This window comes from Streptomyces sp. NBC_00249 (assembly GCF_026342355.1).
Classification (GTDB): domain Bacteria; phylum Actinomycetota; class Actinomycetes; order Streptomycetales; family Streptomycetaceae; genus Streptomyces.
Genome location: NZ_JAPEMV010000002.1, coordinates 627352 through 742390 on the forward strand (window position 1 = coordinate 627352; position 115039 = coordinate 742390).

Annotated in this window: 96 protein-coding genes and 3 pseudogenes (1 of these 99 cut by a window edge); 33 read left to right on the top strand and 66 right to left on the bottom strand. The window is 72.6% G+C overall.

Translation table 11 applies throughout. The features are described from left to right. From OOK31_RS11635 to OOK31_RS11645, 4 genes are all read right to left on the bottom strand, one after another. Nucleotides 1-1646 carry the 5' portion of an ABC transporter substrate-binding protein gene (locus tag OOK31_RS11635; RefSeq protein ID WP_267012362.1) on the bottom strand. 94 nt of this gene lie to the left of the window's left edge, so 1646 of the gene's 1740 nt are visible here — the first part of the coding sequence; its start codon is at nt 1644-1646; its stop codon lies beyond the left edge, outside the window. A 182-nt stretch (nt 1647-1828) separates the two neighbouring features. After that, nucleotides 1829-1924: an Ms4533A family Cys-rich leader peptide gene (locus OOK31_RS39370; RefSeq protein WP_323188205.1), complete on the bottom strand. Its 96-nt coding sequence runs from the start codon at nt 1922-1924 to the stop codon at nt 1829-1831. A 70-nt stretch (nt 1925-1994) separates the two neighbouring features. Next, nucleotides 1995-3443: a DUF3152 domain-containing protein gene (locus tag OOK31_RS11640; RefSeq protein WP_267012363.1), complete on the bottom strand. Its 1449-nt coding sequence runs from the start codon at nt 3441-3443 to the stop codon at nt 1995-1997. 5 nt (nt 3444-3448) lie between these two features. After that, nucleotides 3449-4429: an alpha/beta fold hydrolase gene (locus tag OOK31_RS11645; protein ID WP_267012364.1), complete on the bottom strand. Its 981-nt coding sequence runs from the start codon at nt 4427-4429 to the stop codon at nt 3449-3451. Nucleotides 4430-4560: 131 nt separating this feature from the next. Here OOK31_RS11645 and OOK31_RS11650 point away from each other — a divergent pair, with 131 nt between their 5' ends. The 4 genes from OOK31_RS11650 (at nt 4561) to OOK31_RS11665 (ending at nt 6301) form a co-directional block, all read left to right on the top strand. Further along, nucleotides 4561-4776: a hypothetical protein gene (locus OOK31_RS11650; protein WP_267012365.1), complete on the top strand. Its 216-nt coding sequence runs from the start codon at nt 4561-4563 to the stop codon at nt 4774-4776. A 126-nt stretch (nt 4777-4902) separates the two neighbouring features. Beyond that, nucleotides 4903-5541, top strand: a complete 639-nt coding sequence (locus tag OOK31_RS11655; RefSeq protein ID WP_267012366.1) for a TetR/AcrR family transcriptional regulator — start codon at nt 4903-4905, stop codon at nt 5539-5541. 120 nt (nt 5542-5661) lie between these two features. Next, on the top strand, nt 5662-5889 hold the full coding sequence (locus tag OOK31_RS11660) for a DUF3107 domain-containing protein (RefSeq protein ID WP_267012367.1): 228 nt from the start codon (nt 5662-5664) through the stop codon (nt 5887-5889). Between the two features lie 109 nt (nt 5890-5998). Beyond that, nucleotides 5999-6301: a hypothetical protein gene (locus OOK31_RS11665; protein WP_267012368.1), complete on the top strand. Its 303-nt coding sequence runs from the start codon at nt 5999-6001 to the stop codon at nt 6299-6301. A gap of 52 nt (nt 6302-6353) precedes the next feature. Here the strand turns inward: OOK31_RS11665 and OOK31_RS11670 are convergent, their stop codons facing one another. Continuing rightward, entirely contained in the window at nt 6354-7112 is a 759-nt protein-coding gene (locus OOK31_RS11670; RefSeq protein ID WP_267012369.1) for a ferritin-like fold-containing protein, read from the bottom strand. 441 nt (nt 7113-7553) lie between these two features. On the opposite strand from OOK31_RS11670, the gene OOK31_RS11675 reads away from it, so the two are divergent. From OOK31_RS11675 to OOK31_RS11685, 3 genes are all read left to right on the top strand, one after another. Next, on the top strand, nt 7554-9605 hold the full coding sequence (locus OOK31_RS11675) for a DEAD/DEAH box helicase (protein WP_267012370.1): 2052 nt from the start codon (nt 7554-7556) through the stop codon (nt 9603-9605). Between the two features lie 99 nt (nt 9606-9704). After that, the gene (locus tag OOK31_RS11680; RefSeq protein WP_267012371.1) at nt 9705-10562 is read left to right on the top strand and encodes an alpha/beta fold hydrolase; all 858 of its coding nucleotides are present in this window, start codon (nt 9705-9707) and stop codon (nt 10560-10562) included. A 95-nt stretch (nt 10563-10657) separates the two neighbouring features. Beyond that, nucleotides 10658-10810 (top strand): hypothetical protein, encoded by a 153-nt coding sequence (locus tag OOK31_RS11685; RefSeq protein WP_249767672.1) that lies wholly within the window; start codon nt 10658-10660, stop codon nt 10808-10810. A 70-nt stretch (nt 10811-10880) separates the two neighbouring features. Here the strand turns inward: OOK31_RS11685 and OOK31_RS11690 are convergent, their stop codons facing one another. From OOK31_RS11690 to OOK31_RS11705, 4 genes are all read right to left on the bottom strand, one after another. Continuing rightward, complete coding sequence (locus tag OOK31_RS11690; protein WP_267012854.1) at nt 10881-11486, bottom strand: MarC family protein; 606 nt, start codon at nt 11484-11486, stop codon at nt 10881-10883. A 61-nt stretch (nt 11487-11547) separates the two neighbouring features. Continuing rightward, the gene (locus OOK31_RS11695; protein ID WP_267012372.1) at nt 11548-12414 is read right to left on the bottom strand and encodes a PHP domain-containing protein; all 867 of its coding nucleotides are present in this window, start codon (nt 12412-12414) and stop codon (nt 11548-11550) included. A gap of 296 nt (nt 12415-12710) precedes the next feature. Beyond that, nucleotides 12711-13364: a DUF6758 family protein gene (locus OOK31_RS11700; RefSeq protein WP_267012373.1), complete on the bottom strand. Its 654-nt coding sequence runs from the start codon at nt 13362-13364 to the stop codon at nt 12711-12713. 83 nt (nt 13365-13447) lie between these two features. Beyond that, nucleotides 13448-14032: a suppressor of fused domain protein gene (locus OOK31_RS11705; RefSeq protein WP_267012374.1), complete on the bottom strand. Its 585-nt coding sequence runs from the start codon at nt 14030-14032 to the stop codon at nt 13448-13450. A 375-nt stretch (nt 14033-14407) separates the two neighbouring features. On the opposite strand from OOK31_RS11705, the gene OOK31_RS11710 reads away from it, so the two are divergent. After that, a complete protein-coding gene (locus tag OOK31_RS11710) occupies nt 14408-15523 on the top strand; it encodes a magnesium and cobalt transport protein CorA (protein ID WP_267012375.1) in 1116 nt (371 codons plus the stop codon). 45 nt (nt 15524-15568) lie between these two features. Continuing rightward, a complete protein-coding gene (locus tag OOK31_RS11715) occupies nt 15569-16081 on the top strand; it encodes a hypothetical protein (RefSeq protein ID WP_267012376.1) in 513 nt (170 codons plus the stop codon). 15 nt (nt 16082-16096) lie between these two features. Here the strand turns inward: OOK31_RS11715 and OOK31_RS11720 are convergent, their stop codons facing one another. Next, nucleotides 16097-17047 carry a hypothetical protein gene (locus OOK31_RS11720; protein ID WP_323188206.1) on the bottom strand — a complete coding sequence of 317 codons (951 nt, stop codon included), beginning with the start codon at nt 17045-17047 and terminating at the stop codon, nt 16097-16099. A 234-nt stretch (nt 17048-17281) separates the two neighbouring features. Between OOK31_RS11720 and OOK31_RS11725 the strand changes: the two genes are divergently transcribed. From OOK31_RS11725 to OOK31_RS11735, 3 genes are all read left to right on the top strand, one after another. Next, complete coding sequence (locus OOK31_RS11725; protein ID WP_267012377.1) at nt 17282-18553, top strand: CBS domain-containing protein; 1272 nt, start codon at nt 17282-17284, stop codon at nt 18551-18553. A 97-nt stretch (nt 18554-18650) separates the two neighbouring features. Continuing rightward, nucleotides 18651-19226, top strand: a complete 576-nt coding sequence (locus OOK31_RS11730) for a DUF1003 domain-containing protein (RefSeq protein ID WP_267012855.1) — start codon at nt 18651-18653, stop codon at nt 19224-19226. A gap of 42 nt (nt 19227-19268) precedes the next feature. After that, a complete protein-coding gene (locus OOK31_RS11735) occupies nt 19269-20429 on the top strand; it encodes an Mrp/NBP35 family ATP-binding protein (RefSeq protein ID WP_267012378.1) in 1161 nt (386 codons plus the stop codon). A gap of 57 nt (nt 20430-20486) precedes the next feature. On the opposite strand, the gene OOK31_RS11740 is transcribed toward OOK31_RS11735, so the two are convergent. The 5 genes and pseudogenes from OOK31_RS11740 to sigE form a co-directional block, all read right to left on the bottom strand. Then, entirely contained in the window at nt 20487-21212 is a 726-nt protein-coding gene (locus tag OOK31_RS11740) for a hypothetical protein (RefSeq protein ID WP_267012379.1), read from the bottom strand. A 138-nt stretch (nt 21213-21350) separates the two neighbouring features. Next, the gene (locus OOK31_RS11745) at nt 21351-21794 is read right to left on the bottom strand and encodes a sec-independent translocase (RefSeq protein ID WP_267012380.1); all 444 of its coding nucleotides are present in this window, start codon (nt 21792-21794) and stop codon (nt 21351-21353) included. Nucleotides 21795-21915: 121 nt separating this feature from the next. Next, nucleotides 21916-23415 carry a S1C family serine protease gene (locus OOK31_RS11750; RefSeq protein WP_267012381.1) on the bottom strand — a complete coding sequence of 500 codons (1500 nt, stop codon included), beginning with the start codon at nt 23413-23415 and terminating at the stop codon, nt 21916-21918. Between the two features lie 355 nt (nt 23416-23770). Then, nucleotides 23771-24193: pseudogene (locus tag OOK31_RS11755) on the bottom strand (zf-HC2 domain-containing protein); the annotation flags it as partial. After that, nucleotides 24190-24969, bottom strand: coding sequence for an RNA polymerase sigma factor SigE (gene sigE, locus OOK31_RS11760; protein WP_267012382.1), 780 nt, complete (start codon nt 24967-24969; stop codon nt 24190-24192). The pseudogene OOK31_RS11755 and the gene sigE, both read right to left, overlap by 4 nt. 167 nt (nt 24970-25136) lie before the next feature. Between sigE and OOK31_RS11765 the strand changes: the two genes are divergently transcribed. Further along, nucleotides 25137-25799, top strand: coding sequence for an O-methyltransferase (locus tag OOK31_RS11765; RefSeq protein ID WP_267012383.1), 663 nt, complete (start codon nt 25137-25139; stop codon nt 25797-25799). 465 nt (nt 25800-26264) lie between these two features. Here OOK31_RS11765 and OOK31_RS11770 read toward each other — a convergent pair whose 3' ends face one another. Next, a complete protein-coding gene (locus OOK31_RS11770; RefSeq protein ID WP_003966491.1) occupies nt 26265-26432 on the bottom strand; it encodes a DUF3117 domain-containing protein in 168 nt (55 codons plus the stop codon). Between the two features lie 329 nt (nt 26433-26761). Here OOK31_RS11770 and OOK31_RS11775 point away from each other — a divergent pair, with 329 nt between their 5' ends. Continuing rightward, a complete protein-coding gene (locus OOK31_RS11775; protein WP_267012384.1) occupies nt 26762-27565 on the top strand; it encodes an enoyl-CoA hydratase/isomerase family protein in 804 nt (267 codons plus the stop codon). A 21-nt stretch (nt 27566-27586) separates the two neighbouring features. Here the strand turns inward: OOK31_RS11775 and OOK31_RS11780 are convergent, their stop codons facing one another. Both OOK31_RS11780 and OOK31_RS11785 read right to left on the bottom strand, forming a co-directional pair. Then, nucleotides 27587-28171 carry a DNA-3-methyladenine glycosylase I gene (locus tag OOK31_RS11780; RefSeq protein WP_267012385.1) on the bottom strand — a complete coding sequence of 195 codons (585 nt, stop codon included), beginning with the start codon at nt 28169-28171 and terminating at the stop codon, nt 27587-27589. Further along, nucleotides 28168-28524, bottom strand: a complete 357-nt coding sequence (locus tag OOK31_RS11785; protein ID WP_267012386.1) for a DivIVA domain-containing protein — start codon at nt 28522-28524, stop codon at nt 28168-28170. Before OOK31_RS11785 ends, OOK31_RS11780 begins: the two co-directional genes overlap by 4 nt. A 76-nt stretch (nt 28525-28600) precedes the next feature. Here OOK31_RS11785 and folP point away from each other — a divergent pair, with 76 nt between their 5' ends. After that, the gene (gene folP, locus OOK31_RS11790; protein ID WP_267012387.1) at nt 28601-29461 is read left to right on the top strand and encodes a dihydropteroate synthase; all 861 of its coding nucleotides are present in this window, start codon (nt 28601-28603) and stop codon (nt 29459-29461) included. A 374-nt stretch (nt 29462-29835) separates the two neighbouring features. Here folP and OOK31_RS11795 read toward each other — a convergent pair whose 3' ends face one another. Both OOK31_RS11795 and dapE read right to left on the bottom strand, forming a co-directional pair. After that, nucleotides 29836-30594 (bottom strand): TIGR00730 family Rossman fold protein, encoded by a 759-nt coding sequence (locus OOK31_RS11795; RefSeq protein ID WP_267012388.1) that lies wholly within the window; start codon nt 30592-30594, stop codon nt 29836-29838. A gap of 64 nt (nt 30595-30658) precedes the next feature. Further along, nucleotides 30659-31738: a succinyl-diaminopimelate desuccinylase gene (gene dapE, locus OOK31_RS11800; protein WP_267012389.1), complete on the bottom strand. Its 1080-nt coding sequence runs from the start codon at nt 31736-31738 to the stop codon at nt 30659-30661. A gap of 87 nt (nt 31739-31825) precedes the next feature. Here dapE and OOK31_RS11805 point away from each other — a divergent pair, with 87 nt between their 5' ends. Beyond that, a complete protein-coding gene (locus OOK31_RS11805; RefSeq protein ID WP_267012390.1) occupies nt 31826-32758 on the top strand; it encodes a hypothetical protein in 933 nt (310 codons plus the stop codon). Between the two features lie 283 nt (nt 32759-33041). After that, on the top strand, nt 33042-33461 hold the full coding sequence (locus tag OOK31_RS11810) for an ATP-binding protein (protein ID WP_267012391.1): 420 nt from the start codon (nt 33042-33044) through the stop codon (nt 33459-33461). Between the two features lie 75 nt (nt 33462-33536). Here the strand turns inward: OOK31_RS11810 and dapC are convergent, their stop codons facing one another. Both dapC and fdxA read right to left on the bottom strand, forming a co-directional pair. Next, a complete protein-coding gene (dapC, locus tag OOK31_RS11815) occupies nt 33537-34634 on the bottom strand; it encodes a succinyldiaminopimelate transaminase (protein WP_267012392.1) in 1098 nt (365 codons plus the stop codon). Nucleotides 34635-34733: 99 nt separating this feature from the next. Next, complete coding sequence (fdxA, locus tag OOK31_RS11820) at nt 34734-35063, bottom strand: ferredoxin (protein WP_267012393.1); 330 nt, start codon at nt 35061-35063, stop codon at nt 34734-34736. A 116-nt stretch (nt 35064-35179) separates the two neighbouring features. Between fdxA and OOK31_RS11825 the strand changes: the two genes are divergently transcribed. Together OOK31_RS11825 and OOK31_RS11830 are read left to right on the top strand one after the other, a co-directional pair. After that, the gene (locus OOK31_RS11825; RefSeq protein ID WP_267012394.1) at nt 35180-36172 is read left to right on the top strand and encodes a GNAT family N-acetyltransferase; all 993 of its coding nucleotides are present in this window, start codon (nt 35180-35182) and stop codon (nt 36170-36172) included. Next, the gene (locus tag OOK31_RS11830; RefSeq protein WP_267012395.1) at nt 36169-36969 is read left to right on the top strand and encodes a transglutaminase-like domain-containing protein; all 801 of its coding nucleotides are present in this window, start codon (nt 36169-36171) and stop codon (nt 36967-36969) included. Before OOK31_RS11825 ends, OOK31_RS11830 begins: the two co-directional genes overlap by 4 nt. A 216-nt stretch (nt 36970-37185) precedes the next feature. Here OOK31_RS11830 and OOK31_RS11835 read toward each other — a convergent pair whose 3' ends face one another. The 8 genes from OOK31_RS11835 to OOK31_RS11870 all read right to left on the bottom strand — a co-directional run bounded on the left by OOK31_RS11835 (nt 37186) and on the right by OOK31_RS11870 (nt 44642). Beyond that, nucleotides 37186-37809, bottom strand: a complete 624-nt coding sequence (locus OOK31_RS11835) for a response regulator transcription factor (protein ID WP_267012396.1) — start codon at nt 37807-37809, stop codon at nt 37186-37188. Next, nucleotides 37806-38921, bottom strand: coding sequence for a sensor histidine kinase (locus tag OOK31_RS11840; RefSeq protein WP_267012856.1), 1116 nt, complete (start codon nt 38919-38921; stop codon nt 37806-37808). Before OOK31_RS11840 ends, OOK31_RS11835 begins: the two co-directional genes overlap by 4 nt. Nucleotides 38922-38976: 55 nt before the next feature. Further along, nucleotides 38977-39762 (bottom strand): ABC transporter permease, encoded by a 786-nt coding sequence (locus OOK31_RS11845; protein WP_267012397.1) that lies wholly within the window; start codon nt 39760-39762, stop codon nt 38977-38979. Further along, nucleotides 39759-40736, bottom strand: a complete 978-nt coding sequence (locus OOK31_RS11850) for an ABC transporter ATP-binding protein (protein WP_267012398.1) — start codon at nt 40734-40736, stop codon at nt 39759-39761. Before OOK31_RS11850 ends, OOK31_RS11845 begins: the two co-directional genes overlap by 4 nt. Nucleotides 40737-40914: 178 nt before the next feature. After that, entirely contained in the window at nt 40915-42780 is a 1866-nt protein-coding gene (locus OOK31_RS11855) for a hypothetical protein (RefSeq protein WP_323188207.1), read from the bottom strand. Between the two features lie 359 nt (nt 42781-43139). Beyond that, a complete protein-coding gene (locus OOK31_RS11860) occupies nt 43140-43523 on the bottom strand; it encodes a DUF6113 family protein (RefSeq protein WP_267012400.1) in 384 nt (127 codons plus the stop codon). Further along, a complete protein-coding gene (gene mshB / locus OOK31_RS11865) occupies nt 43520-44425 on the bottom strand; it encodes an N-acetyl-1-D-myo-inositol-2-amino-2-deoxy-alpha-D-glucopyranoside deacetylase (RefSeq protein WP_267012401.1) in 906 nt (301 codons plus the stop codon). The genes OOK31_RS11860 and mshB overlap by 4 nt, the downstream gene beginning before the upstream one ends. Before the next feature lie 22 nt (nt 44426-44447). Next, nucleotides 44448-44642 (bottom strand): hypothetical protein, encoded by a 195-nt coding sequence (locus OOK31_RS11870; protein WP_045952243.1) that lies wholly within the window; start codon nt 44640-44642, stop codon nt 44448-44450. A 334-nt stretch (nt 44643-44976) separates the two neighbouring features. Between OOK31_RS11870 and OOK31_RS11875 the strand changes: the two genes are divergently transcribed. Further along, a complete protein-coding gene (locus tag OOK31_RS11875) occupies nt 44977-45531 on the top strand; it encodes a DinB family protein (RefSeq protein WP_267012402.1) in 555 nt (184 codons plus the stop codon). Here the strand turns inward: OOK31_RS11875 and OOK31_RS11880 are convergent. The 13 genes from OOK31_RS11880 to OOK31_RS11940 all read right to left on the bottom strand — a co-directional run bounded on the left by OOK31_RS11880 (nt 45528) and on the right by OOK31_RS11940 (nt 63161). Then, nucleotides 45528-46565 (bottom strand): ABC transporter ATP-binding protein, encoded by a 1038-nt coding sequence (locus tag OOK31_RS11880; RefSeq protein WP_267012403.1) that lies wholly within the window; start codon nt 46563-46565, stop codon nt 45528-45530. The genes OOK31_RS11875 and OOK31_RS11880 overlap by 4 nt on opposite strands. Continuing rightward, nucleotides 46558-47532 carry an ABC transporter ATP-binding protein gene (locus tag OOK31_RS11885; protein WP_267012404.1) on the bottom strand — a complete coding sequence of 325 codons (975 nt, stop codon included), beginning with the start codon at nt 47530-47532 and terminating at the stop codon, nt 46558-46560. Before OOK31_RS11885 ends, OOK31_RS11880 begins: the two co-directional genes overlap by 8 nt. A 15-nt stretch (nt 47533-47547) precedes the next feature. Further along, nucleotides 47548-48489 carry an ABC transporter permease gene (locus tag OOK31_RS11890; RefSeq protein ID WP_267012857.1) on the bottom strand — a complete coding sequence of 314 codons (942 nt, stop codon included), beginning with the start codon at nt 48487-48489 and terminating at the stop codon, nt 47548-47550. 61 nt (nt 48490-48550) lie between these two features. After that, nucleotides 48551-49474, bottom strand: a complete 924-nt coding sequence (locus OOK31_RS11895; protein ID WP_267012405.1) for an ABC transporter permease — start codon at nt 49472-49474, stop codon at nt 48551-48553. Nucleotides 49475-49504: 30 nt separating this feature from the next. Next, nucleotides 49505-51136, bottom strand: coding sequence for an ABC transporter substrate-binding protein (locus OOK31_RS11900; RefSeq protein WP_267012406.1), 1632 nt, complete (start codon nt 51134-51136; stop codon nt 49505-49507). Nucleotides 51137-51242: 106 nt separating this feature from the next. Further along, nucleotides 51243-52181, bottom strand: a complete 939-nt coding sequence (locus tag OOK31_RS11905) for a GNAT family N-acetyltransferase (protein WP_267012407.1) — start codon at nt 52179-52181, stop codon at nt 51243-51245. A 141-nt stretch (nt 52182-52322) separates the two neighbouring features. Next, complete coding sequence (locus OOK31_RS11910; RefSeq protein ID WP_267012408.1) at nt 52323-53369, bottom strand: ABC transporter ATP-binding protein; 1047 nt, start codon at nt 53367-53369, stop codon at nt 52323-52325. After that, on the bottom strand, nt 53362-54417 hold the full coding sequence (locus tag OOK31_RS11915; RefSeq protein ID WP_267012409.1) for an ABC transporter ATP-binding protein: 1056 nt from the start codon (nt 54415-54417) through the stop codon (nt 53362-53364). Before OOK31_RS11915 ends, OOK31_RS11910 begins: the two co-directional genes overlap by 8 nt. A gap of 13 nt (nt 54418-54430) precedes the next feature. After that, nucleotides 54431-55366, bottom strand: coding sequence for an ABC transporter permease (locus OOK31_RS11920; protein WP_267012410.1), 936 nt, complete (start codon nt 55364-55366; stop codon nt 54431-54433). Nucleotides 55367-55388: 22 nt separating this feature from the next. Next, on the bottom strand, nt 55389-56333 hold the full coding sequence (locus OOK31_RS11925; protein ID WP_267012411.1) for an ABC transporter permease: 945 nt from the start codon (nt 56331-56333) through the stop codon (nt 55389-55391). A gap of 93 nt (nt 56334-56426) precedes the next feature. Next, complete coding sequence (locus tag OOK31_RS11930) at nt 56427-58049, bottom strand: ABC transporter substrate-binding protein (RefSeq protein WP_267012412.1); 1623 nt, start codon at nt 58047-58049, stop codon at nt 56427-56429. A 435-nt stretch (nt 58050-58484) separates the two neighbouring features. Next, nucleotides 58485-60389: a translational GTPase TypA gene (typA, locus tag OOK31_RS11935; protein WP_267012413.1), complete on the bottom strand. Its 1905-nt coding sequence runs from the start codon at nt 60387-60389 to the stop codon at nt 58485-58487. A gap of 315 nt (nt 60390-60704) precedes the next feature. Beyond that, nucleotides 60705-63161, bottom strand: coding sequence for an ABC transporter family substrate-binding protein (locus OOK31_RS11940; RefSeq protein ID WP_267012414.1), 2457 nt, complete (start codon nt 63159-63161; stop codon nt 60705-60707). A gap of 356 nt (nt 63162-63517) precedes the next feature. Here OOK31_RS11940 and OOK31_RS11945 point away from each other — a divergent pair, with 356 nt between their 5' ends. The 7 genes from OOK31_RS11945 (at nt 63518) to OOK31_RS11975 (ending at nt 73587) form a co-directional block, all read left to right on the top strand. Then, entirely contained in the window at nt 63518-63739 is a 222-nt protein-coding gene (locus OOK31_RS11945; protein WP_267012415.1) for a hypothetical protein, read from the top strand. Between the two features lie 133 nt (nt 63740-63872). Next, a complete protein-coding gene (locus OOK31_RS11950; protein WP_267012417.1) occupies nt 63873-64697 on the top strand; it encodes a hypothetical protein in 825 nt (274 codons plus the stop codon). 1 nt (nt 64698) lies between these two features. After that, nucleotides 64699-66615: a fumarate reductase/succinate dehydrogenase flavoprotein subunit gene (locus OOK31_RS11955; RefSeq protein ID WP_267012418.1), complete on the top strand. Its 1917-nt coding sequence runs from the start codon at nt 64699-64701 to the stop codon at nt 66613-66615. Then, nucleotides 66612-67388 carry a succinate dehydrogenase/fumarate reductase iron-sulfur subunit gene (locus OOK31_RS11960; RefSeq protein WP_267012419.1) on the top strand — a complete coding sequence of 259 codons (777 nt, stop codon included), beginning with the start codon at nt 66612-66614 and terminating at the stop codon, nt 67386-67388. The genes OOK31_RS11955 and OOK31_RS11960 overlap by 4 nt, the downstream gene beginning before the upstream one ends. 24 nt (nt 67389-67412) lie before the next feature. After that, entirely contained in the window at nt 67413-70598 is a 3186-nt protein-coding gene (locus tag OOK31_RS11965; protein WP_267012420.1) for a protein kinase, read from the top strand. A 168-nt stretch (nt 70599-70766) separates the two neighbouring features. Continuing rightward, nucleotides 70767-72794, top strand: a complete 2028-nt coding sequence (locus OOK31_RS11970; protein ID WP_267012858.1) for a YgcG family protein — start codon at nt 70767-70769, stop codon at nt 72792-72794. A 73-nt stretch (nt 72795-72867) separates the two neighbouring features. Continuing rightward, nucleotides 72868-73587, top strand: a complete 720-nt coding sequence (locus OOK31_RS11975; protein WP_267012421.1) for a PspA/IM30 family protein — start codon at nt 72868-72870, stop codon at nt 73585-73587. Nucleotides 73588-73608: 21 nt separating this feature from the next. On the opposite strand, the gene OOK31_RS11980 is transcribed toward OOK31_RS11975, so the two are convergent. The 10 genes and pseudogenes from OOK31_RS11980 to OOK31_RS12025 form a co-directional block, all read right to left on the bottom strand. Next, complete coding sequence (locus OOK31_RS11980; protein ID WP_267012422.1) at nt 73609-74406, bottom strand: alpha/beta fold hydrolase; 798 nt, start codon at nt 74404-74406, stop codon at nt 73609-73611. 127 nt (nt 74407-74533) lie between these two features. Beyond that, nucleotides 74534-77098, bottom strand: coding sequence for a SpoIIE family protein phosphatase (locus tag OOK31_RS11985; RefSeq protein WP_267012859.1), 2565 nt, complete (start codon nt 77096-77098; stop codon nt 74534-74536). 238 nt (nt 77099-77336) lie between these two features. Next, nucleotides 77337-77765, bottom strand: a complete 429-nt coding sequence (locus tag OOK31_RS11990) for an ATP-binding protein (RefSeq protein WP_267012423.1) — start codon at nt 77763-77765, stop codon at nt 77337-77339. Between the two features lie 248 nt (nt 77766-78013). Continuing rightward, nucleotides 78014-78436, bottom strand: coding sequence for a (deoxy)nucleoside triphosphate pyrophosphohydrolase (locus tag OOK31_RS11995; RefSeq protein ID WP_267012424.1), 423 nt, complete (start codon nt 78434-78436; stop codon nt 78014-78016). 28 nt (nt 78437-78464) lie between these two features. Further along, nucleotides 78465-78659 (bottom strand): SPOR domain-containing protein, encoded by a 195-nt coding sequence (locus tag OOK31_RS12000; RefSeq protein ID WP_267012425.1) that lies wholly within the window; start codon nt 78657-78659, stop codon nt 78465-78467. Nucleotides 78660-78819: 160 nt separating this feature from the next. Next, the gene (locus OOK31_RS39375) at nt 78820-79065 is read right to left on the bottom strand and encodes a hypothetical protein (RefSeq protein ID WP_323188208.1); all 246 of its coding nucleotides are present in this window, start codon (nt 79063-79065) and stop codon (nt 78820-78822) included. A 122-nt stretch (nt 79066-79187) separates the two neighbouring features. Next, nucleotides 79188-80180 (bottom strand): annotated as a pseudogene (locus OOK31_RS12010) (RNA-guided endonuclease InsQ/TnpB family protein); the annotation flags it as partial. Between the two features lie 265 nt (nt 80181-80445). Further along, nucleotides 80446-81198 (bottom strand): GntR family transcriptional regulator, encoded by a 753-nt coding sequence (locus OOK31_RS12015; RefSeq protein ID WP_267012426.1) that lies wholly within the window; start codon nt 81196-81198, stop codon nt 80446-80448. A gap of 137 nt (nt 81199-81335) precedes the next feature. Next, entirely contained in the window at nt 81336-82490 is a 1155-nt protein-coding gene (locus OOK31_RS12020) for a DUF4190 domain-containing protein (RefSeq protein ID WP_267012427.1), read from the bottom strand. 159 nt (nt 82491-82649) lie between these two features. Continuing rightward, the gene (locus OOK31_RS12025) at nt 82650-84233 is read right to left on the bottom strand and encodes a S8 family peptidase (RefSeq protein WP_267012428.1); all 1584 of its coding nucleotides are present in this window, start codon (nt 84231-84233) and stop codon (nt 82650-82652) included. Between the two features lie 195 nt (nt 84234-84428). Between OOK31_RS12025 and OOK31_RS12030 the strand changes: the two genes are divergently transcribed. The 3 genes from OOK31_RS12030 to OOK31_RS12040 all read left to right on the top strand — a co-directional run bounded on the left by OOK31_RS12030 (nt 84429) and on the right by OOK31_RS12040 (nt 87578). After that, on the top strand, nt 84429-85538 hold the full coding sequence (locus tag OOK31_RS12030; protein WP_267012429.1) for a pyridoxal-phosphate dependent enzyme: 1110 nt from the start codon (nt 84429-84431) through the stop codon (nt 85536-85538). A 235-nt stretch (nt 85539-85773) separates the two neighbouring features. After that, entirely contained in the window at nt 85774-86592 is an 819-nt protein-coding gene (locus OOK31_RS12035; protein ID WP_267012430.1) for an isocitrate lyase/phosphoenolpyruvate mutase family protein, read from the top strand. 44 nt (nt 86593-86636) lie between these two features. Further along, nucleotides 86637-87578, top strand: a complete 942-nt coding sequence (locus OOK31_RS12040) for an EamA family transporter (RefSeq protein WP_267012431.1) — start codon at nt 86637-86639, stop codon at nt 87576-87578. A gap of 18 nt (nt 87579-87596) precedes the next feature. Here the strand turns inward: OOK31_RS12040 and OOK31_RS12045 are convergent, their stop codons facing one another. The 4 genes from OOK31_RS12045 to OOK31_RS12060 form a co-directional block, all read right to left on the bottom strand. Further along, a complete protein-coding gene (locus tag OOK31_RS12045) occupies nt 87597-88376 on the bottom strand; it encodes a serine protease (RefSeq protein WP_267012432.1) in 780 nt (259 codons plus the stop codon). A gap of 5 nt (nt 88377-88381) precedes the next feature. Further along, nucleotides 88382-89461: an esterase family protein gene (locus OOK31_RS12050; protein ID WP_267012433.1), complete on the bottom strand. Its 1080-nt coding sequence runs from the start codon at nt 89459-89461 to the stop codon at nt 88382-88384. 242 nt (nt 89462-89703) lie between these two features. Then, entirely contained in the window at nt 89704-90831 is a 1128-nt protein-coding gene (locus OOK31_RS12055; RefSeq protein ID WP_267012434.1) for an esterase family protein, read from the bottom strand. 139 nt (nt 90832-90970) lie between these two features. Beyond that, complete coding sequence (locus tag OOK31_RS12060; protein WP_267012435.1) at nt 90971-91408, bottom strand: MarR family winged helix-turn-helix transcriptional regulator; 438 nt, start codon at nt 91406-91408, stop codon at nt 90971-90973. A gap of 76 nt (nt 91409-91484) precedes the next feature. Here OOK31_RS12060 and OOK31_RS12065 point away from each other — a divergent pair, with 76 nt between their 5' ends. Continuing rightward, nucleotides 91485-92462 (top strand): SMP-30/gluconolactonase/LRE family protein, encoded by a 978-nt coding sequence (locus OOK31_RS12065; RefSeq protein WP_267012436.1) that lies wholly within the window; start codon nt 91485-91487, stop codon nt 92460-92462. 1 nt (nt 92463) lies between these two features. Here OOK31_RS12065 and OOK31_RS12070 read toward each other — a convergent pair whose 3' ends face one another. The 8 genes from OOK31_RS12070 to OOK31_RS12105 form a co-directional block, all read right to left on the bottom strand. Further along, nucleotides 92464-92865: a nuclear transport factor 2 family protein gene (locus tag OOK31_RS12070; protein ID WP_267012437.1), complete on the bottom strand. Its 402-nt coding sequence runs from the start codon at nt 92863-92865 to the stop codon at nt 92464-92466. Between the two features lie 99 nt (nt 92866-92964). Further along, nucleotides 92965-94176 (bottom strand): ATP-grasp domain-containing protein, encoded by a 1212-nt coding sequence (locus OOK31_RS12075; RefSeq protein ID WP_267012438.1) that lies wholly within the window; start codon nt 94174-94176, stop codon nt 92965-92967. After that, the gene (locus OOK31_RS12080; RefSeq protein ID WP_267012439.1) at nt 94173-96998 is read right to left on the bottom strand and encodes an amino acid adenylation domain-containing protein; all 2826 of its coding nucleotides are present in this window, start codon (nt 96996-96998) and stop codon (nt 94173-94175) included. The genes OOK31_RS12075 and OOK31_RS12080 overlap by 4 nt, the downstream gene beginning before the upstream one ends. A 17-nt stretch (nt 96999-97015) precedes the next feature. After that, complete coding sequence (locus tag OOK31_RS12085) at nt 97016-97867, bottom strand: SDR family oxidoreductase (protein WP_267012440.1); 852 nt, start codon at nt 97865-97867, stop codon at nt 97016-97018. Next, on the bottom strand, nt 97864-98577 hold the full coding sequence (locus tag OOK31_RS12090; RefSeq protein ID WP_267012441.1) for a thioesterase II family protein: 714 nt from the start codon (nt 98575-98577) through the stop codon (nt 97864-97866). Before OOK31_RS12090 ends, OOK31_RS12085 begins: the two co-directional genes overlap by 4 nt. 1 nt (nt 98578) lies before the next feature. After that, a complete protein-coding gene (locus OOK31_RS12095; RefSeq protein WP_267012442.1) occupies nt 98579-103597 on the bottom strand; it encodes a non-ribosomal peptide synthetase in 5019 nt (1672 codons plus the stop codon). 180 nt (nt 103598-103777) lie between these two features. After that, nucleotides 103778-107485, bottom strand: a complete 3708-nt coding sequence (locus tag OOK31_RS12100) for an amino acid adenylation domain-containing protein (RefSeq protein WP_267012443.1) — start codon at nt 107483-107485, stop codon at nt 103778-103780. Then, nucleotides 107430-108713 carry an MFS transporter gene (locus OOK31_RS12105; RefSeq protein ID WP_267012444.1) on the bottom strand — a complete coding sequence of 428 codons (1284 nt, stop codon included), beginning with the start codon at nt 108711-108713 and terminating at the stop codon, nt 107430-107432. The genes OOK31_RS12100 and OOK31_RS12105 overlap by 56 nt, the downstream gene beginning before the upstream one ends. Nucleotides 108714-109637: 924 nt before the next feature. Here OOK31_RS12105 and OOK31_RS12110 point away from each other — a divergent pair. Then, a complete protein-coding gene (locus OOK31_RS12110) occupies nt 109638-110210 on the top strand; it encodes a Uma2 family endonuclease (RefSeq protein WP_267012445.1) in 573 nt (190 codons plus the stop codon). A gap of 63 nt (nt 110211-110273) precedes the next feature. On the opposite strand, the pseudogene OOK31_RS12115 reads toward OOK31_RS12110, so the two are convergent. Continuing rightward, nucleotides 110274-112663: pseudogene (locus OOK31_RS12115) on the bottom strand (xanthine dehydrogenase family protein molybdopterin-binding subunit). Nucleotides 112664-113031: 368 nt separating this feature from the next. On the opposite strand from OOK31_RS12115, the gene OOK31_RS12120 reads away from it, so the two are divergent. Then, nucleotides 113032-114741: a PucR family transcriptional regulator gene (locus OOK31_RS12120; RefSeq protein WP_267012446.1), complete on the top strand. Its 1710-nt coding sequence runs from the start codon at nt 113032-113034 to the stop codon at nt 114739-114741. The last annotated feature ends 298 nt before the right edge of the window (nt 114742-115039 follow it).

Sequence of the window (115039 nt, forward strand, 5' to 3'; positions counted from 1 at the left end):
GGGTGGAAGAGCGGTACGTCCAGGGCCTGCTCGCCGATCTTCTTGTCGAGGGCGCCCCAGCGCTTGCCGGCCGCCGCGAGGTCGGTGAGCTTGGCGATCTCGTCGATCTCGGTGTTCACGGCCGGGTCGTTCAGCTGGGCGTGGTTGTAGTTGGAGCCGTTGGTGACGATCTGCCGGCCGTCGAAGATCGGGGCGAGGAAGGGGCCGCCGGAGGGCCAGTCGGCGCCCCAGCGGGAGAGGAAGAAGCCGGGGGTGTTCTTGGCGTCCCAGCGCTTCTCGTTGAAGGCGTTGGTCTCCAGGCCCTCCAGCTTGACGGTGATGCCGGCGGCGGCGAGGGCCTGCTGCACGGCGGTGGCGATCTCGGGGCTGGTCTGCCGGTTCTGGGCGTTGGAGTGGGTCAGGGTGACGGTGATCCCGTCGGGGAAGCCCGCCTCCTTGAGCAGCTCCTTGGCCTTGGCCGGGTTGCCCGACTTGCCCGCCGGGAAGTGGTCGTAGGGGGTGAAGCCGAAGGCTTCGCGCTCGGGCAGGAAGGTGGTGGCGGGTTCGGCCAGCGCGGAGCCGCCCGCCGCGTTGACCACGCTGGTGCGGTTGATCGCGTAGGAGACGGCCTGGCGGACCTTCGGGTTGTCGAAGGGGGCCACCTTGGGGTTGAAGGCCAGGTAGTTGACGTAGCCGAAGTGGCCGGTGCCGACGCGGGAGGCCAGTTCCTTGTTGTCGCCGATCTGGGCGAGTTCGGCGGGGCCGAGGTTGGTGTCGGTGGTGACGGCGGCGGCGTCGGGGCCGGAGCTGGTGGACAGCCGCTGGTTGATGACGGCGGCGTCGAGCCCGGAGCGGACGTCGATGCGGTCCGGGTAGGCCTTGCGCTCCTCGTCGGTCTTCGGGTCCCAGTTCTCGTTGCGCTCCAGCAGCAGGGTCTCGCCGTCGCCGGTGTTCTTGACGACCTTGTACGGGCCGGAGGAGACCGGGTGCTCCTCGTACTTGACGCCGGTGTCCTTGGCCTTGGGCACGGGCGCGAACTGCGTCTGGGTCGCGACGAAGGGGAACTCGCCCTCGGGCTTGCGGAGTTTGAAGACGATGGTCTTCGCGTCGGGCACCACGATGGAGTCGAGGCCCTTGCCGCCGTCCTTGTACGGGCCCTCGTAGGTCTCCCCGCCGACCAGCCAGTCCCGCAGGTAGGGGGCGCCGCCCGACAGCTCGGCGGCGAAGGACCGCTCGATGCCGTACTTGATGTCGGCGGTGGTGATGGGGCTGCCGTCCTCGTACTTCAGCCCGTCCTTGAGGGTGTACGTCCACTCGGTGGCGTCGGCGTTGGGCTTGCCGAGGTCGGTGGCCAGGTCGGGGACGACCTTGGCGCCGGCCGGTCCGTCCTCGCGGTTGCGGGTGGTGAGGGTGCGGAAGACCAGGCTGGGGACGTTGCCGCCGCCCGAGGTGTAGAGGCGGGCCGGGTCGAAGTCGCTCTGCGGCTCGTTGTTGAGGACGGTCAGGGTGCCGCCCTTCTGCGGGGCGGTGCCGGTGGCGCCCGGCTTGTCGCCGGCGGAGGCCTTGTCCGCGCCGTCCTTGGGCCCGCAGGCGGCGGCGCCCCCGGCCAGTACGAGGCTGACGGCGACCGCGGCCACGCGGCGCGATATGAGGGACTGACGGAACATGAGTGGGAGGACCTCTCGGCGTGATGTGAGCTGCGGAAAGAGCCACGCGAGGGGCAGCGGAGTGTCGTCGGTCCGGCGGAAGTCGCACCGGACGGGGAGAACAAGGAGCCGCGCCTGCGGGCAGGGAGGCCCGGGCGCGGCGAGACGGTCTGGAAGGAGGGCGTCGCGCGCTCAGGCAGGCGTCAGCGACAGAGGTTGTCGGACACGCTGTGCGCGGCCACACCGAGGAGCGCCAGCTCTATGGCGGCGCTCGCGGTGGTGGTGTGGCGGTGCGACATGCGGAGAACAATTACCGATCAGCGGACGCCTTGTCAACGAAGGTTCCGTCCGCTCACCAGCTGTTCACGGTCAACTCCCGGGAAACACCCAGGGGTTGGGCTTGCACTGGATGTTGTCGATGTCGAGGGACTTGGTCTGCTGCTGCATGATCGGCGCGAGCGCGCCCGGGGTGCGGCAGCTGACGTGCCCGTGTCCGAGCCGGTGCCCGACCTCGTGGTTGATGAGCATCTGCCGGTAGGCGAGCATCTGGTCCGGGCCGTAGGTCGGGGAGCCCTGCGCCCAGCGGAAGGCGTTGATCATCACGCGTTCGGTGGAGGCCGAGTCGCAGGAGACGTTGTCGACGGTGGTGTCCAGCCCGGACTTGGCGCACCAGAGGCCGGTGGTGCCGGGGCTGGCCAGGGTGATGACGAAGTCGGCCTCGCCGGCCGGTACCCGCTCGAAGGTCATCGCGCCGCCGTGGGCCCAGCTGCGGGGGTCGTTGAGGGTGCGCTGCACGGCGTCGGCGAACAGCTGCGGGTCCAGGCCCAGCCCCTGTTCGACGTCGACTCGGTAGCGCACCGGCTTGCCCTTGCCGGGCGCCTTGGCGACTCCGGGCACGGTGTCGAAGACGTTCGGGCCGGTCAGTTTCGCGTCGATCGGCAGCTGCCGCGCCATCTGCTCCTCGTACGTCAGCTCCTGCGCGGGAGCGGGCGCGGCGGCGGGCGGCGGGGAGGCGGGGGTGGGGCGGCCGTCGGAGCGGGAGGCGGCGGACTGGTTGTTCAGGGACCGCTTCGGGCTGTCGTCCCCGGCGGCGTGCGCGCCGGGGGTGCCGGATTCGTTGTCGGTGGCGACCTGACCGGCGACGACGACGGCGAGCACGGTGGTGACGGCGGCCGCCGCCATCCCGGTGTACGTACGGACCCTCGTGCCCCGGCCGTTCCCAAGCCGCTCGGCGGCGCCCTCCTCGGACGTGCGCGGGCCGGGGATCCGGCGGTGGGAGCCGGTGGTGGTCAGCGGGTCGGCCGCGGCCTCGGGCGTGACCTGGGGGAAGCCGACGGCGGGGGTTCCGAAGGCCGGCGTGCCGGTGTCCCGCTGCGGCGCGGCCGCGGGCGGGGCCTGGGTGAAGGCGCGGGGGGCGCCGCGCCGGTCGCCGTAGACCGCGCCGGGTCTGCCGGGGGCGCCGCCCCAGCCGCCGCCGGGTTCGCGCTGCTCGGGGTGACCGCCGGGCCGGGCGCCGGGGGCGTGGCCCCGTACGTGGCCCTGGTGGATCACGGTGGCTTCGCCGGTGCCGGGGCCGCGCCCGCCCGGGGAGCCGGCGCCGTACGGCTGCGGCTCGTACGGCTGCGGCGCGTAGAGCTCCTGCCCGTACTGCCGCTCGTACTGCTGCTCGTACTGCTGCCCGTACTGCTGCTCGTACGACTGCCCGTACGGTTCGGGGGCGTACGGCTCCGGGGCGTAGAGCTCCGGCTCGTACGGCGCCGGCTCCGGAGCCGGCGCGGCCGGCGCAGGGGCAGGCGCCTTGCGACTATGTCGTCCCACGGTCCTCAGCCCTTGCCGTCTTCGGTGTCCCGGTCGGTGTCGTGCGCCAGCTCCCGGAAGGCGGCCGCCACCACCTCGGGGTACTCCATCATCGCCACGTGCCCGGCCTCGGGCAGGCTCAGCAGCCGCGAGCCCCGGAAGGACGCCGCGGCCTTGCGCGCCATACGGTACGAGACCAGTTGGTCCCGGCCACCGTAGACCAACAGGGTCGGCGCGAGCACGCGCTGCGCCTGGCGCCACAGTCCGTGCTGCCCGCCGAGGGTGTACGCGTCGACGATCCCGCGCGAGGAACGGGTCATGGCGTCCCAGAAGTACGGCAGCGCCATCCGCCGCTCCATCTCCTCCACGGCCTGCCCGAAGCCCTCCGGCGTCACCCGTGAGGGGTCTCCGTAACAGAGGTCCGTCACCCCCCGGGTGCGCTGCTCGGCGGTCAGGCCCCGGGCGAGCCGGCCGAAGAGGGAGGCCACCCCGGGCACCGCGAGGAGGGCGGTGGGTACCGCCGACCTCTGTACGCGCAGCTCCGGGAGCGCCGGCGAGACCAGCGTCAGGGTGCGCACGAGGTCGGGCCGGACGGCGGCGACGCGGGTGGAGACCGCCCCGCCGAGGGAGTTCCCGAAGAGGTGGACCGGGCCGCGCCCGGCGGAGTCGAGGTGGCGGATGACGGCGCGGGCGAGCCCGGTGACCGAGTAGTCGCGGTCGGCGGGCGGCGGGGACCAGCCGAAGCCGGGCAGGTCGAGGGCCTCGCCGTCGACGCCGTCGGCCAGCAGCTCCATGAGCGCCGACCAGTTCTGGGAGGACCCGCCGAGTCCGTGCACGAAGAGCGCGGGCGGCAGCCCGTCCCGCACCGGTGGCCGGAAACGTACGTTCATCTCGAGGCCCGGCAGCGCGACCGTGCGCAGCCGCTCCCCCTCGGCCACCCGCACCGCACCCGCCTGGGCGGTCGGCGCGGCGGTGGACCGTACACCCGGCAGCTCGGTCGAAGACATGGGCCAATGTTACGAGACGATCACGCTCACCCTCCTGTCTTCGCTTGTGTTGGCAGTCACAGACCGTCTGGCGGCCCACTGCCGATCCTCCTAGGCTCGTAGTGAGCACGAGCGAAGGCGAGGGGAGCGCAATGACTGTCGACCCCGCGGAACCGGACACCTTCCGGGAGCAGTTCCGGGACAGCCTCGACGCGGAGGCCCCGGAGGCGGACGCTGCCGAGCAGCAGACCGACCTCCAGCCGCAGGACGACGACCCCCAGACGGGGCGGGAGCCGGGCGAGGCCGCCGACGCCGACGCCGCCGAACAGGCCCGGGTGGTCCCGATGGACGAGGAGGACTACCGCTGACCAGCGTGTCCGGGCGGTCCGTACCGCGAGAAAACTCGGCTTGAACCCACCAGATTCGGTTACCGAAAAGTACGATGGCGGCGCGGCGCAGAGCGCACTGTGTTCTTGAAGAAAGTGGGAGGCGGCGTGACAGCCATCGAGCAGACCGAGGCAGCGCGTCCGCGGGGCACGCGACTGCCGCGCCGTGCCCGGCGCAACCAGCTCCTGGGCGCGGCCCAGGAGGTGTTCGTCGCGCAGGGCTACCACGCCGCCGCGATGGACGACATCGCGGAGCGCGCCGGAGTCAGCAAGCCGGTGCTCTACCAGCACTTCCCCGGCAAGCTCGACCTCTACCTGGCGCTGCTGGACCAGCACTGCGAGGCCCTGCTGTCGGCGGTGCGCACGGCGCTGGAGTCCACCAGCGACAACAAGCTGCGCGTGGCCGCGACGATGGACGCCTACTTCGCGTACGTCGAGGACGAGGGCGGCGCCTTCCGGCTCGTCTTCGAGTCGGACCTGACGAACGAGCCGGCGGTGCGCGAGCGCGTGGACCGGGTCTCGCTCCAGTGCGCGGAGGCCATCTCGGACGTCATCGCCGAGGACACGGGCCTGTCGAAGGACGAGTCGATGCTGCTGGCCGTGGGCCTCGGCGGCGTCTCGCAGGTCGTGGCCCGGTACTGGCTCTCCAGCGAGAGCCCGGTGGCCCGTGACACCGCGGTGGGGCTGCTGACCTCGCTGGCCTGGCGCGGCATCGCCGGTTTCCCGCTGCACGGCACGGACGTCTGACCGGCCGCTGTTCGCTGCGAGCGTGTCCGCCGCGAGCAGATCGCGTCCCCTCTCCGGGCTAATGTGGACCGGGTACGGCGCGGCTGATCGCGCGAACCGGACCGTCGGAGGGACAAAGCCGTGGAGGTCAAGATCGGCGTGCAGCACGCACCCCGGGAGATCGTGCTGGAGAGCGACCTGAGCGCCGAGGAGCTGGAGGCCGTCGTCGCCGCCGCGCTGTCCGGCCAGTCGCCGCTGCTGAGCCTGACCGACAACAAGGGCCGCAAGGTCCTCGTGCCGTCGGACCGCCTGTCGTATGTCGACCTGGGCGAGCCGAGCGTGCGCAAGGTCGGCTTCGGAGCGCTCTGAGGCATACGGAAAACGGCCCGGCGGTTGGTTCCGCCGGGCCGTTTCTGTGTCTTCCGCTTCGGGTAGGACCGCAGTGACCCGGTTTGCCCTGACGTATGGGAGTGACCAGATGCTGCTGATGGAGGCGCTCGGCTCCGGTCTGCTGGGCCTCGCCCTTGCCGGTGCCGCCGTGCGGGTACTCGCCAAGCGGCTGCCCTCCACCAGAACGGTCCTGGTCAGCGGCGTGTCCGGGGCCCTGTTCGGGGCGTACCTGACGCACACCGCGCTCGGCCCGGGCCACAACACCCTCTTGGCGACGTTCCTGGGGAGCGTCGGCGTGGCGGCGGTGGTCCTGTCCCTGCTGCTGCGTCCGGCCGCCCGTTCCGGACGGTCCCCCCGGCGCCCTCCGTTTTCGCTCCCGTCCGGGAGTTGAACGGGGCTTGACGCCTCCTGGAGCGCCGGGGTCCTCCGCGTCGCCCGAAGGCTTACGCGGCCAGGCCCAGCGCGGCCATCCGCTTCGTGTGCGCCTTCGTGATCCGGGTGAACATCTCACCGACGGCCGCCAGGTCGAAGCCGGCCGCCATCCCGTCGACACCGCCGACGAGCATCGTGGAGAGCGCGTCGCGCTCGGCGACGACGCGCTGCGCCTGCGAGAGCGCCTCGCCCATCAGCCGCCGCGCCCACAGCGCGAGCCGGCCGCCGACGCGCGGGTCGGCCTCGATCGCGGCGCGCACCTTCTCCACCGCGAAGCCGCCGTGGCCGGTGTCGTCGAGGACGCCGACGACCAGGGCGCGGGTGTCGGTGTCGAGGTGGCTGGCGACCTCGCGGTAGAAGTCACTGGCGATGGAGTCGCCGACGTAGGCCTTGACCAGGCCTTCCAGCCAGTCCGACGGGGCGGTCTGGCGGTGGAAGTCGTCGACGCCCTTGGCGAAGGGCTCCATCGCGGCGGTCGGCTCGACGTCGATCGCCGAGAGCCGGTCGCGCAGCCGCTCGAAGTGGTGGAACTCGGCGGAGGCCATCTTCGCGAGCTCCGCCTTGTCCCCGAGGGTGGGGGCGAGCTTCGCGTCCTCCGCGAGGCGCTCGAAGGCCGCGAGCTCCCCGTACGCCAGCGCGCCGAGCAGGTCCACGACGGCGGCCCGGTACTGCGGCGAGGCGGAGGCCGTCGCCCAGTCCTGGGCGGCGATTCCGGCCGCTTCCTCGGGGGTGCTGTCGTCGGCGGGAGATGCGTTTTCAACGGTCGACATGCTCCGCACAATAGCCGTCCCAAAGGCCGCACGAAGCACCTGGTCAGTCCACGTAAACGCGCCTACCTGGTGAATTCACCCGACACAGCTGCGCGATTCCGGGGTACAGTGGTAATGCGCCTGCCGAACACTCGGCGGGCCATCCGAATGAGGATGCCCGGTCGGTGGCCCGATCGGCTCCACCCGACCGCCCTCGGTGCGGTGTGTACGTCCATGCGTACCACCTCCGCACGAGGGGCCCCCTCAGCGGCAGAAGCGCTTGAGCGAAGGCTAGTGGTCCCGCGCAGCTTCGTACGTACGTAGCAGTACTGCAAGCCCGGCACGGTACGACCCCCCTCGCCGCCTCGCGCCGCGTCTCACAGAAGAGGCAGCACCCTGACTACGTTCCGAGACCTCGGGATCTTTCCCGAGACGGCCGAGGCCCTTGAGGCCGTCGGCATCGTGTCCCCCTTCCCGATCCAGGAGATGACCCTCCCCGTCGCCCTTTCCGGCACGGACGTCATCGGCCAGGCCAAGACCGGAACCGGCAAGACCCTCGGTTTCGGCCTTCCCCTGCTGGAGCGGGTCGTCGTCCCCGCGGACGTCGAGGCGGGCCGCTCGAAGCCCGAGCAGCTCACCGACGCCCCGCAGGCCCTCGTGGTGGTTCCGACCCGCGAGCTGTGCACCCAGGTCACCAACGACCTCCTGACCGCGGGCAAGGTCCGCAACGTCCGCGTCCTCGCCATATACGGCGGCCGCGCGTACGAGCCCCAGGTCGAGGCGCTCAAGAAGGGCGTCGACGTCATCGTCGGCACCCCGGGCCGCCTGCTGGACCTGGCCGGGCAGAAGAAGCTCGACCTCTCCCGCGTCAAGGCCCTCGTCCTCGACGAGGCCGACGAGATGCTCGACCTGGGCTTCCTGCCCGACGTCGAGAAGATCATGAACTACCTGCCCGCGAAGCGTCAGACGATGCTGTTCTCGGCGACCATGCCGGGCGCCGTCATCGGTCTGGCCCGCCGGTACATGACGCAGCCGACGCACATCCGCGCCGTCTCCGAGGACGGCGAGGGCGCGACCGTCGCCAACATCAAGCAGCACGTCTTCCGTGCGCACAACATGGACAAGCCGGAGCTCGTCTCCCGCATCCTGCAGGCCGACGGCCGCGGCCTGGCCATGATCTTCTGCCGCACCAAGCGCACGGCGGCCGACATCGCCGAGCAGCTGGAGAAGCGCGGCTTCGCCTCGGGCGCCGTCCACGGCGACCTGGGCCAGGGCGCCCGCGAGCAGGCGCTGCGCGCGTTCCGCAACGGCAAGGTCGACGTGCTGGTGTGCACCGACGTCGCAGCGCGCGGCATCGATGTCGAGGGTGTGACCCACGTCATCAACTACCAGACGCCCGAGGACGAGAAGACCTTCCTGCACCGCGTGGGCCGTACCGGCCGCGCGGGCAACAAGGGCATCGCCGTCACCCTGGTCGACTGGGACGACATCCCGCGCTGGCAGCTCATCAACAAGGCGCTGGAGCTCGACTTCCACGAGCCCGAGGAGACGTACTCCACGTCCCCGCACCTGTACGAGCAGCTGAACATCCCGGCCGGCACCAAGGGCATCCTGCCGCGCGCCGAGCGCACGCGGGCGGGCCTGAAGGCCGAGAACCTGGAGGACCTGGGCGAGACCGGCGGGCGTGGTGGCCGTGGTGGCCGCGGTCCCGCCGCCGCCGCTCCCGTGGTGACGGAGGAGCGTCCGGCCCGTACCCGGACGCCGCGCCAGCGCCGCCGCACCCGTGGTGGCAGCGAGCTCGGTGAGGGCACGGCCGCCGTCGACCCGGTGGCGCCCGCCGCCGACGCTCCGCAGGTTCCGGCCGCCGACGAGCCGCGCAGGCCGCGCCGTCGCCGGACCCGCGTGGCCGCTTCGGCCGTCGCCCTGGCCGAGGCTCCGGCCGTGGTCGAGGCGCCCGCCGCGGTCGCCGCTCCGGCGCCGGCCGTGGTCGAGGCTCCGGCCCCGGTCAAGATCCGTCGTCCGCGCAAGGCCGTCGAGACCGCTCCCGAGCCGGACTTCCAGATGGCCCCGCTGGTGGAGCCCGTCCGGGCACCCCGTCGTGCGCCGCGGACCCGCAAGCCCGTCGAGGCCCCCGTGGTGGCCGCGCCGGTGACCCCGGTCGTGGCCGAGGCCGCCCCGGAGAAGCCGAAGCGGACCCGTACCCGCAAGGTGGCGGCCGCTCCGGTCGCCGAGGCCGTCGCCGAGGCCGCCGTGGTGGAGGCTCCGGCCGCCGCCGAGGAGGCCCCAGTCAAGGTCCGCCGCACGCGTACTCGCAAGGTCGCGGAGGCCGCTCCGGCCGCCGAGGCCACCGAGGCTCCGGCCGTCGCCGAGGAGGCGCCCGCCAAGCCGAAGCGCACCCGGACCCGCAAGGCCGCCCCGGCCGCCGCCGCGGAGGCCCCGGCCGCCGAGGAAGCCCCGGTCAAGCCGAAGCGGACGCGCACCCGCAAGGTCGCGGAGGCCGCGCCGGAGGCGTAGGCCCCAGCAGCACCGACGGCCCCGGTCCCCTTTCGAGGGGGCCGGGGCCGTCCGCGTACCCCGGGGGACCCGGCCGCTACGGGCCGGTAACCTCGGGCCATGAGCAAGCCGCCGTTCCTCACGCTGCCGCCCGCCGCCCGCGCGTACCGCCTGACCACCGCCCGCGGCGAGTTCGCCGTGCACGAGGCGGGCGAGCCCGTGCGCGGCACCGCCCTGCTGGTCCCCGGGTTCACCGGCAGCAAGGAGGACTTCATCGCCCTGCTGGAGCCCCTCGCCGCGGCCGGCTACCGGGTCCTGGCCGTCGACGGGCGCGGGCAGTACGAGAGCCCCGGCCCGCGCGAGGAGGCCGCGTACGCGCTTCAGGAGCTGGCCCGTGACGTGCTGGCGCAGGCCGCCGCGGTCGGCGGGGGGCCGCTGCACCTGGTCGGCCACTCCCTGGGCGGGCTGGTGGCCCGCGCCGCGGTGCTGCGCGACCCCGCCCCCTTCGCCTCCCTCACCCTGCTGAGCAGCGGGCCCGCCGCGATCTCCGAGGAGCAGCAGGCCCGTACGAAGCTGCTGGTCGCGGCGCTGGAGGCGCTACGGGAGGACATGCCGTCGGTGTGGGCGGCGATGCGGGCCCAGGATCCCGAGGACGCGCCGGCGGACGCCCCGGAGGTGGCGGCGTTCCTGCGGGAGCGCTGGCTGGGCACCGTACCGGAGCAGCTGATCGCGACCGGCCGGGTGCTGATCTCGGAGCCGGACCGGGTCGCGGAGCTGGCGGGGGTGGCGTTGCCGAAGCTGGTGCTGTCCGGGGTGGTGGACTACGCCTGGCCGGTGCCGCTGATGGACGACATGGCCGTGCGCCTGAGTGCGTCACGAGTGGTCGTCGAGGGGGCGGAGCACTCCCCCAACGCGGAGAATCCGCAGGTCACGGCCGATGCTCTGGTGGCGTTCTGGGAAGACTCCACCAGCGAGTAGTTAGCTAGTGAAAAAATTTCCTTAGCGTAGGGAATGTTTGCCGCTTACACTTCGTTAACCCCTGTGCAAGGAGAACACTGACGAAGGGAGAAGCCATGCGCTTCGAGATTCTGCGCCTGGACGACGTCGACGGAACCGCCGTGGACAGCACCGTCGTGGACGCGGCCTCCGTCAACCGGATCGTGCAGCAGGCCGCATCGATCGGCCAGCGCATTCTGATCCGACCGGCCGAGACGGCGTCCTCCTGACGCTTCCCGAACGCCCCCGCACCGATCCGGTGCGGGGGCGTTCGCATGTGCGGGCGCGCGTGCGGGCACGTCAGGCGCCGCGGACCACCTGGAGCACACCGTTGATGATCTGCTGGACGGCGATGGCCGACAGCATCATGCCGGCGAGCCGGGTCACCAGGACGACGCCGCCGTCCTTGATGATCCGGATGATCACCAGCGAGTAGCGCATGGTCAGCCACAGCACCACGTGCATGGCGATGATCGCGCACCACACGGAGACCTGACCGGTGACGCCGTCGGCCTTCTGCACGGCCAGGATGACGGACACGATCGCACCGGGACCGGCCAGCAGCGGCATGCCCAGCGGGACGAGGGCGACGTTCACGTCCTTGGTCTGCTTGGGCTCGTCCGTCTTGCCCGTGAGCAGGTCGAGCGCGATCAGCAGGAGCAGCAGACCACCCGCGATCATCAGCGCGGGGACGGAGACGTGCAGGTAGTCCAGGATCTGCTGGCCGCAGATTCCGAAGACGGCGATGACGCCGAAGGCCACGCAGACGGCCTGCCAGGCCATGCGGCGCTGGACCTTGGCGGGGCGGCCCGAGGTGAGGGCGAGGAAGATCGGCGTGATCCCCGGGGGGTCCATAATCACAAAAAGCGTGAGAAAAAGGGATCCGAAGACGGCGAAATCAAACACAGTGATGCCTTGCAGGTGAGGGGTGTCGCGAAAAAGAGGGAAGGTGTGGAGCGGCGCCGGCTCAGGCGCGGACGTCTCCACCGGCGCCGGGCACGGGGAAGGCCCCGGTCGCGCGGCGCGTGATCTCGCCGTAGATCTCGGGGTCGGTCGTGTGCTCCCCGAGGCGGCAGGTCTTGCGGCTGCCGTGGTAGTCGCTGGACCCGGTCGTCAGCAGCCCGAGGTCACCCGCCAGGCCGCGCAGCCGGTCGCGGGTGGCGCCGTCGTGGTCCATGTGGTCCACCTCGATGCCGTCCAGACCGGCGGCCGCCAGGGCGGCTATCGCGGACTCGGGGACGCACTCGCCGCGCTTGACGGCGGCGGGGTGCGCGAAGACGGTGACCCCGCCGGCCGCCTTGACCAGGCGGATCGCGTCGAAGGGGTCCAGCTCGTGCTTCTCGGCGTACGCGCGGCCGCCGTTGGCGAGCCAGTCCGGTGTGAACGCGTCCGAGACGGTGGGGACGACGCCCAGCTCGACCAGGGCGGTCGCGATGTGGGGCCGCCCGACGGAACCGTCACCGGCGATCCGGGCCACCTGCTCCCAGGTGACGTCCACCCCGAGCGCCCGGAGCTTGCCGACCATCGCCTGCGCGCGGGGGGTGCGGTCGTCGCGCACGAGCTCCCGCTCACGGGACAGCTCGGGCTCCTCGGGGTCGAAGAGGTACGCGAGCAGGTGCATCCCGACGCCGTCGAGGCGGCAGGACAGCTCCGCGCCGGTGACGAGCGTCAGCCCGGCCGGGAGGGCGGCGAGCGCCTCGGCGTATCCCCCGACGGTGTCGTGGTCGGTCAGCGCGACCACGTCCAGCCCGGCGGCGGCCGCGTTGCGGACCAGTTCGGCGGGGGTGTCGGTGCCGTCGGAGGCCGTGGAGTGGGCGTGCAGATCGATACGCACAGCCTTGCTCCAGGGTTCGCACGGACGGGGGGACACTCCAGAGTACCGCCCGCCGGGCAGGGCATGATCCCGCCGGGCGGGGCGTACGCGGCTTGCGGCGCGGGCCCGCGGGCCAGGGCGGGTCCGGGGGATGGGGGGCGGTGTTTCGGCGGGGCCGTCTCATCGATGGTTTGGGGGGTTTCCCGTCAGTCCCATCGTCCTTCCGGGGCGGGCCGGCCTGTCACCGCCGGACGGAGTCCGGCGCAGCGGCGCGAAGCCGGGGAAGCGCGCTAGCGCTGAGCCGCGCGAGCGGCGCGTCAAGAAGGGGTGGGTGCGGCCAAAATGCGAGGGCTCAGGGCGCCGCACGGCAGGAGTTCTATCTCCGTGCCCGCGTCGCGGAGGTCGGTGAGGACGAGTTCGTCGTACAGGAGGAGGCCGGACTGTTCCGGCCAGACGATGGCCCACAGCCACAGCCCCCGCGCCTCGCCGGCGAAGACGGCCCGGTCGTCCGGCACCCCGGAGACGTGCCACAGCGGCGTCGGCCGCCCGGCCGCGACGACCTTGGCGTGGGGCGGGGCGGAGACGTTGATGTACGGCCCGGGGTCGGGGGCGTCGATGCCCGCGAAGCGGGAGCCGAGGCCGACCCCCAGTTCCTCGGCGATCAGCAGCAGCTCGCCGATGCCGCCCAGCGGCCCGGGCCCCGAGCAGGCCACGGCGGTGGCCCGGCCTCCGCTGCGGTCGTCGCCGGCGGAGGCGATCCCGGTGAACAGCCACCCCACGGGCAGCGGCCACGGCATCCACACCGGTACCTTGGCCCGGTTCACCACCACGCCCAGGCCCTCCACGCTGGGCGGGATGACAGGCTGCAGCGGATGGACGGCGCCGTGCACCGCGCACTGCCAGGAGTCGGCGAAAAGACCGGGCGCTCGGACCCGGCCACCGCACTTCGGGCAACTCGGTTCGCCCCTCATAAGAAGCACGCTCCTCCCCGCCCGGCGCCCCGTCAAGACGCGATCACCCGTCCGGATGTCATCCGTACCCGCGGGCGCGCGGCTCAGTCCAGAGCGACGGCCGTACGCAGAGGGTCCCGCAGATCGGTGCCGCGCGCGAGCCAGCGTTCCTGGAGGGCGGCGGCGCCGTGCACCCGCTTCCAGGCGGCCTCGTTCGCCGTCATCGGGAGGAGGGGGAGGAAGCGGACCGGGTCGAGCGGTTCGTCCAGTTCCAGGTCCTCGACGAGTCCGCCGGGCTCGGCGACGAGGACCGAGCTGAAGGGTGCCCCGTCCCACAGCGGCTCGCCCACGTCGAGGGAGGCGCCGGGGGCCACGATCAGGCCCTCGACCATCGGGGAGGCGGCGAGCACGGCGAGCGGCCGGAGCAGTTTGTCGGTGGGGGCGAGGCCCGCCCGTACGGTCAGCACCAGTTCGGCGCGCGGGCCGCGGACCGGGTCGGCGACGATGTCGGTGGGGTCGCTCATGGGGTGTGCGGACATGCCGAGGGTCGCGTACCGGACGAGGTCGCCCTCGGCGAAGCGGAGTACCTCGATGCGGTCGGTGCCCAGGAAGGTGACGGCGGCGCGGGCGTCGGGTTCGCCGAACGTGCTGCGCAGCCGGGCTTCGACGAGGGCGAGAATTTCTGCCATGCACCGAGCATAGAACTCGTATCAGGCGGGTAAAGGGCGGGTCCTGACCATCCGTCGGCTGATAGTGTTGACAGCTGTTCGGGGCCGCATGCAGAAGCATGTCTCGGGGCTTCGGCGACAGGACGTCCTCCACGGAGGACCGGCCGGAGGAGGTGGGGCTGCGGTGGATCGAAGTCGATCGTGCAGTACCAATCGCTCTTCCACTTCTCCGGCGGGCGCATCCCGCCCCCTGTGATCATCTGATCAGTAGAAGAGCGACGGCAGACCTTTGTCCTCCCGTCCTGTTTCCTTCCGTCCGCCCGGGCCTGCCCGCCCGCGCTCACGGAGGGCCTCCCACCCGTACGGTCCGCAGCCGTGCGCGCGAAGGAGCCTGCTATGTCGATGCTGCCCTACCTCCGTGCCGCCGTCCGTCCGGCCCTGCGCCGGCCCACCCCCGTACAGCCCGGCTACGACACCACCCGTGACCCGTCCGCCAGCAGTGCGGTGGTCGACTGTGCCGTGTACCGCGACGGCCGGCGCGTCCAGGGCGCGGCCTGCCTGACGCCGCGTGAGGCAATGCGGCGGGTGCGGGACACCGGCGGTTTCGCCTGGATCGGGCTGCACGAGCCGACGGAGGCCGAGTTCGCGGGGATCGCCGCCGAGTTCGGTCTGCACCCGCTCGCCGTGGAGGACGCGGTGCACGCGCACCAGCGGCCGAAGCTGGAGCGCTACGACGACACCCTGTTCACCGTCTTCAAGACGATCCACTACGTGGAGCACGCCCAACTCACCGCCACCAGCGAGGTGGTGGAGACCGGCGAGGTGATGTGCTTCACGGGCCCCGACTTCGTCATCACCGTCCGGCACGGCGGCCAGGGCTCCCTGAAGGGCCTGCGCCACCGCCTCCAGGACGACCCCGAACTGCTCGGGCGCGGCCCCTCGGCGGTGCTGCACTCCCTCGCCGACCACGTGGTCGACGGCTACATCGCGGTCGCCGCGGCCGTGCAGGACGACATCGACGAGGTGGAGAGCGAGGTCTTCGCCGCTCCCGCCAAGGGCAGTGCGCGCGGCGGCGACGCGGGCCGCATCTACCAGCTCAAGCGCGAGGTGCTGGAGTTCAAGCGGGCGGTCACCCCGCTGCTGCGGCCGATGGAGCTGCTCAGCGAGCGGCCCATGCGGCTGGTGGACCCCGCCGTGCAGAAGTACTTCCGTGACGTCGCGGACCACCTGGCGCGGGTGCACGAGCAGGTCGTCGGCTTCGACGAGCTGCTGAACTCCATCCTCCAGGCCAATCTCGCGCAGGCGACGGTCGCCCAGAACGAGGACATGCGCAAGATCACCTCCTGGGCGGCGATCATCGCGGTCCCGACCATGATCTGCGGGGTCTACGGGATGAACTTCGAGCACATGCCCGAGCTCCAGTGGAAGTACGGCTATCCGATGGTGATGGCCTCGATCGTCGGGATCTGCTTCACCATCCACCGGGCCCTGCGCCGTCACGGCTGGCTGTAGGCCGGTGGCTGTGGCGCGCCCGGTGCGAACCCCTAATCTGTGCGCATGACTCTCAGCGCGCTCGACCTGGCCCTCGTCGAGGAGGCCTCCAAGAAGTCCGGCCTGATCTGGGTCCGCGGCGCCGGTGCCGACCGGGCCCTGTGGCACGCCTGGGTGGACGGCGCCGCGCACGTGCTCGGCGACGGGCCCGGCGAGCAGCCGTTCCCGGGTCTCGCCGACGGCTCGGCCGCCGAGGTGACCGTACGCAGCAAGGACAAGGGCGGCCGGCTCGTCGCCTGGACGGCGGCCGTACGGGAGCTCGCGCCCGGCACCGAGCCCTGGGAGGCGGCGGTCGCCGAGCTCAAGGGCAAGCGGCTGAACGCGCCCGACTCCGAGCAGATGACCTCGCGGTGGGCCCGGGAGTGCCGGCTGCTGCGCCTGGAGCCGGTGGCGGTGGCCGAGCGGCTGCCGGGCGGCTCCCTCGCCGCGGCCCCGCTGCCGTCCCCGGCCATCACCCGCCGGGCGATCCCGGCGGCGCTGCCGAAGCTGCTGCTGAAGCGGAAGAAGGCCAAGCGCTAGACGCTGGAGCCGTGCTCAGCCCTGGCTCGGGTCCTGGACCTGGCCGGGGCTCTTCGACGGGGAGGGCGAGGCCGGCGGGGTGGCCGACGGGCTGCCCGAGGGGCTGCCCGTGACGACGTCCGTGCCGTTGCCGGTGCTGCGGCCGCCGCCGGTGGCGCCCGTGCCGCCGCCCGGTCCGGAGCCGCTGCCCGTACCGGCGCTGCTGCCCGTACCGCCCGTGGACTTGCCGTCCTTGGTGGTCGGGAGCTGCGAGCCGTAGTCCACCGTCTGGTCCTTCGCCGGCGGGTCCAGCGGGAAGGGCTTGCCCCACTCCGAGAGCTCCACCCGGCCCGCGCCGCCCGCGCGCTCCATCAGCAGCGGGTACGGGGTGCCCTCCAGGGACACCGAGAGCTTGCCGCCCTTGCCGGCGTCCGCCGACAGAGGCACCGCGCGGGTGTGTCCGACCGTGGTGTACGAGCCCTTGGTCAGCTTGCCCTGGAGGCCGAGGAGGCCGTCGAGCAGGACCTGCATGTCGGTGAAGCCGCGGAACTGCTTGTAGGAGGGGTCGCCCTCGGGCACCTTCACGTACTTGTCGCCGAGCTTGCCCGCCGAGTCCGAGGTCCCCCAGAAGGCCGTGCCCGCCTTCAGGTACAGCTGCTCGCCCACCCGCAGCAGCTGGAAGGTGGTGTCGTCCTGGGACTTCACCTCGCCGGAGCCGCCGTCCGCCTTCAGCCGCATGTCCAGGGTGAAGGACTTGCCGCCGCTGACCAGGGTGCCCGCCAGGTGGACCGAGGAGGCCTTGCCGGCCGCGGTCTTCGCCTGCTCCTCGATCTTCTCGGCCGCGAGCTTGCCCATCCCGTTCGTGCCCTTGTCGGGGTCCTCCACGCTGCCGCCGCCGCAGGCGGTGCCCGTGACGGCGAGGCCCGCGCACAGGGCGCCGACGATGGCGGCCCTGCGCAGCCGGGCAGCAGGGATGTAGGCGGTCACGGGCGGGTGCCTCTCGTCGGTGGTCTGCGGGCAGCAGGCAGCGTACCCGGCTGTGGGACCGGGTCCGCCGGACCCCCGCCGGACCCTCACGGGTCCCCCTCCGGACCGCCGCCGGACGGTGGCCGCAGAGCCCTCGGACCCCCGTGCGGACGGCCCCACCAGGACGCTTGCGCACGGCACGGGCTAGCCTGAGGCACGGCAGGACTGGTGAGGAACGCTCTAGGAGGCGCTCGGATGGCTGCAAGCGCCCCGCGGATCTTCGTCTCGCATCTGTCGGGTGTGCCCGTCTTCGACCCCAACGGCGACCAGGTCGGCCGTGTCCGCGACCTCGTCGCGATGCTGCGCGTCGGCGGCCGTCCGCCCCGGCTGCTGGGACTGGTCGTCGAGGTCGTCAGCCGGCGCCGGATCTTCCTGCCCATGACCCGGGTGACCGGGGTGGAGTCCGGGCAGGTCATCACCACCGGCGTCATCAACATGCGGCGCTTCGAACAGCGCCCCACCGAGCGGCTGGTCCTCGGCGAGCTGCTGGACCGCCGGGTGACGCTCGTGGCCACCGGCGAGGAGGCCACCGTCCTGGACGTGGCCATCCAGCAGCTCCCGGCCCGCCGCGACTGGGAGATCGACCGGATCTTCGTACGCAAGGGCAAGGGCGGGGCGCTGCGCCGGCGTGGCGAGACCCTGACGGTGGAGTGGTCCGCGGTGACCGGCTTCTCGCTGGAGGAGAACGGGCAGGGCGCCGAGAGCCTGGTGGCGACCTTCGAGCAGATGCGCCCGGCCGACCTGGCGAACGTCCTGCACCACCTGACGCCCAAGCGGCGCGCCGAGGTGGCCAACGCCCTCGACGACGACCGGCTCGCGGACGTCCTGGAGGAGCTCCCCGAGGACGACCAGGTGGAGATCCTCGGCAAGCTGAAGGAGGAGCGCGCCGCCGACGTCCTGGAGGCCATGGACCCGGACGACGCCGCCGACCTGCTCTCCGAGCTCCCGGAGGAGGAGAAGGAGCGGCTGCTGACGCTGATGCAGCCCGACGACGCCGCCGACGTGCGGCGCCTGCTGTCGTACGAGGAGAACACCGCGGGCGGCCTGATGACGACCGAGCCGATCGTGCTGCGGCCGGACGCGACGGTCGCCGACGCGCTGGCCCGCGTCCGCAAGTCGGACCTGTCGCCGGCGCTGGCGGCGCAGGTGTACGTGTGCCGGCCCCCGGACGAGACGCCGACGGGCAAGTACCTGGGCACGGTGCACTTCCAGCGGCTGCTGCGCGACCCTCCGTTCACCCTGGTCAGCTCGATCGTGGACACGGACCTGCCGCCGCTGCGTCCGGACGCCTCGCTGCCCGCGGTGACCAGCTACCTGGCGGCGTACAACATGGTCGCGGCGCCCGTCGTGGACGTGAGCGGCTCGCTGCTGGGCGCGGTGACCGTCGACGACGTACTGGACCACCTGCTGCCGGACGACTGGCGGGAAACGGACTTCCACTCCGAGGAGGCCGTGCGTGGCCACTGAGCGCGGGCGCGGCGAGGCGGCGCGCGAGCGGCGCCGGGAGCGGCGCGAGCATGCCCGGGAGGGCCTGTCGGAGCGGCTGGAGGAGGCGGCGGAGCGGCTGCGCAACGACCGGCCGGAACGTTCCTCCGAACGGGCGCGGAGCGTCGCCTCGTCGGGGTCGAGCAGCCTGTCGCGTTCGCGCGTACGGCTGGACCTGCCGCGCCCGGCGCGGCGGCGGCTGCTGCCCGAGTACGACCCGGAGGCCTTCGGGCGGCTGTCGGAGCGGGTGGCGCGGTTCCTCGGCACGGGCCGGTTCATCGTCTGGATGACGATCGTCATCATCGCCTGGGTGCTGTGGAACATCTTCGCGCCGGACGACCTGCGCTTCGACCAGTACCCCTTCATCTTCCTGACGCTGATGCTGTCCCTCCAGGCCTCCTACGCCGCTCCGCTGATCCTGCTCGCGCAGAACCGGCAGGACGACCGGGACCGGGTCAACCTGGAGCAGGACCGCAAGCAGAACGAGCGGTCCATCGCGGACACCGAGTACCTGACCCGGGAGATCGCCGCCCTGCGGATGGGCCTGGGCGAGGTCGCGACCCGCGATTGGATCAGGTCGGAGTTCCAGGACCTGATCAAGGAGATGGACGAGCGGCGGCTATTCCCGCCGGAGAGTGACGAAGGCGACCGCTAGCGGCCTTTCCTGAGGCACGCTACCGAGCCGTACCATCGGGGCATGGCTACCGACACAAGCTCCGCCGCCGTGCCCGAGCAGGACGCGATCCTGGACGCGCTGGCGACGGTGAACGACCCCGAGATCCACCGGCCGATCACCGAGCTCGGCATGGTCAAATCGGTGGAGATCGGTGACGGCGGCGAGGTCGCCGTCACGGTCTACCTGACGGTGTCGGGCTGTCCCATGCGCGAGACCATCACCAAGAACGTCACCGAGGCCGTCGAGAAGGTCCCCGGCGTCACCTCGGTCGCCGTCACCCTGGACGTGATGAGCGACGAGCAGCGCAAGGAGCTGGCGGCCACCCTGCGCGGCGGCACCGCCGAGCGCGAGGTGCCCTTCGCCAAGCCCGGCTCGCTGACCCGCGTGTACGCGGTCGCCTCCGGCAAGGGCGGCGTCGGCAAGTCCTCGGTGACCGTCAACCTGGCGGCGGCGATGGCGGCCGACGGCCTGAAGGTCGGCGTGGTCGACGCGGACATCTACGGCCACAGCGTGCCGCGCATGCTGGGCGTCGAGGGCCGTCCCACCCAGGTCGAGAACATGATCATGCCGCCGTCCTCGCACGGCGTGAAGGTCATCTCCATCGGCATGTTCACCCCGGGCAACGCCCCGGTGGTGTGGCGCGGCCCGATGCTGCACCGCGCGCTCCAGCAGTTCCTCGCCGACGTCTTCTGGGGCGACCTGGACGTCCTGCTGCTGGACCTGCCGCCGGGCACCGGCGACATCGCGATCTCCGTGGCGCAGCTGGTGCCGAACGCCGAGATCCTCGTCGTGACCACCCCGCAGCAGGCGGCGGCCGAGGTCGCCGAGCGGGCCGGTTCGATCGCCGTGCAGACCCACCAGAAGATCGTGGGCGTCGTCGAGAACATGTCGGGCCTGCCCTGCCCGCACTGCGACGAGATGGTCGACGTGTTCGGTTCTGGCGGTGGCCAGAAGGTCGCCGACGGCCTGACGAAGACGGTCGGCGCCTCGGTGCCGGTGCTGGGCACGATCCCGATCGACGTACGGCTGCGCGAGGGCGGCGACGACGGCAAGCCGGTCGTCCTGTCCGACCCGGACTCCCCGGCGGGCGCCGCGCTCCGCGCGATCGCGGGCAAGCTGGGCGGCCGCGCCCGCGGCCTGTCGGGCATGTCCCTGGGCATCACCCCGCGCAACAAGTTCTGACCTGACCCGGGCATACGGAAGGGCACCGCCGGCCGGCGGTGCCCTTCCGCGTATCCGCTACTCGTACGTGCCGAGGTCCGCGATCGCGGAGAAGCCCAGCCCGTACGCGCTCATCCCGCGCCCGTACGCGCCCAGGTGCACCCCGCTGCCGGTGGAGCCGGCCAGCACCCAGCCGAATTCCGACTCGCGGTAGTGGAAGGGCGTCGGCTGCCCGTCGACGGGCAGGGACAGCGTCGACCAGTCCGGCCCGTCGAGGTCGTCCGCGAGCTCCCAGGCGGCTTCGGTCTGCTGGTCGAGCCAGTCGTCGCGCAGGGTGTGGTCCATCTGCTGCGGCCAGCTGTAGGCCAGCAGCCCGGAGCCGGCCAGCCAGGCGGCCGAGGACACCGAGGTGGCCTCCAGGACGCCGGTGCCGTCGCCGCTGCGGCGGTTGGGGTTGCTGGCGACGGTCACCACGACCGCGAACCGCTCCTTCTCACCGGTGGCGATCTCGCCCCGGGCGGACGGCTCGTCGCCGTGGCCAGTGGAACCGTGCTCGACGGTGCCGTCGGCTCCGGTGCCGACCTGCCCGAGCCAGCGGGGGCCGGTGAAGGCCCCGTCCAGCCCGTACCAGGGGAAGTCGGCGGCCAGGAACCCCTCGGCCGCCCGGCGGGCCGCCGGGACGGGTGCGGTGGCCTCCTGGGGCGGTGCGGGGGTCGTGTGGGGGTTCTGCTCGGACTGCGGGGGTTCGGCGGCGGGGGCTTCGGCAGGCTGTGCGCCTACCCGGCTACTGCTCGTCGTCTCCATCTGGGCGGCCTCTCGTTCCGTGGGGTCCGGAACGGCCCTCCCCCTCGCTTCGCTGGGGGGACCCCCTCCCTCGGGCGTCCTGCGTCCGGACAGATGGAGGATAGCCACCGGACTCCGGATCGCCGGGCAGGCCGCGGCTCAGGTGGCGTCGGCGTCGAAGGGCGTACGCGGCTCGGGGGCCGGGGCGGCGGGCTTCTTCAGCAGGTCCGGGCCGCCCGCGACGGCGGGTGCGGCGGGCGCGGCGGCCGTGGCCGCGTCGGCCTCCTTGCTGTTGACGGCGTCGGTGACGTCGTTCAGCTCCTTGCGGAGGTCGAAGCTGGTGCGGATCTCCTTGAGGTCCTCGTTCTCGGTCAGCTGCTTGCGGATGAAGGTCTTCGGGTTGAGGTCCTCGAACTCGAAGTCCTTGAACTCGGGGCCGAGTTCGGAGCGGATGTCCTGCTTGGCGCTGTCCGAGAACGAACGGATCTTGCGGATCACGTTGCTGACGTCCTGGATCACCTTCGGCAGCTTGTCCGGGCCGAAGACGAGGATGGCGAGCACCACGATCGTGACCAGCTCGAGTGCGCCTATGTCGTTGAACACCTTGCCGCTCCTCGGCTCTCTCCACTTCGGGCCCGGTCAACGGTACCCGGCGATCCCTGCGGTCCCCTACGCCGGTGCTATCCGTTTTCCGGATTCACCCGGCCGTCATGCCGTATTCGTGTCAGGACCCGTCCGCCGAACCGAGTACCACCTCCAGAGTGCGCTCCCTGCCGTCGCGGAGCACCGTCAGGGTGAGGCGGTCCCCGGGGCGGTGGGCCCTGATCTTGATGATCAGCTCGTCCCCGCCGTGCACGCGGACGCCGTCCACCTTGGTGATCACGTCCTCGGCCTTGATCCCGGCGCGGGCGCCCGGCCCGTCCGCGACCACGGAGGCCTTCCCGTCCTCGGCCTTGGCCCCGACGCGGGCTCCGTCGCCCGTGTACTGCATGTCGAGGGTGACTCCGATCACGGGGTGGGTGGCGTGCCCGGAGCGGATCAGTTCCTCGGCGACGCGCTTGCCCTGGTTGACGGGGATGGCGAAACCGAGGCCGATGCTGCCGCTCTGGCGGGCGCCGTCGCCGTCCCCGTCCCCGGCCTTGTCGGCGCCGCGGATCGCGCTGTTGATGCCGATCACGTGGGCCCGGGAGTCCAGGAGGGGGCCGCCGGAGTTGCCCGGGTTGATCGGGGCGTCGGTCTGGAGGGCGTCGACGTAGCTGACGTCGCTGCCGTCGCCCTTGTCGCCGCCGGCGGTGATGGGGCGGCCGGTGGCACTGATGATGCCCGCGGTGACGGTGTTGGACAGGTCGAAGGGCGCCCCGATGGCCACCACCGGGTCGCCGACCTGCACGTTCTCGGAGTTCCCGAGGGCCAGCGGGCGCAGGCCCCGTACGCCGGTGACCTTCACGACGGCCAGGTCGTAGCCGCCGTCGCGGCCCACCAGCTCGGCGGCGACGCTCTCGCCGGTGCTGAAGGTGACCGTGATGTCCTTGGCCTCGGCGACGACGTGGTTGTTCGTCAGGATGTGGCCCTGCTCGTCGAGGACGAAACCGGTTCCGGTGCCGCTACCGCCGCCCCCGCGCACGTGCAGGGTGACCACTCCGGGCAGGGCGGTGGCGGCGATGCCGGCCACGCTGTCGGGGGCCCGGTTCTTGTTCTCGGCGGCGGTCTGCGGAAGCTCCAGGCGGGTGCCGCTGCGGCGCTCGGCGAGGATGCCGAGGTACCCGCCGACCACGCCGGCGAGGAGGGCCACCACCACGCCGTACGCCAGCAGCGGCAACAGGCCGGGGGCCCGGCGCGGCCGGCCCTCGTCGGCGACCTGGAGGGGGCGGTCCGCCCAGGGGTCGTACCGCGGCCCCGGCCCGGGCGGCACGTCGAACACCTCGAAGGTGCCGCCGTCCACGCCGGTCCCGGACTCGGTCCCGGGCGCGCTCCGGCCCTCGGTCCCCGCTCCGCTCCCGGTTTCGGTCCGGGTCCCGTCTTCGGTCCGGGCCTCGGCCTCGGGCCCGGCGTCCCGCTCAGTCCCCGGCCCGGGCTCGGCCCCGGCACCGGTCCGCTGCCCGGCCTCGGTTCCCGCTCCGCTCCCGGCCCCGCCGCCGTCCCCGTCGCCGTTCCGGGAACCGGCCCCGGCGGGGCGGCTCCACCAGGACGGACGAGGCGGATCGGTCTGCTGACTGTCGGACATGGACGCTCCCCGCGGGCCTGTCGCGCCGCAGGCGGCGCATCTGCCGCCGATTCAACCAGGTACCCGGGCCCGGCGGATCCTCCGGGGGACGGAGGCCGCAGGCCCGGGTCCCGGGCCTGCGGTGTCAGCCGTGCCCGCCGGGTCAGCGGGAGAGCGAGACGGGCTGCGCGGTCACCGGGGCGGAGGGGGCGGCCGTCGGGAGCCGGCCCGCCGGTCCGAGGGTGGGCACTCCGCCGGGGCTGGGCAGCCGGTCGCGCACGACCGCGTCGGTCAGCGGCAGCGGCAGCGAGGGACCGGGCCGGGCGGCGGGGGCGTCACCGCGCGCGTTCGGCTCGATCGCGTCCAGCGGCAGCGAACCCCCGAGGGCGATCGCGGCCAGCGACACCGCACCCGCCGCGACGAAGGCGAAGCGGCGCCGGGGACGGCCCACCTCGTGGATGGGGAACCCGGAGCGCGGAGCGGCCCGGACGACCGGGGCGGGGGCGTACCCGAACGTGGCCAGCGGATCGGCGCCCGGCGGCCCGGAAGGCCCCTCGGGGCCGCCCCCGGGCAGCCCCTGCAACCGGGCCAGCAGCCCGGCGGACAACGGCGGCGGGGCACTCTCCACGAACATGCTCTTCAGCCGGCGCTGCGCGTCGGCCTCGGCCTTGCACTTGGCACAGGTCGCCAGGTGCGCCAGCACCCGGTCCCGGGCGTCGTGCTTCAGCTCCCCGTCCACCAGGGCGGCGAGCCGGTCGCCCAGGTGCTGCTCGGCGGGGGACGGACTGGCTCCGCTCACTCGGCTCCGCCCTCTCCCCCGGCGCCCGGAGCGCCCACCGCCACCCCTGCCAGGGCGCGCTGCTCCGCGCGGGCCTCGGGAGACCGGTGCTTGAGCGCCTTGCGCAGGTGCGAACGGCCCCGGTGGATACGGCTGCGTACGGTGCCGAGCTTCACGCCGAGCGTGGCGGCGATCTCCTCGTAGGACAGGCCCTCGATGTCGCACAGGACGACGGCGGCACGGAACTCGGGCGCGAGGGTGTCCAGCGCCTGCTGCACGTCCGCGTCGAAGTGGGTGTCGTGGAGGACCTGCTGGGGCGACGGCTCACGGCTCGGCAGCCGCTCGGCGGCGTCGTCGGCGAGCGCGTCGAAGCGGATCCGCTGCTTGCGGCGCACCATGTCGAGGAACAGGTTCGTGGTGATGCGGTGCAGCCAGCCCTCGAAGGTGCCGGGCGTGTACGTGGACAGCGAGCGGAAGACGCGGACGAAGACCTCCTGCGTCAGGTCCTCGGCGTCGTGCTGGTTGCCCGTCAGGCGGTAGGCCAGACGGTAGACGCGCGCGCTGTGCGTGCTGACGATCTCCTCCCACGTGGGAGGGGTCCACGCCTGGGAGCCCGCGTCGGCGGCAAAGGTCGCGGTGGTCGCGGTGTGGGCGGTGTGGAAGCGGTCAGCAATGTTGGTCACGGATTTCGGCTCACCCGCCGACCAGAAGAGACGTCTCAGGACGCCCCCACGATCCACAGGCGCAGCCGCACCTCCCCTATCGGCTCTGGTGGTGTCCAGTGGAGCCCCTACCATAGCCACCCCTCCCGTCAGCTCTGGATAAGCATTTTTGCAGTAACTTTGCACGGGTCTTGAGTCCCTTGCCGTCGATCTGCCCGGTGCCGTCCCCTCTATCCCGCCTCCACCCCTCCCAACGCCCGGTCCCATCTGCGGGTTCCCGACGTCAGCGGATACAGTCACCGTTGCGCCAACTATGGGGACAGGAGAGGGTCATTAGCGGCAACCGGCAGACGAGCTGGGCGTTCGCCGACGCGTTTGTCGCCGAGGACGACGCTCTGCGATGGGCCCGCGACCGGTCCAGGGAAGCGGGGCTGCGGTCCGTCTCCCCCGGGACCGGGGCCGCGCTGCGTCTGCTCGCCGCCACGGCGGACGCGAAAGCGGTCGCCGAGATCGGCACCGGGACCGGCGTCTCCGGCATCCACCTGCTGCACGGGATGCGGCCGGACGGCGTGCTGACCACGGTGGACCCCGAGGCCGACCGGCAGGCCTTCGCCCGCCAGGCCTTCCGCGCCGCCGGCTTCGCGGGGAACCGCGCGCGGTTCATTCCGGGGCGCGCGCTGGACGTACTGCCGCGGCTCGCCGACGGGGGCTACGACCTCGTCTTCTGCGACGGGGACCCCGCCGAGTCCCTCGACTACCTCGCGGAATCGTTGCGTCTGCTCCGCCCTGGTGGGCTGGTGTGCTTCGAGGGGGTCTTCTCCGACGGACGTACGGTCGACTCGGCCGCGCAGCCGGTGGAGGTCATCCGGGTCCGTGAGCTGCTGCGCAGCGTCCGGGAGAGCCCCGCGCTGGAAGCTGCGCTGCTTCCGGTGGGGGACGGGCTGCTCTGCGCGGTCCGCCGCTAGCCTGTCCGGCTGTCCGGGGGGCCGCTGCGCGGGGCCGTCCCCGCCCCACCCTTCCTCCGTTCCCTGGTGCTCCGCCCCAGACCCCGCTCCTCAAACGCCGGAGGGGCTGGGTGTGGTGCTGGGATGCCCGGAGGGCACCTCCAGCCCCGCCGGCGTTTGAGGCGGGAACGGTGGAAGGGCGGGTAGGGGACCCCGCCCCGCGCAGCGGCAACGGTCCGCAGACGACAGACGGGCAGCGGCCACCAGAACCGGTCCCGCCCCGCCACCGACGGCCGGAGGCCGGCGCAGCGGCGCGAAGCCGGTAAGGCCGCTCGCGGCCGAGCCGTGCGAGCGGCGCGTCAAGGAGCGGCAGCGCGGCAGCGCTGAGCGGCGCGAGGCACGCGTCAAAAATGGGCTGCGCACGCAACACCGCCCCGGGCGCCAGTGGCGGCCGGGGCGGTGCAGAGATCAGGTGGTGCCGACGCTTCAGCCGACGACCTTCTTCAGGGCGTCACCCAGGGCGTCCGCCTCGTCCGGGGTCAGTTCGACGACAAGCCGACCGCCGCCCTCGAGCGGTACGCGCATGACGATGCCCCGCCCCTCCTTGGTGACCTCGAGCGGGCCGTCGCCCGTCCGCGGCTTCATGGCCGCCATGCTCGTTCCCCTTCCTGAAACCAGCTCATCGTCAGCCGACGGCCCCGTTCAGGCGCCTAGTACCCGGCATCGAACACATTGCTTCCCGGCCATTATCCCGCATGTCAGGACCCGATGACCAACATCGGCGGGGAACGCTTGTGCAACGCGCTCGGCCAAAACCACTCATTTCGGGGACCGGCCTGCGATACTTCGCCGCCACTCCCCGCACCCGGCGCCCGTCGCGTTTGACGCACATCACATGCCCGGCCGTCGCCCCGTCCGCCATGCTGACCCTTGGACCGGCCGGTACCGGCCGGTAGCCAAGCCCGCGACGAAGGGGGACCCCCATGGCCGACAGCGTGCTCTACGAAGTCACCGACGGACTCGCCACCATCACGATCAACCGGCCCGACGCGATGAACGCCATGAACACGGAGGCCAAGGTCGCCCTGCGCGACGCGGTCCAGGCGGCGGCAGCCGACACCGCGGTGCGGGCGGTCCTGCTGACGGCGGCCGGCGGCCGGGCGTTCTGCGTGGGCCAGGACCTCAAGGAGCACATCGGGAACCTGGCGGCGGACCGCGAGCACGGTTCCTCCCTCACGATGAGCACCGTCTCCGAGCACTACAACCCGATCGTCCGCGCCCTCACCGAGATGCCCAAGCCGGTGGTGGCGGGCGTGAACGGGGTCGCGGCCGGGGCCGGCTTCGGTTTCGCGCTGGCGGCGGACTTCCGGGTCGTCGCGGACTCGGCGTCCTTCAACACCTCCTTCGCCGGCGTGGCGCTGACCGCCGACTCGGGGGTGTCCTGGACCCTGCCCCGCCTGATCGGTGCCTCGCGCGCCTCGGACCTGCTGCTGTTCCCGCGCTCGCTGAAGGCGCAGGAGGCGTACGAGCTGGGCATCGCGAACCGGGTCGTGCCGGCGGAGTCCCTGCACGCGGAGGCGGAGTCGGTGGCCCGTACCCTCGCCGCGGGCCCCACGGTGGCCTACGCGGCCCTGAAGGAGTCCCTGGCGTACGGGGCGGCCCACTCGCTCTCCGAGGCCCTGGAGCGCGAGGACGAGCTCCAGGCCCGCGCGGGTGCCTCCGAGGACCACGCGATCGCCGTCCAGGCCTTCCTGGCGAAGCAGCCGCCGAAGTACCTGGGGCGCTGAGCGGGACCGGGGGCCGACGGACTACGCCTCGCGGGACACGCAGCCCGCGAGGTGGTCGTTGACCAGGCCGCACGCCTGCATCAGGGCGTAGGCGGTGGTGGGCCCGACGAAGCGGATGCCCGCCTTCTTCAGGGCCTTGGCCAGGGCCGTGGACTCCGGGGTGACCGCCGGGACGTCGGCGGTGGTCCTCGGGGCCCGGCCGGGCTTCTTCGGGGCGTGGGACCAGATCAGCCCGTCGAGCTCGCCCGGTTCCCACCCGGCCAGCACCTTCGCGTTGGCGAGGGTCGCGTCGATCTTGGCGCGGTTGCGGATGATCCCCTCGTCGGCGAGGAGCCGCTCCGCGTCGGCCGGCCCGAACCCGGCGACCGCCGCGATCTCGAAGCCCGCGAAGGCCTTACGGAACCCCTCGCGCCGGCGCAGGATCGTCAGCCAGGACAGCCCGGACTGGAAGGCCTCCAGGCACAGCCGCTCGTAGAGCGCGTCGTCGCCGTGGACCGGGCGGCCCCATTCGGTGTCGTGGTAGGTGACGTAGTCCTCCGTGGAGAGCCCCCACGGGCAGCGCGGCGCGCCGTCCGGTCCGGCCAGCAGCCCGCCGCCCTCGCTCATCCCTGCTCCTTGCCGAGGTCGACGCGGGGGGCGTCCTGGGGGACGGCGTCGCGGGGCTGGGCGGCGGCCGCGGCGGTGAGTTCCTCGATGCGCGCGTCGCGTTCGGCCAGTTCGGCGGCGAGCCGGTCGAGGACGTCGTCGACCTCGGCCATCCGGTAGCCGCGCGGGGCGACGGGGAGCCGCAGGGCGTCGATGTCGGCGCCGACCACCGGCCGGCTCTCCGGGAGGGCGTCGGCCACCCGGTCGGGCTCGGCGTCGGGCAGTACGGCCTCCGAACCTCCGCCGATCACCGCGAGGGTGACCGCGGCCACGACCACGACCAGCGCGATCAGCAAGAACCAGAACACGATCAACTCCCCTGAGAGACTCCGGCCTCCAGGTTAAGGTCGCAGACGAGGCGCGAGGGTCGCCGAAGGAGGAAAGAGCAGGATGCTGCGACTGGGCAGGCGCGAGTTCGACACCCACGAGCCGGTGATCATGGCCATCGTGAACCGGACCCCTGACTCCTTCTACGACCAGGGCGCGACCTTCCGCGACGAGCCCGCGCTGGACCGGGTCGAGCAGGCCGTGGCCGAGGGCGCGGCGATCATCGACATCGGCGGGGTCAAGGCCGGTCCGGGCGAACACGTGGACGCGACCGAGGAGGTCCGGCGCACGGTCGGTTTCGTGGCGGAGGTGCGGCGCCGCCACCCGGACGTGGTGATCAGCGTGGACACCTGGCGGCACGAGGTCGGCGAAGCCGTCTGCGAGGCCGGGGCGGACGTCCTGAACGACGCCTGGGGCGGGGTGGACCCGAAGCTGGCGGAGGTGGCCGCGCGCCACGGCGCGGGCATCGTCTGCACCCACGCGGGCGGGGTCGAGCCGCGCACCCGGCCGCACCGGACCACGTACGAGGACGTGATGGAGGACATCCTGCGCGTCACGGTCGGGCTGGCGGAGCGGGCGGCCGCGCTCGGCGTCCCCCGGGAGTCGATCATGATCGACCCGGGTCACGACTTCGGGAAGAACACCCGCCACTCGCTGGAGGCCACCCGCCGGCTGTCGGAGATGACCGCGACGGGCTGGCCGGTGCTGGTGTCCCTGTCGAACAAGGACTTCGTCGGCGAGACCCTCGACAAGCCGGTCAAGGAGCGCCTGCTGGGCACCCTGGCGACGACGGCCGTCTCGGCGTGGCTGGGCGCGCAGGTCTACCGCGTCCACGAGGTCGCGGAGACGAAGCAGATCCTGGACATGGTGGCCTCGATCCAGGGCCACCGCCCCCCGGCCGTAGCCCGCCGCGGCCTGGCCTGAGGCCCACCGGCCGACGGCCGGAGGCCGGCGCAGCCGCACGAAGCCGGCAAGGCGCCCCGGCGCCGCGCCGCGCGAGAGCGGCGTCGAAGAGAGGCTCCTGGACATGGTGGCCTCGATCCAGGGCCACCGCCCGCCGGCCGTCGCCCGCCGCGGCCTGGCCTGAGGCCCACCGGCCGACGGCCGGAGGCCGGCGCAGCCGCACGAAGCCGGCAAGGCGCCCCGGCGCCGCGCCGCGCGAGAGCGGCGTCGAAGAGAGGCTCCTGGACATGGTGGCCTCGATCCAGGGCCACCGCCCCCCGGCCGTCGCCCGCCGCGGCCTGGCCTGAGGCCGGAACGGGGCCCGGGCGGCCCGGGCCCCGTCGTACCGCTTCCCGCTACTTCCCGGTTTCCTTCGTCACCAGCGCGATGGCCTCGTCCACGTCGTCCGTGACGTGGAAGAGGTAGAGGTCCTTCTCGGAGGCCTTGCCCTGTGCGATGACCGTGTTGCGCAGCCAGTCGATCAGGCCGCCCCAGTACTCCGTGCCGAACAGCACGATCGGGAAGCGGGTGATCTTCTGCGTCTGCACCAGGGTCAGCGCCTCGAACATCTCGTCCAGGGTGCCCAGACCGCCCGGCAGGACCACGAAGCCCTGGCTGTACTTCACGAACATCGTCTTGCGGACGAAGAAGTACCGGAAGTTCAGGCCGAGATCGACGTGCTGGTTGAGCCCCTGCTCGAAGGGGAGCTCGATGCCCAGGCCGACGGAGATCCCGTTGGCCTCGCGCGCCCCCTTGTTGGCGGCCTCCATCGCGCCCGGGCCGCCGCCCGTGATGACGGCGAAGCCGGCGTCGACGAGCGCGTGCCCGATCCGTACGCCCGCCTCGTACTCGGCGGAACCGGCCGGGGTACGGGCCGAGCCGAACACGCTGATCGCGGGCGGCAGCTCCGCCAGGGTGCCGAAGCCCTCGATGAACTCCGACTGGATGCGCAGGACCCTCCAGGGATCGGTGTGCACCCACTCGGAGGGCCCGGCCGAGTCCAGCAGCCGCTGGTCCGTCGTACTGCCCGCCTGCACCTGGCTCCGCCTGCGCAGCACGGGCCCGAGCTGCTGCTCCTCGGGCCGTCGACGAGCCGAACCTTCGGGGTTGCCCATGATGTGCTCCCTCCTGCTGATCGTTGGATCAGGTTAGGCGCACAAAGGTGACGAGAAGCGGAATTCAGGAGGTCAGCCAGGCACGGAGTCGTTCCTCGCAGTGCAGGATGGCCTTCGTCTCCACGCGTTCGTCGACCTTGTGCGCCAGCAGGGCGTCGCCCGGGCCGTAGTTGACCGCCGGGACGCCCAGCGCGCTGAAGCGGGAGACGTCCGTCCAGCCGAACTTGGGCATGGCGTGCCCGCCGACGGCTTCCATGAAGGCGGCGGCGGCCGGGTGGGAGAGGCCGGGGAGGGCGCCGGGCGAGGAGTCGTCGATCACGAACTCGTCGACGCCGCAGTCCGCGAAGACCTCCCGTACGTGGGCGACGGCGTCCTCCACGCTGCGGTCGGGGGCGTAGCGGAAGTTGACCGTCACCGTGCAGGCGTCCGGGATGACGTTGTTGGCGACGCCGCCCTCGACGCGGACCGCGTTGAGGCCCTCGTGGAACTCCAGGCCGTCGATGACGGGCCTGCGCGGTTCGTACGCGGCGAGCTTCGCGAGGATCGGGCTCGCGGCGTGGATGGCGTTGGAGCCCATCCAGCTGCGGGCGGAGTGGGCGCGTTCGCCGCGGGTGCGCAGCAGGACGCGCAGGGTGCCCTGGCAGCCGCCCTCGACCTCGGCGTCGGAGGGTTCGAGGAGGACGGCGAAGTCGCCGGTCAGCCAGTCGGGGTGGGCGGCGGCGACCTTGCCGAGGCCGTTGAGGTCGGCGGCGACCTCTTCCTGGTCGTAGAAGACGAAGGTGAGGTCGCGGTTGGGCGCGGGGACGGTCGCGGCGATGCGCAGCTGTACGGCGACCCCGGACTTCATGTCGGTGGTGCCGCAGCCCCACAGGACGTCGTTCTCGTCGAGGCGCGACGGGACGTTGCCGGCGATGGGCACGGTGTCGAGGTGGCCGGCGAGCACGACGCGCTCGGCGCGGCCGAGGTTCGTGCGGGCGACGACGTTGTTGCCGAGGCGGTCGACGGTCAGGTGCGGGAGGCCGCGCAACGCGTCTTCCACGAGGTCGGCGAGGACCTTCTCGTCGCCGCTCACGGACGGGATGTCGACGAGCCGGGCGGTCAGCTCGGCAGCGTCCAGGGTGAGGTCCAGCTCGGATTCGGACATGGAGCTGACCCTAACGCCCCGGGATGGGCGGGTACCGGGGACGTCCGGCCCATGGACGCGTCATATGACTCAAGTACGGTGGGCCGCGTGTCCGAGACCGATCGCCCCCGTCCTCGCCGCCGCCGGCCCCTCCGTACGGCCGTGGGTCTGGCCGTGCTGCTCACGGTGATCGGTTACGCGGTCGCCCAACTCGATTCCAACGGCGGCGGCGCCCCTTACTGCACGGCGACGGCGAAGGGGGTGGACGGCGGCTCGGCGGACTCGGTCGGGACGTACGAGATGACCCCGGAGCAGGCGGCGAACGCGGCGACGATAGCGGCCGTCGGCATCTCCAAGGGGCTGCCGGACCGGGCCCTGACGATCGCGCTGGCGACGGCGATGCAGGAGTCGGGGCTGCGCAACCTCGACCACGGCGACCGGGACTCGCTGGGCCTGTTCCAGCAGCGGCCCTCGCAGGGCTGGGGCACGCCGCAGCAGATCACGGACCCGGTGTACTCGGCGGGGATCTTCTACGACCGGCTCGTCGAGGTGAAGGGCTACACGCGGCTGCCGCTGACGGTGGCGGCGCAGCGGGTGCAGCTGAGCGGTTTCCCGCAGGCCTACGCGAAGCACGAGCCGGACGCGACGGTCCTGACGGCGGCCTTCGGCGAGAACGGTTCGGGGGCCACGCTGTTCTGCTCGGGCCCGCCCCCCAAGGGCGGCGACCCGGAGCGGATCCGGGCGGAGCTGGCGCGGGACTTCGGCAAGGAGGCTCCCGGCGCGGGCGCGCGGGCCGGCGGTCAGGCGGGCGCGCAGGCCGCCGCGCCGGGCGAGGTGGTCGTCCAGCTGAAGCCGGGCGGCGCCGAGGAGCGGCGCGGCCGGGCGGTGGCGCACTGGGCGGTGGCCCGGTCGCGGGACCTCGGGATCTCCGGGGTGTCGTACGGGCGGTCGGCCTGGACGGCGGGCCAGGACAAGGGCCGGTGGCAGCCGAGGGGCGCGGGGGCGGGTCCGGACGAGGTCCGGATCTCCGTGGCGCGCTGACGCGGTCGCGGGGTCGCGGGCGCGGTCGCCGGGGCGGGGGCGCGGTCGCGCGGGCGCGCGCTTGCGACACCCGTACGAAGGGTCACTCCCGCGGGGGTGGTTCAGGTTCGGCGGGCTCGGGCCGGGGGTGGGGAGAAGCCCTGGTGGGCGGCCGTCCGGTGCGTTTGTCGCGGAAGCCGATTAAACGATGCGTTACTGATCCTTTACCCGGGGGGTCCGCAACTCCACCCACCCCGCGAGCGGTTGTACACGGCGTACTCAGCCGCTACCGCTTAGGAGCAACATGTCCCTCCCCCTGACCCGTCGGATCGCCCGTACCGCGCTGCTCCTGGCCGCCGGTACCGCGCCCGTGGTCGGTGCGGCCGGCGCGGCCGGTGCCGCGGAGCTGCCGCAGCTGGGCTCGCTCGCCGCGCAGGACGCCCCCGACGCCACCGCCGCGGCCGCGGACGTGGCGGGCACCGCCACGCAGGCCCTTCCGGCCGCTGCCCCGGCCACCGAGGTTGCGGGGCAGGCGGGCGGGATGCTGGGCGGGCTGCCGGTGGCCGGGCAGCTGCCCGTGAAGGACCTGCCGACGTCGGACCTGCCGGTGAAGGACCTGCCGACGTCGGACCTGCCCGTGAAGGACCTGCCCGTGAAGGACCTGCCCGTCGGGCAGCTGCCGGTGGGCGCCACCCCGCTGGGCGGTCTGCCGCTGGGCGGCTGATCCGTCCGTACGCGCACCGAGGGGCCGGGAGTACGTACTCCCGGCCCCTCGGGCCGTTCCGGTGCGGGCGGGGCCTCAGCCCAGGCGCTTGACGGCGGCGGCGACCCGCTCGTCGGTGGCGGTGAAGGCGACGCGGACGAAGGTGGCCCCGGCCTCCCCGTAGAAGTCGCCCGGCGCGACCAGGATGCCGAGGGCGGCCAGGTGCGCGACGGTGTCCCAGCAGGGCTCGTCCCGGGTGACCCACAGGTAGAGGCTGGCCTCGCTGTGCTCGACGCGGAAGCCGTGCGCCTGGAGCGCGGTGCGCAGGGCGTCGCGGCGGGCGGCGTAGCGGGCGCGCTGTTCCTCGACGTGGGTGTCGTCGCCGAGGGCGGCCACGACGGCGGCCTGGACGGGGGCGGCGGTCATCATGCCGCCGTGCTTGCGGATCTCCAGCAGCTCACCGAGGACATCGGCGTCGCCCGCGATGAAGGCGGCCCGGTATCCGGCCAGGTTGGAGCGCTTGGAGAGGGAGTGGACGGCGACGATGCCCTCGTAGGAGCCGCCGCAGACCTCGTCGTGCAGGACGGAGACGGGCTCGGCCTCCCAGCCCAGCTCCAGGTAGCACTCGTCGCTGAAGAGCGGGATGCGGTGCTCGCGCGCCCAGGCCACGATCCGGATCAGGTCCTCCTTGGCGAGGACCTTTCCGGTGGGGTTGGACGGGGAGTTGATCCAGAGCAGCTTCACGCGCGCCGGGTCGAGGTCGGTGGTCGGGTCGTCGTAGACCACGGGCTCGGCCCCGCACAGCCGCGCGCCGACCTCGTACGTCGGGTAGGCGAGGCGGGGGTAGGCGACCTGGTCGCCGGCGCCGAGGCCGAGCTGGGTCGGCAGCCAGGCCACCAGTTCCTTGGAGCCGACCACGGGCAGTACGTTGCGGTGGCCCGCGGCGCTCGCGCCGAGGCGGCCGCGCAGCCAGCCGGTGATCGCGTCGCGCAGCGCGACCGTCCCCCACACCGTCGGGTAGCCGGGAGAGTCCGCGGCGCCGGTCAGGGCGTCCTGGATCAGCGCGGGCACCGGGTCCACGGGGGTGCCGACCGACAGGTCGACGATGCCGTCCGCGTGGGCCGCCGCAGTCGCCTTGTACGGCTCCAGCTTGTCCCAGGGGAAGGCGGGAAGACGGTCGGATACTGCGGCCACGGTGGTCTCTGCTCTCTCTGCGCTGGGTGGGTGAAACGGCTCGGTCCCGCGCGGCAGGTGTGCCGTACGGGACCGAGGGGGCGCGTCAGCCGGGTACGGTCAGTGCCCGGCGTTGATGTCGGCCGGCTGCGCGGCGACGAAGGGGTGGTCGCGCTCGATCAGACCGAGCTTGGAGGCACCACCGGGCGAGCCGAGCTCGTCGAAGAACTCGACGTTCGCCTTGTAGTAGTCCTTCCACTCCTCCGGGGTGTCATCCTCGTAGAAGATGGCCTCGACCGGGCAGACCGGCTCACAGGCGCCACAGTCGACACATTCGTCCGGGTGGATGTACAAGGACCGCTGGCCCTCGTAGATGCAGTCGACGGGGCACTCTTCGATGCATGCCTTGTCCTTGACGTCGACACAAGGCTCCGCGATGACGTAGGTCACGCTCTCGTTCCTCCTCGGTAGGGCTGTCCATTCGCGCGGGAGCGCGGCGTCGTCGATGCCCGCACCTAGTATCTCCGTTCCCGGGCACGATCCGAACAGGAGGGGCGGACAGAGCTGTGGAAATCACTGCCGGCGGACTGCTGGAGGTCCGTATCACCCCGGCTGACGTGGGGAAACGAGTGTCTGTACGACGGGTGGAGGCCGGGCGGAGCGGCGGCCCTGCCTTCCTGGACACCGTCGGGGTGCTCACATCCTGGACCTCAGGTGTGCTGACGATCACACGCAAGGACGGCGTGTCCGTCCACATCGCGGAATCCTCGCTGGTCGCGGGCAAGACGGTGCCGCCCGCACCGGCCCGCCGCAGGGGTCCCGCGGCCTCTTTCGAGGAGCTGGCGCGCGTCACGGCACGGGCCTGGCAGCCGCTGGAGAGCGAGCCGCTCGGCGAATGGACGCTGCGGGCCGCCGGCGGGTTCACGCGGCGGGCGAACTCCGTGCTACCGCTCGGCGACCCCGGGATACCCCTGGACGAAGCACTCGCGCGGGTGACCTCCTGGTACGCGGAACGTGACCTTCCGGCGTACGTGCAGGCCGCGACCGGCGCCCTCGGCACGCAGGAGCTGCTCTGCGCCGAGCTGGAACGGCGCGGCTGGACCAACGAGGTGTCCGCGGAGGTCCGTACCGGGGCCCTGGCACCGGTCGGCGACCTCGACGCGGACGTGACGGACGTACGGCTGACCCGCGAGCCCGACGCGCACTGGCTGGAGCGCTACGGCAAGGTCCAGGACCCGGAGCTCGCCCGGCGGATGCTCGTCGAAGGGCCCTCCGTGTGGTTCGCCTCGCTGGACGGCGGCCGGGCGATCGGCCGGTGCGTGGTCGACGGGCGGTGGGCCGGCTTCGCGGCCGTGACCGTGGACCCCGCGCGGCGGCGGCGCGGCCTCGCGAGTGCGGTGATGACGGCGCTCGCGCGGCGCGCCCTCGACGAAGGCGCCTCGGCCGCCTGGCTCCAGGTGGAGACCGACAACCCGGGAGCGCGGGCCCTCTACGACGCAATGGGCTTCGCGACCCACCACTCCTACCACCACTTCCGGGCGGCCGGTGAGGCCAGGTGAGCGCGCGCACGCGGGAGCTGTTCGCGGCGGAGGCCCGCTCGGAGCGGCCGGACCTGGCACGGCTGTGCCTGCTGCTGGCCGCGGAGGCCGACCCGGAACTGGACGACCCGGACGAACGGGTCATGGACCGGGCGCAGATCGAACTGGACCGGCTGGCGGGGATGCTGCCGTACGGGCTGCGCGGCGCGCGGGCGTGGGCCTCGGCGGTCACCGAGCTGCTCGGGGGCCGGGTGGGCTTCCACGGCACCCCCGCCGACTACGACCGGCTGTCGTCCTCGCTGCTGCACGAGGTGCTGCGGCGGCGGCGGGGGCTGCCGATCCTGCTGTCCGTGGTGTGGCTGGAGGTGGCCCGGCGGGCCGGGGCGCCGGTGTACGGGCTCGGGCTGCCGGGGCACTTCGTGGTCGGCTTCGGGGACCCGGAGGAAGGCGTGGTCGCCGACCCGTTCGCGGGCGGGGCCTCGCTCGGCGCCGGTCCTGCGGAGCTGGCGGCGGGGCCGCGGACGCCGGCCCGGACCCTGGACATCGTGCTGCGGATCCTCAACAACATCCGGGCGTGGGCCGCGTCGCGGCCGGAACAGTCCGGGGTCGCGCTGTGGGCGCTGGAGCTGGCGCTGCTGCTGCCGTCGCATCCGGCGGCGCTGCGGTACGAGCGGGCGCGGGTGCTGGTGGAGCGGGGCTCCTTCCAGGAGGGGGCGGTCGAACTGGAGGCGTACGCGCTGGTCATGGACGCCGTGGACACCGAGGCGGCGGCCCGCATCCGGGGCGAGGCCGTCTCCGCTCGCGCGCTGCTCAATTAGTACGCGCCGCCCGGGCGGGGCAGGTTCGGGTGACCGCTGCCCGTGCGTCGTCTGCCGGTGGTGGCCGCTGCGCGGGGCGGGGCCCCCTACCCGCCCTTCCACCGTTCCCTGGGGCTCCGCCCCAGACCCCGCGCCTCAAACTCCCCCAGCTACCGCTGGGAGGTGCCCCCTGGCGAGGCTGGATTTTTCAGCCTCGCCGGCGATCGAGGTGAATGGCTAGAGCCAGCCCTTTTCCCGGGCCGTGCGGACCGCTTCCGTGCGGTTGCGGGCCGCGAGTTTCTGGATGGCCGTCGAGAGGTAGTTGCGGACCGTGCCCTGGGACAGGTGCAGGCGGGCCGCCAGTTCGGCGTTGGTCGCGCCGGACTCCGCCGCCCGCAGGACCTCCCGCTCGCGGTCCGTCAGCGGGTTCGCGCCCTCCGCGAGGGCCGCCGCCGCGAGGGTGGGGTCGATGACCCGTTCCCCCGCCAGGACCTTGCGTACCGCGTCCGCCAGCTGCGCGGCCGGGGCGTCCTTGACCAGGAAGGCGGAGGCGCCCGCCTCCATCGCGCCGCGGAGGTAGCCGGGGCGGCCGAAGGTGGTCAGGATGACGATCTTGAGGGAGGGCAGCGAGGCACGGAGCTGCGCGGCGGCCTCGATGCCCGTCATGCCGGGCATCTCGATGTCCAGGAGGGCGACGTTCACGTCGTGGGCGCGGGCCGCCGCCACGACCTCGTCGCCCCGCGCCACCTGCGCCAGCACCTCGATGTCCGGTTCCAGGCCCAGCAGCGCGGCCAGGGCTTCCCGGACCATCGACTGGTCCTCGGCCAGCAGGATGCGGATGGGCGCGGCGTCGGCGGTCATGAGGGCGATCCTAGGGGGACCCGGGCCAGCAGCCGGAAGCCGGTCCGGCCCGCGGGGCCGGCCGACAGGGAGCCGCCGACCGCCTCCAGGCGTTCGGTCAGGCCGGTGAGGCCGTTGCCGGGGAGGGCGGGGCCGCCGGCGCCGTCGTCGGTGACGGCGAGTTCCAGGACCGGGCCCGCCAGGGTCTGGGCGTTCGTCAGGGTGACCGTGCAGCGTTTCGCGCCGCTGTGGCGGACCACGTTGGTGACGGCCTCCCGCAGGGACCAGGCCAGGGCCGACTCCGCGGCCTCCGGGACGTCCTCGGGGGCTTCGGCCGGGAGGTCGGCGGCGACCCCGGCCGCCGTCAGGGCGGTCCGCGCGCCGGCCAGCTCGCCGGGCAGGGTGGGCCGGCGGTAGCCGCTCACGGCCTCCCGTACGTCGACCAGCGCCTGCCGGCTGACCTGCTCGATGTCCGCGACCTGCTGGGCGGCCCGGTCGGGGTGCTCGGGCAGCATCCGGCCCGCCAGCTCGCTCTTGAGCGTGATCAGCGACAGCGAGTGGCCCAGCAGGTCGTGCAGGTCGCGGGCCATGCGCAGGCGCTCCTCGTTCGCGGCGAGCTCCGCGACCGTGGCCCGCGCCTGGCGCAGTTCCACGGTGGTGCGGATCATCTGGCGGACACCGACCATCGCGAAGCCGCCCATCAGGGCCGGGACGAGCAGCCCCACCAGGTAGAGGTCGCCCTCGGGTACCGCGTAGGCGGTGGCCGTCAGCAGCAGGGTGGTGCCGGGCACCGTCCAGCGGGAGATCTCCGCGGGCAGGGCGGCGCCGGAGGCGATGGCCACGTAGACGAAGAGCACGAGCCATTCGCGGCCCAGGGTCAGCGACAGGACGGTGGCCTGGGCGGCGAGCACGCCCAGGGAGGCCAGGACCCGCCACACCACCATCTGCCGGGCGGTGCGGATGACCAGGATCAGGTACCAGACGACGAAGGCCAGCAGGCCCAGCGCGCCCAGCAGCCGGACTCCGGTGCTGTGTCCGCCGCGGATCAGGTCGATGACGGGGGCGCTGAGGTAGAAGAGCCAGATGCAGGTCCACAGGATCCGCACCACCTTGTGGCCGCCGCTCTCGCGCAGCGGGCCGAGCGGGCTCCGGCCCCCGGCGTCCTGTTTCTCGGTCAGCGCCACGGGTTCACGCCTTCAGGGAGTCCTTGCGGTACAGCCAGGCGGCCGCACCGGTGAACAGTACGAAGTACACGGCGAGGATCGCCACGTCCTTCAGCTGCGGCGCGCCTCCCAGCTCGATGGCCTGGCCGAGGCCGGCGTAGGCGTGGGTGGGGAGGTACTCGCAGATGTTCTGGAGCCACTGGGGGAAGTTCGCGGTGGGCATCCACAGGCCGCCGAGGATGGAGAGGCCGAAGTAGAAGAGCATCGTGATCGGGCGGACGGTGTCCCCGCTCGCGAGGTAGCCGATGGCCACGCCGAGCGCGGCGAAGACCAGGCTGCCGGCCCAGATGGCGCCGGTCAGGGCGAGCCACTGCCAGGCCTCGAACCGTACGCCCTTGGCCCCGGCCGCGACCGCGAAGACGACGAGGATCGCGGGCAGGGACAGCACGCCGGCGCTGGCGGTCTTGGCGAGGACGTAGCCGTGTCCGGGCAGGGCGGTCAGCCGCAGCTGGCGCACCCAGCCCTTCTCGCGTTCCTTGGCGATGCGTTCGCTGTTGCCCATCAGGACGGCGGTCAGGGCGCCGAAGGAGGCCATGGCGACCATGTAGAAGGCGGGCATGGCCAGTTCGGTGCCCTGCACCTTCGTGGTGCCGTCCAGGGTGCCGCCGAGCATCAGGAACAGGGCGGCCGGGTAGAGGACGGTGAAGAACAGGTACTTCTTGTTGCGGCGGGCGCGGCCGATCTCCAGCTTGACCAGCTGGTACGTGCCGGCGTTTGCCGACCGCGTGCTCATCGTGCTCTGCGTGCTCATCGGGACGTCTCCTCTGCCTCGGTGAGGGCGATGAAGGCCTGCTCCAGGCCGAGGCCCGCGACCTCCAGGTTCCGGGGGTACACGCCGAGCGCGTACAGGGCGTGGACGGTGGCGTCGGCGTCGCTCGACTGGAGCTTGACGGTGGCGCCGTGCCGTTCGAAGGCGGTGAGGGCGGGCAGGGCGCGCAGCACCGTCTCGTCGACGGGGCCGTCGAGGTCGACGGGGTCGAGGTCGAAGGCGATCTTGCGGGCGCCGGCCTTGGCCTTGATCTCGGCGGCGGTGCCGTCGGCGAGGAGCCGGCCCTTGTTCAGGACCAGGACCCGGTCGGCGATGGCGTCCGCCTCTTCGAGGTAGTGGGTGGCGAACAGGACCGTACGGCCCTGGGCGGCCTGTTCCCGCATGGTGGCCCAGAAGGCCTGGCGGGAGGTGACGTCCATGCCGGTGGTGGGTTCGTCGAGGACAATCAGGTCGCACCGTCCGGCGGTGGCGAGGGCGAAGCGGACGCGCTGCTCCTGGCCGCCGGAGAGCTTGTTGACCGTGCGGCCGGCGATGTCGGCGACCCCGGCGCGGTGCAGGACCTCCTCGACCGGGTACGGGCGGGGGTGCAGGGCGCAGCCGAGGGTGACGAGTTCGCGTACGGTCACCTCCTCCATCAGGCCGCCGCTCTGGAGCATGGCGCCGACCCGGCCGGCCGCGATGGCCTCGCGGGGGGTGGTGCCGAAGAGGCTGACGCTGCCGGAGTCGGCGGGGCGCAGGCCGAGGAGCAGGTCGAGGGTGGAGGACTTGCCGGCGCCGTTGGGGCCGAGCAGTGCGACGGTCTCGCCGGGGTGGAGTTCGAGGGAGAGGCCGTCCACGGCGCGTACCTGGCCGTAGCTCTTGGTCACGTTGCGGAAGCTCACCACGGGGCCGCTGTCGGTACCGGATCCGGTTCCGGGGCCCGGGGCGGCGGGGTGTGCCGCGGTCGTCGTCGTCATGGCCCAAGGTTCGCCCGTACGGGGGTGGGCGCGGCAGTGTCGGCCGTCGTGGGTGCGGGATGACAGATGTCATGCGGCGGGCGTGACAGGGCGGGGCGGGGCCGCGCGGGCCCGGGTGCGGCGCAGCCCCTCGCCGGGGTCCGGGGAGGGGCTGCGGGCGGGCTGACGGACGCGGGTGTCAGCTCGCGTTGGTGTCGATGGTGACGATCCGTTCGGCGGGGGTCTTGCCGACGAGGGCCTTGCCGAGGGCGCCCGCGACGTCCTGCGGGGTGACGGGCGTCTTGGCGCCGGTGCCGCGGGTGATCAGGACCCCGTCGAAGGCGTTGCCGTAGGTGGCCTTCAGGGCCTCCAGGTCGTACTTCTCGACGAGCTTGCCGTCGATGGCCTGCATGCTGAGGATCTTGGGCAGGGACTTGCTGCCGAAGGGCAGGGACTTGCCGCCGGCCTTGACGGTGGCGGGTGAGGACATCGCCGGTTCGGCGAACTCCTTCATCGCCCGGTCCAGTTCCGCCTGGGTGACGGTGGGTTCCTTGGTGGCGGTGGGGAGTTCGACGGCGGGGGCCTTGCCGCTGGCGACGAGCTCGCGGAAGGCCTTGGTGACCTGGTCGATGGAGCCGTCGACGTCGAGGCTGGTGCCGGCCTTGCCGGGGACGGCGACGGCCTTGCCGGTGTCGAACTTGACGGTGCCCTCGGTGGCCGAGCCGGCGGTGCCGGCCAGTTCCTGGAGGGCGACCCGCAGCTTCTCCTCGTCGACCGGCATGACGGCGAGGGCCGTGCGCTCGACGCCGAAGAGGGAGCCGATGACGGTGACGGGGTTGTAGTCGCTGCCCGCCGCGTTGCGGACGGTGGTCTGGCTGTCGAGGGTGAGGCCGGCCTTGTCGGGCTTCAGCTCGACCTGCTTGCCGCCGACGGTGAGCGGGAGGGGGGCCGCGGCGCGGGTGCCGAAGGCGTCCTGGAGCTTGGTGACGGCGTCGTCGCGGCTGCCGCTGATGTCCACGCCGAGGACCTTGGTGCCCTTGGGCACGTCGGAGTGGTTCATGAGCAGGCCGGCGCCGTAGGCCAGGCCGGCGAGGGCGAAGATGCCGCCGCCGAGGAGGACCAGCTTGGAGCGGCCCTTCTTCGCGGACTTGGCGGGTTTGGCCGCCTTGCCGGACTTTCCTGCCTTGGCGCCCTTGGCCTGCTTGGAGCCCTTGCCCGCGGGGGCGGGCGGCGGCACGGGGAGGGGCCGGGGCGGCTTCGGGGCCTGCGGGCCGGGCGGGGGTACGGCCATCGGGCCGCCCGGTACGGACGGGGCCTCGGGGCCGGGCCAGCGCGCGGGTTCTTCGGCGCCCACGGGTACGGTGCCCAGCGCGGGTCCGCCGGTCGGCCCGGCGGGCGCGGCGAAGGCGTCGGCGAAGGCCGGGTCGGGGTAGCCGCTCTCGGGGAAGGCCGGGAAGGCCTCCGTGGCGGGGCCGTTGTCGTACTCGGCGTAGCCCGGGGCCCGGCCGCCGCCGGGGGGCGCTCCGACACCGGGGCCGCCGAGGACGCCGCCGACGGGCGGGGGCGCGAAGCCGGCGCCGGTGCCGTGGGCGCCGGGGGCCTGCGGGTGGCCCGGGGCGACGGGGGGCGCGAAGCCGGCTCCGCTGCCCGGGGCGGGCGCGGAGGGGGCGCGCGGCGCGGGCGGCGCCGAGGAGCCGTAGCCCGCGCTGGGCGGGGCGGGGGCGGACGGGGCCGGCGGCGGGGTCGCCTTGCGGGGGGCGAACCAGTTGCCGGCGGGTTCCTCCGCGGCGGGCGCCGGGGCCGCGGGCGGCTGGGCCGCGGAGGGCCGCGCGGGCAGGGCCGCCCGCGCGGAGGCCGGCGCCGGGGCGGGGGCCGGGGCGGACCCGGCCGGGGCGGCCGGCGCGACCTGACCCGGGGGGGAGCCTTCGGCGGCGTCCTTCACGGCTTTGCGTACGACCACGGGCGGGATCGGCCGCGAACCCGGGATGTTGATCCGGATCCGGGTCGTCAGGGTGGTCTCGGTCTTCGGCCCGTCGGTTTCGGGCGTGGACGGGTTCGAGGTCACAGGGTTCTCCTCCGGGGCGGTCGCCGCGCCGGGACCGGGGGGCACGGCCGGGGACGAGGACTGGCCGGTTCCGTACGGCGGCGTACCCGAGGGGTACGCGGCGCCCCCGTGCCCGTGGGGCCCGGGGGACGAACTGTCAGTTTCACGACTCAAGGCAGGTTCTCCCGGTTGGCTCCGCCGCCCGTCGTATCCGTGCGCGGGCAGCTCGGCGGCCCGTCCACCATACTGGCCGCCGCCCGGGCGCAACTGTCCCCTGGGAATCCCGGGTTCCTCTTGACCCTCCGCGCGCGCGGCCCGGAGGGTCCGTCAAACCCCCGCAACCCGTCCCTGATCGGGGAGGAGCGGAGTTCGGCGGGGCTTCAGCCCCGGGGGCGCGAGGCCGAAACGGACCCCTCCACGGGCCCGCGCATCGTGGCGCAGATCACAGCGGCCGCGCTACCGCCCAAAAGGTATGTCCACATACCGATTCCGGACGAACCGAGCAGGAAGTCGCCTTCGGGGCGCGGGACTCCGAGCAGCACGTACGAGAGGAACCAGCCGGCCGCCGCCACGCCCACTCCGAGCCCCGTCCCGATGATGATGCGGGCGCCGAGGAAGAGGCCGAGGAGGGCCAGCAGCGCGAGCAGCAGCCCGGCCGGGAACCACAGGTCGAGGACGAGCCAGCCGGCCGCGCCGGTGAGGGCGCCGAGGACCAGCAGGCCGAGCAGGGCGGCGATCCGCCCGGGGGTGAGCGCCGTGGTCATGCCCGCACCCCCGCGAAGAGGTCCCGCTCGCGGGTGCCGGCCGGGGCTCCCGGTTCGCCCGCGGCCAACTCGTAGTACTCGCGGGCGAAGAGCGGCTGGGCCAGGTCGTTGGAGAGGGCGAAGAAGGGGCCGTCCACGGCGATCTGGGTGGCGTGGGCGCGCATGGCGGCGGCCTTGGCGGCCGCGAGGGCGGTGCCGTCGCCGTCGTCGCCGATCTCGGCGGTGATCCGCTCGTCGGCGACCACGCCGGGTACGTCGTCGGGACTGGCGAGGCCGGGGAAGGGGAGGGTGGCGCCGGCCGCGCGGAGCCGCTCGAAGCCCGCTTCGACCACCGAGCGCGGGACCCGGTTCCAGTAGATCTTCCCGATGGCGTGCGGGGCGCCGAGCTCGGGGCGCCAGGCGGGGTCGGCGGCCAGTTCGGCGCCGCGCATGGCGACCCGGTGGGCCTGGATGTGGTCGGGGTGCCCGTAGCCGCCGTCGGGGTCGTAGGTGACCAGGACCTGCGGCCGCAGCTCGCGGATCACCTCGACGAGGTGCCCGGCGGCCTCGTCCACGTCGGCGGACCAGAAGGCGCCGGGGCGGGTGTTCTGCGGGGCGCCCATCATCCCGGAGTCGCGGAAGCGGCCGGGGCCGCCGAGGAAGCGGTGGTCGCCGACCCCGAGTTCCTTCATGGCGGCGGCGAGCTCGCCGACCCGGAAGGGGCCGAGCGTGTCGTCGCGGTCGGGGGCGAGGTGCGCGAGCTCGGCGGGGATGACCTCACCCTCCTCGCCGAGGGTGCAGGTCACCAGCGCGACGTGGGCGCCCTCGGCCGCGTACTTGGCCATGGTGACGCCGTTGTTGATCGACTCGTCGTCCGGGTGCGCGTGCACGAGGAGCAGACGACGGGCGGGAAGACCGTTCATGGGGCCCAGCCTAGGTCGTCACCTACAGCTTGAGGCCACTGATCATGCTCGCCACGTTGGACGTCAGCTGGCTGAGGGTCGGCGCGACCGTCGAGCTGGCCAGGTAGAACCCGAGCAGTACGCAGACGAACGCGTGCCCCGCCTTCAGTCCCGACCTCCGGACCAGAAGGAAGACGACGATCGCCAGCAGCACCACGGCCGAGATCGAGAGTGCCACGGCGTTTCACCTCCACGTCGAGCGGACATCGGTATGCGTACTCGTGCTCGGCGGAGTCATACCCACCGTGCGCTACGGATCATAACTATCCGTACCAGCGCATCGATCGAATTCCGGCAGCACGAGGGGCGCACTGCGCGCACACCCGGGGGCACGGACGGGCCGGCCGGGAGGGGCGCGCGCCTCCCCGGCCGGTTGTCGACACCCGTACGACCGCACCGAACCCGGGGCGCCGCCGCAGATCTCGGGGCAGAATCGGTCAAGTCGCCTCCCTGTCAGGCGCGTTACCGTGAACGGAGCACGATCGGGACCTGGAGCACGGGGGTGGCTTGAAATGATCGACCGACAGGGGCTGGCGCGGCGGATGTTCGGCGCGGCGCACGAGGAACTCACGGCCCTGGCCCGGTCCGCGGACCCCGCCGACCTCGGCCGGGTCCCGCTGCCCGGCGCCAACAGCCCGGCCTGGCTGCTGTGGCACGTCGCGCGCGGGGAGGACCGGAACCTGTCCGAGATCGCGGGCCTCCCCCAGCTCTACGTCGACCAGGGCTGGGCTGCGCGTTTCGGCCGCCCGGCGGATCCCCGCGACACCGGCTACGGCCACACGCCCGCGCAGGCCGCCGCCTTCACCGGAACCTCGGCGCCCGGGGTCCAGCCGCTGCTGGGCTACCTGGAGGCCGTGCTGGAGCTGCGCGTGGAGGCGTACCTGGCCTCGGCCCCGGACGGGGACGGGGCGCGCACGGCCCCGAGCCCGACCCTGGGCACGGCCGAGACGGTCGAGGCCCGCCTCGCGGGGCAACTGGCGGACTCCCTGGCCCACCTGGGCCAGCTGGGCCTGCTGCTCGGCGCCCCGGCCGGCCCGGAAGGCCCGCAAGGCCCGCAAGGCTCCTAGGGCGTCTCCGGGGGCGGTGGCGGCACCACCTGCTTCTCGGCCGCGAAGTGGCAGGCCGAGGGGTGGGCGGCCGGGCCCGACGGGAAGACCTTCGGGACCGCGAGCAGCGGGACCTCCGAGGCGCAGCGGGACTCCGCCTTCCAGCAGCGGGTGCGGAAGGGGCAGCCCGAGGGCGGGTTGGCCGGGGAGGGGACGTCGCCGGAGAGGATGATCCGCTCCCGGTGGGCGCGGGCCTCCGGGTCCGGGACGGGCACGGCGGAGAGCAGGGCCTGGGTGTACGGGTGGGTGGGGTGCTCGTAGATCTGGGTGTCGGTGCCGATCTCGACGATGCGGCCGAGGTACATGACGCCGACCCGGTCGGAGATGTGCCGGACGATCGAGAGGTCGTGCGCGATGAACACGTAGGAGAGGCTGAACTCGTCCTGGAGCCGCGCCAGGAGGTTGACGACCTGGGCCTGGACGGAGACGTCGAGGGCGGAGACGGGCTCGTCGGCGACGATGATCTCGGGTCGGAGGGCGAGGCCCCGGGCGATGCCGATGCGCTGGCGCTGGCCGCCGGAGAACTGGTGCGGGTAGCGGTTGATGTACTCGGGGTTGAGCCCGACGACGTCGAGGAGGTCCTGGACCTTGCGGCGGCGGTCGCCCTTGGGGGCCACCTCGGGGTGGATCTCGTAGGGCTCGCCGATGATGTCGCCGACCGTCATGCGCGGGTTCAGCGAGGTGTACGGGTCCTGGAAGACCATCTGGATGTTGCGGCGTACGGCCTTCAGGGCGCGGCCGGAGAGTTTGGTGAGGTCCTCGCCCTTGTAGGAGATCGAGCCGGCCGTGGGGCGTTCGAGGTTGACCAGCATCCTGGCGACGGTGGACTTGCCGCAGCCGGACTCCCCCACGATGCCGAGGGTCTCGCCGGCGCCGAGGCCGAAGGAGACGCCGTCGACCGCCTTGACCGCGCCGACCTGCTTCTTGAAGAGGATGCCCTGGGTCAGCGGGTAGTGCTTGACCAGGTCGCGGACCTCCAGGATGGGTTCAGGCACCGAGGCACTCCTTCCAGAAGAAGCAGGCGCTGGAGCGGTCCGGGCCGACCTCCGCGAGCGGCGGGACCTCGGCCCGGCAGACGGCGCGGGCCATCGGGCAGCGGGGGTTGAAGGCGCAGCCGGGCGGGATGGCGAGGAGGTTGGGCGGCAGGCCCTTGATGGCGTACAGCTCCTGGCCCTTCTGGTCCAGGCGCGGGATGGAGTCGAGCAGGCCGCGGGTGTAGGGGTGGGCGGGTGCCTTGTAGAGCGAGTGGACGGGGGCGGTCTCGACGATCCGGCCCGCGTACATGACGGCGATCTTGTCGGCGACGTCGGCGACGACGCCGAGGTCGTGGGTGATGAGGATGAGGCCCATGTTGAGTTCGCGCTGGAGCTCGGCGAGCAGGTCCATGACCTGGGCCTGGACGGTGACGTCGAGGGCGGTCGTGGGCTCGTCGGCGATGATCAGGGAGGGTTCCAGGGCCAGCGCCATGGCGATCATGATGCGCTGGCGCATGCCGCCGGAGAACTGGTGCGGGTAGTCGCCGACGCGTTCCTTCGCGGCGGGGATCTTCACCCGGTCCATCAGCTCGACGGCCTTGGCGCGGGCGTCCTTGCGGGACATGCCGCGGTGCACCTCGTACATCTCGCCGAGCTGGGCGCCGACGCTGAGCACGGGGTTGAGGGAGGAGAGGGCGTCCTGGAAGATCATGGCCATCTCGGCCCCGCGGATCTTGCGGCGTTCCTCCTCCTTCATCTTCAGCAGGTCCTTGCCCTTGAAGAGGATCTCGCCGCCCGCGATCCGGCCGGGCGGGGTGTCGAGGATCCCCATCACGGCCTGGGCGGTGACGGACTTGCCGGAGCCGGACTCGCCGAGGACGGCGAGCGTCTCGCCCTCGTCGACCGAGTAGTCGACGCCGTTGACGGCCTTGGCCACGCCGTCGCGGGTCTTGAACTCCACGTGCAGGTCGCGGACTTCGAGCAGCATCTGGCGGCTCACTCCTCAGCGCAGCTTGGGGTCGAGGGCGTCGCGCACCGCGTCGCCGAGCATGATGAAGGCGAGCACGGTCAGGCTCAGGGCCCCCGCCGGGTAGACCAGCATGTGCGGGGCGTTGCGGATCTGGGAGGCGGCGTTGGAGATGTCGATGCCCCAGGAGACGGTGGGCGGGCGCAGGCCCACGCCGAGGAAGGACAGGGTGGCTTCCAGGGCGATGTAGGTGCCGAGCGCGATGGTGGCGACGACGATGACGGGGGCGACGGCGTTGGGCGCGACGTGCCGCAGCATCATGCGGGCGTTGCCGGCGCCGAGGGCGCGGGCGGCCTGGACGTAGTCGTTCTGTTTGGCGGTGATGACGGAGCCGCGGGCGATGCGGGCGATCTGCGGCCAGCCGAGGAGCACGATGAAGCCGACGACGGGCCAGACGGTGGTGCTGGTGACCACGGACAGGAAGACCAGGCCGCCGAGGACGACGGGGATGCCGAAGAAGATGTCGGCGACCCGGGAGAGCAGGGCGTCGCCCCAGCCGCCGAAGAAGCCGGCGAGGCCGCCGAGCGCGGAGCCGAGGAGGGCGGCGCCGAGGGTGGCGCAGACACCGACGGTGATGGAGGCGCGGGCGCCGTAGACGGTGCGGGTGTAGACGTCGCAGCCCTGGGTGTCGTAGCCGAAGGGGTGGCCGGGCTGGGAGCCCTGCTGGGACTTGGACAGGTCGCAGTGCAGGGGGTCGCCGCTCGCGATGAGCTGGGGCCAGATCGAGATGACCACGAGGAAGAGGATCATCAGGGAGGAGACGATGAAGACGGGGTTGCGGCGCAGCTGGTGCCAGGCGTCGGACCAGAGGGACCTGGCCTTCTCCCTGGGGCCGGTGTCGGGTCCGGGGACCTTCTCCAGGCTCTCGGCCTCCTCCAGGGCCAGATCCATGACCCCTCCCTGGCCGGTGGGCGACATCGCCTCGTGCGGGCGGGGGCCCACGGGGTCGTAACCGCCGGGGCCTTCGGGGCGCTCGGGGTCAGGCATAACGGATCCTCGGGTCCAGGACCGCGTAGAGCAGGTCGACGAGCAGGTTCGCCAGCAGGAAGACGATCACGAGGATGGTCACGAAGCCGACCACGGTGGGCGAGTTGTTGCGCAGGATGCCCTGGTAGAGCTGGTAGCCGACGCCGTGGATGTTGAAGATCCGCTCGGTGACGATGGCGCCGCCCATCAGGGCCCCGATGTCGGTGCCGATGAAGGTGACGACCGGGATCAGGGAGTTGCGCAGCAGGTGGCGGGTGACGACGCGGCGGCGCGGCAGGCCCTTGGCGGTGGCGGTGCGGACGTAGTCGGCCTTGACGTTCTCGGCGATGGAGGTGCGCGAGAGGCGGGTGACGTAGGCGAGGGAGACCAGGGCGAGGACGATGCCCGGCAGGATCAGCTGGCCGAAGGGGGCGTCCGGGGAGACGGTGGGCCGCACCCAGCCCCATTTGACGCCGAAGAGGTACTGGAGCAGGTAGCCGGTGACGAAGGTGGGCACCGAGATCACGACGAGGGTCAGGACGAGCACCGAGGTGTCGACGGCCTTGCCGCGGCGCAGGCCGCTGATCACTCCGAGGGTGATGCCGACGACGACCTCGATGGCGATGGCGACGATCGTCAGGCGCAGGGTGACGGGGAAGGCGCTGGCCATCAGCTCGGTGACCGGCTGGCCGTTGAAGGCGGTGCCGAAGTCGCCCTGGAAGATCTGGCCCATGTAGTGCAGGTACTGCTTCCACAAGGGCTGGTCGAGGTAGAGGTCCTTGCGGATCCGGGCGGCGGTGGCGGGGTCGGGGGCCTTGTCGCCGAAGAGGGCCGCGACGGGGTCGCCGAGGGCGTACACCATGAAGAAGATCAGGAAGGTGCTGCCGATGAACACGGGGATCATCTGGAGCAGCCGCCGGATCACATAACGTCCCATGGACTGCTCCAGGTTCGATCCGTACGGAGGTCAGCTGACCTTGATCTGGTCGTAGACGGGGACGCTGAACTGGTTCAGGGCGACGTCCGAGATCCGCTCGGAGTGCCCGGCGCTGCCGTTCTGGTACCAGAGGGGGATCGACGGCATCTGCTCGGCGAGGATCTTCTCGGCGTCCTGGAACTTCGCGATGGCCTTGGCGGCGTCGCTCTCCTGGTTGGCCTCGTCGACGAGCTTGTCGAAGTCCGGGTTGCTGAACTTGCCGTAGTTGGAGGAGGCGCCGGTGTAGTACAGCGGCTCCAGGAAGTTCTGGATCAGCGGGTAGTCGGCCTGCCAGCCGGAGCGGAAGGGGCCGGTGAGCTTGTAGCTGCTCTGCTGGTTGCGGAAGTCCGCGAAGGTGCCGACCGGGTTGACGGTGCAGACGGGGCCCTCGCCGAGGGCGTTGTTGACGCTGTTGCAGACGGCGTCCATCCAGTCGCGGTGCGAGCCGGTGTCCACGTTCGAGGTCAGCGTGACCTTGCCGCCGGGCAGGCCGCCGGCTTCCTGGATGAGCTTCTTGGCGGCCGCGGGGTCGAACGTGCAGGCGTCCCCGCACAGGGTGGCGTTGAAGCCGCCCTTGGCGCCGAGGGCCGGGGAGGTCCAGTCCTTGGCCGGGGTGCGGGTCTCGCGGAAGATCTGCTGGGTGATCTCGTCGCGGTTGATGGCCATGGAGATGCCCCGGCGGACCTTCTCCATGCCCTCCTTGCTCCACTGCGGGTCGTACAGCGGGAAGGTGAGGGTCTGGATGATCAGGGCCGGCTGGTTGATGTACCGGTCGCCGAGGTCGTTCTTGACGTTCTTCAGCTGCTGCGCGGGGACGTCGTCGACCAGGTCGAGGTTGCCGGAGATCAGGTCGGTGTAGGCGGTGTTGTTGTCGGTGTAGACCTTGAGGTCCACGCCGCCGTTCTGCGCCTTGTCCGCGCCCGGGTAGCCGTCCCACTTGCGGAGCTTCATCGCGGTGCCCTTGGTGTACGAGTCCACCGTGTACGGGCCGTTGCCGACGGGCTTGGCGAGCCAGCCGGCGTGGTCGGTGAAGAAGGCCTTCGGCAGCGGGGAGAAGGCCTGGTAGCCGAGGGTCTCGGGCCAGGTGGAGAACTTCTCCTTCAGGGCCACCGTGAAGGTCTTGGGGTCCTTGACGACCAGTCCGGACATGGTCTTGGCCTTGGGGTCCCCGGCGGTCGGGTGGACGTCCGCGTAGCCGACGATGTGGGAGAAGAAGGGCGAGTTGTTCTGCTTGTTGCGCACGTCCGCGCCGTAGTTCCAGGCGTCGACGAAGGACTGGGCGGTGACCGGTTCGTCGTTGCTGAACTTCCAGCCGTCCTTCAGGGTGATCGTGAAGTTCTGGCTGTCGGTGGTCTCGATCTTCTCCGCGAGGAAGTTCAGGGCCTCGCCGGTCTTCGGGTCGTAGCGCTTGAGGCCCCGGAAGAGCATGTCGAGGACCTTGCCGCCCTGCACCTCGTTGGTGTTGGCGGGCTCCAGCGGGTTCTGGGGGTCGCCCCAGGAGGAGCTGACGATCCCCTCGGCACCTCCACCACCCCCGCTGTCGCTCCCGCCGCCGCAGGCCGTCGCCGCGAGGGCGACGGCCACCGCACATGCGGCCCACTTGGCGTGGGTGGCTCCGCGCATGGAGTGCCTCCTAGGATCCCAAGACTCGCTTAGGGGCCAATGTCACCCCATGGGCGGCCCGGCACACTCCTGGTTGGACCGATTGCACCCTCGCGTCCCCCGCCTGTCACCCCTGCGAGTGCAAAGGCAGCTCCCAGGTGTCGACGGCGTAGTGCAGGGCCATGCCGTGCGCCTCGTAGAGCGCGAGTGCGCCCGTTTCGTTGCGGGTGTCCACGCCCAGGCCGACGGTGTCGCGGCCGCGGGCCGCGTAGGCGGCGAAGCCGTGGCGCAGCAGGAAGCCGCCGATGCCGCGGCCGCGCTGGTCCTTGCGTACGCCGATGTGGCTGATCCAGCCCATGGGGGTGCGGTCGTCGCGGGTGAGGAGGACGGCTACGTCGCCCTGCCCGGGCAGGCTCGCGATCCAGACCAGCGACCAGTCGAGGCGGCGGGCGTCGAGGTGGTCGAGCCAGGCCTCGTACGGGCGATCGGCGTGGCCGAAGTGGGCGGCGAAGGTCTCCTCCACCAGGGCGTGGGCGCGGCGCCGGTCGGCCTCGTCGGCGGCGCAGTCGCGCAGTACGAGTCCGGCGGGCGGGGCGGGCGGGGCGGTGTCGGCGGGGCCGAGCCGGCGGGTCATCACCTGGTAGTGGCGGACGGTGCGGTAGCCGCGGCCGGTGAGGAGGGAGAGGTCGAGGGTGGGCTTCACGTTGAGCTGGAGCCGCAGCTGGGCGGGCGCGTCCCCGGCGGCCAGCTCGCGGGCGCGGGCCTCCATGAGCTCCAGCAGCCGCAGTGCCGCTTCGGGGTGGCCGGGCAGCACGTAGTGGTCGCCGTCGACGCGGCCGGGGCCGGAGTCGGCCCACACCAGGGCGTAGGCGACGAGCCGGCCGCCTTGGAAGGCGAGCCAGGAATCGGTGGCCAGGTCGACGTCGGGGTGGTTGAGGTCGGCCTCGACGGTGCCGAGGTCCGTCTCGGGTCTGCCGATCTCGATGACGTCGACGGCGTTGAGGAGGGCGCAGATGTCGGAGGCGTCCCCGGGGCCGGCGGGCCGGACGGTCAGCGTGTCGGTCATCCGCCCACTGTCTGCCTTCGCGGAGGGCGGCCGCAACCGACTTTGGGTTCCCGGGCCCGCGCCGGGCCCGGGAACGCGCCAGGGCGCCCTGGACCGGACGGATCCGGTCCAGGGCGCCCTGGGACGCTCACGCGGGGGAGGTCAGACGGCCAGGATGGCCTTCTCCTCCGCGAAGTGGCAGGCCGACTCGTGCGCGGCCGGGGTGTTCACACCCTGGAAGCGGGTCGGGATCGCGAGCAGCGGCTCCTCCGTGGAGCACTTCTCCTCGGCCTTCCAGCAGCGGGTGCGGAAGCGGCAGCCCGACGGCGGGTTGGCCGGGGAGGGGACGTCTCCGGTGAGGATGATCCGCTCGCGGCCCTCGCGGGCCTCCGGGTCCGGCACGGGCACGGCGGAGAGCAGTGCCTGCGTGTACGGGTGGGTGGGGTGCTCGTAGATCTCGGCGTCGGAGCCGATCTCGGCCATCTTGCCCAGGTACATGACGCCCACGCGGTCCGAGATGTGCCGGACGATCGAGAGGTCGTGCGCGATGAACACGTAGGACAGGTTGAACTCGTCCTGGAGCTTGCCCATCAGGTTGATGACCTGCGCCTGCACCGACACGTCGAGCGCGGAGACCGGCTCGTCGCAGATGATGATCTCGGGCTGGAGGGCCAGGCCGCGGGCGATGCCGATGCGCTGGCGCTGACCGCCGGAGAACTGGTGCGGGTAGCGGTTGATGTACTCGGGGTTCAGGCCCACGACGTCCAGGAGCTCCTGGACCTTGCGCCGGCGGTCGCCCTTGGGAGCCACCTCGGGGTGGATCTCGAAGGGCTCGCCGATGATGTCGCCGACCGTCATGCGCGGGTTCAGCGAGGTGTACGGGTCCTGGAACACCATCTGGATGTTGCGGCGGACGGCCTTGAGGGCCTTGCCGGACAGCCGGGTGATGTCCTGGCCCTTGTAGAAGACCTCGCCGGCGGTGGCCCGCTCCAGGCTCATCAGCAGCTTGGCGACGGTGGACTTGCCGCAGCCGGACTCGCCGACGATGCCGAGGGTCTCGCCCTGGTAGAGGTCGAAGGAGACCCCGTCCACGGCCTTGACCGCGCCGACCTGCTTCTTGAACAGGATTCCCTGGGTCAGCGGGAAGTGCTTGACCAGGTTGCGCACCTGGAGGATCGGCTCGCCCTTGGGCTTGGTGAGCTCAGCCATGGATCTGCTCCTTCCAGAAGTGGCACGCGCTGCCGCGGCCGGGCAGCTCGGTGCCGTCCTGCTCGGTCACCTGGTGCAGGACGGGCACGTCCGTGCGGCAGATGTCCTGGGCCTTGGGGCAGCGCGGGTTGAAGGCGCAGCCCGAGGGGATGTTGAGCAGGTTGGGCGGCAGGCCCTTGATCGCGTAGAGCTCCTGGCCCTTCTGGTCCAGGCGCGGGATCGAGTCGAGCAGGCCGCGCGTGTACGGGTGCGCCGGGCGCTTGTAGATCTCGTGGACCGGGGCGTTCTCGACGATCCGGCCGCCGTACATGACGGCGATCTTGTCCGCGACGTCGGCGACGACGCCGAGGTCGTGGGTGATCAGGATGAGGCCCATGTTCATCTCGCGCTGGAGCTCCGCGAGCAGGTCCATGACCTGGGCCTGGACCGTCACGTCGAGAGCCGTGGTGGGCTCGTCGGCGATGATCAGCTCGGGCTCCAGGGCCATCGCCATGGCGATCATGATGCGCTGGCGCATACCGCCGGAGAACTGGTGCGGGTAGTCACCCACGCGCGCCTTGGCGGCGGGGATCTTCACCCGGTCCATGAGCTCGACGGCCTTGGCCGTGGAGTCCTTCTTGGACATCCCGCGGTGGACGCGGAACATCTCGCCGAGCTGGGCGCCGACGGTGTGCACCGGGTTCAGCGAGGACAGCGCGTCCTGGAAGATCATGGCGATCTTCTGGCCGCGGATCTTGCGGAAGTCCTCGGCCGGGAGCTTGAGCAGGTCCTGGCCCTGGAAGAGGATCTCGCCGTGCGGGATCTTGCCGGGCGGCATGTCGAGGATGCCCATGATGGCCTGCGCCGTCACGGACTTGCCCGAGCCGGACTCGCCGAGGACGGCGAGGGTCTCGCCGGCGTTCACCGAGTACGAGACGCCGTTGACGGCCTTGGCGACACCGTCGCGGGTGTGGAACTCGACGTGCAGGTCGCGCACTTCGAGCAGGGGGGTCCCCTCCGGCGCCGAGCGGGGCGCGGGGACGTTCGAGGTCTTGTCGATGATGGTCAACGTACGCCCTTCCTCAGCGCAGCTTCGGGTCGAGGGCGTCGCGCACCGCGTCGCCGACCATGATGAACGCGAGCACGGTGACGCTCAGCGCGGCGGCCGGGAAGAGGAGCACGTGCGGCGCCTGGAGCCAGCGGACGGAAGCGTCGCTGACCATCAGGCCCCAGGAAATGCCGGGCGGCTGGACGCCGATGCCGAGGTAGGACAGCGCCGCCTCCGCACCGATGTACACACCGAGGCTGATCGCACCGACCACGATGACGGGGGCGATGGCGTTCGGCAGGATGTGCCGCATGGTGATGCGCAGGGTGCCGGCGCCGAGGGCACGGGCGGCCACCACGTAGTCGTTGTTCTTGTTCTGCAGCACCGAGGACCGCATGATGCGGAAGATCTGCGGCCAGCCGAGGGTGGCGAGCACGACGGAGACCGTCCATGCGTTGCCCTTGCCCAGGCCGGACATGATCAGCATGCCGCCGAGGAGCAGCGGGATGGCGAAGAAGATCTCGGTGAAGCGGGACAGGATGCTGTCGACGAAGCCGCCGATCCAGCCGGCGATCAGGCCGAGCGCACCGCCGACGACGAGCACCAGGGTGGTGGTGACGACACCGACGATGATCGAGTTGCGGGCGGCCCACACGGTTCGCGTGTAGACGTCGCAGCCCTGGACGTCGAAGCCGAACCAGTTGTCGGCGCTGGGCTTCTTGAGGGAGTCCTCGAGCTTGCAGGCGCCCGCGTCGAAGGGGCTGCCGGGGGTGAACCACTGGGGCACCACGGACAGCACGACCAGGAAGAGGACCAGCGCGGCGCCGATCAGGAAGATGGGGTTGCGACGGAGGTCGGAGACGGCGTCGGACCAGAGGCTGGCCTCGCGCTCCTTCTTCGGCTTCTTGTCGGAGCCCTGGGTGACCTGTCCGCTCGCGGAGGGAGCTCCGGCGGTCTGGGTGTCGGTCAACTCATCCCCCACCGTAGTTGTGTCACGCATAGCGGATCCTCGGGTCGAGCACGGCGTACAGCATGTCCACGATCAGGTTCGCGACGAGATACACGATGATCAGGAGCGAGACGACGCCCACGATCACGGTGCCTTCCTTGCGGTAGACCGACTCGGCCAGCAGGCCGCCGATCCCGTGGATGTTGAAGATCTTCTCCGTGATGACCGCGCCACCCATGAGGGAGCCGAGGTCGGCGCCGAGGAAGGTGACGATCGGGATCAGCGCGTTGCGCAGCGCGTGGCGTCCGACGACACGGCGGCGGGGCAGGCCCTTCGCGGTGGCGGTGCGGACGTAGTCGGCGCGCATCGTCTCCATCAGGCTGGTACGGGTCAGTCGTGCCACGTACGCCAGTGAGGTCGAGGCGAGCACCAGCGCCGGGAGGAGGTAGGCGCGGATGCCGTCGTTGTCGTTGAAGGAGACGGGGAAGAAGTCGATGCCCCAGCTGTTCTTCAACTGCACGCCGAGCGTCAGCTGGAGGATGAAGCCGCTGACGAAGACCGGGATGGAGATGACCAGCAGCGTGGAGAGCAGCACCAGCTGGTCGAGGAACTTGCCGCGGCGCAGGGCGGCCATGATGCCGGCGAGTACACCGACGACGGCCTCGATGAGGAAGGCGACGATCGCCAGGTTCATCGTGTACGGGAAGGCTTCGGTGATCTTGTCCCAGACGGAGCGGCCGGTGAGGGTCTCACCGAAGTTCCCCTGGAACAGGTTGGTGATGTAGTTCCAGTACTGCGCCAGGAACGAGTCGTCGAGGTGGTACTTCTCGCGAAGCATCGCCGCGACGAGCGGGTCCGCCTTCTTCTCTCCGGCCAGTGCCTGAATCGGGTCACCGGGGAGCTTGAAGGACAGGAAATAGATGAGGAACGTGGCACCGATCAGAACAGGGATCGCCTGTATGAGTCGGCGGATGAGGTAGCGGCCCATCAGACCTCCAGCAAGAACAGGGGGAAAGGGCAGGCAGGCGGAAACCTGCTTCCGCCTGCCCGCCCCCGGGATTCCCCTAAGTGAAGAGGGGTGTTAGTTGAGCTCGACGTTCGCCAGGTCCATGCGGCCCTGGGCGTCGACCTCGACGTTCTTCACGGACTTGGAGTAGGCCGAAGAAGACATGTACGTGAACACCGGGATGTACGGAAGGTCCTTGATGATGATGTCATCGGCCTTCTGGTACAGCTTCAGACCCTCGGCGGCGTCGGTGGCCCTGTCGGCCTCCGCCATGGTCTTCTCGAACTCTTCGTTCTTGTAGTGGCCGTAGTTGGAGCCGTTGTCGATCGCGACCTTCGAGAAGATCGGACGCAGGTAGTTCTCGGCGGCCGGGTAGTCCATGGACCACGCCATACGGAACGCGCCCTTGTACTTCGAGGCGCCCAGGTCGTCGAGCAGCTCACCGAACTTGGCGTACGGCTTGGTGGTGACCTCGAGGCCGAGGTTCGTCTTCAGCTGGTTCGCGACGGCCTCGATCCACTCCTTGTGGCCGCCGTCGGCGTTGTAGCCGAGCTCCAGCTTGCCGCCGGGGACGCCGCCCGCCTTCTCCAGGAGCTCCTTGGCCTTGGCCGGGTTGTACTGCCCGAACTCGCCGAGGGCGCCCTTGCGGTAGCCCGGGATGATCGGGCTGATGAAGTCGTCGGCCGGCTTGCGGGAGCCGTTGAAGATGGTCTTCGTGATGGCGTCCCGGTCGATGGCCATGGAGATGGCCTGACGGACCTCCAGCTTGCCGAACGTCTCGGGGTTCTGCTCCAGCGGCAGGCCGAGGTAGCCGACACCCGACTCGGGCTTGTAGATGTAGCGGTCGCCGAACTCCTGGGAGACGGTGGCCATCGCCGAGATCGGGAGCTTGTCGACGATCTGGATGTTGTCCGAGCGCAGGTCGTTGTACGCCGTGTCCAGGTTGTCGTAGATCTTGAAGGTGACGCCCGCGAGCTTGGCGCGACCCTCAGCGGGGAACTTGTCATACCGCTTGATCTTGATCTGCTTGTTGTGGTCCCAGGCGCCGTCCATCTGGAAGGGGCCGTTACCGATGGGGGCCTCGCCGAACTTCTTCGAGCCCTGGGTCTCGAAGGCCTTCGGCAGCGGGTAGAAGGCGTTGTAGCCCAGCATGGTCTTGAACTGGGAGAACGGCTCCTTCAGCGAAACGGTGAAGGTGCGCTCGTCAACGACCTTGAGGCCCTTGAGCTCCTTGGCCGTGGGCTTCTTGTCCTTGCCCGGGGCGAGCTCCTCGGAGCCCTCGATCTTGGCGAAGAACGGCATGCCCTCGGCCGCGTTCTCCTGGTTGGCGCCCCAGTTCCAGGCACGGACGAAGGACTGGGCGTCCAGCTTCTCACCGTTGTGGAAGGTGTAGCCGTCCTTGACCTTGATGGTCCAGGTCTTGGAGTCCGTGGTCTCGATGGACTCGGCGGCCGCCAGCTTCGGCTCGTTGGTCTTGTTGTCGTACTCGACCAGACCGGTGAAGAGGGCGTTCAGGACCTCGGCACCCTCGGACTCGGCCGTGTTCTGGCCGATCAGGCCGTGCTGCGGCTCGCCGAGCACCACCGTGATCTTGCCGCCACCGGCCTTCGCGTCGTCACCACCGGTGCTGCAAGCCGTGGCAGCCATCGCCACGATGACCGCACCCGCGACCCACTTGGCGCTCGTTGCTCCGCGCATGGGTATTTGCCTCCTCAGGAGTCACTGTCGATTCGTGAAGGACCCGGTTCCCGCTGACACCCCTGACAGCGAAATCCGGTCCCATCGTGTGTGCTCGTGAGTCGACGCTCCCCACAGCGTGTGACCCATTGACCCGAGCTCAATGGAGCCATCCTCAGGGACACCCAGACCGTAAACCACACTTAAGTGGTCTCGTTTTCACAACATCACCGCATGGCGAAAACCCGATATCCGGACAAACGGATAGGAGACAGACACGTGCGAAACGGACGGTTAGCTCACCTTCCGGAGTGTCACGGTCGGTATGCGGACACCAGAACCCTTAAATCCGGTTGACAAAAGCGAACAGCCCCTCCTCACACCGGGCAGGTGGGGGGAAGGGCTGTTTTCGGACGCACGACCGTCAGCCAGTCGTCACGCGCGAACGCTCAAGGACTACTTGCCGGACTTGGCGCGCGAAGCGGTGCGCGAGCGCTCCTTCTGGTCCAGGACGACCTTGCGAATGCGCACGGCCTCCGGGGTGACCTCGACGCACTCGTCGTCGCGGCAGAACTCCAGGGACTGCTCCAGGGAGAGCTTGCGCGGCGGCACCACGTTCTCGGTGTTGTCCGCGGAAGCCGCACGCATGTTGGTGAGCTTCTTCTCCTTGGTGATGTTCACGTCCATGTCGTCGGAGCGCGAGTTCTCGCCGACGATCATGCCCTCGTACACCTCGGTGCCGGGCTCGGTGAACAGGACACCGCGCTCCTGCAGGTTGATCATCGCGAACGGCGTGACCGAACCCGCGCGGTCCGCGACCAGCGAACCGTTGTTGCGGGTGACCAGCTGGCCGAACCACGGCTCGTGGCCCTCGTGGATCGAGTGGGCGATACCGGTACCGCGGGTGTTCGTCAGGAACTCCGTACGGAAGCCGATCAGACCACGGGACGGGACGACGAACTCCATGCGGACCCAGCCGGAGCCGTGGTTCGACATGTTGTCCATGCGGCCCTTGCGGATGCCCATGAGCTGCGTGACCGCACCCATGTGCTCCTCGGGGACGTCGACCGTCAGGCGCTCGACCGGCTCGTGCGTCTTGCCGTCGATCTCCTGCGTGACCACCTGCGGCTTGCCGATGGTCAGCTCGAAGCCCTCGCGGCGCATCTGCTCGACCAGGATGGCGAGCGCGAGCTCACCACGGCCCTGGACCTCCCAGGCGTCCGGGCGCTCGGTGTCGAGCACGCGGAGCGAGACGTTACCGACCAGCTCGCGGTCCAGACGGTCCTTGACCTGGCGGGCGGTGACCTTGCGGTCCTTGACCGCGGACTTGGCGTCCGCGCCCTTGCCGCTGCCGCCGCGGCCGACCATCGGGGAGGTGTTCGTACCGATGGTCATGGAGATCGCCGGCTCGTCCACCGAGATCAGCGGCAGGGCGATCGGGTTCTCCGGGTCGGCCAGGGTCTCGCCGATCATGATGTCGGGGAAACCGGCGACCGCGCAGATGTCACCCGGGCCCGCCACCTCGGCCGGCTTGCGGGTGAGCGCCTCGGTCATCATCAGCTCGGTGATGCGGACGTTCGACATGGTGCCGTCACGCTTGATCCACGCGACGGTCTGGCCCTTGCGCAGCTCGCCCTGCTCGACGCGGACCAGGGCGATACGGCCCAGGAAGTTGTCGGCGTCCAGGTTGGTGACGTGGGCCTGGAGGGGGGCCTCCTCGTCGTACACCGGGGCGGGGACGTGCTCCAGGATGGTGGAGAAGAACGGCTCCAGGCTGTCGCTGTCCGCGGGGACGGTGCCGTCCTCGGGCTTGGTCAGCGAGGCCACGCCGTCACGGCCGCAGGCGTAGACGATCGGGAACTCGATCTGGTCCTCGTCCGCGTCCAGGTCCAGGAAGAGGTCGTACGTCTCGTTGACGACCTCGTCGATCCGGGAGTCCGGGCGGTCGGTCTTGTTGATGCAGAGGATGACCGGCATCTTCGCCTGCAGGGCCTTGCGCAGGACGAAGCGGGTCTGGGGCAGCGGACCCTCGGAGGCGTCCACCAGCAGAACGACGGCGTCCACCATCGACAGACCGCGCTCGACCTCACCACCGAAGTCGGCGTGGCCGGGGGTGTCGATGATGTTGATCGTGATGGGCGCCCCGCCGTCCTTGGGGTGGTACTTCACCGCCGTGTTCTTGGCGAGGATCGTGATGCCCTTCTCACGCTCCAGGTCGTTCGAGTCCATCATGCGGTCGTCGAGGTGCTGGTGGGCGGCGAAGGCACCGGCCTGCTTGAGCATGGCATCGACGATGGTCGTCTTGCCATGGTCGACGTGGGCGACGATGGCGACGTTACGGATGTCGTGGCGCGTGGGCACTTCGGCGCTTCTCCCGGGATCGTGGATGGCGACGCGTACGGTCCGGCACGCGCGCCTCGACCGGGCGGAAAACCTGCCACGGCCTTACCCCATCGTACGTCGGCTGGCGGGAACCGCCTGCCGGGGGGTCTGTCAAGAGGCCGGACGACTGAGCGGAGCCGGGTTTCGGGGTGGGGGGCCCGGCTGTGGGTGGAGCCTGTGTTCATGCGGGTCAACGGGTATGCACGACCTTGCCCGCCGGGTCTGCGGCGGGCAAGGGACTTGAGTCACTTCTGAGCTTGTGACCCGTGGGTCAACCTGTCTGGCACCTGTTTGTCACTGCTTCTTCTTGTCCTTGGCTTCTGCGGGCTTCTTCCATCCGATGTCCTGGTACCTGGGGGCTCCCAGGCCGAAGGCACCCGCGTTGGCCAGGCCCGGCTTGGCGGCCACCAGCTCGGGACGCTGGTAGAGCGGTACGGAGCCGGCCGCCGCCCAGATCCGGGCGTCCGCCTTGCGCATCAGCTCGCGGGACTGCTCCTCGTCCAGCTCGCCCAGCGCCTGGTCGAACAGCTGGTCGATGTGGTCCGTGCCGACCCGGGTGTAGTTCTGTTCGACGAGCAGCGAGCCGTCGGCGGCCGGCTCCGGCTTGGCGAAGATCGGCCGGGCGTCGGTGGCCGGGTAGGCCGTCGCCGGCCAGGAGTACAGGGCCAGGTCGTACTGGCCCGAGGCGATGTGGTCCTTGAAGAAGCTCTCGTCCGGGACCTTCTTCAGCTCCGTCGTGACGCCGACCTTCTGGAGCATCTGGGAGATCCGCTCGCCCACCGCGCGCAGCGCCTCGGAACCGGGGCCCGACGGCAGGACGAAGCGCAGGGTCAGCGGCTTGCCGTCCTTGGCGAGCATGGCGCCCGAGGTGCGCGCGGCCTGCTTGGCCGGGCCGGCGGGCGCCGGGCTGGCGGGCGCCGGGCTGGCCTTGGCGGGCTCCTTGGCGGGCTCCTTGGCGTCGGCGCCCTCCTCGGCGCCCCCGGCCTCGGTGACCGGACCCCGCTTGCCGTCGTCGACGGTCCGGGCCTGCGTCAGCAGGACCTGCTCCTGCTCGGCGGCCAGGGAGGCCGGGGCCAGCGCCGGGGAGGGCTGCTCCGGGCGGGCGCCCGGGGCGAAGGCGTCGGCGTCGACGATCTCCCCGTCGAACTCGTCCGGGACCCCTCGGGTGAGGCCAGCGGGGGCGCCGGGGGCCGCGGGGGCGCCGGGGTGGCCCGGGCGGGCCTTGCGGGCCGGCAGGTTCGCGGTCGCGGACCGCAGCTCACCGTTGCGGCCGTCGTCCTGGCCCACGATGTACAGGCCGTCGTTGCCGGTGCCCGGGCCCGCCGCCGGCTGGGACGCCGGGGTCTTGGAGTCGTCCGAGGCCGCCCCCTCCGCGCTCTGCGCGCCCGCCTTGGCCCCGGCCGGCTCGCTGAGCTTGCCGCCCTTGCGCCAGCCGGCGTCCGCCAGCAGGGCCTGGGCCGCCTGGGTGTCCTGGCCGCCCAGCGCGTCGCTGTTGTCCATGTACGCCGGCTGCCCGGCCAGCGCCAGGTGGCTGCCGACCGGCTTCGCCGGCAGGCCCAGGGGCTTCAGTACGATCTCGGCCAGCGCCTTGCGGTCCAGGGCGCGGGCCACCGCCCGCCGGACCCGCTCGTCGGACAGCGGGCCGGAGGCCCCGTTCAGGGCGAGCTGCGTGTAGGCGGGCTCCAGCGACCTGCGGACCGTGAAACCGCGCAGGGCCGCCTGCTCGTCGGCGTACTTCTTCACCGCCTCGGCGTTCTTGCGGCGGCTCTCCTGCTCCTCCACCGCCTTGGCCTCGTCCGCGCCGTGGGCCAGCGCCCAGGACAGGGTGGCCTGGGCGGGCGTCAGCGAGGCGCCCGGGCCGTGGGAGCCGTCGGTCTTGCCGGCGTTGCGGTGCGCGAGAGAGATCCGGTCCACGCCCGCGCGGTCGACCTCGGCCAGGTCGACCTTCCCGGCGGCCAGCGCGGCCGGGCGGCCGGCCCGGGGCACCGCCGTCAGGACGAGGGTGTCGAGCTTGGCGGGCGAACCCCACCAGCGCGGGTTGCGGGTCAGGGCCGCCGTACCGGTCTTCTTGTCGACGGCCCCGAGGCCGAAGGGACCGGCGGTGACCTTGAGGGTGCCGCGGGCGCCCTCGTTGAAGGCGTCCGGGGTGCCGGTGACCTGCTTGGGGTAGAGCGGGCTGAACAGGGAGCGCCAGTCCGTGTACGGCTTGTTGAAGGTGACCTTGACCTCCAGGTCGGTCTTGCCCTTCTCGATCTTCTCGATGCGGTCGTAGCCGGCGTTGCGGGCCGTCCAGTACGCCGAGTCCTTGCCGTTCAGGGCCCGCCACTGGGCCACGAAGTCGGCGGCGCCGATCTCCCGGCCGTCGCTCCACACCGCCTGCTGGTTGAGCTTGTACAGCACGACCTGCTTGGGCTCGCGCTCGACGACCTCGGCCTTCTCCAGGTAGTCGGGATTGGCCACCGGCCGCCCCTTCGCGTCCAGCGTGAACAGCTGCGGCAGCACCGCTCCCACGATGCGGGAGGTGGTGGCGTCGGCATCGGCCTGGAAGGTGTTCAGGGTCTCCGGGAGGGTGTCCACGGCCCAGCGCAGCACGCCGCCGTCGGCGACCCGGTCGCGGGCCGTCGTCGCGATGTCCTGGCCGGCCGCTACGGGCCCGCCCTCGTCCTCGCCCGCCCCGCATCCCGCGAGGAGCGGCAGCGCAAGGACTCCCGAGGTGAGGAGCGCCAAGGACCTGCGCGTTCTCTGGGTCATGGGTGGTACCTCCGGGGCGGGGCGTGGGGGCCGTGAAAGCGGGGTCTTGATCACGTTCGGCGGTATATGGAGCTGATCACACCGGTGTCGAAACCCACTGAAATCGACGGCCCCCCGGCTGCTACGGACCGGACCCTCGCCACGCCGCGAAGCCCACCCGTGCGGACCAATCCCGCTTGCGTCCGGGAAGGCGTTCCCCCGGACGAGGGACGAAAATGGGGGCAGGGAGGGGGCGCACGGTTTGCGCCTGCGCGCCCGGAATCGCTGCACGTCCCTTCACAAGCGGGGACGTGAGGCGCGACACTCGCAGGCGCCCGTGAGCATGGCCACCGCACCCGCGGAAGTGAGGGCACATCATGTCCCTGCAAGATGATCTGACCGCCGTACGACGCAACCTCAACGAGCTGGTCCGCTCGGTGGAACGGCTGGAGAAGGACGTCGCCCGGCAGGCGCCGGCCGCCCCCAGGCCCCCCGGCCAGGGCGGGATGGTCACCGTCCCGGACACCCCGTACGACAGCACCCTGTGGACGGACTCCGACGACGAGGGCCTCGGCGCCCGCGACCGCCGCGCCCCCTAGCCCGTCCGGGCCCCAGCCCGTCCGGGCCCGCCCCGCGCGGGCCGTTCCCGTACCGCGCCCACCCCATCTGGCCCGGCCGCACCCGCGGCCGGGCCTCCTGGGCCACCCCTCATCACTCCACCCGGAGTTCCCCTTGGCCACAGGCACGGAACCACACCCACAGCGGCCCGGAGGCGTCCACGGCCCCTCCCGGGCCGCCATCGCGGCCCGGCACCTGCGGACCGACCGGTGGTGGCTGTCGCCCGCCGCCACCGCGGCCGGACTGCTCGCCTTCATCGTCTACTCGACCTGGCGGGCCTTCGCCAACGCCGACTACTACGCGGCCCCGTACGTCTCGCCCTTCTACTCCCCCTGCCTGGCGGAGAACTGCGAGACGATGCGCGGCGGCCCCAACCTCGACCTCTTCGGCAGCTGGTGGGGCCTGTCCCCCGCCCTGCTGATCCTGGTCTTCCCGCTCGGCTTCCGGCTGACCTGCTACTACTACCGCAAGGCCTACTACCGGGGCTTCTGGGCCTCCCCGCCCGCCTGCGCCGTGGCCGAGCCGCACGCCTCGTACACCGGCGAGACCCGCTTCCCGCTGATCCTCCAGAACCTGCACCGCTACTTCTTCTACGCGGCGGTGCCGGTCGCGGGCATCCTCACGTACGACACCGCGCTGACCTTCCGCGACGCGCACTACGCGTGGGGCCACATGGGCCTCGGCACGCTGATCTTCCTGGCGAACATCGTGCTGATCTGGGCCTACACCCTGTCCTGCCACTCCTGCCGGCACATCATGGGCGGCCGCCTCAGGCACTTCTCCAAGCACCCGGTGCGCTACCGCCTGTGGGGCTGGGTCAGCCGCCTCAACGCCCGCCACATGCAGCTCGCGTGGGCCTCCCTGATCAGCGTGGCCGCCTGCGACTTCTACGTGTACCTCCTGGCCACCGGCACCTTCACCGACCCGAGGATCTTCTGACATGGCACAGGTGGAACGGCAGCGGTGGGACGTCGTCGTGGTGGGGGCCGGGGGTGCCGGGCTGCGGGCCGCGATCGAGGCCCGGGAGCGGGGGGCCCGGACGGCCGTGATCTGCAAGTCCCTCTTCGGCAAGGCCCACACGGTGATGGCGGAGGGCGGGATCGCCGCCTCCATGGGCAACGTCAACAGCCACGACAGCTGGCAGGTGCACTTCCGCGACACGATGCGCGGGGGCAAGTTCCTCAACCAGTGGCGGATGGCCGAGCTGCACGCGAAGGAGGCGCCGGACCGGGTCTGGGAGCTGGAGACCTGGGGCGCGCTCTTCGACCGGACGCCCGACGGGCGGATCTCGCAGCGCAACTTCGGCGGGCACGAGTACCCGCGCCTCGCGCACGTCGGCGACCGGACCGGGCTGGAGCTGATCCGTACCCTCCAGCAGAAGATCGTCCAGCTCCAGCAGGAGGACTTCAAGGAGTACGGGGACCACGAGGCCCGGCTCAAGGTCTTCCAGGAGTGCACCGTGACCAGGGTTTTGAAAGACCGCAGTCTGAAGGACGGGGAGCGGGTCGCCGGGACGTTCTGCTACGAGCGGGAGTCCGGGCGGTTCTTCGTCCTGGAGGCCCCCGCGGTGGTGCTCGCGACCGGCGGGATCGGGAAGTCGTTCAAGACCACCTCCAACTCCTGGGAGTACACCGGCGACGGGCACGCGCTGGCCCTGCTGGCCGGGGCGCCGCTGCTGAACATGGAGTTCGTGCAGTTCCATCCGACGGGCATGGTCTGGCCGCCCTCGGTGAAGGGCATCCTCGTCACCGAGTCGGTGCGCGGCGACGGCGGGGTGCTGCGCAACAGCGAGGGCAAGCGGTTCATGTTCGACTACGTCCCGGACGTCTTCAAGGAGAAGTACGCCGAGTCGGAGGAGGAGGGCGACCGCTGGTACGAGGACCCGGACCACAACCGGCGTCCGCCCGAGCTGCTGCCGCGCGACGAGGTGGCGCGGGCCATCAACTCCGAGGTCAAGGCGGGCCGCGGCACCCCGCACGGCGGGGTGTTCCTGGACGTGTCCACGCGGATGCCGGCCGAGAAGATCAAGCGGCGGCTGCCCTCGATGTACCACCAGTTCAAGGAGCTGGCGGACGTGGACATCACCGCCGAGCCGATGGAGGTCGGGCCGACCTGCCACTACGTGATGGGCGGGATCGCGGTCGACTCCGAGACCGCCGCCACCGTCGGCGTGCCGGGGCTGTTCGCGGCCGGTGAGGTGGCGGGCGGGATGCACGGCTCGAACCGGCTCGGCGGGAATTCCCTGTCCGACCTGCTGGTGTTCGGGCGGCGGGCCGGTCTGCACGCGGCCGAGTACGCCGCCTCCCCCGCGGGGCGCCCGGCCGTCTCCCAGGCGGAGGTCGACGCGGCCGCCACCGAGGCGCTGGCCCCCTTCCACGCGCAGGAGGGCGCGGAGAACCCGTACACGCTCCACCAGGAGCTCCAGACCACGATGAACGACCTGGTCGGGATCATCCGCCGGGAGGCGGAGATGGCCCAGGCGCTGGAGAGGCTGGCGGGACTGCGCGTACGGGCGGCCCGGGCCGGGGTCGAGGGACACCGGCAGTTCAACCCGGGCTGGCACCTGGCGCTGGACCTGCGCAACATGCTGCTGGTCAGCGAGTGCGTGGCCCGCGCGGCCCTGGAGCGCACCGAGTCCCGGGGCGGGCACACCCGGGAGGACTGTCCGGCGATGGAGCGGGAGTGGCGGCCGGTGAACCTGCTGTGCCGGCCGGTGGACCCGGCCCCGGCCGATCCGGCGGCCGACCGGATCGCCCTCGTCCGGACCAGGACCGAACCCGTCCGCCCCGACCTGCTCGCGCTGTTCGAGAAGGACGAGCTGGCCAAGTACCTCGCCGAAGAGGAGCTGTACGAGTGACTGCTTACGATGCCGCCTTCCGGGTCTGGCGCGGTGACGCGGAGGGCGGGGAGCTGCGGGACTTCACGGTCGAGGTGCACGACGGCGAGGTGGTCCTGGACATCGTGCACCGGATCCAGGCCACCCAGGCGTCGGACCTCGCGGTGCGCTGGAACTGCAAGGCGGGCAAGTGCGGTTCGTGCAGTGCGGAGGTCAACGGGCGGCCGCGGCTGATGTGCATGACGCGGATGTCGACCTTCGCGCGGGACGAGACGGTGACGATCACCCCGCTGCGGGCCTTCCCGGTGGTCCGGGACCTGGTCACGGACGTGTCCTTCAACTACGCGAAGGCGCGGGAGGTGCCGGCCTTCGTGCCGCCGGAGGGGGTGGGGCCGGGCGAGTACCGGATGGCGCAGGTGGACGTGGAGCGCTCGCAGGAGTTCCGCAAGTGCATCGAGTGCTTCCTGTGCCAGGACACCTGTCATGTGGTGCGTGACCACGAGGAGAACAAGGCCGCCTTCGCCGGGCCGCGTTTCCTGATGCGGGTCGCGGAGCTGGACATGCACCCGCTGGACGCGGCCGCGGAGGCGGGTCTGGACCGCAAGCGGGCGGCCCAGGAGGAGCACGGTCTGGGCTACTGCAACATCACCAAGTGCTGTACGGAGGTCTGCCCCGAGGGGATCAAGATCACCGACAACGCGCTGATCCCGCTGAAGGAGCGGGCCGTGGACCGCAAGTACGACCCGCTGGTGTGGCTGGGCAACAAGATCCTGCGGCGGCCGGATCTCCGGTAGGAACCCCCTTTCGACACGTCCGCCGTGGACAATGCCCCCTGGAACTCGTCGGGTGACGTGGTGTCAGGGGGCTTCGCGGTGCGGGTGGGGGATCTACTGGCGGACCGGTACCGGCTGGACCGGCGCCTCGGCGCCGGCGGCATGGGCGAGGTCTGGGGCGGCCACGACCTGGCCCTGGACCGGGCGGTGGCGGTGAAGGTGCTGCTGGAGGCGGCGACCGATGAGGAGCTGATCGCCCGTTTCCGGCGGGAGGCCACCATCGGGGCGCGGCTCCAGCATCCGGGCATCACCGTCGTGCACGACGTGGGGCAGCACGACGGGCGGCTGTTCATCGTGATGGAGCTGCTGTCGGGCGAGGACCTGGGGGCGGTCCTGGCCCGGGAGCGGGCGGGTCTGGCGCCGGCCGTCGCGGTGGAGCTGGCCGCGCAGACGGCGGAGGCCCTGGCGGCCGCGCACGAACGGGCCGTGGTGCACCGGGACCTGAAGCCGGCGAACCTCTTCCTGCTGCCCGGCGGCCGGCTCAAGATCTGCGATTTCGGGATCGCGCACTCGGCCGACGCGACGGCGGGCTGGACGCTCACGGGGCGGCCGTTCGGCACGCCGCCGTACATGGCGCCGGAGCAGTGGCGCGGCGAGCGCGTGGACGCCCGGTGCGACCTGTACGCGCTGGGGTGCGTGCTGTACGCCCTGCTGAGCGGGCAGCCGCCCTTCGGTTCGGCCGAGCCGATGTACGTGCTCATGACCAGGCACATCGAGGACGCCCCGCTCTCGCTGCGGGTGGCGGGGACGCCGGTGGACCCGGAGCTGGACCGGCTGGTGCTGGCGCTGCTGGCGAAGGACCCGGACGGGCGGCCGGAGTCGGCGGCGGCCGTCGCGAAGGCGCTGCGGGCGCTGGCCGGCGGGCCGCCCGCGCCCCGCGAGGTGGTGGAGCCGCAGGCCGGGCCGGTACGGGAGCCCGCCGGGACGACGACGGCGGCGGCGACGCCGACCGGGGGCGGGATCCCCGCCGAGGTACGGGAGTTCGTACGGGAACTGCTCCACGAGGCGGAGGAGGACCTGCGGGAGGTGCCGCCCGACCGGCCCGCCCGGGTGGAGGTGCTGGCCGTCGCGGCGGACGCGGCCGCCCGCTTCGACACGGGGCTGGCGCGACGGCTGCTGGCCGACGCGGAGTTCGCCGCCTGGAGCGGAGGTGAGGGCGACGGGGCGCGGGTGGCCCGGCTGCTGACGACACTGGCCAGGGACACCGCCCCGCACTCCCCGGCGCGGGCCGTACGGCTGCTGACCGACGCGCGGCAGGCGCTGTTCACGGTGTTCGGCACCAACCGGCAGGGGCCGCTGCGGGCGGTGGCGGAGGAACTGGCCCGGGTCGCGCCCGAGCAGGCCGCCCAGCTGACGGGCTACCACCTCGCCGAGGGTCCGGCGGCGAACCGGCTCCGGGCCCTGATCGCCACGGCCGTGTCCGCGGCCCGCCCCGAGGAGGCCGAGCGGCAGCTCGCCGGGATCCCGGACCCGGCGGCGCGGGCGGCCGCCACCTACGACCTGGTGCTGGCGCTCGCCCCGCGGGACCTGGAGACCGCCCTGCGGCTGAGCGAGCGGATCGGCTCCGCCGGGGCCCGGCTGCTGGTGCTGTGCCAGGTGGCCCGGGACCGGGCCGCGGCCGGTGACCCCGCGGGCGGGGCCCTGGCCCTGGAGCAGGCCGAGGCGGAACTCCCCGAGGTGCTTCAGGAGCGGGCCGCCTGGCTGCGCGAGGAGGCGGCCGGGCAGGATCCGCGCGGGCGGCTGGGGCAGCTCGAAGGGGAGCGGCTGCGGACCCGGGCCGCCGCGCTGCTGGGGCGCCGCCCGGAGGGCGCGGGTGACGAGAAGGCCGACCACGCGCTGGCCTCCCTGGCCGCCGCCCGGGACCGGGTGGAGCAGGGCGCCCGGGCCGCGCTGGACCCCGTACGCGCCGCCGCGCGGGCGGAGCGGGCCCGTGAGCTGCCGGACGCCGCGGCGCGGGCGCAGGAGCTGGCCCGGATCGCGCGGGACTGCGTGGCGACGGCGGGTACGCCCTGGCTGGCCGAGGTGGCGGCCGGGCCGGGCACCCCGCCGCCGCACGGGGCGACGGTGGTCACGGACCGGGCGGCGCGGCCCCGGCTGCCCGACCGGGACGGGAACCGGTGGCGGACGGCGGCCTACCCTGACTCCCTGCGCTCCGCCGGGGACGCCGTGGTGTGGCGGTCGGGGGCCGAGGTGGGCTGCGTACGGGCGGACACCGGGGTGACCCGCTGGACGGCCTTCGCCGACGAGGGGGTGTCCGCGGCCCCGCTCACCGGGCGGGCCGTGGTGGACTGCGCGGCCGACGCCGGGTCGGTGTACGTGACGGTGGCGCCCGCGGAGGCGGACGGTGCGCGGCTGCTGGCGCGGGAGCCGCGCGACGGGCGGGTGCGCTGGTGGCGGGACCTGCCCGGGCGGCCCCGGCTGCATCCGGCCGGGGAGCTGCTGCTGGCGGCCGTGCCGGGCCGGCTCGCGGCGCTGCGCGCGGACAGCGGGGAGGAGCTGTGGGGGCATCCGGTGGCGCAGGACCCGTCGTGGTCCCTGACGGTGGCGGCGGACCGGCTGGTCGTGGGGGACGGGGAGGGGCGCCGGGGTCTGCGGCTGCGCAGCGGGGAGCAGCTGTGGTCCTGGGCGCGTACCGGCTCCGGCTTCGCGGTGCAGGGTGATCCGCGGATCCCGGCGCCGGGCGGGCCGGCCCTCGACGGCGCGCTGGTGCACTTCCTGGACTCCGGGACGCTGCGGGCGGTGCGCGGGCGCAGCGGCGAGGAGGTCTGGGGGTTCGAGCCGGGTGTTCCCGCGTCCCGGCTGCTGGTCGAGGGCGGCGCCGTGTACGTGGCCGCGCACCGCCGTGAGCAGGGCGCCGACGTGGTGTCCGCGCTGGACGCGCGCAGCGGGGCAGTGCTGTGGCAGCGGCCGGTGACGCGGCGCGAGGGGACGGTCTGCGCCCTGGAGCTGCTGGGCATCCGCGGCGGTGTGCTGTACGTGCGGGCTTCCCGGGGTGGCCGGCGGGGGCTGCTGGGGAAGTCGGCGCAGCCCTTCGTGGCGGCGCTGGACCTGGCGACGGGCAAGCCGCGGCGGCAGTGGGAGGAGCCGTCGTTGGGTGCGGGGGACGTGCTGCTGGCGGGGGATCTGCTGGTCCTGCCGCGCCCCGGGCTGAGGGCGGTCGCGCTGCCCTGAGGGTGGGGCCGCCTCCGGGTGCGGGCCCTTGGGGCCGCCCATACCCTCCCAAATGTGACTCCACCGAGAAGCAGGACGCGCAGCGGAGCGCGGCGGCGCGCCGCCACCGGCACGGGCCGCACGGCGCTGGCCCTCGCCGCGGCGCTGCTCGCGCTCGGCGGCTGGGGGGTGGCCGGGGCGCCGCCGGCCCGGGCCGAGGATCCCGTCGCCCTGGACCGGCAGGGGCAGATCACCGACCGGGTGGGGGCGCTGGGTGACCGGCGTCCCGCCGTGACGGCCGCGCTGGACAAGCTGTACGCGGACCGCAAGGTGCAGCTGTTCGTGACGTACGTCCGTGATTTCTCCGACCGTTCGGCGCAGAGCTGGGCGGACGCGACCGCGCAGAAGAACGGCCTGGGGCAGGACGACCTGCTGCTGGCGGTGGCCACGGGAGCCCGCCAGTACGCCTATTCGGCCGATGTGGACTCCGGTTTCACCGAGGCGCAGCTCGCGGAGGTGGCGCGGACCGCCATCGAGCCGGCGCTGAAGCAGAACGACTGGGCGGGCGCCGCGATCGGTGCCGCCAACGGCTACGACGCGGTGCTGGGCGGGCTGCCCGTGCCGGTGCCCGCCATCACCCCCGGCGAGAGCGACCCGGGCGGTGACGCGGCGAGCGGGGCGAACGGGGCCGGTGACTTCGTCCTCCCGGTGGTCGCCGTCGGCGCGGCCGGGGCGCTCGGCGCGTACGCGTACTCCCGCCGCAAGCGGGGCCGGGGCGCGGGGCGCGGTACGGCGACGTCGCACCCGGGCTGGGAGGGTCCGGGGGCCCCGCCGGCGCCGCTGCCGGAGCTGGACGCGCGGGCGAAGGCGCTGCTGGTGGAGACCGACGACGCGGTCCGTACGAGCACCGAGGAACTCGGTTTCGCCTCGGCGCAGTTCGGCGACGAGGCGGTCGGGGCCTTCACGGCGGCGGTGGAGTACGCCAGGGGCGAGCTGACGCAGGCCTTCCGGCTGCGCCAGCAGCTGGACGACGCCTACCCGGAGGACGACGCCACGCGGCGCCGGATGCTGGACGAGATCGTGGCGCGGTGCACGGAGGCGAGCCGCCGGCTCGACGGGGAGTCGGCGGCCTTCGACCGGCTGCGGGACCTGGAGAAGAACGCCCCGCAGGCCCTGGCCACGGTGGAGGAGCACTTCCGGGCGCTGACCGGGCGGACGGCGACGGCGGAGGCGACCTTGACGGCGCTGGCGGCCCGGTACGCGGATTCGGCGTCGGCGCCGGTCGCCTCCAACCCGGGGCAGGCCGGGGACCGGCTGCTGTTCGCGACCACCAGCCTCGGCGAGGCCCGGACCGCGCTGACCGCCGGGGAGCGGGGCCGGGCGGCGGTGCACGTCCGGGCCGCCGAGGGTGCGGTGGACCAGGCGGCGACCCTGGTGGACGCGGTGGAGCGGCGGGCGCAGGAGCTGGCGGAGGCGGCGGGGAAGCTGCCGGGCGCCCTGACCGAGACGGACAGCGACCTCGCCGACGCGCGCGGCCTGCTCACGGGCACCGCCGAGGGCACCTCGACGGCGGACCTGCGCGGGCGGATCGGCCGGGCGGAGGCGGTGCTGGCCGACGTACGGCGGGAGCTGGAGGCCGGCCGGTACGACCCGATCGACGCCCTGCGCCGGACGGAGGAGGCGGACGCGGCGCTGGACGAGGCCCTGGCGGGGGCGCGGGAGCGGGAGTCGGGCCGGCAGCGGGCGGCGGCGCTGCTGGACCAGGCCCTGCTGTCGGCGCGGAGCGCGATCGGCGCGGCGGCGGACTACGTGACCACCAGCCGGGGGGCGGTCGGCAGTCAGGCCCGGACCCGGCTGGCGGAGGCGCAGCGGCACCTGGAGCGGTCGGTGTCGCTGGCGTCGGCGGACCCGGCTGGCGCGCTGGCGGAGGCCCAGCAGGCGGACTCGCTGGCCCGGCAGGCGCAGCAGCTGGCGGAGCAGGACGTGCGGGGGTACCAGGACCCGTACGCGGGCCGGCAGTCGGGCGGCGGCCGCGGCGGCGCGGTGCTGGGCGGGATCATCCTCGGCGAGATCCTGCGCGGCGGGGGCGGCTTCGGCGGGGGCCGCGGTGGCGGGGGCTTCGGCGGGGGCGGTTTCGGCGGGGGCGGCGGACGCGGCCCCGGTTCCTTCGGCGGGGGCGGCACCCGCGGCCGGATGGGCGGTGGCGGCCGCTTCTGACACCCGCACGGCACCGCGCAGACCCGACGACGACCCCTCACCCCCTCATCGGGATCACCAGGAGAGACCGACCATGAGCAAGCAGACCATCCTCGGCCGTGTCACCCAGCTCGCGAAGGCGAACATCAACGCGCTGCTGGACCAGGCGGAGGATCCGCAGAAGATGCTCGACCAGCTGATCCGCGACTACACGAACAACATCTCGGAGGCGGAGCAGGCGGTGGCGACGACCATCGGGAACCTGCGGATGCTGGAGGCGGACCACAAGGAGGACGTGGACGCGGCCTCCGAGTGGGGCGCCAAGGCCCTCGCGGCGAGCCGGAAGGGCGACGAGCTGCGGGCGGGCGGGTCCGCGGCGGACGCCGACAAGTTCGACAACCTCGCGAAGGTGGCGCTGGGCCGGCAGATGCAGTCGGAGAAGGAGGCGCGGACGGCCGAGCCGACGATCGCCGCCCAGACGGAGGTGGTGGACAAGCTCAAGTCGGGCCTGGGCTCGATGAAGACCAAGCTGACGGAGCTCCAGGCGAAGCGGGACGAGCTGGTGGCGCGGGCGAAGACGGCGCAGGCGCAGAACACGATGATGGACGCGGTGAAGAACATCGACGTCCTGGACCCGACGAGCGACCTGAACCGCTTCGAGGAGAAGGTCCGCCGGGAGGAGGCCATGGCGATGGGCAAGCAGGAGCTGGCGGCCTCCTCCCTGGACGCGCAGTTCGAGTCGCTGGAGGACCTGGGGAAGACCTCGGAGATCGAGGCCCGCCTCGCCGCGCTCAAGGCCGGCCGGGCGGCGTAGGCGGTTCGGCGGCGCCGGCCGTCACAGCCCGGCGAGGAAGGTGCGGACGGCGGACTCGACGCCGGCCGGGTCCTGGAGCTGTACGAAGTGGTCCGCCTCCAGGGTCACGGAGCTGGTCCCGGGCCGCCGCGCGGCCATCGCGGCGGCCTGCTCGCCGGGCAGGACCTGGCTGCTCCGCCCGTGGACGAGCAGGGCCGGGCAGTGGCTGCCGAGCCACTGCTCCCAGTGGTCGCCGTGGACGTGGCTCTCGGAGTCCAGGGTGTCCTGGGGGTGCGAGGCCAGCCGCCAGCCCTCACCGCCGGGCAGCGGGCGCATCCCGGGGGCGAGCACGGGGCCGACGGGGCCGCAGGCGGCGACGAGTTCCTCGCGGGTGGCGGCGGTGTAGGGCAGGCGGGCGAGGAAGGCGAGCGGGCTGACCTCCTGGTGCGGGAGGTCGACGGGGCCGTCGAGGTTGACGAGGGCGGAGACCAGCCCGGGGTGTTCGGCGGCCAGGTGGTAGGCGTTGATCCCGCCGAGGGAGTGCCCGACGAGCGGGACGGGCCCCAGCTCCAGGTGTTCCAGCAGCGCGACGAGGTCGGCGAGGTAGCCGGCCCGGGTGTAGTCGTCGGCCCGGTCGGAGTCCCCGTGGCCGCGCTGGTCGGGGGCGACGACCCGCCACTCGTCGCCCAGCGCCTCGGCCAGGTGCGCGAAGGAGGCGCCCTCCGACAGGTGCCCGTGCAGGGCGAGGAGCGGCCGGCCCGGTCCGCCGAAGTCCAGGTAGGACAGGCGGCGTCCGTCGATGGTCAGGGCGGAGCGGACGGGCTGCTGCGTGCGGTTCATGGCGGTCTCCCCTGTGTCCTGCGGTGGCGTCGGTCTCGACACGCAGAACTATACGCGCGTCTATGACAGTTGTTCAAGACGCTTGTATAGCTCTGCGGTCGGCCGCGCGCCGGGGCAGGTCCGGGGCCTACCCGTACATGCTCAGCAGCTGCTCCGCGGACAGTTCGGTGACGGCCTGACCGCCGTCGCCGCCCGGCATGGGCAGCGGGAGTTCGAACCAGACGGTCTTGCCGCGGTGGGTGCGGCGGGTCCCCCAGCCCGCCGAGAGGAGGCCGACGAGCTGCAGGCCGCGGCCGCCCTCGTCGGTGTCGCGGGCCCGGCGGCGGCGGGGCTGGGCCAGGTTGGCGTCCCAGACCTCGCACACCAGGGTCCGGTCCAGCAGCAGGCGGAGCCTGATCTCTCCCTCCCCGTACCGCAGGGCGTTCGTGACCAGCTCGCTGACCAGCAGTTCCGTGGTGTCGAGCAGCCCCTCCAGACCCCAGGCGGGCAGCTTCCCCCGCGCCAGTTCCCGGGCCCGGCCGACCGAGCGGGCCTCGCGCGGCAGCTGCCAGTCGCCGACGGCGTCCACCGGCAGCCCCTGCACGCGCGCCATCAGCAGGGCGATGTCGTCCTCGCCGTGCCGGGTGTGGAGGCTGTCCAGGACGTGGTCGCAGACCTCCTCCAGCGGGCGGGCCGGATCCGCGACGGCCTGGCGCAGCCCGCGCAGCCCCTCCTCCAGGGGGTGGTCGCGGGACTCGACGAGCCCGTCGGTGTACAGGGCGAGCAGGGCCCCCTCCGGCAGTTCCACCTCGACCTCCTCGAAGGGTTCGCCGCCCACCCCGAGCGGCATCCCGGTCGGGATCTCCAGCAGCAGGCCGGGACGCGGCTCGGCGCCCTCCTCCGCCGGTTCGACCAGGACGGGCGGCATGTGGCCGGCGTTGGCGATGGTGCAGCGCCGGGTGACCGGGTCGTAGACGGCGTACACGCAGGTGGCGAGGTACACCTCGGAGCGGTCGGCGTCCCGGGAGTGCAGGGCCGCCCGGGAGGCCTGCTGGGAGCCGCCGGGGGCGCCGAGGCCGCGGGCGACCTCGTCGAGGGCGGTGAGCACCTCGGCCGGTTCCAGGTCCAGCAGCGCCAGGGTCCGTACGGCGGTCCGCAGTTCACCCATGGCGACGGCGGCCCGCAGGCCCCGGCCCATCACGTCGCCCACGACGAGGGCGGTGCGGTGGCCGGGCAGCTCGATGACGTCGAACCAGTCGCCGCCGACCTCGGTGGCGGCGTTGCCCGGCAGGTAGCGGCAGGCGATGTCGAGGCCGGCCGCCTCCGGGTCGCCGGGCGGCAGCAGGCTGCGCTGGAGGATCAGCGCCCGTTCGTGCTCGCGCCGGTACAGGCGGGCGTTGTCGATGCAGACGGCGGCCCGCGCGGCCAGTTCCACGGCCACGGCCCGGTCCCGCTCGCCGAAGGGCTCGCTGCCCTTCGTACGGGAGAACTGGGCGAGGCCCACCACGGTGTCGTGGGCGACCAGCGGCACGATCAGCGTGGACTGGACGAGGTCGTCGGCCCCGCCCCCCTCGATCAGCCGGGGCCGCGCGGTGCGCAGGGCCAGCGCCCCGGGCGAGGCGGCCGGGTAGCGGTGCGCCTCCCCTACGGAGACCAGCGCGCCCGGACCCGACAGCGGGGCGTCGGACACGGCGGAGGCGAAGGCCACCCGCCGCAGCGGCGCGGACGGCGCCCGCCCGGCGCCCTGGCCGGGCAGCGAGGGCACCCCGGGGCCCTGCGGCCGGGCGGGCCGGTCGTCGTCGCCGAGCAGCAGCCCCTGGTAGAGGTCGACGGCGGCCAGGTCGCAGAAGCCGGGGACGGTGACGTCGAGGAGCTCGCGGGCGGTGGTCTCCAGGTCGAGGGAGTTGCCGATGCGGTGCCCGGCCTCGTTGAGCAGGGCGAGGTTGCGCCGGACCCCGGCGGCCTCGCGGGCGGCGAGGTGGCGGCGGGTGACGTCGGTGCCGAGGCCCGCGACGCCGATGGGGCGGCCGGTGCCGCCGTGCACCCGGTAGAGGTTGATGGACCAGTGGCGCTTGTCGCGGCTGCCGGGTGCCGCGCCGGTGATCCTCAGGTCGGTGACGGAATCGCCGGTCGCCAGCACCCGCCGCAGGGCTTCGGCCATCCGGTCGGCCTCCTCCGGCGGCAGGTAGTCGTGCACGGTGCGGCCCCGGTGCTCCTCCGCCGCGCCGCCGAAGACGGTCGCGAAGCGGCGGTTGGCGCGCTGCACGGTGAGGTCCGTACCGAAGAGCAGGAACCCGAAAGGAGATTGGCCGAATATGGCCTGCGAAGCGGCAAGATCGGATTCGATGCGCCGCAGGGCGCGCACGTCGACCACGACGCACAGCGCGGCCCGCTCGGCGGTCTCGGTCTGGGTCGGCATCACATAGATCTCGGCCACGCCGTGCGCGCCGTTCCCCCCGGGGATCCGGAAGGGGACCAGGCCGGTCCATTCCTTGCCGTCGAGGATCTCGGCGACCTTGCGGTGCCCGCCGGCGCGCAGCTCCGGCGGCATGAAGGCGTCGACCGGATCGCGCCCGACCGCCTGGGCCGCGGTGAGCCCGAACAGCTCCTCGGCGCGCAGGCTCCACTGGTCGACGAGCCCGTCAGGACCGATCGAGAACGAAGCAACCTTTATGTAGTCATATATCGAGCCAGGCGGGCTGCTGTGCCACAAGGAGTCGTGCCAAGTCTCCCCGGGCACTCGGGCCTGATGTGCCTGCGCAGGTATCTCGCTCACGCGACCGTCCCCTCCAGCTCACCGCAACCGGACCGGCCATGACCGAAGTATTCAGCACCACGGCCCGGTACGGCACGGCGTTCACGATCACAAAAGGGTCCCGTTGTTTTCCGGCCACGTCCAGCGGTCTCCCCCCGGACGCGCTCAGGGGGACCCCCCGCCACCCTTCTCCTTGTTACTCACCAGGAAGAGCCAACTCGAACCACACCGTCTTGCCCGATTTCCCGTGGCGGGTTCCCCAGCGCTGCGCCGAGACCGCGACGAGGTGCAGTCCGCGACCGCCCTCGTCGTCCGGGTTCGCGACCCGCTCGCGGGGTGGATCCGGAAGCGGATCGGAGACCTCCACGAGTAGCGCCGGCCCGCCGGCGAGGTCGGGGGCGGCCGGATTGCGCCGGACCAGACGGACCCCGATGGGGCCCGAGGCGTAGCGCAGGGAGTTGGTGACCAGCTCACTGACCAGCAGGACGGTCACGTCACCGACGGAGTCGAGGCCCCAGGAGCGCAGGGTGCCGCGCACGGCGTGGCGGGCGGTGCGGACGGCGCCCGGCTCGGCGGGGAAGGCCCACTCGGCGCACTCACCGTCTGTGTCGATCACGCCGATCACTTCCCGGGCCGCCAGCGACCCCAGTCCGGTTCGTCGGTGACGAAAGGGGGACGAGATAGGGACTAATAGCGACATACCCGATATTTGAGGCGTCGTACCACCCGATCCCCGACGCACCGGCGCACTGTGGCGCAGACGGCCTACAGCGGGAGCGTCACGCGCCCCGGTGCGCCCCGACGTGCGGCACGGGGCGCGGCCCGGCGCTCGGCGGGCGCTCGGTCGGCGCGCAGCCCGCAGTCCGCTCCGCCCTACGACCCGGCGCGCGGCGCGGCGGCCGGTCCGGCGCTCAGCCGGCGGCCGGCTTCGGCGACCGCGGGGCGGTCCTGGTCGAGCCAGTCCACCGAGTCCAGTTCGTGCGGCGCCAGCCAGCGGAGCTCGTCGTGGTCCTCCAGCGGTGCGGGCTCCCCGGACAGCAGGCGGGCGGTCCACACGTGCAGGACCAGGCCCGGCCGCACCGGCCACTCCCCCGGGATCCGCTCCAGCGCCTCGGTCTCGACGCCGAGCTCCTCGCGCAGTTCGCGCACGAGCGCCTCGGGCACCGACTCGCCGGGTTCGGCCTTCCCGCCGGGGAGTTCCCAGCGGCCCGCCACCTCGGGGGGCGCACTGCGCCGGGCGGCCAGCAGGCGACCGTCATGACAAAGGGCTCCGCCCACGACCACGCGTTCAGTCATGGACGGAGCCTATGTCAGGGCCTGGCCGTCAGTTCGTGGTGGCGGTCTGGCTGCCCTGTCCGATCCGCTCGACCCAGTAGAGCTGCTTGTGTCCGCGGTCGTCGAGGCTGTCGACGACCTTCTGGGCCTCGGCCCGGGTGGGGTACCGGCCCACCCGGTAGCGGTTGCCGTTGTCGTCCTGACGTATCACCAGCCATGGGAGCAGGGCACCGCTGTCGTTCATCAGGCTTCACCCTCCGCCGACGTACCTGCCCGGGAAACCGCATTGCGCATATGCCCGACCTTACGCCCGACCTTTACGGAGCGGATACGGTTTTTCACGAAGAGGTACACCGGGGGTGTAGGCATCCGGCCAGGCGTACGAGCGGGCCGTGCACGCCGGTTCAGACCCGGCGTACGGAGGGCATCGGCAGGGCCACCGGCCCTGCCTGCACCGGGCAGTCGGCGGCCCCGACGACTGCCCCGCCGGGCCCGGCGGCGAGCACGGCCAGCCAGACGGGCTGGGTCCAGGCCTGGACCTTGGCTAGCGCATCCATGTCACGGAAGAAGATCGGGACGACGATGAGCCTGGTGAGGAGATGGACGATCTCCAGCGGCAGCCCGGCCGCCTGGCGCCTGGCCTGGGCCATGCTCGAGCCTTCGAGGCCGAAGAAGATGAAGGTGAACGAGGCTTGAAGTGCTCTCCCGGCTGAGGCCGGGAGATTCCTGCTTACCATGCGGCAGCGGGCTTGACGCGCTTCGCGCGCCTGACGACTGTCCGGCCCCACGCCTCCCCGCTGATCGAGCGGTTCAGCCCAGACTTCTGGGCAACGTTCCTCCCCGGCTCTTCCATGGTTCCCCTGGCCGACTTAACCATGTTCGTGATGGTGAGAGCTTCGACCACAGCCGTGCCGTAAGTGCGGGCGATGTCGGTGGTCATCTGGTGCTGCCAGTCCACGGCCCGGCGCTTGGCTTTCGCGCGCAGTCCTGCGATCTGGTCGTAGGTGTGGTGCAGTCGGCGGCTGGTTGGCTCGCCGGGCTTGCGGTGGCGCTTACGCCGCGCGGCGCGCTGCTCCAAGTGCAGGAGCCTGGTCTTCTCCTTGTCGGTCAGCCACTCGCCATGCTCGTACGTTTCGCCATCCGAGAGAGCGATGGGCACGGTGACGCCCACGTCGATGCCGACCTCCGGCCCCTGGTGGGGCTCGGGCTGAGCCTCCGAGGTCTGGACGCGGAAGGTGATGTGCCAGCCGAGAGCGTCCTTGACCAGCCGGGCCCCGGTGATCCGGTTCTCCGTGTCGGCACGCTTGCCCACCGGAAGGTCCTTGGTCCACCGGAACCGGACCCTACCCACCTTGGGAATGTTGGCCATACCCCAGCGACGATGGACGCGGGTGATGTTCAGGTCCCGTGCCTGCGGGACGTCCACGGACATCACCGTGCGCAGCCGACCCTTGAAGTTCGGGGCGTCGGCACGGCCGTCCCAGCAGTTCTTCCACGCCTGGAAGTAGGTCTTCAACACCGCTTGCGCGGCCTGCGCGGGAAGGACGGCAAGAAAGTCCATGTCCACGCGGGCCTGGCGCATCGCGGCATCTGCGTTGGCCAGGGTCCGCTTCTCCTTCGGCATCATCCGCCACCAGACGTGGAGGAGATTCCACATGGTGCGGGCCGCGTGCGCCTGACCGTCGGCCTTCAACACCTCGGCAGGCGAGAGCGAAAGCCGGGCGCGATGCCCGGACTGTCGCTTCACCAGGGTGCCTTGACTCACGTCTGAGACCTGACGCCGGATTGCATGACGAACCGTCACCCAGCCGCATCGCCGGGGGGTTACGCCGACGCGTGGCGGGTCACCGCAGGGTTACGACTGCGGGACCGCGCGCCCGCCGTCCAGTGCGGCGCGGGGAGGCGGGGCCGGGTGGGCCGCTGCGCGGGGTGATCCCCTACCCGCCCTTCCACCGTTCCCTGGGGCTCCACCCCGGACCCCGCGCCTCAAACGCCGGCGGGGCTGAGAAATCCAGCCCCGCCGGGCGGGGTCAGCGGACCGGGAGGTGGTAGGTGAGGCGGTAGCGGTCGGCCGGGACCACGACGTCCGCCGTTTCCACCGCGCGGCCCGAGGCGAAGTAGGTGCGGCTCACGACGAGGACCACGTGGCCCGGGACCCCGCCCAGGGACATGATCTCCTCGGCCAGGCCCGGGCGGGCGCCGACCTCCTCGACCACGTTGTCCACGACCACGTCGATCGCGGCCATCCGGTCCACCACCCCGGAGCCGCCCAGCGGGCCTTCCTCCGGCAGCATCACCGGGGTGCGGCCGGTGACGGCCAGCGGTTCCCAGGAGGTGGAGAGCATCATCGCCTCCCCCGCGTCGCGGAAGACGTACCGGGTGCGCATGACCCGGTCGCCCGCTTCGATGCCGAGCCGGGTCGCGATCTGGGCCGGGGCGCCCGTCTGCTCGCTGTTCGACTCCCACGTGCCGCGCGCGCCGGACTCCGCCTGCTCCTGCCGGAACGGCGTGGACGTGCCGCCCGTGCGGTAGCCGGAGCGGGAGACCCGGCGCGGTACGGGCTGTTCGCGGACGTACGTGCCGGAGCCCGAGCGGCCCTCGACCAGCCCCTCCGCCATGAGGACCTTGCGGGCCTCCAGCGCCACGGTGTCGGAGACCCCGTACTCCTCGCGGATCCGGGCCTGTGAAGGGAGCCGGGCGTGCGGGGGCAGGGACCCATCGACGATCTTCTGTCGCAGATCACCGGCGACGCGCAGATAGGCCGGCTGCTCACCGAAAGTCACGGGCCACTCCCATCAGGTTGACAGACAGCTACACCCTGGCAACCGAGTGTTGAGCTGCGCAAGCACGGGCCAGAGTTTCACTCGAAGTGATGAAGCCTGGTCACTCAAACCCCTTACCGCGCGTTACCGTCAGGACCTCAGATCGATTCCGACGAGGGACCCCGCCCCGGGCCGCCGCCCGGGCCCGGCAGGGGGCCCTCCAGCCACTCCGGAACCGTCGTCGACAGCCCGTACGCCCCGCGCAGGGCCTTCTCCGTGCGCACCGAGGTCGCCGCCAGCGCCGCGTCCCACGCCCGCTGGAAATCGTCCGGCCGCGCCGCGCGGGAGGCCTTCTGCCACTCCTTGCGCGCCGCCTCGATCTCCTTGAGCTGCGCCCCCGCCGCCGCGCCCACGTCGGGCCGCCCCTTGGCCCCCTGGAGCATCCGCGCCTCCGCGCCCAGCGCGGTGTCGACCTCGCGCGCCCACGTCCGGTACTCCGTCAGGGCCTCGTCGACCTCCTCGTACGGCATGCGCCCCAGGGCCTGGTCCGCCGCGTTCAGCACGCCCAGCAGCGCCACCTGGTCGCCGGTCAGCCGCGACACGTCCTTGCGCAGGCTGCCCGTGTGCTCCTCGTCCGCCGTCCCGATCAGGCACAGGAGCCGCCGGTCGCCTTCGCGCCGCCAGCTCTCCCGCGTGGGGGCGAAGTAGTACATGCCCGCGTACCGGGGCAGCGCCCACGTGTCCATCGCGTAGGCGTCCTGCGCCTTCCAGCAGGCGTCCTCGGCGGTCCGCCGCAGCGGGGCCGCGCCGGGGAAGGCGCCTTGGCCGAGCAGGCTGCTGGCGGTCACCTCGGCGTCGTGGACCTGGTCGCAGCCGATGCGGAAGAGGAGCGGACGCTCGGCCAGGAGGTCCCCCGCGGGGACGTTGAAGCAGTCGCCGGCCCGCAGTTCCGAGACGTCGGTCAGCTCGCCCTCGGCGGTCTCCGGCCCCGCCGAAGGGCCGAACCCGTCGAGGACCTCGTCCCCGTACCGGCCCACGCCGAACACCAGCAGGCCCGTCATCACCACCGAGACCGCCAGGCCCACGAGCGCCAGCACCTTGCCGCGCTCCCGCTTGCGCGCGATCTGCACCAGCGCCACCCCGCCGAAGACGATCCCCAGCGGCGGGAGGCAGAGCAGTCCGACGAGCAGGGAGGCGAGGGCGAAGCCGTTGAGCGCCGGCGGGTGGGGCCGCACCGGCACCGGCGCCCCCCAGGGCGGGGGCCACTGGTGGCCGGGGCCGGCGGGGGGCTGTTGCGGGGCCGGGGTGCTCACAGGGTGAGGTACTCCATCACAGGGGGCGAACGAATGCGCGAAATAGTACGCAGCGGGGGCGACCGACTACTCGGTCGCCCCCGTGTTCACCGCGCGATCCAGCCCGTCGTCGCGCCCCTCACCGCCCGGTCCCCCGGGCGGGGTTCAGGATGCCGAGCCTCAGAACTGCAGCGCCCAGCTGTCGATCTTGCCGACGTCGGCGCCCGCGAGGTCGGCGACGCGCAGCTTCCAGACGCCGTTGGCGACCTCGGAGGAGGCGTTCACGGTGAAGGTCTGGACGATGTTGTCCGCGCTGCCGCCGGAGCGGTTGCGCAGGTTGTACAGGGTGCCGTCGGGGGCGACCAGGTCGACCTTCAGGTCACCGACGTAGGTGTGCTTGATGTCGACCGGCACGCTGAGGGTGGCCGGGGCGTTGCCGGAGATCCCGCTGACCGTGATCGGCGACTCGACGGTGGAGTTGTCGTTGATCGCGTAGTCGGCGGTGTTCTCGAAGCGGGTGCCCGGGTTCGGCGGGGTGGTGCCGGTGCCCACGTTCAGCAGGCGGTTGGGGGAGCCCGTGCCGGGGCCGGTCACCACGTTCGGGGTGGACGCCGCGACCAGGGCGTCACGGACCTGCACCGGGGTGCTCGCCGGGTTCTGCGAGAGGTACAGGGCCGCCGCGCCCACGACGTGCGGGGTGGCCATCGAGGTGCCCGAGATGGTGTTCGTCGCGGTGTCGCCGGTGCCCCACGAGGAGGTGATGGAGGAGCCCGGGGCGAAGATGTCCAGGATGCTGCCGTAGTTGGAGTAGCTGGCCTTCGCGTCGGTGTTGGTGGTGGCGCCCACCGTGATGGCCTCGGCCACGCGGGCCGGGGACTTGGTGGAGGCGTCGGTGGACTCGTTGCCCGCCGCGACGCCGTAGGTGATGCCCGAGGCGATGGAGTTGCGCACGGCGGTGTCGAGCGCGGAGTCGGCCCCGCCGCCGAGCGACATGTTGGCCACGGCCGGCTTGACGGCGTTGCGGGTCACCCAGTCGATGCCCGCGACGACCTGGGCCGTGGTGCCCGAGCCGTTGTTGTCGAGGACACGGACGCCGACGATCTTCGCCTTCTTGGCCACGCCGTACGCGGTGCCGCCGACGGTGCCGGCGACGTGGGTGCCGTGGCCGTGGCCGTCCTGGGCGGTGTTGTCGTTGTCGATGGCGTCGTAGCCGTAGGTGGCGCGGCCGCCGAGGTCCTGGTGGGTGATGCGCACGCCGGTGTCGATGATGTAGGCGGTGACGCCCTCACCGGCCTTGTCCGGGTAGGTGTAGCTCTGGTTCAGCGGGAGCGCCCGCTGGTCGATGCGGTCCAGGCCCCAGGACGGCGGGCTGGGCTGGGTGGCGTCGACGGTGAACACCCGGTTCTGGACGACGGACTTGACGGCCGGGTCGGCGGCGAGCTTCCTGGCCTGCGCCTCGGAGACCTCGACGGAGTAGCCGTTGAGGGCGGCGCTGTAGGTCCGGTCGATCTTCGCGCCGTACCGCTTGGCGACCGCCTTGCCGCTCTCGGCGGTGGAGCGGGCGGCGGAGTCGTCCAGGGTCACGATGTAGCTGCCGGGGACGGACCCGGCGGCGCCTGCGTTCTCGATGACGCCCAGGGGCCCCTGGGCGCCCGGGCCGGCCGCCGAGGCGGGTAACGCGGCGGCCGCGCCGAGTGCGAGGGCGACCACGGCGGTGGCGCTGACGCCGGCGATCCTGCGGCGGGTGTGACGCATCACGGACATGTGAGGGGTCCTCCTCATAGGTGGTGCGTTGCGGGGGGTCGACGACCGAAAAGACATGACCATGACAATCAATCGTGCTCAACGGGCCGTCGCCTCCGAAAGGTTGACCCACCCGTGCGGCATCCCACAAGAGGACAACGGACGCGTAACATCCGTGCCATACGTCGGCCATGAAAGAGCAAAGGTGCTCCGCACATGACGCACGCACTTCCTGGATACCTCTGCCCCGAGGACGGTACGCGCGCGGACGCGCGGACCGCCCCGTGGTGCTGCCCGGCCTGCGGTGGCCCCTGGGACCTCGACTTCGTACCGGATCCGGCCGCCCCGCTCGAACCGGCGGCCGGACCCCACTCGCTGTGGCGGTACGCCGCCGCACTGCCCCTGCCGGGGGCTTTCGCCGTGTCGCTCGCGGAGGGGTACACACCGCTGGTGCCGCTCGCGGAGCGGATTCACGCCAAACTCGACTACCTGATGCCGACCCTGTCCTTCAAGGACCGGGGCGCGGTGATGCTCGCCGAGGTCGCGCGGCGGCTCGCCCCGCGGCAGGTGGTCGCGGACAGCAGCGGCAACGCGGGGACCTCCGTGGCGGCGTACTGCGCGCGGGCCGGGCTCGATTGTGAAGTTTTCGTGCCCCAGGGCACCTCGGAGAAGAAGACCGAGCAGATCCGCGCCCACGGGGCCGCCGTACGGATCGTGCCGGGCGGGCGCGAGGCCACGGCGCGGGCCGCGCGGGAGGCCGCCGACGCGCCCGGCGTCTTCTACGCCAGCCACGTCTTCAACCCGTACTTCCTGCACGGGACGAAGACGTACGTGTACGAGATCTGGGAGGCGCTCGGGGGCCGGCTGCCGGAGGTACTGGTGGTACCGGTCGGCAACGGCACGCTGCTGCTCGGGGCCGCGCTGGCCGTGGAGGAGCTGGCGCGGCGCGGGGTGAAGGCGCCGGCGCTGATCGCCGTACAGGCGGAGGCGGTGGCGCCGCTCGCGGACGCGTTCGCCGCGGGGGCGGAGGACGCGGAGCCGGTGGAGCAGCGGCCGACGCTCGCGGAGGGCATCGCGATTCCGGCTCCGCCGCGGGGGCGGCAGATCCTGGCGGCCGTGCGGAAGTCCGGGGGGACGTTCCTGACCGTCTCCGACGGGCGGCTGCGGGAGGCCCAGCTGGACCTGGCGCGGCGGGGGCTGTTCGTCGAGCCGACCGCTGCCGCGTGCTGGGCGGCCGTGGGGCCGGACGCCTCCGGCGATCCGTTGCGGGGCCGCACCGCCGTCCTCCCCCTGTGCGGGGCGGGCGCCAAGTCCGGCCTGGCGTAGCCGGCCCCGCTGCGCGGGGCCGGTCCCCTACCCGCCCTTCCTCCGTTCCCGCCTCAGAGCCGGCGCGGCTCAAGACACGGCGCTACCGCGCCTGCGCCTCAAACGCCGGCGAGGCTGGATTTTCCGGCCTCGCCGGCGTTTGAGGCGCGGGGTCTGGGGCGGAGCCCCAGGCGCATCGGGGTACGGGGCGGGAAACCGCGCGACCAGGGGCGGGACGGTCTGGTCAACTGGGGGTATGAGTACACACCTTGACCTCGCGGCCCGCGCCACCGCGTTCACCGCGCTGCACACCCCCACCACCCCCCTCGCCCTCGCCAACGCCTGGGACGTCGCCAGTGCCCGGGTCGTCGAGGCCGCCGGGGCGGCCGCCGTGGCCACGACCAGTGCCGGGGTCGCGTGGTCGCTCGGGGCGCCCGACGGGGACGCGCTCGCCCGGGACCGGGCGCTGGATCTGATCGCCCGGGTGGCGGGCGCCGTGTCCGTGCCCGTCACCGCCGACATCGAGGGCGGCTTCGGCGCGGACGCCGACGCCGTCGGGGAGACCGTCACCGGGGTGCTGGCCGCCGGCGCGGTCGGGATCAACATCGAGGACGCCACCCGCGCCCCGGCGGAGTTCGCGGAGCGGCTCGCCGCGGCGCGGGCCGCGGCCGACGCCGCCGGGGTGTCGCTGTACGTCAACGCCCGCATCGACACGTTCCTGTTCGGCCTCGGCGCGCCCGAGACCCGCCTCGACGAGACCCTGTCCCGCGCCGCCGCCTACCTCAAGGCGGGGGCCACCGGCATCTTCGTGCCCGGTGTCGTGGACCCGGCGACCGTCGCCGAGCTCGCCCGGGGCATCGACGCCCCGCTGAACGTCCTCGCCGGTCCGGCCGCGCCCTCCGTCGCCGAGTTCGGCGCCCTCGGTGTGTCCCGGGTCAGCCTGGGGTCGTGGGTGGCCGAGGCGGCGTACGCCCTCGTCCGGCGGGCCACCGAGGAGCTGCTGTCGGGCGGTACCTACGGGGCGCTCGCGGACTCCCTCCCGTACGGGGAGCTGAACGGCCTGCTCAAGGGCTGAGATATCCGGGAGCCGTCCCGGTCCGACGATCGTACGATCCGGACATGAGCAGATCAGCGCCCGCCCCCGCCGCCGAGGCCGGGGCCGCCGCCCCGCGCCGCGCTTCCGCCGGCGCCGTGTGGACGGCCCTCGGCCTCGTGTACGTCGTCTGGGGGTCGACCTACCTCGGGATCCGGATCGTCGTGCAGACCATGCCGCCGTTCCTGTCCGCCGGGGCCCGTTTCATCACGGCCGGTCTGCTGCTGGCGGCGGTCGTCGCCTGGCGGTACGGGCCGGCCGCGCTCAAGGTCACCCGGGCGCAGCTCGGCTCGGCGGTGCTGGTCGGGCTGCTGCTGATCCTGGGCGGGAACGGCCTGGTCGTGCTCGCCGAGACCTCGGTGCCCTCGGGGCTGGCGGCGCTGCTGGTGGCCTCGGTGCCGATGTGGGTGGTGCTGCTGCGGGCGGGCAGCGGGGACCGGCCGCCGCCGGCCACCCTGGCCGGGGTGGGGGTCGGCCTGGCCGGGCTGGCGGTGCTGACCAGTCCGGGACTGAGCGGGGAGGTCCGGCTGTCGGGGGTGCTGCTGGTGGTGGTCGCGGCCCTGCTGTGGTCGCTGGGCTCCTTCTCGGCCTCGAAGCTGCCCCTGCCGGGCAATCCCTTCACGGGCAGCGCCTACCAGATGCTGGCGGGCGGGGTCGGCGGGATCCTGGTCGCCCTGGTGCGCGGTGAGGAGCGCGGCCTGGACCTGGCCGCGTTCTCCACCGCCTCGTGGGTGGCCCTGGGCTACCTGGTGCTGATCGGGTCGGTGGTGGGGTTCACCGCGTACGCGTGGCTGCTGCAGTCGGCGCCGCTGTCGCTGGTGTCCACGTACGCCTACGTCAATCCGGTGGTGGCCGTCGCGCTGGGCTCGCTGATCCTCGACGAGGCCCTGACCTGGCCGATCCTGCTCGGTGGGGCGATCGTGGTGGCGGCGGTGGGCGTGATCGTCAGCACGGAGCGCAGGAAGTAGGGAGCCGAGCGGGCCCCGTCAGCCGCGGGCCGCCCGGTCGTAGAGGGCCTTGGCCTTCTCGTCGTAGAGCGCGGCGGTGGAGTCGACGTCGGTGTCCCCGCCGCTGAGCACCCCGATCAGCCGGCCCGGCCGGCCGGTGGCGCCCCGGTCGGCGATCCAGGGGCTGCCGCTGGTGCCCGTCCAGAAGCCCGCGCAGCTGATGTACAGCATGTCGGGGTCGGACTCGTCGTGGCGGGTCTGGGTGGTGCAGGAGACGGGCTTGTTCTGCGGGTTGTGCTCGGACTCGGGGTAGCCGACGACGGTGACGTCGCGTTCGTAGCCGGAGGTCCAGTCGGGTTTCGGGGCCTCGCCGCGCCCGACGCGCTGCTGGACGCTGCGGCCGTCCTCGTCGGGGTCGATGGTGAGGAAGGCGTAGTCGGCGGTCTCGTCGCCGTACTTGGTCCAGCGGTCGTCGACGTGGATGGAGCGGACCTTCCAGACGCCCAGGGGCTGGGTGCCGGAGCCCTCGCCGGAGAAGGCCGGGGCGAAGGACAGCTCGCCGATGGCGAGGCCGTCGTGGGCGACCTCGCCGGGCCGGCCGTCCTCGCCGGCCGGGGCGACGCAGTGCGCGGCGGTCGCGACGACGTTGCCCTTGGGGCTGTCGACCACGCTCGCCGTGCACCAGTGCTCCCCGTTGGCCATGAGCACGCCCACGGTGGGGAAGGGGTGCACCGCGCTCTCGCCGGACGCCTCGAGGAAGACGACGGCGCACACCGCCGCGATCCCCGCGGCGGCGGCCGCGGAGGCCCCCTTCACCACCGGGCTCAGGGCACGGCGGGGTCGGGTGTCGGTCCCTGCATCACCTTGCTGATCCACTCCAGGGAGCCCTCCCTCATGCCACGTACGTACGACTTTCCGTTGTGCTCACCATCCTGGATCACCTGGAGCCAGGTGTGCACGGGGCCCCTGCCGTACTCCTTCATGAACTTCTCGGCGAGGTCGCGGCCGCTCTCCTTGGTGCCGATCTGGAAGTTCACGTAGACGTCGGGGCCGCCCGCCCTGATCAGTTCCTCGGCGAGCTTCTCCGGGTTGTTCTCGTCCATGGCCTGCCGGTTCCCCTTCCACAGCGGGGAGTCGGGGACGATGTCGACGCCGCTGGCAATGACGGCCTTGAACCGGTCGGGGTACTTCATGACCTGCTTGAAGCCGTTGAAGCCGCCCGCCGAGGAGCCCATGAAGGCCCAGCCGTCGCGGGAGGTGAAGGTGCGGAAATTGGCCTTCGCGAAATCCGGGACGTCATCGGCCATCCAGGTGCCCATCCTGGGCTCTCCGGGGATGTCGGAGCCGTCGAAGTGGTGCTTGGTGTCGGCGTTGGTCACCGGCATGACGAGGATGAAGGGCAGGCTCTTGCCGGACTTCGCTCCGTCGGCCACGGCCTGCTGGAGGCCGAGGCCGGGACCGGTCCCCCAGTAGTTCGTCGGGTAGCCGCGGCCGCCGGGCAGGGCGATCAGGACGGGGAAGCCGCTCTTGGCGTAGCGCGGCTCGTCGTACTCCTTGGGCACCCACACCCACACGTCGCCGGTGAATCCGGACTTCGCGCCGGTCAGGGTGGTCCTCCCGATCTGCGTGCCGTCCGGGAGCCTGCTGGTGCGCGCGAAGTCGGCCTTGGGGCCGGTGGGCATCAGGACCCCGGGCCTGATGTCCTCGGCGGCGGCGGACTCCTGGATCTTCCCGAAGGACACCGGATCCCCTATGTCCGAGAAGAGTCCGAGCTTGTACGCGGCGCCGCCCCCGGCGGCGAGGGCGAGCGCGAGGCCGGAGCCGATGAGGATGCGGCGCAGGCGCGCGGGCCGGCGGCGGCCTTCGGTCGTGGGGCCGCCGTCTCCTTGCTGGTCATGCTGCACTGATTTGTTCCCGTTCCTTCTCCGGCGCCCTGGTTGGACGCGGGTCGGACCGATAGGTCCCCCTTACACCCCTGACAGAGGAGTGAACGACCGGATGGGTTGCCTGGGACCGGGGTGACGTGGTGAGAGCCACGTGGCGGGTCCGTGGCCCTCCGGGGTCCCGGGGGTGACGGGTCAGTGCAGCGGGTATTCCAGGGGGCCCCTGGCCTGCGGGTTTCCCCGCGGGCCCGGGGGCCGGAGGGTCAGCCGGCCTCGGGCTTCGGGCCCTTCAGCACCTTGCTGACCTCCGCCAGCGCGCTCTCCTTCATGCCCCGGACGTAGTCCCAGCCGTTGTGGTCGCCGCCCTTGATCTCGTGGATGGTGACGGTGACGGGGCCCTTGCCGAACTGCTGCTGGAACTTGTCCAGGCGGGCGCGGCCGCCCTCCTTGGTGCCGTACTGGAAGGCGACGTGGACCGCGGGGCCGTTGGTGTCGATCAGCTTCTGGGCGAGCTTCTCGGGGTTGTTCGCGTCCATCTCCGCCTGGTGGCCCTTCCACAGCGGGGAGTCCGGGACGATCTCGCCGCCGTTGGCTATGACGGCCTTGAACCGGTCCGGGTGCTGCATGAGCTGCTTGAGGCCGACGAAGGCGCCGGAGGAGTTGCCCATGAAGGCCCAGCCGTCGCGGGACTTGTAGGTGCGGAAGTTGGCGCGGGCGAAGTCGGGGACGTCCTCCGCCATCCAGGTGCCCATCTTGGCCTGGCCGGGTATGTCCGCGCCGTCGTAGTAGTACTTGTTGTCCGGGTTGAGCACCGGCATGATCAGGACGAAGGGCAGGCTGGTGCCGGCCTGGACGCCCTCGCTGACGGCCTTCTGGAGGCCCAGGCTGCGGTCGGCCCAGTAGTTGGTGGGGTAGCCGTTGCCGCCGGGGAGCGCGATGAGGACCGGGAAGGCGCTCTTGGCGTACTTCGGGTCGTCGTACTCCTTGGGGGCCCAGACCCAGACGTCACCCTCGAAGCCGGACTTGGCGCCCGCCAGGCGGGTCTTCGCGATGACCGTGCCGTCGTCGAGCTTGGCGGTCTGCTTGAAGTCGGACTTCGGGCCGGACGGCATGAGCACGTCCGGGTCGCCGGTGGGCTTGGGCGGGGCCGACGGGGCGTCGGACTTCTTCGCCGCGGAGCCGCTGCCCGCGCCGGCGGCGGGCGGGGTCTTGCCGAAGCTGACGGCCTCTCCGTTGCCGGAGAACCACTCGTACTTCCAGGCGGCGAAGCCACCGCCGCCGAGGATCAGCGCGCAGGCGACGCCCGCGCTGATCCATATCGCGCGCCGCGACTTCTTCCGCCCCCGCTCGGGCTCGGGCGCGTAGCCGGACGACTGCTGGTACTGGTGCACGAACTTCGCTCCGAACGGTCTTGGCTGCCCCGGGGAGGGGGCAGAACAGCTGGACATCCCCTAGGTTCTGATGTGCGAACGCCGCGCGAAGTTCCAAATCCCCGTAAAAACAGGGCGGGAACTTCGGCTGTCGCCCGGGTCACCTCAGCGTGTCGAGTACCTCCGCGCAGCGGCCCAGCAGCGCGATGAGCTGCTCCCGCTCCTGCGCCGAGAGGGCGGCGGCGAGCGCGGTCTCCACCCGTACGGCCTCGACGTCGGCCCTCTCCATGACGGTGCGGCCCTGCGGGGTGAGCCGGGTCTCCAGCACGTTGCGGTGCCATTCGTGCGGGGTCCGCTCGATGAGTCCGCGCTCCTGGAGGTTCTTCAGGACGGTGTTCATCGTCGGCGGGGTGACCCCGCAGAGCCGGGAGAGGGCGGCGGCGGAGATGCCGGGCTTCTCGGCGAGCCAGAGCAGGGCGGTGTACTGCGGAACCGTTACTTCGGTCGGCTTGAAGGCCGCGCTCTTCGCCGCGAGGAGCGCCTGCTCGGCGCGCTTGATGTGCGCGCCGATGCGCTCCTCGGGGGGCATGGAGGTCATTCGGGCATCCTAGACCCTTGCCAAGCATTAGAGCTCTAATTACTCTTCGAACTCACCCGACCGAATGGATGCATCCATGCCTGAGCTGTCGAAGATCCTCCCCGCCGCCGCCCTGACCCTCGCCGCCACGCTCACCCTGGGCGCGGCGCCCGCGGCTTCCTCCCCGGTGTCCACGGCGTTCACGCTCCCCGGCGCCCGGGTCTTCCCCGAGGGCATAGCCTCCGACGCCCGTACGGGCACGGTCTACGTCGGCTCGTACGCGGACGGCACCGTCTACCGGGCCCGCCCCGGGGCCCGTACGGCCGAGGTGTTCCTCCCCTCCGGCACCGACGGCCGCCGCACCGCCAACGGGCTGCGCGTCGACGCCGCGCGGGGCCGCCTGTGGGTGACGGACTCCACCTCCGGGGTCTCCGTGTACGACACCGCGAGCGGCGTGCGCCTGGCCCACTTCGAGGTCGCGGGCGACGGCCCCCGCTTCGTCAACGACCTGACGCTCACCCCGGACGGCACGGCGTACCTCACGGACAGCGTCCGCGCCGTGGTCTACCGGGTCACCCCGGCGCAGGTCCGCGCCGGTTCGGGCGCGCTGACGCCGGCGTACGACCTGAGCGGACACCTCACCCCGTCACCGGCGGGCAGCTACACGCTCAACGGCATCACCTCGGACCCGGCGGGCCGCTACCTGCTGGTGGTGGACATGACGGCGGGCGATCTGCACCGCGTGGACCTGCGCACCGGGGAGCTCGGCCGCGTCGCCCTGACCGGCGGTGACCTGAAGGCCGCCGACGGCCTCGACCTCTCCCCCGCCGGTGTCCTGCGGGTGGCGCACAACCTCCCGAACACCCTGACCCGCTGGCAGGTCGGCGCGGACGGCCGGCGGGCCCGGCTGGTCCACGGCATCACGGACGCCTCGCTGCAGATCCCGACGACCTTGACGCACACCGCGGGGCGGACGCTGGTGGTCCGCTCCCAGTTCGACAAGGACGGCGGCCCCTTCACACCTTCCACGGGCGCGCCGGGCACCTTCACCGTGGCCTCGGTTCGCGGCCTCTGAGCTACGCCGCGTTGGAGAAGGCGTAGACGCCCTTGATCCGGGTGCCCTCGAAGAGCGCGACGTCGGTGCCGTCGAGGAACGGCGCTCCCTGCTCCCCGAAGGCCCAGCCGAAGCGTGCCTGCGCGTGGTGCCCGTCGACGGCGCCCGTCAGGGAGAAGGTGACCCCGGGCGGGAAGCTCGCGCGCAGCCGCGCCAGGTGGCCGACGAGTTCCTCGCGCCCTTCGACGCGTACGTCGGGGTCGCAGTACTCGGCGCCCTCGGTGAACAGCGCCTCGATCCCGGCGCGGCGCCGGCCGTCGTCGGGCTCGTTGACGAGCTCGATGAACGCCTCGACCAGCGCCTGATGGTCGATGTCGATGTCCACGCCCCACCCCACCTCTCGGAGAACCCCTGGGAGGTTCATGGCGGCATCATCACCGGCCCCGCCGGAGGATCGCCGGAAGACGGCGCGACGGCCCGGCCCGCGGTGCGCGGGCCGGGCCGTCACCTGCGCCGGAGCGGCTCAGAGCGGGCGCAGCACCTCCAGCCGGACGGCCTCGGCGGCCTTGTCCAGGGCGGCCCGGCACTCCTCGGCGCTGTCGCCGGTGGCCGTGACGAGCGCGTACCGGCTGGAGACGTGGCCGTGGGGCGGCAGCCGCAGTTCCTGGCCGGGCAGCGAGATCGCCAACGCCGTGTCCACGGCGGCGGGCAGGGCGCGGGCGTCGATGCGGACCTCGCGCGCGATGCAGTCGGCCGCCGGGTAGAGGAAGCGGACCGCCGCGACCCGGCGGTGGGAGGGCGTGAGGGCCGGTTCCTTCCCGCAGGCCACGCGCGCCGCCGTCAGGGCGGCGTCGACGCCCAGGGCGAGGCGCCCGATGTCGGGGATCCGGTCGCCGCCGATCCGGGCGTTGATCTCGACGATCTTCGGCCCGTCGGCGGTGAGCCGCAGCTCGGTGTGGGTCCAGCCGGTGGTGAAGCCCACGGCGGCGTGCGCGGCCGCCACGATCTCCAGCAGCCGCGGGTCCTCCAGCAGCGGGTCGCGGCCGTCGACGACGTGGCCGGTCTCCTCGAAGTACGGTTCGAACCCGCACTCCTTGCGGGCCACGAAGGCCGGGCTCATCCGGCCCCCGGACCAGGCGCAGTCCACGCTGATCTCGGGGCCGTCCAGGTACTCCTCGACGAGGACGTCGCCCGGTGCGAGCTCCGTCGCGCCGGGCGCGGTGGCGCCGCGCGCCAGCCGGTAGCGGCCCGCGAGCTGCTCGGCCGACTCGACCTTGGCCACGCCCGTACTGGCGTTGAGCGCGCGGGGCTTGAGCACCAGCGGGTAGCCGGTGCGGGCCGCCGCCGCGCGGGCCTGCGGCAGCGAGGTGACCATCTCCGAGCGGGCCTGCGGCACCCCGGCGGCGCGCAGTGCGTCGCGGGTGGCCCACTTGTCCCGGCAGCGCATCGCGGCCTCGGGCGGGCTGCCGGGCAGCCCGAGCAGCCGGGCGAGTTCGGCGGTCTGCACGACCCGGGTGTCGTCCCAGGTCAGCACCCCTTCGTAGGGGATGCCGCGGGCGGCGGCCGCCATGGCGGGCACGTCGGTGGTGTCGACCACGGTGTGTCCGGCCAGGTACGGGGTCTCCCAGGCGGGTTCGCGTTCCGCGAGGAGGTGGATCTCGTACTCCCGGGCGACGGAGCTCAGCAGGTACTCCCGGTACGCCTGTGATCCGGCGCCCACCAGCAGGAGCGTCATGTCCGTGCCTCCGCTCCGTCGAGCACCGCGGCGAGGGCGCGCACGGTGCGGTGCAGGTACAGCTGCGGCAGCGGGAAGGGGGGCAGGCCCGCGGCCTTCATCGCGGCGAGCAGCCGGATGCCGAGCAGGGAGTTCCCGCCGAGGCCGAAGAAGTCGTCGTCCAGCCCCACCCGGAAGCCGAAGACCTTCTCCCACAGAGCGCGCAGCCGGGATTCGGTGTCGTCGCCGACGGGCTCGTCGCTGTCCTCGGCGTCGGCGGGGCCGGTGCGCGGCAGCGGCAGCCGTGCGCCGTCCACCTTGCCGTTGGGGGTCAGGGGCAGCGCCGGCAGGGCGGTGACCGTGGCGGGCACCATGTGGTCGGGCAGGAAGCGTGCCGCGTGGCGGCGTACCTCCTCGGTGTCGCCGCCGTCGGCCTGGCCGTCGGAGCGGAAGACCACGTAGCCGTCGAGGCGGGCGCCGGCGGTGTCGCCGGGTTCGCCGGGGCGCAGCACCACGGCCGCGGCGCTGACGCCGGGGGCGTCGAGCAGCCGGGCCCGGATCTCGTCCAGTTCGATGCGGAACCCGCGCAGTTTGACCTGGTTGTCGAGCCGGCCGAGGTGTTCGAGGCGGCCGTCGGGCAGCAGCCGGCCCCGGTCCCCGCTGCGGTACAGGGGGGTGGGGGCGTACGGGTCGGGCAGGAAGCGCTGGGCGGTGAGTTCGGGGCGGCCCAGGTAGGCGCCGGCCACGCCCAGGCCGCCGACGTAGATCTCGCCGGGGACGCCGGGCGGCAGTTCGCGGCCCTCGGGGTCGAGGACGTACAGGTGCCAGCCGGGCAGCGGCCTGCCGACCGAGCGGGAGCCGGTCAGGGCCTCGCGGCGGGTGACGGTCTGCGCGGTGACGTGGACGGTGGTCTCGGTGATCCCGAACATGTTGACCAGCCGGCACTGCCACTCGGGGTGGCGGTCCTGCCAGTGCCGCAGGGGCCGGGTGTCCAGGGGTTCCCCGCCGAAGACGACGAGGCGTACGGAGTCCGATACGCGGGTCTCGCGGTCGGCCTCCATCAGCTGGGCGAAGGCGCTCGGGGTCTGGCTGAGGACGGTGACCCGCTCGGTGCCCAGCAGGGCGGCGAACCGCTCGGGCTCGCGGGAGGCCCAGTACGGGACGACGACGAGCCGGCCGCCGGTGGTCAGGCAGCCCCAGATCTCCCACACGGAGAAGTCGAAGGCGCTGGAGTGGAAGAGGGTCCACACGTCGCCCGGTACGAGGCCGAAGTCCTCCCGGGTGGCGGCGAGGAGGGCGGCGACGTTGCGGTGCGGTACGCCGACGCCCTTGGGCTTGCCGGTGGAGCCCGAGGTGTAGATGACGTAGGCGTGGGCGTCGGGCGACAGCGCCTCCCCGGCGGGTCCGCCCCCGTCCTGCCGGTCCGCGGCGGCCAGCGCGTCGGGGCGCACGAGGCGTACGCCCTCGCGCTGCGGGAACCGCTCGGACTCCGTGACGACCAGGGACAGTGCGGCGTCCTCGGTGGTGTGGGCGAGCCGCTCCGCCGGATAGGCGGGGTCCATGGGCACGTACGCGGCGCCCGCCTTGAGGACGGCGAGCAGGACCACCACGAGGGACGCCGAGCGCTCCAGGCAGACGCCGACCCGGTCGCCGGGCCGCACGCCGTGGCGGCGCAGGCCGTCGGCGAGCGCGTCGGCCGAGGCGTCGAGCGCGGCGTAGGTGAGGACCTCGTCCTCGAAGGTGAGGGCGGGGGCGTCCGGGGTGCGTTCGGCCCACTGGCGTACGGCCTGCTCGATCCGCTCCTCGGGGACCTCCGGGGAGCGCCCGAGGCCGCCGAGGTCGGCGAGCCGGCGCCGCTGCTCCTCGTCGAAGAGCGGCAGCTCGCCGAGGGGGGTGGCGGGGTCGGCGCCGGTCAGGGCCCGGTGGGCGGTGGCGAGCATGGCGGCGAACCACTCCACGGCCGCGTCGCCGAAGGCGGAGTGGCGGTAGTGGCAGGTGGCGTCGAGGGCGGTGGGGCCCTCGGCGACGACGTGCACCGACAGGGGGTGCACGGGGGCGAGGAAGGGCCGGAGGGTGAGGGTCTCGGCCTTGGCGCCCTCACCGGTGAGGGCGTCGGGGTGCCCGGTGGTGACCAGGCCCACGAGGGGTTCGTGTGCGCTGCCCGCGACGGGGGCGGGCACGGCCCGGCCGACCTGTTCCAGGTAGGCGCCGACGCCGGTGGCGGGGTCGGCGGTGAAGGCCAGGGCGTGTGCGGCGTCGACGCCGAGCACGACCTCGGCGCGGCCGGTGCAGCGCGCGAGGACGAGGCCGAGCGCGGCCCGCAGGGTGAGGGCGGCGGGCAGGCCGCCTTCGGCGGGTACGGGGAAGCGCAGCCGGCCGGTGGTCGTGGCGGCGGCCTCGCCGAGCCCCCATGCGGGGGCGGGGAGCCGGTCGAGGGCGGCCAGCGCCTCGCGGAGCCGGTCGCCTTCGCCGGCGGGGACGGGGGCCGGGGCGGGTGCCTCGACCAGCAGGGCCTGCGCCAGGTCGTGCGGGTCGGCCAGGGTGGCGCGGTGGGCCACGAGGACCAGGTCGGCCCGGCCGTCGGCGTACCGCAGGAGCACGGAGCGTACGCCGGGTCCGGTGCGCGGGTCGGCCGGCCGGGACAGTTCGCGGTCGCGGCGGGCGGCGGCGTCGTCGGAGTCCGCGCCGCCCTGCACGTCCTCGGTCCACAGGCGGGCGCCGGGCAGGACGCGCTCCAGGGCGCGGCCCAGGCGTGCGGGGTCGGCGCCCGTGTGCACGCGCAGGGCGAGCGCCTGGCACAGCCGTCCGGTGTCGTCGTTCGTCATCGTCGTGGTCGTCGTCATCGTCGTGCGGCCCCCTCTCATCGGCTGGTGAACCCGCCGTCGACGGTGACCGTGGAGCCGGTCACCTGGCGGGATGCGTCGCTGGCGAGCCAGAGCGCGGCTCCGGCCACGTCCTCGGGCTCGATGAGCCGGTTCATCGGCTGGGCGGCGACGAAGGTCTCCTCGTGCTCCTCGACGGGGACGTCGAGGGAGCGGGCGATCTCCGTGAGCATCCGGCCCTCGGCGGCCTCGTCGTCCCGTACGGAGCCGGGGCACAGCGCGTTGACCCGTACGCCGAACGGCGCGAGGTCCAGGGCGGCGGCCTTGGTCAGCCCCACCAGCGCGTGCTTGGCCGTGACGTAGCCGGCGAAGTGCCGGTAGCCGACGAGCCCGGCGGTGGAGGCGACGTTGATGACGCTGCCCGCGCGGCGGCTCGTCATGGCGGCGCCCACGGCGCGGATCATCCGCCAGGCGCCCGAGACGTCGACGTCGAGCATCAGGTCCCACTCGTCGGGCGTGATGTCGTGCACCGTCTTGCCGGAGGGCGCGGCGATGCCCGCGTTGTTGAGGAGGACGTCGATGCGGCCGAAGCGGTCGAGGGCGCTGTCGACGACGCCCCGTACGGCGTCCAGGTCGCGGACGTCGGCCTCGGCGGTGATCACGGTGATGCCGTCGCCGGCCTCCCGGCACAGCCGCGCCGTGTACGCGAGCTGGCTGGCGGAGCCGAGCGGGTAGGGCACGCCGTCGAGGTCGTGCCCGATGTCGGTGAGCAGCAGGTCCGCCCCGGCGCGGGCGTACGCGACGGCGCACGCCCGGCCGATGCCGCGGGCCGCGCCCGTGACCAGTGCCGTCCTGCCCGTGAGCGGGCCGGCGGTGAGGACGGGGGTCACCGGCGCACCCCCTGGCCGGCGAGTTCCCCGTCGATGAGGCGGACCAGGTCGGCCGGGGAGTCCACCACGTACATGTGCCCGCCGGGGAGTTCGACCTGGCGGCAGCCGCCGGTGGTGGCGGCCTCCCATTCGGCGGCCTGGGCCGCGGACACCAGTTCGTCGGACTCCCCGCGGATGGAGACGACGGGGATGTCCAGCGGCTTGTCGGAGGGGGCGCGGTAGTTCTCGTGCATCTCGACGTCGGCGCGCAGCGGCGGGAGCAGCCATTCGCGCAGGTCCGGGTTCTCCAGCGCCGGGTGGGTGTAGCCGGCGAACTCCTTCACCTGCTGGAGGAAGGCCTCGTCGGTGAGCCCGGTGGCGCGGGTCTCGCGCTGGGTCCAGGGGCCGGGCGAGCCGCTGACGAACAGCTTGAGGACCTGGGGGCGGCCGAGCGAGTTCAGGCGGTGGGCCATCTCGTACGCCATGACGGCGCCCAGGCTGTGGCCGAACAGGGCGACGACGGGGCTGCCGGCGATCTGCTCCAGCACGGTGGGCAGCAGGTCGTCGACGGCGCTGACGACATCGGTGTAGAGGGGTTCGCCGAAGCGCTCCTCACGGCCGGGCAGCTGGACGGGGGTGATCAGGACGGTGTCGCTGCCGTACTCCTGGCAGCGGCGGAACGCGGAGGCTCCGGCGCCCGCGAACGGGAAGCACAGGACGGGGATCTGCATGTCAGCCCTCCAACTCGGCCGCGGAAGCCCACGCCCGCTCGATGAGTTCGCCGGTCGCGGCGGGGTTGCCGCGGACGAAGTAGTGGCCTCCGCCGTCGAGTTCCTGGAAGCGGACGTCGGCGGCGACCAGTTCCCAGCACCGGTACTCGTCGACGGCGTGGGCCAGGCCCTTGTCGTCGTCGGCGACGACGACGGTGAACGGCGCCTCGATGCGCGGGTCGGGCCGCTGCTCGGTGAGGCCGATGAAGTAGCGGTAGCCGCCGCACACGTCGTGGCGGAACAGGTCGCCCATGAAGGAGGCGTAGCGGCGGTCGAGGCCGTCCAGCTCGGTGTAGCCGGTCTCCTCGACCATGTACGAGATGATCTCGTCGTCGCTCCAGCTGTCGATCATCTCGATGGACTCGCGCATGTCGGAGGCCGGCGGGAGCAGCTTGGAGCCGATGAACACGTGCCGCAGGTCGAAGCCGCGGTCCTCCAGGACCCGGGCGAGCTCCACGGTCACCGCGGCGCCGCCGCAGTGGCCCCACAGGATCAGCGGGAGGTCCGCCTTCTGCTCGATCTCGGCGACGGTCCGCGCGACGGTCTCGGCGATGTCGGTGAACTCGGTCCGGCGGGCCGGGTTGTGGCCGGGGGCTTCGAGCCCGTAGACGGCCAGCGTCGGGTCGCTCTTCTCGATGGCCTCGGCGAGCGGCTTGAAGTTGACGGGGTGCCCGCCGGGGTACGGCATGCAGATGACGGCGGCCCGCGCCCCGTCTGCGGTGGAGGACAGCAGCTGGAGGACCTCCTCGGCGGAGTCCTCGCGGCCGTCGACGAGCGCGGCCAGGCCGGTCAGGCGTGAGGTGCGGGTCAGGTCGGAGAGGGTGGCCAGGCCGTCGAGTTCCAGGACGACGCGGAGCGCGGACAGGGAGTTCCCGCCGAGGTCGAAGAAGTCGGCGTCGGCGTCGATCTCCTCGGCGGGCAGGCCCAGCACGCGGGCCCAGGCCTCGCGGATGCGGGCGACGGTGGCCTCGCTGGCGACGCCGCCGGCCGCGGGCGCGGCCAGGGCCGGGTCGGCCTGGGCGGTGCTGCCCAGCAGCGCGAGGTCCTCGGCGGCCAGCAGCTGCCGGGCCCCGTGGGGGGCGTCGGGCTCGTCGGCCATCAGCTGGAGCACGCGGACGAAGTAGCCGCCGATGCGGTCGATCTGCTCCTCGTCGTAGAGGTGCGTGTGGTAGTGCAGGCACAGCTGGACTTCGTCGTCGAAGAAGTGCCGGGAGAACTCGGTGCGGAAGGGGAACTCCGTCTCGGAGTCGACGCGCATGCCCAGCAGGGAGAACTCCGGCAGTTCCTGGAGGTTCTTCAGCAGGTAGAAGTGGGTGAAGTTGAAGGTGGTCTCGAACAGGGTGCGCTGGGTGGCGAGGTCCTGCTTCATCTTCGCCATCGGGTAGCGGCGGTGCGGCAGCAGGTCGAGTTCGGCGCGGTACACGCGGCGGATGAGGTCCGTCCAGCTGCCGCCGTCCAGGTCCACCTGGAAGGGCACCGTGTTCAGGTGCAGGCCGAGGGTGGTCTCGGCGCCCGGCAGTTCGGGGCGGCCGCTGTGCTCGTAGCCGGTCATCACCTTGGCCTGGCCCGACACCATGGAGAGGACCTTCATGTGCGCGGCGAGCAGCACGTCCTTGAAGGGCACGGACAGCGCGTCGGCGGTGGCCGTGATCCGCTGGGTGAGGCCGGCGGGCAGGGTGACGTCGCGCAGGACGACCTGGAAGTCGTCGGTGTGCACGGCGCCGGGCTTCGGGGGGACGTCCGCGGGCTGCGCGTCCTCCATGGCCCCCAGCCAGAAGTCGCGGGAGGCGGGCGAGCGCAGCGACTCGGTCTCCAGGCCGACGAAGTTGCGCAGGTGGTTGTCGGTCTCGGGGCGCGAGGTGTCGCGGCCCTCGCGGACCTGGTGGTACAGCTCGAACAGCTGGGTGTGCAGGAGGGAGATCGACCAGCCGTCGAGGGCCGAGTTGTGCTGGCTGACGGTGTAGCGGTAGTGCTCGTCGCCCAGGACCTGCACGTGGAGGGTGACCAGGCCGCCCTCCTCCCACACGAACGGGCGGGCCTTCTCGCGCGCCAGCCAGTCCTCGTGCCAGGCCTCCTGCCCGGCCCCGTCGAGGTGGCGCAGGTCGGCGACGGTCAGCGGCGGGGCCACGTCGCGGTGCACGACCTGGAGGAACTCGCTGTAGCCGGTGAGGTGGTAGGTGGTGCGCAGGATCGGGTGCCGCAGGGTCAGCAGCCGCACCGCCTCGGTGAAGGCGTCGGCGTGGAAGGCGCCGGTGATGGAGTAGCTGAGGACGTCGTGGTACTGGCCGAGGCCGCCGGTGATCTCCGTCTGGAAGATCAGGCCGGCCTGGAGCATGGACAGCGGGTACGCGTCCTCGGCGTCGCCGGGCAGCAGAGCCCGGTCGGCGTCGGAGATCAGCTCGAAGGGGCGGAAGGCGCCGCGGGCCGCGACGTCCGTGGCCACCGTCGCGGACTGCTCCTCGGCCTCGATGGACTCGCCGAGCAGGGCGATCGTCTGGTGCTTGAACAGCTGCTGGAAGGTGAAGTCGATGCCCGCCGCACGGGACTTGGCCAGTACGGACACGAAGTGGATGGAGTTGCCGCCGAGCTGGAAGAAGTTGTCGTGGACTCCGACCCGCTCCAGGCCCAGGACCTGCTTCCAGATGCCGGCGAGGGTCTCCTCGCGCTCGTTGCGGGGGGCGACGTGCGCGGGGGCCTTCTTGCGCAGGGCCTCGGGGCGGCGCAGCGCGGCGCGGTCCAGCTTCCCGTTGGGGGTGAGGGGCAGTTCGTCGAGGACGATGACCCGGCCGGGGACCATGTACTCGGGCAGGGCGGCGCGGACGTGGTCCTTGAGGGCGGCCTCGGTGACCTCGCCGGGCGCTCCCGCCGGGACGGCGAAGCCGCGCAGGGAGGTCTGCCAGCCGTCGTCGACGGCGACGACCGCGGCGTCGCGGACCCCGTCGTGGGCGCGCAGCCGCTCCTCGATCTCGCCCGGCTCCACGCGGAAGCCGCGGACCTTGACCTGGAGGTCCACGCGGCCGAGGTAGTCGACGGTGCCGTCGGGCAGCCGGCGGGCCCGGTCGCCGGTGCGGTAGAGCCGCTCCTCGCCGGTGTGGGCGCGGACCGTCCCGCCGGTGACGAACTTCTCGGCGGTCAGCTCGGGCCGGCCGAGGTAGCCGCGGGCCACGCCCACGCCCGCCACGTGCAGCTCGCCGGGGATGCCGACGGCGCACTGGCGGCCCTCGGGGTCCAGGACGTAGAGGCGGATGTTGTCGATGGCGCGGCCGATGGGCAGGCGGGCCCGGTCGCCGAGGCCCTCGACGGGCTGGTGGGTGACGTCGACGGTGGCCTCGGTGGGCCCGTACAGGTTGATCAGGCGGGCGGCGGGGACGAGTTCGCCGAACTTCACGGCCTGCGCCGGGGTCAGGGCCTCGCCGCTGGCGAAGACCTGGCGCAGCGAGCGCGGGCCCTGGCCGTCGCCGAAGCGGTCGAGGTGGCCGAGGAACATGGTGAGCATCGACGGTACGAAGTGCAGGGTGGTGACGCCGTGCCGGTCGAGGGCGGCGAGCAGGGCCGCCGGGTCCTTCTCGGTGCCGGGCGCGGGCAGGGCCAGGGCGGCGCCGGTGAAGGACCACCAGAACAGTTCCCAGACGGACACGTCGAAGGAGATCGACGTCTTCTGGAGCAGGACGTCGTCCGGTCCGATCGGGTAGGCGCGCTGCATCCAGCCGAGCCGGTTGACGGCGCTGCGGTGCTCGACGAGGACGCCCTTGGGGCGGCCGGTGGAGCCCGAGGTGTAGATGACGTAGGCGACGTCGGTGGCGGTGGCCTGCGGGGCGACGGGCCCGGTGGCGGTGGCGTAGGAGGCCGCGTCGTCGAGGTCGAGGCCCTCGCGGGCGCCGAGCAGCGGGGCGAAGGCGGCCTGGTGCAGGACGAGGCGGGCGGCGCTGTCGTCGAGCAGGTAGTCGATGCGGGCCTGCGGGTAGGACGGGTCGACGGGGAGGTAGGCGCCGCCGGACTTCAGGACGGCGAGGATCGCCGCGATCATCTCCGGGGAGCGTTCCGCGACGACGGCGACGATCGCGCCGGGGCCGATGCCGCGCTCGCGCAGGGTGTGCGCGAGCCGGTCGGAGCGGGCGTCGAGCGCCGCGAAGGTGATCGTCTCCGCGTCGGTGAGGAGGGCGGGCGCGTCGGGGGTGCGGGCGGCCTGGGCGGCGAACAGCCCGTGCAGGGTGGCGTCCTCGTCGAAGGGGTGCGCCGTGGCGTTGGCGGCCGCGGTGATCTCCTCGTCCTCGGTGGTGCGCAGGCCGATGTCCGCCAGCGGGCGGTCGGGTTCCTGCGTGGCCCGGTCGAGGAGGAGCGCGTAGTGGGCGCCGATGCGGTGGACGGACGCCTCGGCGAAGCGGGTGGCGTCGTAGGCGAGGGTCACCACCAGTTCTTCGCCGCGGCGGGCGACGGTGAAGCGGGTGCCGCCCGGGGTGGCGTAGCCGGGGTCGTGGAAGCCGTCCAGCTCGACGGCGGTCTCGAAGGCGTCGGAGCGGCCGAGTTCGGCGGCGAGCGCGGCGACCTCGAAGTCCTGGTGGGCCACGGCGTCGCGGACGGAGCCGGCCACCTGGACGAGGAGTTCGCGCAGGGTGCCCTCGGGTGCGGCGCGCAGCAGCAGCGGTCCGCCGGCGAAGGCGGGGGCGGCGCCGCGCGTCGGCTGGGCGACGCTCACCTCGTCCTGGCCGGTGTGGCGGGCCAGCAGGGCGATCAGGGCCGAGGTGAGGACGACGGAGAGCATCTCGGGCTGGTTGCGGCTGATCCGGTCGAGCCGCTCGGTGAGGGCCGCGCCGAGGGGTACGGCGTGGACGGCCGGGTCCTGGTCCTGGCCTTGGCCCTGGTCGGCGGCGGGCCGGCGGAAGTCGGGGAGGAATCCGGACGTCTCCGCGAGCGAGGCCAGCTGGGATCGCCAGTGAGCGGCCGGCGCGGAAGGGGTCGACTCGTGGTCAGGCGCATGCATGGGTGTCTCCTGCACTGAGCTGTGAGGTGTCAAAGACGTCGAAGAATTCGAGAACCGCGGTGCTTCGGGTGCTTCGGGTACGTCAGGTGCTTCGAGGGCTTCGGGACGTGCGGGACCTTCGCGGGCTCCGGGGACCGGGAGGGCCGCCGTGGAGGTGGCCGCCGGGGTCGCGGGCCTGGGTCAGAAGTCGAAGTCCATGGCGGGGTCGGGCGCCGCGGGCAGCGCGGGCGCGCGGACGAGTGCGGGATGCAGGGTGGCGAGGGTGGCCGAGGGGTCGGCGAGGATCGCGTCGAGGAGTGCGGTGAACGCCCCGCACCAGCCTTCGACGGTGTCGCGGCGCAGCAGTGCGGAGGCGTAGCTCCAGTTCGTGCGCAGGGTGTCGGCGGCCTCGTGGATCTGGAGGGTGAGGTCGAAGACGGTCTGCCCGGTGTGCTCCAGGCGCAGCGGGACCCGGACTCCCTGGAACTCGGCCGCGAGGTAGCGGCCGCTGTGCAGGGCGATGAGCGCGTCGAAGAGCGGGGTCCGGCTGTAGTCGCGTACGGGCGCGGCGGCGGCGACGACCTCCTCGAAGGGGAAGTCCTGGTGGGCGAAGGCCTCTTCGGCGCCGTGGCCGATGCCGCGCAGGTAGGCGTCGTAGGTCAGGTCGGCTGCCACGTCCGCGCGCAGGCACACCGTCTGCGCGAACATGCCCACCGTGCGGTGCAGTCCGGGGGCGGTGCGGCCCGAGGCGGAGGTGCCGACGGTGACGTCGGCGGTGCCCTTGAGCCCGGCGAGGAGCATGCCGTAGGCGGAGGCCAGTACCGCGAAGAGCGTGACCCCGCGGTCCCTGGCCAGCTGCCGCAGGGCGGCTGCCCGTACGGGGCCGAGGTCGGACTCCACGACGTCGCCGTCGAGGGCCCGCAGCGGCGGGCGGGCGGTGTCGGTCGGCAGGTCCGCCCGGTCGGGGGGCGTGGCGAACACCTTCCGCCAGTGGGGGGCCTGCGCCTCGCGCAGGGCCGTTCCGGCCGGTCCGGCGAGCCAGAGCGCGTAGTCCTGGTAGCGGAGTCCGGCGGGCTGTGGTTCCTCCCCGGCGTACAGCGCCGCGAGGTCCTCGAAGAGCGGGGTCAGCGAGAAGCCGTCGACGACGATGTGGTGCAGGTCGAGGCGCAGGGTGGCCCCGGCCGGGGTGCGGTGGACGTCGGCCCGCCACAGCGGGGCCCGCGCCAGGTCGAAGGGGCGTACGAACTCGGCCAGGGGGCCCGGGGGTTCGTCGAGGACGCGGATCTGGAGGGCCGGTTCGGGCTCGATGCGCGCCCGGACCCCGCCGTCCTCGACGACGAAGGAGGTGCGCAGCCCGTCGTGGTGGGCGGCCAGCAGCCGCAGGGCCTGTGCGAGGCGGTCCGGATCGGTGCCGGGGGGCAGTTCCAGGGTGACGGGCACGTTGTAGTGGACCGCCCGGTCGTCCTTGATCTGCTCGAAGTAGAGCTGGCGCTGCTGGGGGGTGAGCGGGTACGTCGCCAGGTCCGGGGCGCGCTCGATCAGCCGCCCGGTGTCGGGGGCCGCCCCTTCGAGCAGGGCGGCGAGCCGTGCCGGGGTTCCGGCGCGCAGGACGGCGCTGACGGGGCAGTCGCGGCCCAGGCGGGCGCGTACGTTCGCCGCGATCAGGGTCGCGGTGAGCGAGTCGGCGCCGAGGTCGCGCAGGTCGTGGGCGACGCCGATGCCCCGGATGCCCAGGGCCTGTTCGGCGAGTTCGACCAGGATCCGTTCGGTCGCGCCGGTCGGTGCGACGTAGCCGGCCCGGGCCAGCAGGTGCGAGCCGTCGGGCTCGGGCAGCCGGCCCCGGTCGACCTTGCCGCTGCGGTTCAGCGGGAGGGCGTCCAGCGGTACCAGGTACGACGGGACCATGTGGGCCGGCAGGGTCTCACCCAGCCGGTCCCGCAGCTCCTCGGGGCCGGGCCGGAGCGGGCCGGCGTAGTAGCCGCAGAGCTGCTTGCCGCCCCCGCCGGGCCGGGGCCGGACGGTGACGATGGCCTCGGCGACGCCGGGGTGGCCGAGCATGGCCTTCTCCACCTCGGCGGGCTCCACGCGGAAGCCGCGCACCTTGACCTGGTGGTCGCGGCGGCCGAGGAACTCGACGGTCCCGTCGGGGCGCCAGCGCGCCAGGTCGCCGCTGCGGTAGAGCCGGCCGCCGGCCGGGGCGAAGGGGTCGTCGACGAACGCCGCCGCGGTCAGTTCGGGCCGGCCGAGGTAGCCGCGGGCGACCCCGGCGCCGCCGAGGCACAGCTCGCCGGGTACGCCGACGGGGCACAGGCGGCCCAGGTCGTCGAGCACGTAGGCGGTGGAGTGCGCGATGGGGCGCCCGATCGGGATGCGGCCGAGGTCGTCGCGGCCGATCCGGTGGGTGAGGGAGAAGGTGGTGTTCTCGGTGGGCCCGTAGCCGTTGACCAGGGCCAGGCCGGGGCAGGCGTCCATCACCTTGGCGATGTGCACCGGGGACAGGGCGTCCCCGCCGACCACGAGCTCGCGCAGCGGGCGGAAGGCGGTGGCGTCCTGTTCCACCAGCTGGTTGAACAGGGGCGAGGTCAGCCACAGGGTGGTGATGCCCTGCGTCTCGAGTTCCCGGCCCAGGGAGCGGGCGTCGAGGACGACGTCGCTGTCGACGAGGTGGACGCTGCCGCCGTTCAGCAGCGGCCCCCACAGCTCGAAGGTGGTGGCGTCGAAGGCGATCGAGCCGGTCGGCAGGACGCGCAGGTCCGGGCCGAAGGCGACGTAGTCCGTGCCCGTGACGAGCCGCACCAGGTTGCCGTGGGTGACCTCGACGCCCTTGGGCCTGCCGGTGGTACCGGAGGTGTAGGAGACGTACGCCAGACCGGACGCCGCCCCGCGGCCGCCGGCCGGGACCCCCCGCACCGGGGCCGGGGCCCCGGGGTCCAGGACCGTGCCGTCGAAGGCGAAGTCCCGGGGCAGCCCGGCGGAGGCGACCAGCACCCGCACCGAGGAGTCGGCGAGCAGCCACTCGGTGCGCTCGGCGGGATCGCCGGCCTCCAGCGGCAGGTAGGCGCCGCCGGCCTTGAGGATGCCGAGCGCGCCGACGACGAGGTCGGCGGTGCGCTCGGTGCGCAGGCCGACGCGGTCGCCCTCGCGCACCCCGGCCGCCAGCAGCGCGTCGGCCAGCCGGCTCGCCCGGGCGTCGGTGTCGGCGTAGCTGAGGCTCCCGGACGGCCAGGTGACGGCGGTGGCGCCGGGGGTGCGCGCGGCCTGCTCCTCGAACAGGCCGTGCGCGGTGGCGGTGTCGGGGTAGGGCCGCTCGGTGTCGTTGAAGACGCCGAGGATGAGTTCCCGTTCGCCGTCGCCGAGCAGGTCGGCCTCCCGTACGGCAGATTCCGGCTGCCGTGCCAGGAAGGCCTGGACGCGCAGCAGGTGCGCGCCGAGGCGCTCGGCGGTCGAGGCTTCGAAGAGCGAGGTGCGGTAGCCGAGGAGCAGGTCGGCGCCGTCGCGGGTGAGCCGGAGCTCGTCCGCGCCCTCGGGGACCGGGTGGTCGGCGTACCGCACCGCGGCCGCGGCCGGCGGCCCCTGAGGTGCGGCGTGCGCGGCCCGCGCCAGCAGGGCCGCGGCGGGTTCCTCCGGTTCCACGGTGAGGGTCAGCGAGCCCGCGCCGTGCCCGGCGAGGTCCAGGTCGAGCCGCAGGCCGCGCTGTCCGGTGTAGCGGTGGAGCAGGACGGCGAAGGCGGCGAGGTCGTGCCCGGTGGCCGCGCCCGGCAGCCGGACGGTGGCGAAGGCTCCGGCCGCGGAGTCCCGGGTGCGGGGGTGGTCCGCGACGAGGAGGACGGCGTCGCCGTCGGTGTGGCCGGCGTCAGGAGGCAGAGGGGACGGTGTCGGGGTCGGAGCTGCTCTTCGCACGCTGGTCATCGGCTGCGGTCACCCCCAGCCGGAAGGGCATGTTGCGGAAGAGGACGACCGTCAGGACACCGGGGGCGGCGGCCAGCGCCGCGACCACGAAGATCAGCGTCGTGTAGTGGCTGCCGCTGAGCAGGAACCCGCCGAGCGCGGAGCCGGCCGGGAGGGAGCCGGCCATGACGGTGCGCATGAGGGTCATGGCCCGGCCGCGCATCTCGTTGGGGACGCGGGTCATGCGGACCACGCCGCCGAGGACGGTCATGGGCGCGGACAGGATGCCGTTGAGCACCAGGCCCAGCAGGATCCACGGCAGGGCGGTGGGGACCAGCAGGAACAGCACCGCTCCGGAGAGGAGCTGGAGCACGCCGATGCGGAGCATCTGCTTCTCGGAGGTCTGCACGGCGCCGGAGACGAGGGAGCCGACGAGTTCGCCGATCGCCATCACCGCGAGCATCAGGCCGAGCACCCCGGGGCCGCTGTGGAACTCGAACTTGGCGAGCCAGGGCAGCGCCACGACGAGGGCTCCGGCCGACACGTTGAACGCGCCGAAGGAGAGGGTGAGGACCAGCAGGAAGCGGTCGCGGGTGATCAGCCGGAACACCGGTCCCCAGCCCGGCCTGGCGTTCTTGTCCCCGGCGGGGGCCGTCTGCTCGGGGCGGGCGAGCGGGGCCTTGATCCTGCTGATGAGGAAGGCGAAGAGGAGGTAGGTGGCGGCGTCGAGGATCAGGACGTTGGGCGCGCCCCAGGCCGTGATCATCAGGGCGCCGAGGGCGGGGCCGATGACGTTGGCGGCGCCCATCGCGGTGGACTCCAGGCCGGAGGCGGCCTGGAGCTTGTCCTCGGGGACGAGCTCCGGCAGGACGGCGGGGGTGCCGGCCAGCGGAATGATCTTCAGCAGGCCGTAGACGAGCGCCACGACGTACAGGTGCCAGACGTGGAGCGCGTCGGTGAAGGCCAGCAGGGGGATCAGCCCGACGACGAACCCGCGGAAGACGGAGTCGTAGATGAAGAGCTTGCGCCGGGAGAAGCGGTCGAGCAGCGGTCCGACGATCGCCCCGCCCAGGATCACCGGGAGGGTGAGACAGACGCCCAGCACGCCCAGACCGGCGGCGCCGGCCTCTTCGAGCGTGAGCCACGCGAGTGCGGCGTAGGTGGCGCCGTCACCGAGGAGGTTGAGTACCAGGGCCGACCAGAGCAGTCGGTAGTCACCGATGCGCAAGATGGCCAGATATGCTTTCACGTTCCACACCGTTCAAATAGACCGAATGGCAAGAGAAGCCAACGAGGCCGGCGCACGAATTGCGCCACGGCCCGCGCCGGGTGTGCGAAGGAAAGTGCAAGGGAGCCACCGGCAGGCAGGGAGAACCGGCCGGCGGAAATCGTTTTCAGGATTTCGGCATTCATGCGATTGAGCTGCCGGTACGCGCCTTCCCCCATTTACCGAGGCGCGGATCCCCGTTCAACTGCCCTCAAGAAATGCCCCCGACCTGCTCAACCGCCGTCGAGCGGCAGAGCAGGAATTCCGCCACTTGTTCTAACAGGTGCCCAAGTGGCCGTCAAGCAGCTCCCGAGCGGCTCTCCAGTTGGCTCGTTCTCGCCTTGAGAGCAGGAACGTCCGGCCCACCAGGCCCCTGGGCGAGGGGAGTTGAGATGCCCACACGCCCGCACATGTACCCGCATGTCCACCCCCACCGACCACCGCCCCCACCGGCCGGAACCGGAAGAGGGGCATTCCGAACAGAGGTGAATCCAGCCCTTCCGGAAACCCCGCCCCCGATTGGCTGCTAATCCCCCCTCCCCGGGCTCCCCCATTCCTACAATACGGAACCATAAATTCCGTACGTGAACCGACAAACACGATTCCGCCCACCCTGCCCCTCATTGCCCACCCCCGCCCACCCCCTGACCCCCCACCCCGGACCCCCGCTCCGGAATCCGTCTTCCGCTCCCCGCCGCCCCCCGGATTCGCGATATCACGTAAGCGAATGACACACCGCCGACCCCCCGAAGATCACTGACGAACAGTCAATAAATCGACCCCCCGTCCAACCCGACAAATCCGCTCCCCACCGCCCCGGAAACACCCGAGGGGCCGGCCCCTGAGGAGCCGACCCCTTCGTCCGTCGCCGCCGGCGCCGGCCCCTCGGGCCGCTACCGTGATGCCATGACCGCACTGCCCGACTGGATGCGCCCGCCGCGCGCGGAAGGCTGGTTCGCGGAGGACCTCGACCGCCTCCCGGAAGCGCCGCGCCACACCGAGCTGATCCACGGGGCACTCGTTTTCACGTTGTGGCCCCGGAGTTGGTGGCACGGCCACCTCGTCACCGTGCTCACCGTCGCGCTCATGGAGCAGGCACCCGCCGACGCCAGAGTCGGCCGCGAAATGACCGTCAAGCTCGACCCCCGCAACCGCCCCGAACCGGACCTGCTGGTGACCACCGCCTCCTACGACGCCGACCGGACCTGGTTCGCACCGGAGGAAGTGCGGCTCGTCGTCGAGGTCGTCTCCCCCGAGTCCGCCCACCGTGACCGCACCGTCAAGCTCCGCAAGTACGCGGAGGCCGGCATCCCGCACTACTGGTGCATCGAGGACGAGGACGGCGCACCCGTCGTCCACGTCTACGAGCTCGACGAACCGACCCGCGCCTACGCCCCCGCCGGCATCTTCCGCGGCTCGCTCCAGCGCTCTGTGCCCTTCGAGATCACCCTCGATCTGACCGAACTCGCCCGCCCCTGACTCCCTGACCACCAACGCAGAGGGGCCGGCTCCCCCAAGAGCCGGCCCCTCGGTCGGTACCGGTCAGCCGCCCGTGAGGTGTTCCGGGCGGACCGGGGTCTTGGTCAGTTCCAGGCCCGTCGCGTTGCGGATCGCCGCGAGGACGGCCGGGGTGGACGACAGGGTCGGGGCCTCGCCGATGCCGCGCACCCCGTACGGGGCGTTGGGGTCGGCGAGTTCGAGGTAGTCGACCGGGATCGTCGGGGTGTCGAGGATGGTGGGGAGCAGGTAGTCCGTGAAGGAGGGGTTGCGCACCTTCGCGGTCTTCGGGTCCACGATGATCTCCTCCATGATGGCGACGCCCAGGCCCTGGACGGTGCCGCCCTGGATCTGTCCGATGACGGACAGCGGGTTGATCGCCTTGCCCACGTCCTGGGCGACGGCCAGTTCGACGACCTTCACCAGGCCGAGTTCGGTGTCGACCTCCACGACGGCGCGGTGCGCGGCGAAGGAGTACTGGACGTGGCCGTCACCCTGGCCGGTGACCAGGTCGAAGGCCTCGGTGGGGCGGTGGCGCCACTCCGCCTCGACCTCGACGGCCTCGTCCTCCAGGACGTCCACGACGGTGGCGAGGACCTCGCCGTCGTCGGTGACGACCTTGCCGCCCTCCAGGAGGAGTCGGGCGGTGGCCCACGCCGGGTGGTACGAGCCGAACTTGCGCCGGCCGATCTCCAGGACCTTCTCCCGTACGAGTTCGCAGGAGTTCTTGATGGATCCGCCGGTCATGTACGTCTGACGGCCCGCGGAGGTCGAACCGGCCGACCCCACCTGGGTGTCGGCCGGGTGGATGGTGACCTGCTGGACGCCGAGCTCGGTACGGGCGATCTGCGCGTGGATGGTGACACCGCCCTGGCCGACCTCCGCCATGGCCGTATGGACCAGCGCGACGGGCTCGCCGTTGATGACCTCCAGGCGCACCTTGGCCGTCGAGTAGTCGTCGAAGCCCTCGGAGAAGCCGACGTTCTTGATGCCGACGGCGTAGCCGATGCCGCGCACGACCCCCTCGCCGTGCGTGGTGTTGGACAGGCCGCCCGGCAGCGCGCGCACATCGGCCTCGCCGTCGGCCGCCTCCCACTGCCGCTCCGGCGGCAGCGGACGCTCCTTGACCCGGCGCAGCAGCTCGGCGACCGGGGCCGGCGAGTCCACGACCTGGCCGGTCGGCATGAGCGTGCCCTGCTCCATCGCGTTGAGCTGACGGAACTCGACCGGGTCCATGCCCAGCCTGGCGGCCAGCTTGTCCATCTGGGCCTCGTACGCGAAGCAGGCCTGGACGGCGCCGAAACCGCGCATCGCGCCGCACGGCGGGTGTTCGTGTAGAGGCCGATCGCCTCGATGTCGACGTCGTCGATGACGTACGGGCCGACGGAGAGGGACGCGGCGTTGCCGACGACGGAGGCCGTGGAGGAGGCGTAGGCGCCGCCGTCGAGGACGATCCTGCACTTCATGTGCGTGAGCTTGCCGTCGCGGGTGGCGCCGTGCTCGTAGTACAGCTTCGCCGGGTGCCGGTGGACGTGACCGAAGAAGGACTCGAAGCGGTTGTAGACCATCTTCACCGGCTTGCCCGTGCGCAGGGCGAGCACGGAGGCGAGGATCTGCATCGAGATGTCCTCGCGGCCGCCGAACGCGCCGCCGACCCCGGCCATCGTCATACGGACCTTCTCCTCGGGCAGGCCGAGGACCGGGGCGATCTGCCGGAGGTCCGAGTGCAGCCACTGGGTGGCCACGTACAGGTCCACGCCGCCGTCCTCGGACGGCACCGCGAGGCCGGACTCCGGGCCGAGGAAGGCCTGGTCCTGCATGCCGAAGGTGTACTCGCCGGTGATGATGACGTCGGCGCGCTTGCGGGCCGCCGCCACGTCGCCGCGGACGACCGGCTGGCGGTGCACGATGTTGGGGTGCGGGACGTGACCGGCGTGGTGGTCGTCGCGGCCCTCGTGGACGAGTACGGCGTCGGGGGCGAGGGCGGAGGCCTCGTCCGTGACGAGCGGCAGCTCCCGGTACTCGATCCTGATCTTCGCGGCGGCGCGGCGGGCGGTCTCCGGGTGGTCGGCGGCCACCAGGGCGACCGGTTCGCCGTGGTGGCGGACCTTGCCGTGCGCCAGGACCGGGGTGTCCTGGAACTCCATGCCGTAGTACTTCATCGGGGCGGGCAGGTCCTCGTACGTCATCACGGCGTGGACGCCCGGCACGGTCAGGGCTTCGGAGACGTCGATCGACACGATCTCGGCGTGCGCGACCGTGGACCGCAGGGTCTGGCCCCACAGCATGTCCTCGTGCCACATGTCGGAGGAGTACGCGAACTCGCCGGTGACCTTCAGGGTGCCGTCCGGGCGGAGCGTGGACTCGCCGATGCCGCCCTTGGTCCGGGAGCCCTGGGTGACGTCGGTGGGGATGCCGGTGGTGGTGCCAGCCATGATCAGACCGCCTCTTCCTGATGTTCCTGGCGGGCCGCGGCCGGGCGGACCGCGTCCAGGATGTTCTCGTGACCCGTGCGGCGGCAGGACCGCCCCCGCCGTCCGCCGGTGCCGCCACCCCCGTGGGCGGCACGCTCGTCGGCGCGGGAGCGGCGGGGACGGACACGGGCACACCGTCGATGGCCCGAAGTCGCTGTCGGCCGCACGTCCAGAAGTAGACAGCTCGATCATGGGGACCAGGCAGTCACCGATCCCTCGAAACCGCCTTCCCCCACACCTGTGCACAAGCATGCTTTCCTCCTTCCCCAAGCCTGTGAACTGCACTGATTCCCCGTCACCTCACGGCCCGGCGTGAGAGAGTGGCGATCATGCGGCTACGCGAACTCCTGGACACCGACGAGCTGGGGCTGCTGCTGCTCGTGGGTCCGGACGCCGGCGAGGGCGTGCTCGATCGATCCGTATCGGCCGTCCCGACCATCGACCTGGCCGACCCCGGCCGCTTCCTGGGCGGCGGCGAGCTGGTCCTCACCGGGCTCGCCTGGTGGCGTGCGGACGGGGACGCCGAGCCGTTCGTACGCATCCTCCGGCGGGCGGGCGTCGTGGCCCTCGCCGCGGGCGAGGTCGAACACGGGCTCGTCCCGGACGACCTCGTCCGCGCCTGCCGGCGGCACGGCCTCCCGCTGCTCGCCGTACGGCCGGAGACCTCGTTCGCGGCGGTCACCGAACACGTCATGCGGCGGCTGCGCCGCCCTGACCTCGGGGACCGCCCCGATCTCCACCGCCTCCGCGACCACCGGGACCGCCGGGACCGCCTGGACGTCGACGGCCTCGCCGCCGTGGTCGAACGCCACCGCCGGCTCCTCGCCGACCGGGGCGCCCCCGACTCCGTACTGGAGCTCCTGCGCGAGACGCTCGGCCACGACGTGCGCGTCCTGTCCGCGACCGGACGGCAGATCGCCGGGGCCCGCCCTGCGCTGCGCGCCGGAACGGCGCCGGCCGTGGCCGCGCGCTACCTCGCGGCCCGCCGCGCACGCGAGACCGCTCCCCACCGGGTCACGGTAGGGAACCGGCTCTACTCCCTCGTGCCGGTACCCGGGTCCACCGGGCCCGAGCACGCCGCCGAGCTGGGCGACTGGCTGCTCGTCGTGGAGGCCGACACCTCCCACTGGCCCGCACCGGACGTGGAACTCCTCGACCGGATCGTCGAACTGCTCGCCGACGCCCGGTCCGCGCACGAACGGGCGAAGGCCGCGCTCCACGACCTGGCCCGCCGCTCCCTCGACCTGCTGCACAGCGACGTCCCGGCCGAGGAGATCCCCGTCCGGCTGCGCAGCACCGCGCAGAGCATCGTCAGCGGCGTCGACACCTGGCCGCGCTGCCTGTTCGTGGTCGCCGCGGGAGAGTGGCGGGCGGGCCGCCCCGTCCCCGCCGCGGCCCTGCGGGTGCTGCTGGAGGAGGCCCTGGTGCGGGCGGACGGCCCGGTGCCGGTGTCGCCGCAGGACATCGCCTCCACCGTCCACGACGGACAGGCCGTCCTCTTCGTCCTGGTGCCCGACCCCACGGACGCCTTCCCCGAACCGGCCCTCGACTGCGCCGCCCTCCAGCGCACGCTCTCCGCGGCGCTCGCGCGCTGGCTCGGCCCGACGGACAGCGTCTCCGTCGGCGTCAGCTCCCCGGTGGAGGAGCCCGGGAACGCCCGCCGGGCACTCGCCGGGGCCCGCCACGCCCTGCGGGTCGCCCACGAGGGCCCCGGGCGCGTGACCGTCCGCGGCCCCGACGACCTCACCTCGCACATCCTGTCGCTGCTCCCCCTCATCCCGGCCGAGGCCCGGCGCGCCTTCGCCGACCGCCTGCTCGGCCCCCTGCGCGACCACGACAGCCGCCACCGCACGGAGCTGCTGACCACCCTGGAGACGTTCCTCGACTGCGACGCCTCCTGGACCGCCTGCGCCGCCCGGCTCCACCTGCACGTGAACTCCCTGCGCCAACGCCTCGCCCGCATCGAACACCTCACGGGCCGCGACCTGAGCCGCCTGGAAACCCGCCTGGACTTCCTGGCCGCCCTGAGAGCCACCTGACCGTCAGTGCCACCTGCTTCGATGACGCCATGACCTCCGTGCACGAGACCGCCGCCCTCCTCCCCGACCCCGCCCAGCTCCGCACCCACCTGCGCGCCCTGGCCGTCCTGGACGCGGCGATCGGAGACGATCCCCAGCTCCGCTGCCACACCTTCGACACCGCCTGGGGCCCCGACCAGGAAGCGGCCCTGATGGACAACGGCTCGGGGGACGACTTCTCCGTCCTCTTCACCCCGGCCGGCGTCCTCGTACGCGGCTTCGACCACGAGTCGGCGATGAGCCCGTACGCGACGGACGA

Bases quoted from the DNA above. Each gene is read 5' to 3' on its own strand.
- OOK31_RS12040 (WP_267012431.1), top strand. From the start codon at position 86,637: ATGAGCAGATCAGCGCCCGCCCCCGCCGCCGAGGCCGGGGCCGCCGCC.
- OOK31_RS11900 (WP_267012406.1), bottom strand. From the start codon at position 51,136: ATGCGCGGAGCCACCCACGCCAAGTGGGCCGCATGTGCGGTGGCCGTC.
- OOK31_RS12090 (WP_267012441.1), bottom strand. From the start codon at position 98,577: ATGCAGATCCCCGTCCTGTGCTTCCCGTTCGCGGGCGCCGGAGCCTCC.
- OOK31_RS11680 (WP_267012371.1), top strand. From the start codon at position 9,705: ATGAGCAAGCCGCCGTTCCTCACGCTGCCGCCCGCCGCCCGCGCGTAC.
- OOK31_RS11780 (WP_267012385.1), bottom strand. From the start codon at position 28,171: ATGAGCGAGGGCGGCGGGCTGCTGGCCGGACCGGACGGCGCGCCGCGC.
- OOK31_RS11955 (WP_267012418.1), top strand. From the start codon at position 64,699: ATGGCACAGGTGGAACGGCAGCGGTGGGACGTCGTCGTGGTGGGGGCC.
- OOK31_RS11940 (WP_267012414.1), bottom strand. From the start codon at position 63,161: ATGACCCAGAGAACGCGCAGGTCCTTGGCGCTCCTCACCTCGGGAGTC.
- OOK31_RS11945 (WP_267012415.1), top strand. From the start codon at position 63,518: ATGTCCCTGCAAGATGATCTGACCGCCGTACGACGCAACCTCAACGAG.
- OOK31_RS11670 (WP_267012369.1), bottom strand. From the start codon at position 7,112: ATGTCGACCGTTGAAAACGCATCTCCCGCCGACGACAGCACCCCCGAG.
- OOK31_RS12075 (WP_267012438.1), bottom strand. From the start codon at position 94,176: ATGACGCTCCTGCTGGTGGGCGCCGGATCACAGGCGTACCGGGAGTAC.
- OOK31_RS11650 (WP_267012365.1), top strand. From the start codon at position 4,561: ATGACTGTCGACCCCGCGGAACCGGACACCTTCCGGGAGCAGTTCCGG.
- OOK31_RS39375 (WP_323188208.1), bottom strand. From the start codon at position 79,065: ATGGCCCAGGCCAGGCGCCAGGCGGCCGGGCTGCCGCTGGAGATCGTC.
- OOK31_RS11810 (WP_267012391.1), top strand. From the start codon at position 33,042: ATGTCCCTCCCCCTGACCCGTCGGATCGCCCGTACCGCGCTGCTCCTG.
- sigE (WP_267012382.1), bottom strand. From the start codon at position 24,969: ATGGTAGGGGCTCCACTGGACACCACCAGAGCCGATAGGGGAGGTGCG.
- OOK31_RS11735 (WP_267012378.1), top strand. From the start codon at position 19,269: ATGGCTACCGACACAAGCTCCGCCGCCGTGCCCGAGCAGGACGCGATC.
- OOK31_RS11980 (WP_267012422.1), bottom strand. From the start codon at position 74,406: ATGAACCGCACGCAGCAGCCCGTCCGCTCCGCCCTGACCATCGACGGA.
- OOK31_RS12000 (WP_267012425.1), bottom strand. From the start codon at position 78,659: ATGAACGACAGCGGTGCCCTGCTCCCATGGCTGGTGATACGTCAGGAC.
- OOK31_RS11975 (WP_267012421.1), top strand. From the start codon at position 72,868: ATGAGCAAGCAGACCATCCTCGGCCGTGTCACCCAGCTCGCGAAGGCG.
- folP (WP_267012387.1), top strand. From the start codon at position 28,601: ATGCTGCGACTGGGCAGGCGCGAGTTCGACACCCACGAGCCGGTGATC.
- OOK31_RS12030 (WP_267012429.1), top strand. From the start codon at position 84,429: ATGACGCACGCACTTCCTGGATACCTCTGCCCCGAGGACGGTACGCGC.
- OOK31_RS11645 (WP_267012364.1), bottom strand. From the start codon at position 4,429: ATGTCTTCGACCGAGCTGCCGGGTGTACGGTCCACCGCCGCGCCGACC.
- OOK31_RS11710 (WP_267012375.1), top strand. From the start codon at position 14,408: ATGTCGATGCTGCCCTACCTCCGTGCCGCCGTCCGTCCGGCCCTGCGC.
- OOK31_RS11725 (WP_267012377.1), top strand. From the start codon at position 17,282: ATGGCTGCAAGCGCCCCGCGGATCTTCGTCTCGCATCTGTCGGGTGTG.
- OOK31_RS12095 (WP_267012442.1), bottom strand. From the start codon at position 103,597: ATGCATGCGCCTGACCACGAGTCGACCCCTTCCGCGCCGGCCGCTCAC.
- OOK31_RS12120 (WP_267012446.1), top strand. From the start codon at position 113,032: ATGCGGCTACGCGAACTCCTGGACACCGACGAGCTGGGGCTGCTGCTG.
- OOK31_RS11890 (WP_267012857.1), bottom strand. From the start codon at position 48,489: ATGTCGCCCACCGGCCAGGGAGGGGTCATGGATCTGGCCCTGGAGGAG.
- OOK31_RS11995 (WP_267012424.1), bottom strand. From the start codon at position 78,436: ATGACTGAACGCGTGGTCGTGGGCGGAGCCCTTTGTCATGACGGTCGC.
- OOK31_RS11700 (WP_267012373.1), bottom strand. From the start codon at position 13,364: ATGAGGGGCGAACCGAGTTGCCCGAAGTGCGGTGGCCGGGTCCGAGCG.
- OOK31_RS11875 (WP_267012402.1), top strand. From the start codon at position 44,977: ATGATCGACCGACAGGGGCTGGCGCGGCGGATGTTCGGCGCGGCGCAC.
- OOK31_RS11835 (WP_267012396.1), bottom strand. From the start codon at position 37,809: ATGACCGCCGACGCCGCGCCCATCCGCATCCTGCTGGCCGAGGACCAG.
- OOK31_RS11770 (WP_003966491.1), bottom strand. From the start codon at position 26,432: ATGGCGGCCATGAAGCCGCGGACGGGCGACGGCCCGCTCGAGGTCACC.
- OOK31_RS12100 (WP_267012443.1), bottom strand. From the start codon at position 107,485: ATGACCAGCGTGCGAAGAGCAGCTCCGACCCCGACACCGTCCCCTCTG.
- OOK31_RS12110 (WP_267012445.1), top strand. From the start codon at position 109,638: ATGACCGCACTGCCCGACTGGATGCGCCCGCCGCGCGCGGAAGGCTGG.
- OOK31_RS11775 (WP_267012384.1), top strand. From the start codon at position 26,762: ATGGCCGACAGCGTGCTCTACGAAGTCACCGACGGACTCGCCACCATC.
- dapE (WP_267012389.1), bottom strand. From the start codon at position 31,738: ATGTCCGAATCCGAGCTGGACCTCACCCTGGACGCTGCCGAGCTGACC.
- OOK31_RS11665 (WP_267012368.1), top strand. From the start codon at position 5,999: ATGCTGCTGATGGAGGCGCTCGGCTCCGGTCTGCTGGGCCTCGCCCTT.
- OOK31_RS11910 (WP_267012408.1), bottom strand. From the start codon at position 53,369: ATGGCTGAGCTCACCAAGCCCAAGGGCGAGCCGATCCTCCAGGTGCGC.
- OOK31_RS11905 (WP_267012407.1), bottom strand. From the start codon at position 52,181: ATGACCGACACGCTGACCGTCCGGCCCGCCGGCCCCGGGGACGCCTCC.
- OOK31_RS11740 (WP_267012379.1), bottom strand. From the start codon at position 21,212: ATGGAGACGACGAGCAGTAGCCGGGTAGGCGCACAGCCTGCCGAAGCC.
- OOK31_RS11795 (WP_267012388.1), bottom strand. From the start codon at position 30,594: ATGGGCAACCCCGAAGGTTCGGCTCGTCGACGGCCCGAGGAGCAGCAG.
- OOK31_RS11885 (WP_267012404.1), bottom strand. From the start codon at position 47,532: ATGCTGCTCGAAGTCCGCGACCTGCACGTGGAGTTCAAGACCCGCGAC.
- OOK31_RS12025 (WP_267012428.1), bottom strand. From the start codon at position 84,233: ATGTCCGTGATGCGTCACACCCGCCGCAGGATCGCCGGCGTCAGCGCC.
- OOK31_RS12060 (WP_267012435.1), bottom strand. From the start codon at position 91,408: ATGACCTCCATGCCCCCCGAGGAGCGCATCGGCGCGCACATCAAGCGC.
- OOK31_RS39370 (WP_323188205.1), bottom strand. From the start codon at position 1,924: ATGTCGCACCGCCACACCACCACCGCGAGCGCCGCCATAGAGCTGGCG.
- OOK31_RS11925 (WP_267012411.1), bottom strand. From the start codon at position 56,333: ATGGGCCGCTACCTCATCCGCCGACTCATACAGGCGATCCCTGTTCTG.
- OOK31_RS11705 (WP_267012374.1), bottom strand. From the start codon at position 14,032: ATGGCAGAAATTCTCGCCCTCGTCGAAGCCCGGCTGCGCAGCACGTTC.
- OOK31_RS11895 (WP_267012405.1), bottom strand. From the start codon at position 49,474: ATGGGACGTTATGTGATCCGGCGGCTGCTCCAGATGATCCCCGTGTTC.
- OOK31_RS11715 (WP_267012376.1), top strand. From the start codon at position 15,569: ATGACTCTCAGCGCGCTCGACCTGGCCCTCGTCGAGGAGGCCTCCAAG.
- OOK31_RS11860 (WP_267012400.1), bottom strand. From the start codon at position 43,523: ATGACCACGGCGCTCACCCCCGGGCGGATCGCCGCCCTGCTCGGCCTG.
- OOK31_RS12070 (WP_267012437.1), bottom strand. From the start codon at position 92,865: ATGAACCTCCCAGGGGTTCTCCGAGAGGTGGGGTGGGGCGTGGACATC.
- OOK31_RS11930 (WP_267012412.1), bottom strand. From the start codon at position 58,049: ATGCGCGGAGCAACGAGCGCCAAGTGGGTCGCGGGTGCGGTCATCGTG.
- OOK31_RS11685 (WP_249767672.1), top strand. From the start codon at position 10,658: ATGCGCTTCGAGATTCTGCGCCTGGACGACGTCGACGGAACCGCCGTG.
- OOK31_RS11850 (WP_267012398.1), bottom strand. From the start codon at position 40,736: ATGACGACGACGACCGCGGCACACCCCGCCGCCCCGGGCCCCGGAACC.
- OOK31_RS11750 (WP_267012381.1), bottom strand. From the start codon at position 23,415: ATGTCCGACAGTCAGCAGACCGATCCGCCTCGTCCGTCCTGGTGGAGC.
- mshB (WP_267012401.1), bottom strand. From the start codon at position 44,425: ATGAACGGTCTTCCCGCCCGTCGTCTGCTCCTCGTGCACGCGCACCCG.
- OOK31_RS12080 (WP_267012439.1), bottom strand. From the start codon at position 96,998: ATGACGACGACCACGACGATGACGAACGACGACACCGGACGGCTGTGC.
- OOK31_RS11845 (WP_267012397.1), bottom strand. From the start codon at position 39,762: ATGAGCACGCAGAGCACGATGAGCACGCGGTCGGCAAACGCCGGCACG.
- OOK31_RS12035 (WP_267012430.1), top strand. From the start codon at position 85,774: ATGAGTACACACCTTGACCTCGCGGCCCGCGCCACCGCGTTCACCGCG.
- OOK31_RS12065 (WP_267012436.1), top strand. From the start codon at position 91,485: ATGCCTGAGCTGTCGAAGATCCTCCCCGCCGCCGCCCTGACCCTCGCC.